This window comes from Streptomyces odontotermitis, assembly GCF_050510915.1.
Classification (GTDB): Bacteria; Actinomycetota; Actinomycetes; order Streptomycetales; family Streptomycetaceae; genus Streptomyces.
Window position 1 is genome coordinate 1 of record NZ_JBNJLS010000008.1, and the last position, 107882, is coordinate 107882.

General features: G+C 72.0%; 115 protein-coding genes and 3 pseudogenes (1 of these 118 running past the window's edge). 66 read left to right on the forward strand and 52 right to left on the reverse strand.

Features of this window, described 5'->3' with window-relative positions; genetic code table 11:
- A partial coding sequence (locus ACQB60_RS22990; RefSeq protein WP_496927967.1) for a hypothetical protein occupies positions 1-189 on the reverse strand: 189 nt, incomplete at its 3' end.
- Positions 190-294: 105 nt separating this feature from the next.
- Here ACQB60_RS22990 and ACQB60_RS22995 point away from each other — a divergent pair.
- Entirely contained in the window at positions 295-1293 is a 999-nt protein-coding gene (locus ACQB60_RS22995; RefSeq protein ID WP_496927968.1) for a hypothetical protein, read from the forward strand.
- On the opposite strand, the gene ACQB60_RS23000 is transcribed toward ACQB60_RS22995, so the two are convergent.
- On the reverse strand, positions 1266-1805 hold the full coding sequence (locus ACQB60_RS23000) for a phospholipase A2 (protein WP_496927969.1): 540 nt from the start codon (positions 1803-1805) through the stop codon (positions 1266-1268). The two genes, ACQB60_RS22995 and ACQB60_RS23000, sit on opposite strands and share 28 nt — an antisense overlap.
- 192 nt (positions 1806-1997) lie before the next feature.
- Between ACQB60_RS23000 and ACQB60_RS23005 the strand changes: the two genes are divergently transcribed.
- Positions 1998-2366, forward strand: a complete 369-nt coding sequence (locus ACQB60_RS23005) for a hypothetical protein (RefSeq protein ID WP_496927970.1) — start codon at positions 1998-2000, stop codon at positions 2364-2366.
- Between the two features lie 149 nt (positions 2367-2515).
- Here ACQB60_RS23005 and ACQB60_RS23010 read toward each other — a convergent pair.
- Positions 2516-2902, reverse strand: a pseudogene (locus ACQB60_RS23010) (Rossmann-fold NAD(P)-binding domain-containing protein); the annotation flags it as partial.
- A 181-nt stretch (positions 2903-3083) separates the two neighbouring features.
- Between ACQB60_RS23010 and ACQB60_RS23015 the strand changes: the two are divergent.
- The 8 genes and pseudogenes from ACQB60_RS23015 (at position 3084) to ACQB60_RS23050 (ending at position 8112) form a co-directional block, all read left to right on the forward strand.
- Positions 3084-3936, forward strand: a pseudogene (locus tag ACQB60_RS23015) (helix-turn-helix transcriptional regulator).
- A 262-nt stretch (positions 3937-4198) separates the two neighbouring features.
- Complete coding sequence (locus ACQB60_RS23020; RefSeq protein ID WP_496927971.1) at positions 4199-4468, forward strand: hypothetical protein; 270 nt, start codon at positions 4199-4201, stop codon at positions 4466-4468.
- A gap of 164 nt (positions 4469-4632) precedes the next feature.
- The gene (locus ACQB60_RS23025) at positions 4633-5643 is read left to right on the forward strand and encodes a S66 peptidase family protein (protein ID WP_496927972.1); all 1011 of its coding nucleotides are present in this window, start codon (positions 4633-4635) and stop codon (positions 5641-5643) included.
- Positions 5644-5871: 228 nt separating this feature from the next.
- The gene (locus tag ACQB60_RS23030; protein ID WP_496927973.1) at positions 5872-6294 is read left to right on the forward strand and encodes a hypothetical protein; all 423 of its coding nucleotides are present in this window, start codon (positions 5872-5874) and stop codon (positions 6292-6294) included.
- Positions 6295-6331: 37 nt separating this feature from the next.
- Positions 6332-6841, forward strand: coding sequence for a hypothetical protein (locus ACQB60_RS23035; RefSeq protein ID WP_496927974.1), 510 nt, complete (start codon positions 6332-6334; stop codon positions 6839-6841).
- Complete coding sequence (locus ACQB60_RS23040; RefSeq protein WP_496927975.1) at positions 6838-7086, forward strand: hypothetical protein; 249 nt, start codon at positions 6838-6840, stop codon at positions 7084-7086. Before ACQB60_RS23035 ends, ACQB60_RS23040 begins: the two co-directional genes overlap by 4 nt.
- A 42-nt stretch (positions 7087-7128) precedes the next feature.
- Positions 7129-7407, forward strand: a complete 279-nt coding sequence (locus ACQB60_RS23045) for a hypothetical protein (protein ID WP_496927976.1) — start codon at positions 7129-7131, stop codon at positions 7405-7407.
- 279 nt (positions 7408-7686) lie between these two features.
- Positions 7687-8112, forward strand: coding sequence for a DUF6003 family protein (locus ACQB60_RS23050; protein ID WP_496927977.1), 426 nt, complete (start codon positions 7687-7689; stop codon positions 8110-8112).
- An 88-nt stretch (positions 8113-8200) separates the two neighbouring features.
- On the opposite strand, the gene ACQB60_RS23055 is transcribed toward ACQB60_RS23050, so the two are convergent.
- The gene (locus ACQB60_RS23055; protein WP_496927978.1) at positions 8201-8872 is read right to left on the reverse strand and encodes an HAD family hydrolase; all 672 of its coding nucleotides are present in this window, start codon (positions 8870-8872) and stop codon (positions 8201-8203) included.
- Positions 8873-8980: 108 nt separating this feature from the next.
- Entirely contained in the window at positions 8981-9655 is a 675-nt protein-coding gene (locus ACQB60_RS23060; protein WP_496927979.1) for a L,D-transpeptidase family protein, read from the reverse strand.
- A gap of 298 nt (positions 9656-9953) precedes the next feature.
- On the opposite strand from ACQB60_RS23060, the gene ACQB60_RS23065 reads away from it, so the two are divergent.
- The 3 genes from ACQB60_RS23065 to ACQB60_RS23075 all read left to right on the forward strand — a co-directional run bounded on the left by ACQB60_RS23065 (position 9954) and on the right by ACQB60_RS23075 (position 12402).
- Entirely contained in the window at positions 9954-10517 is a 564-nt protein-coding gene (locus ACQB60_RS23065; protein WP_496927980.1) for a hypothetical protein, read from the forward strand.
- A gap of 158 nt (positions 10518-10675) precedes the next feature.
- On the forward strand, positions 10676-11014 hold the full coding sequence (locus ACQB60_RS23070) for a hypothetical protein (protein WP_496927981.1): 339 nt from the start codon (positions 10676-10678) through the stop codon (positions 11012-11014).
- Between the two features lie 173 nt (positions 11015-11187).
- Positions 11188-12402 (forward strand): beta-ketoacyl-[acyl-carrier-protein] synthase family protein, encoded by a 1215-nt coding sequence (locus ACQB60_RS23075; protein ID WP_496927982.1) that lies wholly within the window; start codon positions 11188-11190, stop codon positions 12400-12402.
- Between the two features lie 160 nt (positions 12403-12562).
- Here ACQB60_RS23075 and ACQB60_RS23080 read toward each other — a convergent pair whose 3' ends face one another.
- Complete coding sequence (locus tag ACQB60_RS23080) at positions 12563-12979, reverse strand: peptidase inhibitor family I36 protein (RefSeq protein ID WP_496927983.1); 417 nt, start codon at positions 12977-12979, stop codon at positions 12563-12565.
- Between the two features lie 170 nt (positions 12980-13149).
- Between ACQB60_RS23080 and ACQB60_RS23085 the strand changes: the two genes are divergently transcribed.
- On the forward strand, positions 13150-14160 hold the full coding sequence (locus ACQB60_RS23085) for an NAD(P)H-dependent flavin oxidoreductase (RefSeq protein WP_496927984.1): 1011 nt from the start codon (positions 13150-13152) through the stop codon (positions 14158-14160).
- On the opposite strand, the gene ACQB60_RS23090 is transcribed toward ACQB60_RS23085, so the two are convergent.
- Complete coding sequence (locus tag ACQB60_RS23090; protein WP_496928252.1) at positions 14060-14713, reverse strand: DUF2867 domain-containing protein; 654 nt, start codon at positions 14711-14713, stop codon at positions 14060-14062. The genes ACQB60_RS23085 and ACQB60_RS23090 overlap by 101 nt on opposite strands.
- 68 nt (positions 14714-14781) lie before the next feature.
- Entirely contained in the window at positions 14782-15192 is a 411-nt protein-coding gene (locus ACQB60_RS23095) for a DUF6463 family protein (RefSeq protein WP_496927985.1), read from the reverse strand.
- A gap of 124 nt (positions 15193-15316) precedes the next feature.
- Here ACQB60_RS23095 and ACQB60_RS23100 point away from each other — a divergent pair, with 124 nt between their 5' ends.
- The 3 genes from ACQB60_RS23100 to ACQB60_RS23110 all read left to right on the forward strand — a co-directional run bounded on the left by ACQB60_RS23100 (position 15317) and on the right by ACQB60_RS23110 (position 18129).
- Complete coding sequence (locus ACQB60_RS23100; RefSeq protein WP_496927986.1) at positions 15317-15874, forward strand: TetR/AcrR family transcriptional regulator; 558 nt, start codon at positions 15317-15319, stop codon at positions 15872-15874.
- 69 nt (positions 15875-15943) lie between these two features.
- Positions 15944-17362, forward strand: coding sequence for an enterochelin esterase (gene fes / locus ACQB60_RS23105; protein ID WP_496927987.1), 1419 nt, complete (start codon positions 15944-15946; stop codon positions 17360-17362).
- Between the two features lie 2 nt (positions 17363-17364).
- Entirely contained in the window at positions 17365-18129 is a 765-nt protein-coding gene (locus tag ACQB60_RS23110) for an SDR family NAD(P)-dependent oxidoreductase (RefSeq protein WP_496927988.1), read from the forward strand.
- A 4-nt stretch (positions 18130-18133) separates the two neighbouring features.
- Here ACQB60_RS23110 and ACQB60_RS23115 read toward each other — a convergent pair whose 3' ends face one another.
- A complete protein-coding gene (locus tag ACQB60_RS23115; protein ID WP_496927989.1) occupies positions 18134-19396 on the reverse strand; it encodes a choice-of-anchor A family protein in 1263 nt (420 codons plus the stop codon).
- 383 nt (positions 19397-19779) lie between these two features.
- Here ACQB60_RS23115 and ACQB60_RS23120 point away from each other — a divergent pair, with 383 nt between their 5' ends.
- Positions 19780-20634 carry a peptidoglycan-binding protein gene (locus tag ACQB60_RS23120; protein WP_496927990.1) on the forward strand — a complete coding sequence of 285 codons (855 nt, stop codon included), beginning with the start codon at positions 19780-19782 and terminating at the stop codon, positions 20632-20634.
- A gap of 59 nt (positions 20635-20693) precedes the next feature.
- On the opposite strand, the gene ACQB60_RS23125 is transcribed toward ACQB60_RS23120, so the two are convergent.
- Together ACQB60_RS23125 and ACQB60_RS23130 are read right to left on the reverse strand one after the other, a co-directional pair.
- Positions 20694-21935: a serine hydrolase domain-containing protein gene (locus tag ACQB60_RS23125; protein ID WP_496927991.1), complete on the reverse strand. Its 1242-nt coding sequence runs from the start codon at positions 21933-21935 to the stop codon at positions 20694-20696.
- The gene (locus ACQB60_RS23130) at positions 21932-23557 is read right to left on the reverse strand and encodes an alpha/beta hydrolase (RefSeq protein ID WP_496927992.1); all 1626 of its coding nucleotides are present in this window, start codon (positions 23555-23557) and stop codon (positions 21932-21934) included. Before ACQB60_RS23130 ends, ACQB60_RS23125 begins: the two co-directional genes overlap by 4 nt.
- Before the next feature lie 357 nt (positions 23558-23914).
- Between ACQB60_RS23130 and ACQB60_RS23135 the strand changes: the two genes are divergently transcribed.
- The gene (locus tag ACQB60_RS23135) at positions 23915-24679 is read left to right on the forward strand and encodes a polysaccharide deacetylase family protein (protein WP_496927993.1); all 765 of its coding nucleotides are present in this window, start codon (positions 23915-23917) and stop codon (positions 24677-24679) included.
- A 206-nt stretch (positions 24680-24885) separates the two neighbouring features.
- Here ACQB60_RS23135 and ACQB60_RS23140 read toward each other — a convergent pair whose 3' ends face one another.
- Positions 24886-26028 carry an FAD-dependent monooxygenase gene (locus ACQB60_RS23140; protein WP_496927994.1) on the reverse strand — a complete coding sequence of 381 codons (1143 nt, stop codon included), beginning with the start codon at positions 26026-26028 and terminating at the stop codon, positions 24886-24888.
- A 170-nt stretch (positions 26029-26198) separates the two neighbouring features.
- On the opposite strand from ACQB60_RS23140, the gene ACQB60_RS23145 reads away from it, so the two are divergent.
- The gene (locus ACQB60_RS23145) at positions 26199-26534 is read left to right on the forward strand and encodes an ArsR/SmtB family transcription factor (RefSeq protein WP_496927995.1); all 336 of its coding nucleotides are present in this window, start codon (positions 26199-26201) and stop codon (positions 26532-26534) included.
- Positions 26535-26674: 140 nt separating this feature from the next.
- Here ACQB60_RS23145 and ACQB60_RS23150 read toward each other — a convergent pair.
- Positions 26675-27331: pseudogene (locus ACQB60_RS23150) on the reverse strand (transposase family protein); the annotation flags it as partial.
- 209 nt (positions 27332-27540) lie between these two features.
- On the opposite strand from ACQB60_RS23150, the gene ACQB60_RS23155 reads away from it, so the two are divergent.
- On the forward strand, positions 27541-27975 hold the full coding sequence (locus ACQB60_RS23155; RefSeq protein WP_496927996.1) for a VOC family protein: 435 nt from the start codon (positions 27541-27543) through the stop codon (positions 27973-27975).
- A gap of 79 nt (positions 27976-28054) precedes the next feature.
- Here ACQB60_RS23155 and ACQB60_RS23160 read toward each other — a convergent pair whose 3' ends face one another.
- Entirely contained in the window at positions 28055-29275 is a 1221-nt protein-coding gene (locus ACQB60_RS23160; RefSeq protein ID WP_496927997.1) for an FAD-dependent monooxygenase, read from the reverse strand.
- Positions 29272-30669 (reverse strand): MFS transporter, encoded by a 1398-nt coding sequence (locus ACQB60_RS23165; RefSeq protein WP_496927998.1) that lies wholly within the window; start codon positions 30667-30669, stop codon positions 29272-29274. The genes ACQB60_RS23160 and ACQB60_RS23165 overlap by 4 nt, the downstream gene beginning before the upstream one ends.
- Before the next feature lie 142 nt (positions 30670-30811).
- Between ACQB60_RS23165 and ACQB60_RS23170 the strand changes: the two genes are divergently transcribed.
- The 4 genes from ACQB60_RS23170 (at position 30812) to secD (ending at position 35293) form a co-directional block, all read left to right on the forward strand.
- Positions 30812-31444: a TetR/AcrR family transcriptional regulator gene (locus tag ACQB60_RS23170; protein ID WP_496927999.1), complete on the forward strand. Its 633-nt coding sequence runs from the start codon at positions 30812-30814 to the stop codon at positions 31442-31444.
- 46 nt (positions 31445-31490) lie between these two features.
- A complete protein-coding gene (locus tag ACQB60_RS23175) occupies positions 31491-32261 on the forward strand; it encodes a class I SAM-dependent methyltransferase (RefSeq protein WP_496928000.1) in 771 nt (256 codons plus the stop codon).
- 181 nt (positions 32262-32442) lie between these two features.
- Positions 32443-32850, forward strand: coding sequence for a hypothetical protein (locus ACQB60_RS23180; protein WP_496928001.1), 408 nt, complete (start codon positions 32443-32445; stop codon positions 32848-32850).
- Between the two features lie 73 nt (positions 32851-32923).
- Positions 32924-35293, forward strand: a complete 2370-nt coding sequence (gene secD / locus ACQB60_RS23185) for a protein translocase subunit SecD (protein WP_496928002.1) — start codon at positions 32924-32926, stop codon at positions 35291-35293.
- Between the two features lie 173 nt (positions 35294-35466).
- Here the strand turns inward: secD and ACQB60_RS23190 are convergent, their stop codons facing one another.
- Entirely contained in the window at positions 35467-36381 is a 915-nt protein-coding gene (locus tag ACQB60_RS23190; RefSeq protein ID WP_496928003.1) for a hypothetical protein, read from the reverse strand.
- Positions 36382-36504: 123 nt separating this feature from the next.
- Between ACQB60_RS23190 and ACQB60_RS23195 the strand changes: the two genes are divergently transcribed.
- The 3 genes from ACQB60_RS23195 (at position 36505) to ACQB60_RS23205 (ending at position 39007) form a co-directional block, all read left to right on the forward strand.
- Complete coding sequence (locus tag ACQB60_RS23195) at positions 36505-36654, forward strand: hypothetical protein (RefSeq protein WP_496928004.1); 150 nt, start codon at positions 36505-36507, stop codon at positions 36652-36654.
- Positions 36655-36702: 48 nt separating this feature from the next.
- Positions 36703-37524, forward strand: coding sequence for a hypothetical protein (locus tag ACQB60_RS23200; RefSeq protein WP_496928005.1), 822 nt, complete (start codon positions 36703-36705; stop codon positions 37522-37524).
- Positions 37525-37732: 208 nt separating this feature from the next.
- Positions 37733-39007: an acyltransferase family protein gene (locus ACQB60_RS23205; protein ID WP_496928006.1), complete on the forward strand. Its 1275-nt coding sequence runs from the start codon at positions 37733-37735 to the stop codon at positions 39005-39007.
- A gap of 104 nt (positions 39008-39111) precedes the next feature.
- Here the strand turns inward: ACQB60_RS23205 and ACQB60_RS23210 are convergent, their stop codons facing one another.
- The 3 genes from ACQB60_RS23210 to ACQB60_RS23220 all read right to left on the reverse strand — a co-directional run bounded on the left by ACQB60_RS23210 (position 39112) and on the right by ACQB60_RS23220 (position 42435).
- Positions 39112-39576 carry a DUF3592 domain-containing protein gene (locus ACQB60_RS23210; RefSeq protein WP_496928007.1) on the reverse strand — a complete coding sequence of 155 codons (465 nt, stop codon included), beginning with the start codon at positions 39574-39576 and terminating at the stop codon, positions 39112-39114.
- 46 nt (positions 39577-39622) lie between these two features.
- Positions 39623-41224, reverse strand: a complete 1602-nt coding sequence (locus ACQB60_RS23215) for an MFS transporter (RefSeq protein WP_496928008.1) — start codon at positions 41222-41224, stop codon at positions 39623-39625.
- Positions 41225-41397: 173 nt separating this feature from the next.
- Positions 41398-42435 carry an NAD(P)/FAD-dependent oxidoreductase gene (locus tag ACQB60_RS23220; RefSeq protein ID WP_496928009.1) on the reverse strand — a complete coding sequence of 346 codons (1038 nt, stop codon included), beginning with the start codon at positions 42433-42435 and terminating at the stop codon, positions 41398-41400.
- Positions 42436-42534: 99 nt separating this feature from the next.
- Here ACQB60_RS23220 and ACQB60_RS23225 point away from each other — a divergent pair, with 99 nt between their 5' ends.
- On the forward strand, positions 42535-43101 hold the full coding sequence (locus ACQB60_RS23225) for a helix-turn-helix domain-containing protein (RefSeq protein WP_496928010.1): 567 nt from the start codon (positions 42535-42537) through the stop codon (positions 43099-43101).
- A 79-nt stretch (positions 43102-43180) separates the two neighbouring features.
- Positions 43181-43831 (forward strand): M15 family metallopeptidase, encoded by a 651-nt coding sequence (locus ACQB60_RS23230; protein WP_496928011.1) that lies wholly within the window; start codon positions 43181-43183, stop codon positions 43829-43831.
- A 33-nt stretch (positions 43832-43864) separates the two neighbouring features.
- Here the strand turns inward: ACQB60_RS23230 and ACQB60_RS23235 are convergent, their stop codons facing one another.
- The 3 genes from ACQB60_RS23235 to ACQB60_RS23245 all read right to left on the reverse strand — a co-directional run bounded on the left by ACQB60_RS23235 (position 43865) and on the right by ACQB60_RS23245 (position 45495).
- Positions 43865-44215, reverse strand: coding sequence for a DUF1036 domain-containing protein (locus ACQB60_RS23235; protein ID WP_496928253.1), 351 nt, complete (start codon positions 44213-44215; stop codon positions 43865-43867).
- Positions 44215-44520, reverse strand: coding sequence for a hypothetical protein (locus ACQB60_RS23240; protein ID WP_496928012.1), 306 nt, complete (start codon positions 44518-44520; stop codon positions 44215-44217). The genes ACQB60_RS23235 and ACQB60_RS23240 overlap by 1 nt, the downstream gene beginning before the upstream one ends.
- Before the next feature lie 84 nt (positions 44521-44604).
- Entirely contained in the window at positions 44605-45495 is an 891-nt protein-coding gene (locus ACQB60_RS23245; protein WP_496928013.1) for a class I SAM-dependent methyltransferase, read from the reverse strand.
- Positions 45496-45816: 321 nt separating this feature from the next.
- Between ACQB60_RS23245 and ACQB60_RS23250 the strand changes: the two genes are divergently transcribed.
- Complete coding sequence (locus ACQB60_RS23250; RefSeq protein WP_496928014.1) at positions 45817-46698, forward strand: hypothetical protein; 882 nt, start codon at positions 45817-45819, stop codon at positions 46696-46698.
- 57 nt (positions 46699-46755) lie between these two features.
- Here ACQB60_RS23250 and ACQB60_RS23255 read toward each other — a convergent pair whose 3' ends face one another.
- Positions 46756-47439 carry an alpha/beta fold hydrolase gene (locus tag ACQB60_RS23255; RefSeq protein ID WP_496928015.1) on the reverse strand — a complete coding sequence of 228 codons (684 nt, stop codon included), beginning with the start codon at positions 47437-47439 and terminating at the stop codon, positions 46756-46758.
- A 331-nt stretch (positions 47440-47770) separates the two neighbouring features.
- Between ACQB60_RS23255 and ACQB60_RS23260 the strand changes: the two genes are divergently transcribed.
- Positions 47771-50233, forward strand: coding sequence for a polysaccharide lyase 8 family protein (locus ACQB60_RS23260; RefSeq protein WP_496928016.1), 2463 nt, complete (start codon positions 47771-47773; stop codon positions 50231-50233).
- Positions 50234-50247: 14 nt separating this feature from the next.
- Complete coding sequence (locus tag ACQB60_RS23265; RefSeq protein ID WP_496928017.1) at positions 50248-50961, forward strand: polysaccharide lyase family protein; 714 nt, start codon at positions 50248-50250, stop codon at positions 50959-50961.
- Here ACQB60_RS23265 and ACQB60_RS23270 read toward each other — a convergent pair.
- The gene (locus ACQB60_RS23270) at positions 50958-51881 is read right to left on the reverse strand and encodes a LysR family transcriptional regulator (protein ID WP_496928018.1); all 924 of its coding nucleotides are present in this window, start codon (positions 51879-51881) and stop codon (positions 50958-50960) included. The genes ACQB60_RS23265 and ACQB60_RS23270 overlap by 4 nt on opposite strands.
- A 99-nt stretch (positions 51882-51980) precedes the next feature.
- Here ACQB60_RS23270 and ACQB60_RS23275 point away from each other — a divergent pair, with 99 nt between their 5' ends.
- Entirely contained in the window at positions 51981-53087 is a 1107-nt protein-coding gene (locus tag ACQB60_RS23275; RefSeq protein ID WP_496928019.1) for a diaminopropionate ammonia-lyase, read from the forward strand.
- A 7-nt stretch (positions 53088-53094) separates the two neighbouring features.
- Here ACQB60_RS23275 and ACQB60_RS23280 read toward each other — a convergent pair whose 3' ends face one another.
- The gene (locus ACQB60_RS23280) at positions 53095-54192 is read right to left on the reverse strand and encodes a methyltransferase (protein ID WP_496928020.1); all 1098 of its coding nucleotides are present in this window, start codon (positions 54190-54192) and stop codon (positions 53095-53097) included.
- A gap of 450 nt (positions 54193-54642) precedes the next feature.
- Here ACQB60_RS23280 and ACQB60_RS23285 point away from each other — a divergent pair, with 450 nt between their 5' ends.
- The 3 genes from ACQB60_RS23285 to ACQB60_RS23295 all read left to right on the forward strand — a co-directional run bounded on the left by ACQB60_RS23285 (position 54643) and on the right by ACQB60_RS23295 (position 56706).
- Positions 54643-55080, forward strand: coding sequence for a subtilase-type protease inhibitor (locus ACQB60_RS23285; protein WP_496928021.1), 438 nt, complete (start codon positions 54643-54645; stop codon positions 55078-55080).
- Positions 55081-55356: 276 nt separating this feature from the next.
- Complete coding sequence (locus ACQB60_RS23290; protein WP_496928022.1) at positions 55357-55959, forward strand: GNAT family N-acetyltransferase; 603 nt, start codon at positions 55357-55359, stop codon at positions 55957-55959.
- 108 nt (positions 55960-56067) lie between these two features.
- Entirely contained in the window at positions 56068-56706 is a 639-nt protein-coding gene (locus ACQB60_RS23295; protein ID WP_496928023.1) for a response regulator transcription factor, read from the forward strand.
- 50 nt (positions 56707-56756) lie between these two features.
- On the opposite strand, the gene ACQB60_RS23300 is transcribed toward ACQB60_RS23295, so the two are convergent.
- From ACQB60_RS23300 to ACQB60_RS23340, 9 genes are all read right to left on the reverse strand, one after another.
- The gene (locus ACQB60_RS23300; RefSeq protein WP_496928024.1) at positions 56757-57824 is read right to left on the reverse strand and encodes an LLM class flavin-dependent oxidoreductase; all 1068 of its coding nucleotides are present in this window, start codon (positions 57822-57824) and stop codon (positions 56757-56759) included.
- Positions 57825-57894: 70 nt separating this feature from the next.
- A complete protein-coding gene (locus tag ACQB60_RS23305; protein ID WP_496928025.1) occupies positions 57895-58752 on the reverse strand; it encodes a CPBP family glutamic-type intramembrane protease in 858 nt (285 codons plus the stop codon).
- Positions 58749-59573 (reverse strand): CPBP family intramembrane glutamic endopeptidase, encoded by an 825-nt coding sequence (locus ACQB60_RS23310; protein WP_496928026.1) that lies wholly within the window; start codon positions 59571-59573, stop codon positions 58749-58751. Before ACQB60_RS23310 ends, ACQB60_RS23305 begins: the two co-directional genes overlap by 4 nt.
- The gene (locus ACQB60_RS23315; protein ID WP_496928027.1) at positions 59551-60909 is read right to left on the reverse strand and encodes a YcaO-like family protein; all 1359 of its coding nucleotides are present in this window, start codon (positions 60907-60909) and stop codon (positions 59551-59553) included. Before ACQB60_RS23315 ends, ACQB60_RS23310 begins: the two co-directional genes overlap by 23 nt.
- Positions 60902-61945, reverse strand: coding sequence for a TOMM precursor leader peptide-binding protein (locus ACQB60_RS23320; RefSeq protein ID WP_496928028.1), 1044 nt, complete (start codon positions 61943-61945; stop codon positions 60902-60904). Before ACQB60_RS23320 ends, ACQB60_RS23315 begins: the two co-directional genes overlap by 8 nt.
- Positions 61946-61968: 23 nt before the next feature.
- A complete protein-coding gene (locus tag ACQB60_RS23325; protein ID WP_496928029.1) occupies positions 61969-63267 on the reverse strand; it encodes a coproporphyrinogen-III oxidase family protein in 1299 nt (432 codons plus the stop codon).
- Positions 63264-64190 carry a SagB/ThcOx family dehydrogenase gene (locus tag ACQB60_RS23330; RefSeq protein WP_496928030.1) on the reverse strand — a complete coding sequence of 309 codons (927 nt, stop codon included), beginning with the start codon at positions 64188-64190 and terminating at the stop codon, positions 63264-63266. The genes ACQB60_RS23325 and ACQB60_RS23330 overlap by 4 nt, the downstream gene beginning before the upstream one ends.
- On the reverse strand, positions 64187-64807 hold the full coding sequence (locus tag ACQB60_RS23335; RefSeq protein WP_496928031.1) for a VOC family protein: 621 nt from the start codon (positions 64805-64807) through the stop codon (positions 64187-64189). The genes ACQB60_RS23330 and ACQB60_RS23335 overlap by 4 nt, the downstream gene beginning before the upstream one ends.
- A 70-nt stretch (positions 64808-64877) precedes the next feature.
- A complete protein-coding gene (locus tag ACQB60_RS23340; RefSeq protein WP_384833147.1) occupies positions 64878-65048 on the reverse strand; it encodes a hypothetical protein in 171 nt (56 codons plus the stop codon).
- A gap of 244 nt (positions 65049-65292) precedes the next feature.
- On the opposite strand from ACQB60_RS23340, the gene ACQB60_RS23345 reads away from it, so the two are divergent.
- Both ACQB60_RS23345 and ACQB60_RS23350 read left to right on the forward strand, forming a co-directional pair.
- Positions 65293-66276 (forward strand): ABC transporter ATP-binding protein, encoded by a 984-nt coding sequence (locus tag ACQB60_RS23345; protein WP_496928032.1) that lies wholly within the window; start codon positions 65293-65295, stop codon positions 66274-66276.
- Position 66277: 1 nt separating this feature from the next.
- Entirely contained in the window at positions 66278-67018 is a 741-nt protein-coding gene (locus ACQB60_RS23350; RefSeq protein WP_496928033.1) for an ABC transporter permease, read from the forward strand.
- A 24-nt stretch (positions 67019-67042) separates the two neighbouring features.
- On the opposite strand, the gene ACQB60_RS23355 is transcribed toward ACQB60_RS23350, so the two are convergent.
- Positions 67043-67894, reverse strand: coding sequence for an SAM-dependent methyltransferase (locus ACQB60_RS23355; RefSeq protein WP_496928034.1), 852 nt, complete (start codon positions 67892-67894; stop codon positions 67043-67045).
- 237 nt (positions 67895-68131) lie between these two features.
- On the opposite strand from ACQB60_RS23355, the gene lpdA reads away from it, so the two are divergent.
- On the forward strand, positions 68132-69535 hold the full coding sequence (gene lpdA / locus ACQB60_RS23360) for a dihydrolipoyl dehydrogenase (protein WP_496928035.1): 1404 nt from the start codon (positions 68132-68134) through the stop codon (positions 69533-69535).
- 162 nt (positions 69536-69697) lie between these two features.
- Complete coding sequence (locus ACQB60_RS23365) at positions 69698-71887, forward strand: MMPL family transporter (RefSeq protein WP_496928036.1); 2190 nt, start codon at positions 69698-69700, stop codon at positions 71885-71887.
- On the opposite strand, the gene ACQB60_RS23370 is transcribed toward ACQB60_RS23365, so the two are convergent.
- On the reverse strand, positions 71844-73190 hold the full coding sequence (locus tag ACQB60_RS23370; RefSeq protein ID WP_496928037.1) for an MFS transporter: 1347 nt from the start codon (positions 73188-73190) through the stop codon (positions 71844-71846). The two genes, ACQB60_RS23365 and ACQB60_RS23370, sit on opposite strands and share 44 nt — an antisense overlap.
- Positions 73191-73227: 37 nt before the next feature.
- Here ACQB60_RS23370 and ACQB60_RS23375 point away from each other — a divergent pair, with 37 nt between their 5' ends.
- From ACQB60_RS23375 to ACQB60_RS23385, 3 genes are all read left to right on the forward strand, one after another.
- Complete coding sequence (locus ACQB60_RS23375) at positions 73228-73788, forward strand: GNAT family N-acetyltransferase (protein WP_496928038.1); 561 nt, start codon at positions 73228-73230, stop codon at positions 73786-73788.
- A 60-nt stretch (positions 73789-73848) separates the two neighbouring features.
- Complete coding sequence (locus ACQB60_RS23380) at positions 73849-74286, forward strand: SgcJ/EcaC family oxidoreductase (RefSeq protein ID WP_496928039.1); 438 nt, start codon at positions 73849-73851, stop codon at positions 74284-74286.
- Positions 74287-74626: 340 nt separating this feature from the next.
- A complete protein-coding gene (locus tag ACQB60_RS23385; protein WP_496928254.1) occupies positions 74627-75310 on the forward strand; it encodes a glycerophosphodiester phosphodiesterase in 684 nt (227 codons plus the stop codon).
- Positions 75311-75322: 12 nt separating this feature from the next.
- Here ACQB60_RS23385 and ACQB60_RS23390 read toward each other — a convergent pair whose 3' ends face one another.
- On the reverse strand, positions 75323-75874 hold the full coding sequence (locus ACQB60_RS23390) for a GNAT family N-acetyltransferase (RefSeq protein ID WP_496928255.1): 552 nt from the start codon (positions 75872-75874) through the stop codon (positions 75323-75325).
- A 107-nt stretch (positions 75875-75981) separates the two neighbouring features.
- On the opposite strand from ACQB60_RS23390, the gene ACQB60_RS23395 reads away from it, so the two are divergent.
- Positions 75982-76368: a VOC family protein gene (locus ACQB60_RS23395; RefSeq protein ID WP_496928040.1), complete on the forward strand. Its 387-nt coding sequence runs from the start codon at positions 75982-75984 to the stop codon at positions 76366-76368.
- A gap of 85 nt (positions 76369-76453) precedes the next feature.
- On the opposite strand, the gene ACQB60_RS23400 is transcribed toward ACQB60_RS23395, so the two are convergent.
- A complete protein-coding gene (locus ACQB60_RS23400; protein WP_496928041.1) occupies positions 76454-77833 on the reverse strand; it encodes an FtsW/RodA/SpoVE family cell cycle protein in 1380 nt (459 codons plus the stop codon).
- A gap of 226 nt (positions 77834-78059) precedes the next feature.
- Here ACQB60_RS23400 and ACQB60_RS23405 point away from each other — a divergent pair, with 226 nt between their 5' ends.
- Positions 78060-79433: an NAD(P)/FAD-dependent oxidoreductase gene (locus ACQB60_RS23405; RefSeq protein ID WP_496928042.1), complete on the forward strand. Its 1374-nt coding sequence runs from the start codon at positions 78060-78062 to the stop codon at positions 79431-79433.
- 18 nt (positions 79434-79451) lie between these two features.
- Here the strand turns inward: ACQB60_RS23405 and ACQB60_RS23410 are convergent, their stop codons facing one another.
- Positions 79452-80267, reverse strand: a complete 816-nt coding sequence (locus ACQB60_RS23410; protein WP_496928043.1) for an SDR family NAD(P)-dependent oxidoreductase — start codon at positions 80265-80267, stop codon at positions 79452-79454.
- Positions 80268-80284: 17 nt separating this feature from the next.
- On the reverse strand, positions 80285-81514 hold the full coding sequence (locus ACQB60_RS23415; protein ID WP_496928044.1) for a M20 family metallopeptidase: 1230 nt from the start codon (positions 81512-81514) through the stop codon (positions 80285-80287).
- A 138-nt stretch (positions 81515-81652) separates the two neighbouring features.
- On the opposite strand from ACQB60_RS23415, the gene ACQB60_RS23420 reads away from it, so the two are divergent.
- Complete coding sequence (locus ACQB60_RS23420; protein ID WP_496928045.1) at positions 81653-82585, forward strand: SMP-30/gluconolactonase/LRE family protein; 933 nt, start codon at positions 81653-81655, stop codon at positions 82583-82585.
- 12 nt (positions 82586-82597) lie between these two features.
- On the opposite strand, the gene ACQB60_RS23425 is transcribed toward ACQB60_RS23420, so the two are convergent.
- Positions 82598-83146: a MarR family winged helix-turn-helix transcriptional regulator gene (locus ACQB60_RS23425; RefSeq protein WP_496928046.1), complete on the reverse strand. Its 549-nt coding sequence runs from the start codon at positions 83144-83146 to the stop codon at positions 82598-82600.
- A complete protein-coding gene (locus ACQB60_RS23430; RefSeq protein ID WP_496928047.1) occupies positions 83143-84801 on the reverse strand; it encodes an FUSC family protein in 1659 nt (552 codons plus the stop codon). Before ACQB60_RS23430 ends, ACQB60_RS23425 begins: the two co-directional genes overlap by 4 nt.
- Before the next feature lie 146 nt (positions 84802-84947).
- On the opposite strand from ACQB60_RS23430, the gene ACQB60_RS23435 reads away from it, so the two are divergent.
- The 3 genes from ACQB60_RS23435 to ACQB60_RS23445 all read left to right on the forward strand — a co-directional run bounded on the left by ACQB60_RS23435 (position 84948) and on the right by ACQB60_RS23445 (position 86293).
- Positions 84948-85514 carry a DUF5134 domain-containing protein gene (locus ACQB60_RS23435; protein WP_496928256.1) on the forward strand — a complete coding sequence of 189 codons (567 nt, stop codon included), beginning with the start codon at positions 84948-84950 and terminating at the stop codon, positions 85512-85514.
- A 108-nt stretch (positions 85515-85622) separates the two neighbouring features.
- Positions 85623-86003 carry a hypothetical protein gene (locus ACQB60_RS23440; RefSeq protein ID WP_496928048.1) on the forward strand — a complete coding sequence of 127 codons (381 nt, stop codon included), beginning with the start codon at positions 85623-85625 and terminating at the stop codon, positions 86001-86003.
- 77 nt (positions 86004-86080) lie between these two features.
- Positions 86081-86293: a hypothetical protein gene (locus ACQB60_RS23445; protein ID WP_496928049.1), complete on the forward strand. Its 213-nt coding sequence runs from the start codon at positions 86081-86083 to the stop codon at positions 86291-86293.
- A gap of 37 nt (positions 86294-86330) precedes the next feature.
- On the opposite strand, the gene ACQB60_RS23450 is transcribed toward ACQB60_RS23445, so the two are convergent.
- Both ACQB60_RS23450 and ACQB60_RS23455 read right to left on the reverse strand, forming a co-directional pair.
- Positions 86331-86678: a VOC family protein gene (locus tag ACQB60_RS23450; RefSeq protein ID WP_496928050.1), complete on the reverse strand. Its 348-nt coding sequence runs from the start codon at positions 86676-86678 to the stop codon at positions 86331-86333.
- A complete protein-coding gene (locus ACQB60_RS23455) occupies positions 86678-86995 on the reverse strand; it encodes an antibiotic biosynthesis monooxygenase family protein (RefSeq protein ID WP_496928051.1) in 318 nt (105 codons plus the stop codon). Before ACQB60_RS23455 ends, ACQB60_RS23450 begins: the two co-directional genes overlap by 1 nt.
- A 232-nt stretch (positions 86996-87227) precedes the next feature.
- Here ACQB60_RS23455 and ACQB60_RS23460 point away from each other — a divergent pair, with 232 nt between their 5' ends.
- The 3 genes from ACQB60_RS23460 to ACQB60_RS23470 are packed head-to-tail and all read left to right on the forward strand — an operon-like array spanning position 87228 to position 89633.
- The gene (locus tag ACQB60_RS23460; protein ID WP_496928052.1) at positions 87228-88163 is read left to right on the forward strand and encodes a M56 family metallopeptidase; all 936 of its coding nucleotides are present in this window, start codon (positions 87228-87230) and stop codon (positions 88161-88163) included.
- Between the two features lie 33 nt (positions 88164-88196).
- Positions 88197-88898 carry a phosphatase PAP2 family protein gene (locus ACQB60_RS23465; RefSeq protein WP_496928053.1) on the forward strand — a complete coding sequence of 234 codons (702 nt, stop codon included), beginning with the start codon at positions 88197-88199 and terminating at the stop codon, positions 88896-88898.
- 33 nt (positions 88899-88931) lie between these two features.
- Complete coding sequence (locus ACQB60_RS23470) at positions 88932-89633, forward strand: HAD family hydrolase (protein WP_496928054.1); 702 nt, start codon at positions 88932-88934, stop codon at positions 89631-89633.
- A 24-nt stretch (positions 89634-89657) separates the two neighbouring features.
- Here ACQB60_RS23470 and ACQB60_RS23475 read toward each other — a convergent pair whose 3' ends face one another.
- Positions 89658-90155 carry a (4Fe-4S)-binding protein gene (locus ACQB60_RS23475; RefSeq protein WP_496928055.1) on the reverse strand — a complete coding sequence of 166 codons (498 nt, stop codon included), beginning with the start codon at positions 90153-90155 and terminating at the stop codon, positions 89658-89660.
- Positions 90152-90397 carry a DUF2630 family protein gene (locus ACQB60_RS23480; protein ID WP_496928056.1) on the reverse strand — a complete coding sequence of 82 codons (246 nt, stop codon included), beginning with the start codon at positions 90395-90397 and terminating at the stop codon, positions 90152-90154. Before ACQB60_RS23480 ends, ACQB60_RS23475 begins: the two co-directional genes overlap by 4 nt.
- Before the next feature lie 239 nt (positions 90398-90636).
- Here ACQB60_RS23480 and ACQB60_RS23485 point away from each other — a divergent pair, with 239 nt between their 5' ends.
- On the forward strand, positions 90637-91266 hold the full coding sequence (locus tag ACQB60_RS23485; protein ID WP_496928057.1) for a TetR/AcrR family transcriptional regulator: 630 nt from the start codon (positions 90637-90639) through the stop codon (positions 91264-91266).
- Here ACQB60_RS23485 and ACQB60_RS23490 read toward each other — a convergent pair.
- Positions 91256-92761, reverse strand: coding sequence for an LVIVD repeat-containing protein (locus tag ACQB60_RS23490; RefSeq protein WP_496928058.1), 1506 nt, complete (start codon positions 92759-92761; stop codon positions 91256-91258). The genes ACQB60_RS23485 and ACQB60_RS23490 overlap by 11 nt on opposite strands.
- A 194-nt stretch (positions 92762-92955) precedes the next feature.
- Between ACQB60_RS23490 and ACQB60_RS23495 the strand changes: the two genes are divergently transcribed.
- Positions 92956-93627 carry a DUF305 domain-containing protein gene (locus ACQB60_RS23495; protein WP_496928059.1) on the forward strand — a complete coding sequence of 224 codons (672 nt, stop codon included), beginning with the start codon at positions 92956-92958 and terminating at the stop codon, positions 93625-93627.
- A 20-nt stretch (positions 93628-93647) separates the two neighbouring features.
- Here ACQB60_RS23495 and ACQB60_RS23500 read toward each other — a convergent pair whose 3' ends face one another.
- Positions 93648-94310: a DUF6214 family protein gene (locus tag ACQB60_RS23500; protein ID WP_496928060.1), complete on the reverse strand. Its 663-nt coding sequence runs from the start codon at positions 94308-94310 to the stop codon at positions 93648-93650.
- A 198-nt stretch (positions 94311-94508) separates the two neighbouring features.
- Here ACQB60_RS23500 and ACQB60_RS23505 point away from each other — a divergent pair, with 198 nt between their 5' ends.
- Positions 94509-95864 (forward strand): FAD-dependent oxidoreductase, encoded by a 1356-nt coding sequence (locus ACQB60_RS23505; protein ID WP_496928061.1) that lies wholly within the window; start codon positions 94509-94511, stop codon positions 95862-95864.
- A gap of 72 nt (positions 95865-95936) precedes the next feature.
- On the opposite strand, the gene ACQB60_RS23510 is transcribed toward ACQB60_RS23505, so the two are convergent.
- Together ACQB60_RS23510 and ACQB60_RS23515 are read right to left on the reverse strand one after the other, a co-directional pair.
- The gene (locus ACQB60_RS23510; protein ID WP_496928062.1) at positions 95937-97700 is read right to left on the reverse strand and encodes a glycoside hydrolase family 13 protein; all 1764 of its coding nucleotides are present in this window, start codon (positions 97698-97700) and stop codon (positions 95937-95939) included.
- 120 nt (positions 97701-97820) lie between these two features.
- Positions 97821-98204 carry an ArsR/SmtB family transcription factor gene (locus tag ACQB60_RS23515; RefSeq protein WP_496928063.1) on the reverse strand — a complete coding sequence of 128 codons (384 nt, stop codon included), beginning with the start codon at positions 98202-98204 and terminating at the stop codon, positions 97821-97823.
- Positions 98205-98338: 134 nt separating this feature from the next.
- Here ACQB60_RS23515 and ACQB60_RS23520 point away from each other — a divergent pair, with 134 nt between their 5' ends.
- From ACQB60_RS23520 to ACQB60_RS23530, 3 genes are all read left to right on the forward strand, one after another.
- Positions 98339-99427 carry an NADH:flavin oxidoreductase/NADH oxidase gene (locus tag ACQB60_RS23520; protein ID WP_496928064.1) on the forward strand — a complete coding sequence of 363 codons (1089 nt, stop codon included), beginning with the start codon at positions 98339-98341 and terminating at the stop codon, positions 99425-99427.
- Between the two features lie 434 nt (positions 99428-99861).
- Entirely contained in the window at positions 99862-100245 is a 384-nt protein-coding gene (locus tag ACQB60_RS23525) for an STAS domain-containing protein (protein ID WP_496928065.1), read from the forward strand.
- A gap of 113 nt (positions 100246-100358) precedes the next feature.
- Positions 100359-100721, forward strand: a complete 363-nt coding sequence (locus ACQB60_RS23530; RefSeq protein ID WP_496928066.1) for a cupin domain-containing protein — start codon at positions 100359-100361, stop codon at positions 100719-100721.
- 112 nt (positions 100722-100833) lie between these two features.
- Here the strand turns inward: ACQB60_RS23530 and ACQB60_RS23535 are convergent, their stop codons facing one another.
- On the reverse strand, positions 100834-101082 hold the full coding sequence (locus ACQB60_RS23535) for a hypothetical protein (RefSeq protein WP_496928067.1): 249 nt from the start codon (positions 101080-101082) through the stop codon (positions 100834-100836).
- A 177-nt stretch (positions 101083-101259) separates the two neighbouring features.
- On the opposite strand from ACQB60_RS23535, the gene ACQB60_RS23540 reads away from it, so the two are divergent.
- The 6 genes from ACQB60_RS23540 (at position 101260) to ACQB60_RS23565 (ending at position 106951) form a co-directional block, all read left to right on the forward strand.
- A complete protein-coding gene (locus ACQB60_RS23540) occupies positions 101260-101658 on the forward strand; it encodes a hypothetical protein (protein ID WP_496928068.1) in 399 nt (132 codons plus the stop codon).
- A 157-nt stretch (positions 101659-101815) separates the two neighbouring features.
- Positions 101816-102547, forward strand: coding sequence for a FadR/GntR family transcriptional regulator (locus ACQB60_RS23545; protein WP_496928069.1), 732 nt, complete (start codon positions 101816-101818; stop codon positions 102545-102547).
- Positions 102548-102620: 73 nt separating this feature from the next.
- Positions 102621-103766 carry a galactonate dehydratase gene (gene dgoD, locus ACQB60_RS23550; protein WP_496928070.1) on the forward strand — a complete coding sequence of 382 codons (1146 nt, stop codon included), beginning with the start codon at positions 102621-102623 and terminating at the stop codon, positions 103764-103766.
- Between the two features lie 50 nt (positions 103767-103816).
- Complete coding sequence (locus ACQB60_RS23555; protein ID WP_496928071.1) at positions 103817-104452, forward strand: bifunctional 4-hydroxy-2-oxoglutarate aldolase/2-dehydro-3-deoxy-phosphogluconate aldolase; 636 nt, start codon at positions 103817-103819, stop codon at positions 104450-104452.
- Positions 104449-105423, forward strand: coding sequence for a sugar kinase (locus ACQB60_RS23560; protein ID WP_496928072.1), 975 nt, complete (start codon positions 104449-104451; stop codon positions 105421-105423). The genes ACQB60_RS23555 and ACQB60_RS23560 overlap by 4 nt, the downstream gene beginning before the upstream one ends.
- Before the next feature lie 100 nt (positions 105424-105523).
- Entirely contained in the window at positions 105524-106951 is a 1428-nt protein-coding gene (locus ACQB60_RS23565; RefSeq protein ID WP_496928073.1) for a tetratricopeptide repeat protein, read from the forward strand.
- A 37-nt stretch (positions 106952-106988) separates the two neighbouring features.
- On the opposite strand, the gene ACQB60_RS23570 is transcribed toward ACQB60_RS23565, so the two are convergent.
- The gene (locus tag ACQB60_RS23570; protein WP_496928074.1) at positions 106989-107540 is read right to left on the reverse strand and encodes a DoxX family protein; all 552 of its coding nucleotides are present in this window, start codon (positions 107538-107540) and stop codon (positions 106989-106991) included.
- A gap of 76 nt (positions 107541-107616) precedes the next feature.
- Here ACQB60_RS23570 and pdxR point away from each other — a divergent pair, with 76 nt between their 5' ends.
- Positions 107617-107882, forward strand: partial view of a MocR-like pyridoxine biosynthesis transcription factor PdxR gene (gene pdxR, locus ACQB60_RS23575; RefSeq protein WP_496928075.1) — the beginning only. It continues 1174 nt past the right edge of the window; 266 of the gene's 1440 nt are visible here — the first part of the coding sequence; its start codon is at positions 107617-107619; its stop codon lies off the right edge, out of view.

Below are 107882 nucleotides of genomic sequence, written 5' to 3' on the forward strand. Positions count from 1 at the left end.
CTGAGTGGCTGTGCGGTTGACCGCGTCCCGCTGTCCGGCGGCCCGTGCACGGGGCCGGCGGGCGAGGGGCAACGGGCACGGGCCACCGGCGAGTTCGGGATTGCCGTACCGGAAGGCCATCCGTCCGGAGATGTTGTGGGTCCATGAGTCGGGGGTGCACGACAGGTAGGCGAGGCGCGTGCGCCGCAATACGTTGCTTGGTGAGCGATGGACGGCACCGTTGCCGTCGCCCCGTCGCCTGCCGTGCCTCCACGCGGTCGCTCCTCCACGCGATCGCTTCGAGAAGGGGTTCCCGTGCGCCGTAGACTCTCCGCCCGCCTGCTGCCCGCATGTCTTGTCCTGGCCCTGGGATCGGGCACCGTACTCGCTTCCGGTCCCGCCTCGGCCACCCCCGCCACACAGCCCCGTGCCCCCGAGGTCTACTGCTACGACGAGCCGTCGCAGCCGGACGCCGACCTCAGCGACCTCGAGGCATCCTTCAACTCCTCGAACTGGATGCAGACCCTGCAGGCCATGTACAAGCGGCGCTGGCCCAGCGGTGAGGCTCTGGCGACCGCCCAGGCCAACGACCCGTACTGGGACCAGTTCGTGGACAAGCAGAGCTTCGACGGGTTCGCCGAGTCGATGATGGTGGCGATCCACGAGGAGACCCACATGTGGGACCTCGACTCGTCCCGGACGGAGTGGGACGTCCACACCGCGGCCTGGATCAACGCCGGTCAGCAGGCACTGACGGTGCCTCTGCACGGCGGCTTCCCGCGCAAAGAGATCCTGCCGCTGATCAAGGACTCTCTCAGCAAGGACATGGACGACATCTACCTGCGGGACAGTCAGCAGGGGTCGTACAACCTCCAGGGAGTGGTGGCGGAGCAGAACGCCGGGCTGACCGGACTGCCCGCGGTGACCGTGCTCCAGGAGTACATCAAGGGGGTCGGTGCCAGTAACGCCCGGGACATCGCCGCCACCAACCTGCGCTATCTGCTGCTCTACCTGCGCGTCGCCAAGGACCAGCACCCCGGATACTGGGCCGAGATCAAGAACGAGCCCAAGCTGCGCGACCTGGTCCTGACCCAGTTCCTGCGCACGGCCTACTGGTTGGAGAAGTCCGCGCCCTACACCGGCAAGCTGGGCAGCAAGGACGCAGACAAGATCACCGCAACCAATTACGCCCCGGAGAACATCGCCGTCCTGGAGGAATTCACCGGCCGCAAGGTGAGCGTCGACTCGCACAAGAACTGCACCGCCCCGCCACCGTCAGCTCCCCGTCAGTTGGCGGCACGGACCGTGTGGTAGTACTTCTTCGCGCCCTTGTAGCACGCCTTCCGCAGCTTCTTGCGCTGGGCCGGCGTGTACGGATCGGCCCAGATGTGCTTTCCGCACACGGTGTTCATGTCGCGGAGAAACGCCTTGTCGACACGGAGCTTGTGATCGCGCCGGAACTTCGCCTTGCCCAAGGTCTTCTTGTAGTTGCGGTAGCCGAAGTCGTGTCGCCAGCAGGGGAACTTCAGGTCGTATCCGCCCGGGAACTTGTCGGGGCCCCATGAGCAGCCGTCCGTCTTCCAGGTGAAGCGATATTTCTTGACGGATGCCTTGTTCTTCTTGCCCAGCGTGGCGAACCAACGGTCCTGCGACGCACTGGAGTTACCGGTGATGGATCGCATCTTCTTGAGCTTTGCCGCCTTGCTGACCCGAACGGAAACCGCGCTGTCGAGATCAGCGGAATCCGCGACGGACGGGGCGGCCACCGCGAGGATCAAGGCGCCGGAGAGGGCCGCGCCGACGACGGAGTTACGGAGTGCATTCACTGCTGTGCTCCATTTCTCTCTTCAATTCTCAGCCAGATGGCAGGAGCACGGTGACAGATGAACAAGATCCCTTCCACTGCACCGAAAGGCACTGCCCAAAAGTTCAATTCCTTGGGGCGCGAGTCGGGTCTAGTGTGCTTCGCGGAAACCGAACTGACAGGTAGTCATCTGAAGGGGACGTTGTCTATGCGTATGCGTACTGTTGCGGCCGCTACGGGGGCTCTCGCCGCCCTCACGTTGGGTGCCGCGGCGCCCGGCGCGACCGCCGCCAGCCAAGGTCAGCCGGATGTGCCGAGTGCGACGGCAAAGTCGGTGCACGTGAAGGGTCACTTCCCGTGGGACAAGAAGGGCCGCGACAAGGTGCCGAAGTGCGCCCGCCACGGCTCGTTCGACAGCTCCGGCTATACCGACCACCTGAAGCTGAAGAACCGCTGCAACCACGCCGTCACGTACCACGTCATCCTCCACCAGGGCGACGACCGCTGGCACAAGGTCCGCGCCCACAAGTCGTGGCACACCAACTGGAAGTGGCCCACGCGCCTGGACAAGGTCGCAACCTGATCCAACTGAGCGAAGCGCCCCGCACACGGCCAATGTGTGCGGGGCGCTTCGCCGTTCAGCCTACGGGCCGTCGCCAACCCCGACGGGCTGTCCGCCGGGGCCCTGGCCCGGTGCTCCGTCACCATCCCGTCGATTCCGTCGCCACCCCGTCAACTCCTGGGAAAAGCAACCTTCGTGAGCCCTTCGGAGACGCTCCACATACGCCGGGCGTCCTCCGCGCCGCCCAGGCGGGAGTAGAGCTTCTGCTCGGCAGGAGGACCGCCGAGATGGCCGGGGCCGCTCGGCCCGTACAGCCGGGCGCCCTGGGCGTCGGCAGCCGTCGCCGCGTACAGGGCCGGGAGCTTCGCGGTCTCGACGGTGCCGAGCAGGATGCCGCGGGCGGACAGGGCGCGGATGAGCCGCACGCCCAGGGTGCCCCGGTCGCGGCCGACCTCGGGGCGCGCGGCGAGCAGGCTCGTGGGAGCGACCCCGGGGTGGGAGAGGTTGCTGGTGATGTCCCACCCGTGGGCCCGGCTGCGCCGGTCGAGTTCGAGGCCGAGCCCGATGCCGTCGCTGGCTACGAGTGATACGAGAGCCCCGCAGAGACCACCTGAAGATCACCGGACGTCCGGCGTCCGCCTCCGCAGCGACACGCTCGCGAAGGGGGGATCAGCAGGGCGTGGATACGCGGACGAGCGGGCGGCAGGAATGAATCAGCGCTGACAGGAGGCACGCATGGTGATCGACCGGACCGGTCTGGCGGAGTTCCTGCGGCGCCGCAGGGAAGCGCTGCAACCCGAGGATGTCGGTCTCCCCCGCGGCCGGCGGCGCCGGACCAGCGGGCTGCGCAGGGAGGAAGTGGCCTCGCTCTGCCACATGTCGACCGACTACTACGTCCGGCTCGAGCGGGAGCGCGGACCCCAGCCGTCCGAGCAGATGACCGCCTCGATCGCGCAGGGACTCCACCTCTCCCTCGACGAGCGCGACCACCTGTTCCGGCTCTGCGGGCACAGCCCGCCCGCGCGAGGTCCGGTCAGCGAGCACATCAGCCCCGGCCTGCTGCGCATCTTCGATCGCCTGCAGGACACTCCCGCGGAGATCGGCACCGAGCTCGGCAAGACGCTGCGCCAGACCGAGCTCGGCGTCGCGCTCACCGGCGATCTGACCGCCTGCACCGGCCCAGCCCGGCCCGGCCCGCAGCATCGGCTACCGCTGGTTCACCGACCCCACCACGCGACAGCTCTACGCCCCCGACGACCACCCGTTCCTCACCCGCATGTTCGCCTCGGGCCTGCGCGGGGTGGTCACGCTGCGCGGCCCCGGCTCCAGGGCGGCGCACCTCGCCGGCCTGCTTCTCGCCCAGAGCGAAGAGTTCCGGGAGGTGTGGAACAAGCATGAGGTCGGCATCCGCCCCGACGCGGTGAAGCACTTCGTCCACCCCGAAGTCGGCGCACTCGAACTGACCTGCCAGACCCCGCTCGAACCGAGCCAGTCGCACTGTCTCCTCGTGTACACCGCGATTCCCGGCAGCGAGAGCTACGAGAAGCTGCAGTTGTTGTCCGTCATAGGGACGCAGCCACTTCGCTCATAGGGACGCAGGCACTTCGCTGAACGGCCAAACGACCAAACAACCAAACAACCAGCGGAGCTTGTCCCGGCGCGAGCCGCCCCCGGCCGGCATGGCTGCACGCCGGGACAGTGGGCTGTGCCCGTTCGGTTCACCGTTCGGTTCTGCGGGGCTGCCCCGGGGACTCTGGATCCGTGTGGGCGCCACGCATCAGGGTGGAACGGTCGGTTCGCCGATCTCTGAGCATGACCATCTCAGAGCGTGCAAGACAAGCAAGGAGATACCTATGAAGTCGTGGCGTACTCGAGTCGGTGTCGGTCTCGCTGTCGGGGTGGCGGCAGTGGCCATTCCGCTGACCAGCACCACCGCTTTCGCCGCAGGCCCTCCCCCCGGCGACGGCTGGCAGCCGGTCGGCGGCGAGTCGTACGACTCCTGGCAGGCATGCTACGACCAGATGCAGAGCGACCTGAAGCTCAACCCCAAGTACCACGAGGCCACGTGCGTCAGCGACCCTCAGCCCGGCCTCCCCAACTTCTACTCGGAGTGGATGCGCTGACCACGCCCGGGACGTGAAGCACGGCCTTCGTCCGGTCCGGTGCGCCCGCCAACGGGACACCGCCCGGCACGAAGGCCGTGCCTGCCCCGTCCACGCCCTCGGCCAGGATCCGCTCCGCCCGAAAATGCATCGCGTGCCGTTGTGGGCTTCGGGATACTTCGTCGGTGCCCCCTGCTGAACTGCGGCGACCGCTTCGGCCCCGCGCCCTCGCGCCCGGAGAACTCGTCGTCATCGCGTCGCTGTCCGGACCCCTCCACCCCGAGTACGAGCCCGACCTGGAGCAGGCTGCGGTCGTGCTTCAGCGGATGGGGTTCCGCGTGCGCCGGGCTCCACTCCTCGAAGCGGGGCGGCAGCATTGGTGGAGCGCGGCCACGCCGACGGAGATCGCCAGGGAATTCAATGCTCTTCTGCGTGACCCCGAGGTGCGCGCGATCATCGCGCATGACGGCGGCGCGTCGGTACTCGGCTACCTCGACCTGATCGACGTCGAGGCGATCGCCGCCGACCCCAAGCCGATCCTCGGCTACAGCGACATCTCGCTGCTGCACCTGGTGCTTCACGCGCGTACGGGACTGGTCGGATTCCACGCCGACCTGGCCACGCCCGGACTCGGCGGAGCCTGGCAGGCCGCGCCCCCAGCGCGCCGCACGGAACTGGAGCAGCTCTACACGACGCTGCTGACCGACCCGGCGCCCATCGGCGCGCTGCCCGCCACCCCGACCTGGCAGTGCTGGCGTGCCGGCCGTGCCGAAGGCCAGCTGATCGGCGGGCTGCTCAATCGCCTCGTGCTGGCGCAGGCGACGCGTTTCGCGCTGCCCCTCGAACGGTTCGACGGCGCGGTGCTGTTCTGGGAAGAGATGGGCGGCCACGCCTCGCACGTGTGGAGCTACCTCCAGGTGCTGCGGCACAGCGGCGTCCTCGATCGCATCTCCGGCATGGTCGTGGGCGTTCCGCGCGAGATCGGCGGACTCGAAGCGCCCGGCGCGTCGCCCACCCTTCCCGAGATCGTCCTCGACGTCCTCGGCGACCGCGACATACCGGTCCTGGGCAACGTCGAGTTCGGGCACGCCGGCCCGAATCTGCCGATGCCGGTCGGCATCCACGCCCGCCTCGACGCACAGCAGCGGACCTTGTCCCTGCTCGAACCGGCGGTGCGGCCGCTCGTGACGACGTAATCGAACCGCGAGGCACCCCTGCAGTGAGCCGACGGTCTCCCATCGGCGCCTCGGACAGGGCCCGTTCGTTCGCGTGTACGCGGCGCACGACGCGGAGCGAGTGCTTCCAGTGACCCCCTGCGCGCCGAGCCAGGACAGTCACTATCTGTAATAGATTCACTACACACCGTCGCCTCGCTCGGTGCTCTGCATGCCTCAAGCCCGAGGACCCGGAAGGGAATTCACACCATGTCGCTCGCGTCCGGGACGCCGCCCACCCGTAAGCGCCGCGCCCTGCGGCTGGCCGCCGCGCTGTCCGTGCTCGCCGCCGGAACGTTCTGCGTCACCGGCGCCGCCCCCGTGGAACCGGCGCAGGCCGACCTCACCTGCACCTCGATCGGGAACACCTTCCAGGACGGCAACACCATCTCCGGCTCGGGCGCCATCATCGCGCCGTGCAGCGGCGGCGCCACGCTCGTGATCCAGCGCTCGCGCTGGTACGGCTGGGAGGACATGGCCACCCTGAACTTCTCCGGGCAGCACGCGCAGACCATCACGTACGACTGCGCGGGCACCGGCATCCACGACTTCCGTACCTACATCAACTCCCAGCGGGCCAACGGGAGTTACGAGTTCCACGAGTCCAACCACATCAACGCGAACTGCGGCTGACCCCCCGCTCACACGCCTTCCCTCCCGTGGAGATCCCGTGCCCGCTGCCTCTGGCGTCCTCCGGCGCCGCGTCACCCTCACCGCCGCCGCGCTTCTCGCCCTCTCCGCCGCCTCCACCGCCGCGGCCCCGCCACGGGCCCACAGCACCGCCTCGGTCCAGGACGTCGCCGTGTGCACCCCGCAGATCGACAACCCCCACTTCTCGAACGGCGCGGGGAGCGTCATCTTCAAGGCCCGGATGAGCTGTACGACCGACGGTGCCATCCCCACCGTCAACCTCCGGGTCCAGGGCACCCTCGGCTATGTCCCCGGCGGCGCTCCCGGACAGCCCGCGCAGGGCCCGCCGTCCTCCGCAGCGACATCCGACCAGACACAGACGGTGCCGACCAACGGGCAACAGGTGACGTTCTACACGCCGGTTCCGGACGATCCCAAGAAGATCACCGCGGGCGGCACCTACGTCGGTTCGGTCACCTTCCAGATCGTGGCCCCCGCCCCCGGCACCGTCGGCCACGCCCAGGGCAACTACGTCTACGTACAGCGGTGACCGACTCCGAACGCTGGGTCCCGGACGCCCGCACCCTGATGTGGTGCTTCGGCCGGGCCGATGAGCACCGGGTGATGCCGGCGATCCGGGACGACGTGCGCGACCGGGCGCCGGAGCTCGAGCCCGGTTCCGACGCCTACTGGCTGGTGGTCTCCGAGGCCGCGGTCGAGGCGGTCCTCTATGACCTCCTCGACCGTGCCAAGCGGGAGGGCACCTCCTTCGAGGATCCGCCTCGGGCCACATGACCACCCCTCTGGTATTTGCATCCAGAGTGCTACTCGCCGCGAATGCCACAGGCCAGGAGACCGAGCGTCAAGTCCGCGGTCGTCAGGGCCGGTTCACCGGTGCCGGGCGGCGGGAACTCCGAGCCGGCCGACGGCCGCGCCGCGCGTTCGCACCGCACCCGGCTGGCGATCGTCGACGCGATGCGGGCCCTGCACGCCGAGGGTGACCTGTCCCAGCGGGCCACTCGCGACGTCTTGGTCACCTCGGTGGCCGCACTGCTGGGTGCGTCAGCGGCCGACGCGGCGGACACGGCGGGCGCTCCGGACGTGGATGTCACGTAGCGGGGCTGCCTGCTCTCCCCAGGGCAGGACCCGCCACGGTCGGGGAGCCCGGCAACTGCGCGGGCAGCAGCTTCGTCCGCCATGCCGGGGCCGGGGCGCCGCTCCTGGCGTTGGAGCGGCCCCGAGCCGGCGCGGCCACGGGCGGAACCAAGGGAGCGGAATCCAGCTACAACTTCGCCCGTCAGCAAGCAGCTTGACGATGCGACAGGTCAGCAGAGGCCCCCAGAGCGCGCTAGCATCAACGTCCCGACCCCCCTATGGGAGAGCGATCTCATCACGATGGCCGACGAAGCCCTGCTGTTTGTGCTCCCCGACGATCACCCGCGCCTGGGCGCGGCCCTGGCCGCCGTCGGAGCACTGGAATGCACCGAGACCCCCGCGGTGCACGGCTGGCTGCAGGCCCATGGCATTCCCGTCTCCTCCGAGCGGGTGCGGATCGTTCCGGCCGGGGCCGAGGTCCTCGTCCCCGAGGACGCCGAGAGCCTCGCGGTGCCGCTCAGCGAGGAGGAGACGGTGCGCGTGCAACAGGCGTGCGCGCCCCGCTCGGTGACGGAGATGGAGTACGAGCTGCTCGCGTTCCGGGAGACCACCCAGGACTGGGAGACACTGGTGCATCGCGCTCTCGGCGCCGGGGTCCCCTCCCCGCGCATCGCCCGGCTCACCGGCCTGGACCCACAAGAGGTCACCCGCATCTCCGGTACCTGACGGCGCAGCCCTTCCGCCACCGTGGCGTGGGGCTTCGAGGGATGGATGCGGCACCGGCACGCGGGCAACGACTGGTGGGAGTGCACCCTCAACCCTCCGCCCGGTGAGAGCGGGCACCGGACGCGAAGGTGAGGATGTCTCGTACCGCCGCGCGCAGCGTGCCGAAGTGGCGGTGAGCGCCGTCCACCGCCACAAGGGAGTTGACACCCCACACCGTCATCCCGGCACGCAGCCCGGACTCCACCCCGGAGGGGGCGTCCTCGATGACCAGGCAGTCCTCCGGGTCGGCACCGAGTCGCGCGGCTGCCTGCAGGTACGGCACCGGTGACGGCTTGCCCTCCGCCACGGCGGCCGCGTCCACGACGACCTCCGGCACCGGCAGCCCCGTCCGCGCGAACCGCCCGCGCACCCGGTGCTCATAGTTGGAGGTCACCAGTGCCCAGGTGTCGGGCCGCAAGGCCCTCAGCAGTTCCGAGGCACCGTCGAAGGCGGCGTACGTGCCGGAGCGGACGTCCTCGTCCTCCAACTCGTGCAGTGCGGCAAGGCACTTGTGAGGGTCCTCCTCCGGAGCGACCTGCGCGAAGGTCTCCATCGGCCTCGTCCGCAGCGCCACCCGGTGGACCTCATCGGGGTGCAGACCGTATCGCTCGGCCCACGCCCGCCAGACCAGGCGCTGATTGTCGACAGCATCGATCAACGTGCCGTCGACATCGAACAGGACACACCTCATCGCACCAGGGCGGCCGGGTTCACTGATCACGCTTCGATCATGCCATCGGGCCCGAGCGGCGGAACGAGCCGGGCGGGGCGCACTTCCCGCCCCGCCCTGCTCACCGGTTCACACAGTCCACCGGTTCACACAGTCCACTCAGTCCACGTACAGCTTGCCCGGGTGCGGGTAGTTGGAGCGGTAGCCCGCCAACTCCCGGATGTCGTGCGGGCTCAGCTTGATGCAGCCGTTGGAGGCGTAGCTGCCGGTCCAGCGGTACGGGCCGCTGCCCTGCTGGCCGTTGGGCTTCATCTTGCTGTGGATGAACAGCTCGGTGCGCCACTTGCCGCTGTGGCACTTGTGGTTGCCGATGTCCCAGGCGATGCCGTTCACGCCGCGGGCACCGCCGTTGTGGTGCCAGTAGAACTTCTTGATCTTGTACGTGCCGTTGGGCAGCCAGCCACGATTCGTCGCGCACGAGTCCTTGCTGCCGTTGCCGGAGCCGGCCCGCCAGCTGTCGATGGTCCAGGCGCGGACGTGGTCGGGGTTGGTCGCCTGCACGTAGATGAACTTCAGCCGCGAGTTGAGGGCGCTGGAGCCCTTCTTGAACTCGACGTACGTGTAGTTGCCCCCGCTGGCCACGGCGGCGGACTTCACGGCCGCCGGGACCTGCACCTCGGGCGCGCTCGCCGGAACGACCGCCGGACGGACCTGTGGCGTGGACGGCGCCGCCGCCGCGTTCGCCGTCATCGGTGTGAACGCCGCGGCCGCCGCAGCGATGGCCGCGACCGCGCCCAGGGCGGCCGTGCGCTTGCGCTTGGCTTGGGTGTGCATCGTCGTGTCCCCCGATTCTCCGTTGACCACTTCGTGAAGGCAGTGGCGCTGTGGGGAGGAACGTACGAGGCCAGGGGTGGGGGTGGCGTCCAGCGCTGGGTTGAGGCTGTGCTCAACCTGTGAGGTAGCTGAGCGGTTCCTACAACTTTCGTGGTACGGCGCACGGAAGGGCCCTGTGGCCGGGGCCCGTTGGGGTGATCCGGTGCCCCGGTGCGCACGTCGGCGCCGCGCGGACTGCGCCGGGCTCCGAGACTCGTGCCCAGCGGCCGACGGCGGCCGCCCGATCGGAGGCCCCGAGATGCCCGCGACACCCACCGCGCCCGCCCGCCGCGCCAGCCTGTTCGCCGCCGCCCTGGCACTGCCCGCTCTCCTGCTGGGCGGCGCCCAGCCCACGGCGGCGGCCACCGCCCCCGCCTCTCCCACGTCCCCCGCCGCTCTCGCGGACACCTGCCGCACCATGACCAACCGCTTCGACATCCAAGAGGGCGTAGTCCCCATCGTCGTCGGCTACATCGACACGGCCGTGAACCTGTGCATGGGGCCGGACCGCAACATCACCACCGTCACCCCGTCCCAGACCGTGCAGAGCACCGTCGCGGGCACGGCAGCCGGATTCAACTTCACCAGCCGCCCCAACGTCGTGGTCCAGATGGACGGCAACGGTGCCACCGTGCACTTCCCCCTCACCGTCCACGCCTGCGCCCCCGGCCGCCCCCTGTGCTCACAGGCGTACGAGTCCCGGGTGGTGCTGCAGATCAGCAGGTTCATCGGCCCGGTCATCAACCCGATCGACGGCTTCAAGGCGGACTGGCGCGGCGAGTGCGAGTCCGCGAACTGCGTGACCCGCTTCCTCAAGCCCTGACCCGGCGGTCACTGCGGCAGTTGCGACTACGGGGAGGAGATGGGAGCGCCGGAGGCGCAGGCACGGGGCGCGCGGCCCGTCTGCCCGCTCCGGCCTCCCGGTCGCCTGGGAGCCTGCACCCTGGGTGCCGCGACTCCTCGTGCGGAACCGTGGTCGGCATGACCAACACACACATCGCGCCGACCCGCCTCGGCCGCGCCGCGCTGGCGGCAGCTGCCGCCCTCGCCGCCTTCATCGCCCTGCCCGCCGGCACCGCCCACGCCGCCACCGGCACGCTCTTCTACCACTCGAGCCAGTCGGGAGACCTGGAGCTCGACGACCCGGACAACGGGGAGTGCTACCTCCTCCTCCAGGGCGCGACCTCCGCACACAACGACACGGACACCGTCGCCACGGTGTACTCCGACCAGGGCTGCGAACAGATCCTGGACACCCTCGTCCCCGGCGACGGCCGCGACTTCACCGACCCCCTCGCCCACAGCGTGAAGTTCGGCTGAGCCCCTCTATCTGACGGCGGGGCCGTCACCCTCGCGCAAGTTGTCGGACATGGACAATCTCGCGCCCTCGAATCGGTTGACTCCTCCCCTGGGTTTCCCCATGAACGCTGGCATGATCCTCGTGAGGGCCAGTCAGAAGCCATGTAGTAACCCAACAATTCGAGGAGGCTCGTGTGACCCGTAACGGGCGAGTGCTGGTGACGGGCGTCGGTGCGATGACGCCGCTGGGGGGCGATGCGCCGTCGACGTGGTCGGCAATGCTGGACGGCAAGTCGGGGGTGCGGTTCCTGGAGGAGGAGTGGGCCGCGGATCTGCCCGTGCACGTCGCGGCCGGGCTCACGGTGGATCCCGCCTCCCTGCTGCCGCGGGCCGAGGCCAGGAAGCTGGATCGCGGTGAGCAGGTCGCCCTTCTCAGTGCACGCGAGGCGTGGCGGGACGCCGGTGCTCCGCAGATCGAGCCGGAGCGGTTCGCCGTCGTCATCGGTACGGGTACCGGCGGTGTCCTCGCCACGCTGGGGCAGGACGACGTGTTCGAACGCGCCGGGATACGCAAGGTCTCGCCGTACGCCGTCCCCATGCTGATGCCCAACGGCCCGGCCGCCTGGGTGAGCATGGACCTGGGCGCGAAGGGAGGTGCCAGGACTCCGGTGAGTGCCTGTGCGTCCGGGGCGGAGGCCCTCGCCCTGGGGCAGGATCTGATCCGTAGCGGGCGCGCGGACGTGGTCGTCGCGGGTGGGGTGGAGGCGTGCCTGCACCCCTTCACCATCGCGGCGTTCGCCCAGATGAAGGCCCTGTCGACGCAGTCCGCGGACCCGGAGGCGGTGTCCCGTCCTTTCGACGTCGAGCGGTCCGGGTTCGTGATGGGTGAGGGCGCGGGGATGATGGTGCTGGAGCGCCCCGAGTTCGCCCGGGCTCGTGGGGCGCGCGCCTACGGGGCGCTGGCCGGCAGCGCCGTGAGTTCGAGCGCGAACCACATCACGGCCTCCGACGCGGAAGGCCAGGTGTTCGCCATGGAGCTGGCACTGCGTGACGCCGGTCTGGCCCCGGCGGACATCGGGGTCGTGCACGCCCACGCCACCTCGACCGAGTCCGGTGACCTGGCGGAGGCCGAGGCGATCAGCAGGGCGATCGGCGGGCACACCGCGGTGACGGCGACGAAGTCGATGACAGGTCACATGATGGGTGCGTCCGGAACGGTCGGCGCCATGGCCGCTCTCTTCGCGCTCAGCGACGGCATGGTGCCCGCCACCCGCAATCTCGACGCACTCGATCCGCGGGTGGAGCTGGACGTGGTGCGCGGTGAGCTGCGTACCGGTGAGTGGTCTGCCGCGCTGGCCAACTCGTTCGGGTTCGGCGGGCACAACGTCAGTCTCGTCTTCACCGCATGACGTCACATGACGTCGCCTGACGTCGAGACCTCGGCCGCCACGCCGGGCGGCACGGCCCCTCAGGACCGGTTGCCGCCGACGCGTGATGCCGTGTCGTTGCTCAGTACTCAGTACTCAGTACTCAGTGCCCAGCCCGGCCCGACCGGCAGGGCGGGCGCTGTCACTTGTGGCACCAGTAGATCGTGTGCTTGTACTTGGGGTTCGCGAAGACCTTGACGCCGGGCTTCACCCGCAGCTTGACGCCCCACTTCTTGCTGTGGCCGTACCAGGTCTTGCTGGTCCTGTTCCATATGGAGTGCGTGGGCTTCCACACCCACGGGCGGGCGCTCGGGCGCCCCGACCTGCACTTGGTCTTGCTGTGCGACCAGTCGCTGACCTTCATCTTGGACGACCCGCCAGAGCCGTCACCGGCCTTCTTCGAGTACAGGCACATGTAGTTCTTCGCGCACGAGAACCTGGCCGAGGCGGCTTTCGACTCGGCCGCGCTCGCTCCGCCCGCTCCCCCGCCCGCGAGCAGCATCGCCCCGGCGAGCAGCGTGACCGCGAGGGTCCTGCTCCCTTTTCCACGCATGGTCATGTGCGCGTCCCCGTTTCAACTCGGCCCGGACCAGCGCCGGTTGAGGCAAGCCGATCCACGGGCTCCGGTATGACCGGAGAACGATAACCCACGATCATCAGCCCCGGCCGATCACTTCGCACACCGGCGGACCGTGCCCTGTCCGTCGCCATGGGAGCGATGATGTGGCCATGGCGTTGTCGACGGAACTGACGGAATTACTGGGTGTGCGGCACCCGATCGTACAGGCGCCGATGGGCGGGTCCGCCGGGGGTGCGCTGGCCGCGGCCGTCTCCCGGGCGGGCGGTCTGGGGCTGCTGGGCGGCGGGTACGGGGACCGGGCCTGGCTGGAGCGCGAGCTGCCGATCGTCGCAGCGGGCACCGGCCGGCCATGGGGCGTCGGCTTTCTGACCTGGGCGATCGATGCCGGTGCGGTGGAACGGGCGCTGGAGTTCGACCCCGCGGCGGTGATGTTGTCCTTCGGCGACCCGGGCCCGTTCGCCGACCGGATCCGCCGGTCGGGCGCGGTTCTGATCGTCCAGGTCACCGATGCGGACGAGGCCAGGCAGGCCGTGGAGGCGGGCGCCGACGTCATCGTGGCGCAGGGAACGGAGAGCGGTGGCCACGGTGCGCGGCATGGCCGGTCCACCTTGCCGTTCGTGCCGCTCGTGGTGGACCTCGTGGCACCGGTACCGGTGCTGGCGGCCGGTGGGATCGCCGACGGGCGCGGGGTGGCCGCGGCCCTGGCGCTGGGCGCGGCCGGTGCGCTCATCGGCACCCGTTTCCAGGCCACGGCCGAAGCCCTGGTCGACCCTTCGGTCGGCAAGGCCCTCATCGAAGGGCACGGTCAGGACACCGAACGCAGCAGCGTGCTGGACATCGTCCGCGGCTCGGGCTGGCCGACGGAGAAGTACACCGCCCGCACCCTCGGCCACCCGAGTCTCGACCGGTGGCGCGGACGGGAGGCCGAACTGGCCGGCGACGACCGGGCCCGGCAGGACTACCGGGAGGACGTGGCACGAGGGGCGATTCCGGCCCTGCCGGTCTGGGCGGGCGAGGCCGTCGACCTCATCACCGATCTGCCCTCCGCCGCCGACCTCGTCACGGCCCTGGCCGCGCAGGCCGAGGATGCGCTGGCCCGGGCCGGACGGCGGCGGGGCCGGGCGGGGTGCTCTGCCACCTGCGGGCGATCTGCTTCATGAGCTGCGGATAGACGATCAGGTAGCGGAGTGGCCGGACCCACGCCATGTAGGCCCGTCCCAACCAGCCGTTGGGTTTGACCAGCGCGGTCATCTGGGCGTGGTACCCGCCCGAGCCGTCGGGGACCCAGCCGTAGTGGGACAGGCAGTGCACGGTCTTGTTGGACAGCTCCCAGCACATCTCGTTGCCGGTGAGGTAGACCGGGCGGAACGGCGTCCCGTGGGGCACCGGCGGGGGCGGGCCGTCGCGCAGGTCGGCCGGAAGCCGGTCGCGCAGGGACGGCACCCGGGCGCCGAGGTCGTGCCGGGGTTCGTCCCAGCCCAGCAGCCGCCCGAGCCGCCAGCGCAGGTCCCACAGAGCGCGCGCCGGCCAGGCCCAGCCGTCCGTCGGGTCATAGTCGTCACCGGCGATCCGCTCGCCCATCCGCACGAAGCGCTCGAAGTCGTCCGGGCCGCCGGGGGTCGGCAGGGCCCACACGTCCTCGACGCGGAAGTCGGCCGCGATCTCGTGGATGCGCCACGGCCGGCCGGTGTGTGCGCTGCTGGGGATTCGCATGGCTCTCATGGCTCGGCACCGCCTGTCACGGGGAGGTAGTAGAGGGGTGGCTCCGGCGCGGCCGGAGGTCATCGCGGCAGCCCGTCCTGTGCCGCGGGGACGGTGTGGCGGGCGGCGCGGCGGGATCCGAGCAGCAGCAGGACGACCGCGAGCACGCCGAGCGGCCAGGGCTGGAACGGCTGGACCACTGCGTCGACCACGGTCCAGATCCCCAGGGTCCAGGCGATGAACGCCGGGGGCGTGATGTCGCGCCGGTCCAGCCACAGCACGATCAGGCCGACCACGATGAGCGGCGGGCCGAAGCTCTCCAGGCTCAGCCAGTACGCGCTGCCCGCCGGGCTCATCTCCGCCAGGTCCTCGTGCCACAGTCCCCCGCTGAACCACGTCCCGGCGTGGCGCGCGGCCCGCTCCACCGTGAGGGCGCCGATCGTGTGCGCGGCTCCGCAGAGCGTGATGATCCAACCAGCCCACTTGACCATCTGTGTTCTCCGTTCGTGTCCCGAAGTGACTCGATTACGGAACTACCGTTTCGATACTGGTGTTCCGTATCATGCGGGCATGACAGCGGAAAAGCAACGGGGTGGACGCCCCCGGGACAGTCGCGTGGACCACAAAATCCTTGAGTCCACACGGGAGTTGATCGACGAGGCCGGCTATCCGGCCCTGACCGTCGACCAGGTCGCGGCCCGCGCCGGGGTGGGCAAGGCGGCGATCTACCGCCGCTACACCTCCAAGGCCGAGATGGCGTTCGCCGCCACCGCGCACGGGCAGTGGCCGCCCGCGCTCGCCGACACCGGCTCCCTGCACGGGGACCTGCTGACCCTGGCCCGCACGTTCCACGCCCCCATGGCGGCCCCGGCCGCCCGGCATCTGATGCCGGCCCTCATCGGCGAAATCGCCGTCAATCCCGAGCTGGACGCCCGGTTCAAGGACACCTTCCTGGCCGCCGAACGGGCCGAGTTCGCGGACATCATCGAACGGGCCGTGGCGCGTGGCGAGTTGGCCGGGCCGGTCGACCCCGCGACCGCCCACCTGCTACTGCTCGGCCCCCTCGCGGCCGCCCTGTACGTCATCAACGTGCCCGTCGACGACGGGGTGATCGCCGACCTCGCCGTCGCCGCAGCGGCAGGCATCACCGCTCTGGCCGACCAGTACCACTGAGAACAAGACCATCTACTGTTAGCTTAGGCTAACCTAAGTTGATGAGTTCGCCGTGCGGAAAGAGGAGTCATGCGCGCCCAGTACGCGGAGCCCGCCACCGCCCTCCCGGACCACCGGCCCGTTCGGGTCACCGGGCCGCGCGTCGCCCGGCTCGCGGAGCAGCTGGACGGCGCCGCAGCGGCCGAACGCGACCTGCTTGTCGACGCGTTCTGGCGGGAGGTGGCGGCGCGGGGCGCCCCGCTCGTCGAGGAGATGCCCGGCGCCCCCGGGCACCGGGCCGTGACCTTCCTGCGGCGCGGGCACCGCGCCACGCGGCAGGTGCTGTTCATGTCCAACGGGCTCGTCGACCGCGACCGCCTGGCCGACTCCCGCCTGGAGCACCTCCCCGGCACCGACATCTGGCACCTGGGCCTGCGGCTGCGCGCCGACCATCGCGGCTCCTACCGCCTGGCGGCCGACATCTCCCCCGGCGAGCCGCCCACCGACCCCGACGCCCTCCAGGCGCGACTGCGTGCGCTGCTCGCGCACGCCGCGCCGGATCCGCTCAACTCCCGCTCCCTGCCGGTGCGGTGGAGCACCGCGGACGCGTCCTTGTTCGCCCTGCCGCAGGCGCCCGCCGAGGCGTGGCGAGGGCGACGGACCCCCACGCGGGCGGGTCTCGTCGAGCGCCACCGCATCCCCACCGCGGCGCTCGGCGGAGAGCGCGACGTCTGGATCTACCTGCCGCCGCAGACATCGCAGGAGACATCGCAGGACAAGCCGCAGCAAGCGTCGCAGCAGGATGCGCAGGAGCACGGCGGCGACGGCTCGCTGCCGGTCCTCGTGCTGTGCGACGGCGACATGTGGTTCGGCCGGATCGGGCTGCAGCACTCCCTCGACGCGCTGATCGCCGCCGGGACGCTGCCGCCGCTCGCCGTGCTCGCGCCCGACGCCGTGGACCGCCGCACCCGGGGGCGCGAACTCGGTGCGCGGGACCCCTTCGTCCAGTTCCTCGCCGACGAGCTGCTGCCGTGGGCGGTGCGGCACGGTGCGCTCACCGGCGACCCGGCGCGCACCGTCGTCGCCGGGCAGAGCCTCGGCGGCATGGCCGCGCTGTACGCGGGCTTCCAGAGGCCCGACCGGTTCGGCCATGTGGTGGCCCAGTCACCGTCGTTGTGGTGGTCGCCGGAGCTGGCGCCGGGTGTTGTGCAGAAGCAGATCGGCGGCGTGCCCTGGCTGGTGCGCCGGTTCGCCGACGCCGCCCCGCGCCCGATCACCGTCCATCTCGATGTCGGGCTGCACGAGGGGCCGATGGTCGACTACAGCCGCGCCCTCCACGACACCCTGCGCTCCGCCCCCTACCGGGTCACCCGCAACGAGTTCAACGGCGGCCACGACTACGCCTGTTGGCACCCGGCTCTGCTCGACGCCCTCGCCCGCCTGCTGGGACCCGCGACACCCGCGACACCCGCCAGGCCCGCCCAGGGACCCGTACACATGAAGGAGTGACCATGGGACAACTCAGCGGAAAAGTCGCGCTGGTGACCGGCAGCAGCCGGGGCATCGGGCGCGGCATCGCCGAACGCCTGGGCCGGGACGGCGCCTTGGTGGCCGTGCACTACGGGCGCAGCGAGGCGGCCGCCGAGGAGACCGCCGCGGCCATCGGCGAGGCCGGTGGCCGGGCGTTCCTCGTGGGCGCCGAACTGGGTGTTCCGGAAGATGTGGACACGCTCGTGGCCGGGCTGGAGGCCGGGTTACGCGCACACGGGGAATCGATGATCGACATCCTGGTGCACAACGCGGGGCTCAACCTCATGGGGCGGCCGATCGAGGTGCTCACCCCGGAGGAGTTCGACCGGATGGTCGCGGTCAACGTCAAGGCACCGTTCTTCCTCACCCAGCGGCTGCTGCCCCAACTGCGGGACGGCGGGCGGATCATCAACATCTCGTCCGTCTCCACCCGCATCGCCTCCGCTCACGGCATCGGCTATCCGCTCACCAAGGGCGCACTCGAAGTGTTCAGCCAGACCCTGGCCAAGCACCTCGGCCCCCGCGGCATCACCGTGAATTCCGTGGCCGTCGGATTCACGAACACCGACATGACCGCCGAGGTGCTTGCCGACCCGGCGAACCTGGAGCGCAACATCGGCCTGACCGCGCTCGGCCGGATCGGCCAGGTCCCGGACATCGCCGACGCGGTCGCGTTCCTGGCCTCCGACGACGCCCGCTGGATCACCGGCACCAAGGTCGACGTCACCGGCGGCGTCAGCCTGTAGCGCCTCAGCGCGAGGCGCGCCGGCGGGCCGCGTACGCCAGGGCGAAGCCGCCCACCAGGACCGCGCCGCCGATCGCGGCGAGCGGGACGACGGTGGCGCCGGTCAGCGCGAGCGCGTCCGACGGCTCCTCCTCGCCCGGCTTGTGGTCACCCGTTCCGCCCGACCCGCCGGCCGGTACCGGTGCGCTCGGCGTCGAAGTGCCGTCGCCGCCCGCCGGGGGCTGCGCGCCGCCTGCCGGGGTCGAGGAGTCGGTGGCCGGGGCCGAGGGCGACGGGGTCGACTCGGGTTTGTCGTCGGCCGGTTCGGAGGGCTTGGCCGACTCGGGGCCCGACGGCTCTGCCGGACAGCCGGTGAACGGGTGGTGGTGGGTCTCGGCACTGCCGGTGCCGCGCAGGGACTTGGCGATGACGGAGCCGTTGACGGGGCCGCCGTCGCCGAGGTCCACGGCGGCGTCGGGGGCGAGCACCGTGCCGGGCCAGGCGTTGTGGCTGTGCTTGGTGACCTTGGTGGCGGTGGGGAAGTTCCACAGGAGCTTGGCGGCCGGGCCGTCGATGCGGTACGTGGCCGCGGCTGACTGGTCGTAGGCGGAACCGGTGACGTTGACGACGACGGTGGAGGCGGCCGGGGCGTCGATCACGATGTGCCTGGCCTGTTGGAGCTTGGCGGCCTCGACGGTGAAGACGTTGCTCTTGGCGTCCGCGCCGGAGAGGGTCAGGCGGGCGGCCGCGCCCTCGCCGCTCAGGCGGACGGTGCCGTTGGCGTTCAGGCGCGCGTAGTCCGCGGAATCGGCGCGCAGCCGGCGGAACTCCTTGGCGAAGTCGATGGGGCTCTTGCCCTGACCGGCCTTGGCTCCCTTGTCCTTGACCTCGACGGGCCTGCCGTCGAGCGACCCGTACACACCGCCGCCGTGTTCGAGCACGGTGTGGGCGGTGTCGCCGGTCTTGAGGGTGCCGCCGACCACGAGGGACGCGCCGCCGCGCAGCGAAGAGGTGGAGCCCAGGTGGCTGCCCACACTGAATCCGCCGGTGAAGTCGGCGTCGCCGCCGACCGCTACGGCGCCCTCGCTGTCCGGGCTGCGGACCGCGTCGCCCTCGACGAACTCGTTGTAGCTCGCCGCCAGTCCGAGTGCGCTGTTCGGTGCGAGGCATCCCCGGGCCGACGCACCGGGTGCGGCCGCAGCGCTCGTGGCACCGCCGAGGACGAGGGAAACGGGCAGGACGAGCGTGCCGGACAGGGCGAGGGCGGCCGCGGAGGCGGTTATGCGCATGGAGGGTCGGTCTTTCCTCGGGGTGGTGAATGGGGTTCGCCACACAGCACATTGGATGTGCGATCGCGAACGAGCAGCTACATGATCACGATCTTCCGCGATGTCCGTCAAGGCGCTTAAGGGTCACTTAAGCCCCATGAGTCCGTGTTTATCGAATAGTGATCTTGCGCCCTCGAAGTGGGACTCTTCACGCACCCCGGCCGCCCGAACTCGGCTGACATACCTGCATAATCGGGCGAGTCATGTAGGAACTGCAGGAGGCCCGAGCCGATATGGCCATCACGTCCCACCGCTGCTGCCCCGGGTGCGGGTCCGACCTGAGCGCCGCGCCGAACGGCGTTTGCGGTTGCTCCGGACCGTTTGCTGCCGAGCACACGGACCCGATGCACATACGTCCGTACGCTCCGCTGGAACGGACCGACGCGACGGCGGCCCTGCCGCGGATCCCGCAGCAGGGGCTCGCGTTGGGGGCGGACCTGGGGCCGGAGCTGGAACAGCACCGGGCGCAGGACGTCCCCCACCGCCCGGACTCCGGGCATCGCCGTCCCGACAGGCGGCGCAAGGCGTCGCGACGCCTCGGCACGTGGCCGCTGGTGGCGGGCGGTGCCGCCGCTCTGGCCGCTGCCGTGTTCCTCGTGACGCAGTTCGCCACCGACGGCGACGCCGGGTCCCGGGCCGGTGGCCCGGCCGACAAGGTGCGCTCCGACGACCTCACGCCCTATGGCGAAGAGGACCAGGCACCGGATGGAGGCGGCACCAACTCAAGGGCGTCGCGCGACGGTTCGCACGAGGCATCGGCCGCCCCCTCGACCGCACCCACACAGACGCCCCGCGGCAGCTCGTCCGCGCACGGCCCGGCACAGGACGGCCCACGGCTCCGGCCGTCCACCGGGGCCACGGGCGGTACGCCGGGTGGCGAGCGTCCGAGTGCCATGTCGACGCCGGGCAAGGCGCACGACGATCCCGGCGACCGCGCCACCGGTCCGACGCGCGGCACGGCCGGCGCCTCGGGACCCGTCCTGCGCCCCGGCGACTCCGGGCCCGAAGTGGCGGAGCTCCAGCGCCGCCTCAAGCAGACCGGAATCCTGGCCCGGAGCTCCCCCACCGACGGCCACTTCACGCCGACCGTCCACGAAGCGGTCTTCCGCTTCCAGGTCGCCGAGGGCGTCCGGGGAGACGTGGACGGCGAGTACGGCAAGAACACCCGCCGGGCCCTGGAGTCCCGGACCCGGGGCTGAACCGGCTCGACCAGCGGCAACCATCACCCTTGAGGGCGACGGACGTGGTGCGGCATCGCTCACTTTCCCCTCAGTGCCGCCTCGATCATCCGCAGCGTCGCCTTCTCCTGCGCCTCCTGGCCCGGGCCGTCCAGGCGGAGCGTGAACGTCGCGCTCGTCGCCGCCTTCGCGCCGTCCGGGGTCACTCCGCACTCGGAGACGCAGCCGAGGCTCGTACCGCCGTGGAACCAGATGCCGCCGTCGGTCCCGGGCACCGGGCGCCAGGCGATGCCCAGGCCGTAGCGGACGCCGGGGGCCGGGATCCAGTCGTCCGCGGGGACCGTCCGCTTCATCACGGCCAGTTCGGCCGGGCGCAGCAGACGGCCGCTCAGCAGGGCGCGCAGGAAGACGCCGTGGTCATGGGGGGTGGTGATGACAGAGCCGTCGGCGCCGCCGCCGAAGCCGAGGGTGGTGTCGGTGGGCCGGGTCTGGTCGGGGAAGTACGTGTACGCCGTGGCGGTCGGCTCGGGGACGTACGGCGAGGTTCCCGGGGTGAGCGTGTGGCGCAGGCCCAGGGGCTCGATGATGCGCTCGTGGATCTCCTGCGCCCACGGGTGGCCCGTGACGCGCTCGATGAGCAGACCCGCGACCACGTAGTTGGTGTTGGAGTAGGCCCAACGGCGTTCCTGGGAAGGGTTGTCGGCGTTCGGGAGCCACAGCGGGGGCTTGCTCAGGGCCGCCTTCAGTTGCTCCTCGGGCGGCTGGGAGCGGAAGCGGTTGCGGCGGTAGCCCTCGGGGGTGAAGTCCCCTTCGTCCGCGCCTGCGGCCAGGTAGTCGTTGAGGCCGCTGGTCTGGCGCAGGAGGTTGGCGACGGTGATGCGGCGGCCGTCGTTGCCGTGGCCGTGGACGGCTCCGGGCAGCCAGCGGTCGACGGTGTCCGTGAGCGCCAGCCGTCCCTCGCCGACGAGTTGCAGGGCGACGGTGGCGGTGAGCGTCTTGGTGTCGCTGCCGATGCGGTAGTACGGGTTCCAGGGCACCGGGTCCTTGGTGGTGAGGTCGGCGGCTCCGGCCCGTGCCGTGGTGCGGCCGTGCGCGGTCTGGACCTCGGCGAGGACGCCGGTCGCGCCGGTGGCGAGGACGGCGTCCACGTCGCGTTGGAGGCGGTGGTTCGCGTCGCGCCCGAGGTGGTGGTGCGCAGCCCCTCGGCGCACGCGGTCGGCGGCTCTCGCGGTCGCCGCGGGGGTCGCCGCCCCGGTGAGGAGTGCCGCCGCCGTGGCCGCAAGTCCTGTTCGCCTGCTGATGAGAGGGCCCTTCGTGCTCATCGCGTCGCCTCGTTCTTCTCGTCGGTCTTCTCGTCGGTCTTCTCGTCAGTACTCGTGTCGTGCTTCTCGTTGCGGGGGCAGGTGAGGTCGGCGGCGGGCAGCTTGCCGCCGCCCAGGTAGGTGTTGACGGCGCGGTCGGCGCAGGGCACGGGCGTGCGGCCCTCGACGCCCCGGCCGTACACGCCGTGGGAGCGGATGTCCGCCGTCACCAGGCGGGAGCCGGTGAGCTTGCGGTGCAGGGCGAGCGCACCCTCGTAAGGGACGTTGTTGTCGCGCTTGGCCTGCAGCATCAGGACCGGGACGTCGTTGGCGATCGACGTGCCGCCCGGCTCGCCCGGCTCGGCTCCCCAGAAGGCGCACGGGGCGATCATTCCGTTGACGTAGGGGCCGAAGACGGGCTGGGTCACCCGGCTGCGCACGCTGTTCTTCCAGTACGTCTCCGGGTTCTTCGGCCAGCCGCCCGCGGGCCAGCCGCCGTCGCCGCACATGAACAGGGCGCCGCCGACCATGCTGCTCTCCAGCTCGGGCGACTCCAGCAGCTGGAGCATGGAGGCGAGTTCGGGACCGGGTGTGCCGAGCCTGCCCTCCGAGGCGGCGACCAGGTCACGGACGAGAGCGGCCAGCATCGGATCGTTCTCCTCGTGCTGGACGGGCTGCTTGAGCAGCATCCGCAGGAGGGGGGCGCCGAGGTGGTACTTGCCGACGGCCACGGGGTGCTTCTCGGCCTTGGTCAGCACCTTCTGTACGGCGCCGCGGACTTGGGCGGCGCTGGTGCCGAGGCCGTAGGTCGCGTCGCGTCGGGCGGTCCAGGCGGCCCACGCGTCGAGGGCCTCCTCCGCGGGTGCGCCCGAGCGCTGGAACAGTTCGTACTGCGTGGCCGACGGGTCGGTGCTGGAGTCGATCACGATGCGGTCGGCGCGGCGCGGGAACAGCTGGGTGTAGACGGCGCCCAGGTCGGCGCCGTAGGAAACGCCGTAGTAGGAGAGCTTGGGTGCGCCAAGGGCGGCGCGGACGGCGTCCATGTCGCGGGCGACGTTCCGTGAGGAGGCATGCGGGAGCAAGGCGGCGTTCTCGCCGTGGTCCTTGCAGCGCCGTGCCGTGTCGCGGGCGCTGCGGACCGCGTCCTCGAAGTCGAGGCGGGGGCTGGTGGCCGTGCGCGGCGCGGGCCGCTCGGGCGCGGGGCCGCAGCTGATCGGGGTGCTCTCGCCGAGGAAGCGGGGGTCGAAGCCGATCAGGTCGTAGCGGTCGGCCACGTCCTTCAAGGCAGGGCGCAGGGCAAGGGTGTTGGCGAGGCCCGTGCCGCCGGGGCCGCCGGGGTTGGAGAGCAGGATGCCGCGCCGCTCGGCGGGCTTCTTCGCCTTGATCCGGGAGACGGCGATCCGGATCGTGCGGCCGCCGGGATCCGCGTAGTCGAGCGGGACGGTCACCTTGGTGCAGCGTGCGCCCGCCGCGTTGAGCTCCTTCTGCTCCGGGGCGCAGCGCCCCCATGTCAGGTGCTGTCGCGGGCTCTTGGGGGTCGTCGGGCTCGCCGTGGCCATGGTCGCGGCCCCGACCCCGACCACACCGCTCGCGAGCAGCGCGCTCAGGCTCAGGCAGGTGGTGACTCTCGACGTGACGCGCATCGCTCTCCTCGGCTGGGGCGGATCGGTTGATCACGGTGGACCGGTGGACCGGTGAACCGATGGATCGGTGGATCGGTGGACCGGTTGATCACGACGCTAGAAGCGGGCGCGGCGGCGGGACATCCGGCTGCCCGGCCGAAGCGGCATGGGGAAAACCCCCGCGCTCCCCGGAACTTCGAGGCGAGATCACGCCAACTGGGGCTGTTCCGGCCACTGCTCGCGCGGAGTTGTCCGCGATCTCTCCCGGAATTGTCCTTGATCGGTAACAGAGGCAGCCGTTTGCGCGCGGGCCTCGTCCTGCCAGGTGGTCGCACGGCGACCGGAGATCGTCGAGGGACTGCGCGAAAAGAGGCGGACATGGCACGGCACGGCGGCGGGCGGGGCTGGTACGGCAAGCTGGTCGGGGCGGCGCTCGGGGTGACGGTGCTCGCCACCGGTGCCTCGGTGTGGACCGCGCAGGCCGGTGACGCGAGCGAGGCGCCGCCCCAGGCGACCGCACCGGGCGGCAAGGCCAAGCCGGTCGACGCGACCATCGCGCACGCCTCGGACAAGGGGAAGCGCGGCGTCAACATCACCATCGACGACGGCCCCGACCCCCGCTGGACCCCGGAAGTCCTCGCCGTGCTGCGGGAGTACGGGGTCAAGGCCACGTTCTGCATGGTGGGCACGCAGGCGCAGGCGCACCCGGACCTCGTGAAGGAGGTCGTCGCGGCCGGGCACCGGCTGTGCGACCACTCGGTGTCGCACAACACCGGCATGGACAAGCAGCCCGAGAGCTACCAGTCGCAGCAGATACTCGACGCCGAACGCGCGATCACCAAGGCGTCCGGAGGCGTGCGCCCGATGTACTACCGCGCGCCCGGCGGCGCCTTCACCCCCTACAGCCGCAAGCTCGCCGCGTCCCGGGGCATGCGCCCGCTGGGCTGGAACGTGGACACCAAGGACTTCGAGCGTCCCGGTACGGACGCCATCGTCGCCACCGTCGAGCGGGAGCTGCCGAACGGGCCGACCCTCCTCTTCCACGACGCGGGCGGCGACCGCACCCAGACCGTCCAGGCGCTGCGCCGCCTCCTGCCCGAACTCAAGCAGAAGGGCTACTCCTTCGGCTTTCCGGTGCACTGAGCCTTTTCCAACCTCAGGTTGAGGCGTGACGAAGGGCGGGGATCGTCTTCACGATGGCGGTGACTCGGTTGGTGCTACAGCGGAGTTTCCGCGGGGGGCGCCAGCCCTTCAGGGCGGCCATGGCTTGCTCGCATGGCGGCGCCGACCCGGTTGGGAGCTACAGGGAAGCTGCGCACCGGCCGGTGAGCGGTCGGTGCGGGCTCGGTCTACCGGTTCGCGGCTTCGCGAGTGGCGCTCCGGTTCGTGCGGCTGACCGCGCGGCCCACCGTATTGCGCACTGCGAGGCCCGGCCGGGTGCGGGGCACCATGAGCCTGGAGAGCGGACCGACGCGTCGCTGCCGTGGGCCTACCTCGCGGCGGAGACGGGACTCGTAGGCGGCGAAGGCGCGGGCGTGGTCACCGGGTTGGGCGGCGAGCTCTTCTGCGAGGGCGTACGCGCCCGCCATCGCCATGCTGGAGCCGTCGCCCAGCAGGGCTGTCGCCGCCGCTGCGTCCCCGAGCAGTACGACCCGTCCGCGGGACCACGAGGGCACCCGGACGGTGGTCAGGGGGTCGAAGAACGGAGCCGGGTGGTCGAGGAAGGCCGTCACGAGTTCCGGTGCCCGCCACTGCACGTCGGCGTAGGCGTCGGCCACGGTCTGCTTGTGAAGGGCGATGTTCTTGCGGTCGTGGGGCGCCGGCTGTGCGGCCCGGAAGGTGAAGATCGCGAGCGGGGTGGTCCGCGAGGGGTGGAGGACCAGCATCCGGTTCGGCACGGTCAGCATCGTCATCTCACTCGGGTCCTCGATGGCGTCGGGTTCCAGCGGGACGGTCGCGCCGTACAGGCCCAGGTCGCTCGCGAACTGCCGCTCGGGGCCGAATACCAGGCGCCGTACGGTGGAGTGCATCCCGTCGGCACCGACTACCAGGTCGAAGCGCCGTGGCGCGGACCTACGGAAGGTGACGTCCACCCCGCCTTCATCCTGGTCGAGAGCGGTGACCGTGTCGTCGAACAAGAACTCGGCCTCGGTCTGCGCCGACCGGTGGAGCACCTCGGACAGGTCGGCTCGGGTCACCTCGACCGTCGGCGCCTTGTCCGAGGTGAGCGGGAGCTGCAGGATTCGCCTGCCGCTGGGGTCGAGCAGGGTCAGCGACCGATTGCGGGTGGCGAGCTCGCGGAGCTGCGGGAGGATGCCCATGCGCTCGGCGACCGGGATCGCGGGCCCCTTCACGACGATCGCGCTGCCACCGGAGCGCAGCTGCCGGGCGTGTTCGACGACTGTCGGCCGGTATCCGTTCCGCGAGAGCCAGTAGGCGAGTGCGGGCCCTGCGATTCCGGCGCCGACTATCAGCACCTGGGGCTTCTTCATGACGATGACCTCTCGGAGTGTCGATGACCAGGCCCCCGGCGAGTGCCGGGCCAGGTCTGAGGGAGCGGCGGCACGGGGAAGTGCAACCGGACTAAGGTACGATCAATTTCGTACCTCAGTGGAGCACGCTCTTCAGGTACGATGCAAGTCGTACTTGAAGGAGGTGCGGCGTGGCTGGGAGGAACCTGGTCGGCTCGGAGGTCGATGCGCTCGATCTGGGTGCGGTGTTTCGCGCCCTCGCCGACGAGCACCGTCGTTCGGTGATGACGGAGTTGGCCGCCGACCGCAGCGACAGCGAGCGGGGCTGCAACTCGTTCAATCTTCCGATCTCGAAGCAGACCCAGACCCACCACTTCCGAGTCCTGCGCGAGGCAGGTCTCATCGACGAGATCGACTACGGCAACCGCAAGGGCATCCGACTACGACGCGCGGACATCGACGAGAGATTTCCCGGGCTGCTCACGCTCCTGGGCGCAGAGTCCCCGGCCGGTACTGCTCCTCGCTGAGCACGCCGGAGGGGAGTCCGGGTTGAGCCGCGAGCTCGGCCGAATCCAGCCCCCGCCCGGCTCGCAGGTAGCTGGACACGACGCGGGCACAAATGGGATCGGTGTCGCTTCGACCACCGTCCCGCGCTCGTGATCGGCGCCGAACTCTTGGCGCGTTCGCCGAGGCTTCGGATCTTTGCGTGATCGCGCTTGTGGCGGCGGTGCCAGCCGCGCAGGTGCTTGCCCCGGATCGGGAAGCGGACGGCGGGTCCGGCGCCCTGGTATGCCTTGTCCGCCCAGCACTTGATGCCGTCGGCGGCGAGGGCGGCGGGGATGCCGTGGGTGCGGGCCGCGGTCAGATCGTGGACGGCGCCGGGCAGGGCGTCCGAGACCCAGAGCAGTCGTCCGGCCGGGTCGGCGAGGACCTGCACGTTCATCCCGTGATGCTTCTTCTTTCCCGAGTAGTACGGGCGGTCGGCCGCAACACGGTCGATCGGCAGAAGTGTGCCGTCGAGAATCACGTACGCCTTCCTGCGGATGGTGTGCATGGCCTGCTCCAGTGTCGGGGCAAGGGTGGCCAGGAGGCCGACGGCCTCGCGTATGTAGCGGTAGACCGTCGCGATCCCGACCTGGAAGCTGGCGGCGAGGCGGTTGTAGGTGTCGCCGCAGCGTAGGTGGGCGAGTACGAGCAGAGCCTGTCGGCCGCAGCTCAGGCGGCGCCAACGAGAACCGATCCGGCGTCGGTGACCTGCCAGCAGACCGGAGAGACAACGCAGGGTACGGCTGGACAGATCGATGGCAGACGGGTAGACAAGCACACGAGCTCCTGGCGGATGCGGTGATCTTGGTCGTGAACCCGTCTACCAGGAGTTTTCTTCATGTCCGCCGCCGGAGCCCGCAGCTCAACCACCCGTCAGGTTGGAAGGGACTCACTGAGATTCGCCTTTCCCCTGCACTGAGATTCGGCTTCCCGGTGCCCTGGAAAATCGGCCCGTGCCGGACCCGATCCCCCTGCTATGGTGCGCCGATGTCAACGATCAAGCAGGTACAGGTCACCTTTGACTGCGCCGAGCCGGAGCGCGTCGCCCGCTTCTGGTGCGAGGTGCTGGGGTACGTCGCGCCGTCGCCGCCGGACGGTTTCGCCACGTGGGACGAGTACCACCGCTCCCGGCCGCCCGAGGAGCGGGGCGCGTGGTTCGCCTGCAGTGATCCGTCAGGCGTGGGCCCGCGACTGTTCTTCCAGCGCGTTCCCGAGGGCAAGGTCGTCAAGAACCGGGTGCATCTCGATGTGCGGGTCGGGACCGGGCTCGTGGGCGACGAGCGGCTCGCCGCGCTCAAGGCCGAGAGCGCACGGCTGGTCGCGCTCGGCGCCGTCCAGGTGCAAGTGCTGCCGGCCGATGAGGAGAACGAGTCGTGCATCGCGATGCAGGACGTCGAGGGCAACGAGTTCTGCCTCGACTGAGCGTCCTCCCGGAGGGGCCGGACGGGCCGGACGCACCGGACGGGCACGCGCGCCGACGGCGGGCGTGCCCTCCCCCATGTCAGGACGTGAACTCCGGCAGCGTGAGCGCCGAATGGGCCGGTCGCCCCTCCGCGGAGGGCAAGGTGCTGAGGCGGCGCAGCATGTCGTTGCGCTCTGCCAGGGCCAAGGCGGTCGTCGGGAAGAGGGCGGCGTCGCCCGCGCCGACCTGGTCCTGGTTCACGGTCACGAACTCACGGGTGCCCTGTTCATAGGCGGCGAGGCCCGCGGCGTGGTCCCCGGCGTGCCCGGCCAGGGAACCGGCCAGCATGTACGCGCCGACGAGAGCGAGGCTGGAGCCCTGTCCGGTCAGGAACGAGGGGGCGTACGCGGCGTCGCCCACCAGCGCGACCCTGCCACCAGACCAGCGGGGCATGCGGATCTGGCTGACCGCGTCGAAGAACAGGTCGTCCGCGGTGCGCAGGGCGGCGAGCATGCCGGGTACTTCCCATCCCGCGTCGGCGAAGACCTCGGCCACCAGGTCCTGTTGGGCCTTGGGGTCGCGGAACGCGTCGAACGGCGGTTGCGGGCGGGCGAAGTTGAGGAAGGCGTGCACCTCGTCCCTGTCCCCCACCGCGTAGAGCGCCGCGGCCCGGCCGGGGCTGTTCCACATCATGAGCTCGTGGGAGAGCCCGAGGGTGTTGTGCATGGTGAACCCGGCGAAGCAGTAGCCGAGGTAGCGGTGGAACTGTTCCTCGGGGCCGAAGAGCAACTCGCGGGTGCGTGAGTGCAGGCCGTCCGCGCCGACCACCATGTCGAACGTACGCCTGCCGCCCCCGCGGAAGGTGACGTCGACGCCGTGGCCGGTCTGGTCGAGGGTGTCGATGGAGTCGTCGAAGAGGAACTCCACGTCGTCACGGACCGCCGCGTAGAGGGCGTCGGTCAGGTCCCCGCGCCGCACCTCCAGGTCCTGCCCTGCCACACCTCCGGTGACGCTGTGGGGACTCAGCGAGGCCACCGTGCTGCCGTCCTCTTCGAGGAAGGTCAGCCGACGCACCTCGATGTGCGCGTCCCGCAGCCGCGGCAGTATGCCCATCTTCCGGACGACGTCGAGTGCGGTGCCGCGCACGTCGACGGGATAGCCGCCGTCACGCGGTGCGCGGGCCTTCTCGACCACCGTGACCGCGTACCCGTAGCGGTGCAGCCAGTACGCGAGGGCGGGTCCCGCGATGCTCGCTCCGGATATCAGGACCGTGCGCCTCGGTGGGGTGCGCACGGCCCTCAACTGATCGGTGCGGCTCATTGCTTGACTCCTTTGCTCAGGGTGCGGGTGACGAGCAGGGACAGCGCCGTGACGGCGGCGGCGACGAGGAAGCCGGTGGCGAAGGCCGATTCGTCCGGGACCTTCGCGCCGGCGGGGGTCCCGGCGGTGAGGAGCGCGGCACTGATCTGCGCGCCCACGGCGTAGCCGAGCACGCGGGTCATCAGGACCAGGCTGGTGGCGATGCCGGTGTCACCGCGGCCGACGGAGGTGGCGGTGCCGGTCACCATCGCCGTGACGCACAGGCCGTTGGCGAGCGCGACCATCGCCTTGCCGACGACGAGGTGCCAGACCTCGCTGTGCACGCCTGCCAGGGCGATCAGGGCGACGACCATGAGGACGATCCCGGCGGTCATCACGGCACGCGAGCCGAGGCGCCGCACCCCGATCCCGCTGATCGGCCCGGCCAGCGACGCGGTCACGACGCCGGGCAGCAGGAAGAAGCCGATCTCGGTGGCGCTCGCCCCGAATCCGTACGCCTCGGTGGGCACCGCGAACAGCTGCGGCACGAGATAGAGGGGCACCGAGGTGCCGAGGCAGATCACGAACGTCAGCACGCACGACTTCCACATCACCGGCCGGGCCAGCATGCGCAGATCGATCATCGGTGAGGGCGCGCGCCGCTCGACGACCGCCCACCCGGTCGCGAAGGCGATCAGGGCCACGACGAGGGCGCCGAGCACGAGGGGCCGCCTGCCGATCTCGGACGCCCGCTCCAGCAGGACCATGAGCGTGATCAGCGTCCCGCTCAGGAGCACCAGGCCGGGCCAGTCGATCCCGGCGTCGTCCGACCGGCCCGGCGGGTCGTCCGGCATCAGCCGGTGCACCAGCACGGTGGCCCCGAGGACCGCGATCGTCGGCAGCGCGAACATCCAGTGCCGGGACAGCCCTTCGGCCACGGGACCGGCCGACAGCGTCCCCGCCATCCCGCCGCCCACGAACAGCCCGCTGACCACCCCGATGGCCACCTTCGACTCCCCCTCGGGGAGGTGTTTGCGCACCACGATGAACGACAGGGGCAGCGCGCCCACCATCGCCCCCTGCAGCACCTGGCCGAGCAGCAGCACCGGCAGGCTCGGCGCCACGGCGGACACCAGGCCGCCGACCGAGACCACCGCCATCAGCCGGGTCAGGACCCGTTTCCCGCCGTAGCGGTCGCCTAACTTGCCCGCCACCGGCGTGACGAGCGCGCCGGTGATGAGGAGCACGATGCTGAGCAAGGCCCCTTCGGACGGACTCATGTCCAGCTCGCGCTGCAGGAGCGGCAGGGTCGGCGTCACCACCGACTCCAAGGCGCCGGTGGCGACCGCCAGCATGCCGAGGGCCCCGACAGCGGCTCTTGTGAGGCGGACCGTGGGGGCCAGAGTTGCGGCCATGGACGTCCCTTCCTTCCGTCAATGCCGGGTGAGGCATTCCGTAACTGCCGTTCGAGCAGGGTGGGTTGGGGAAGCGGCGCGCTGGAGCCAGTATTACACTACACCGTGCAGTGTAGGAGGGTTCGAGCGTTAGGATGTGGCCATGCCGACCACGAAGACACTGCGCGAGGGCTCCGCGCTGAAGCGGGCCGCCATCCTCGCGGCGGCCCGCGAACTGTTCCTCGCCGACGGCTTCGACCGGACCAGCGTCGACGCGGTCGCCGCCCGGGCCGAGGTGTCCAAGCGGACGGTCTACGACTACTTCGGCGACAAGCGGACGCTGTTGCAGGCCGTCGTCGACACCATCGGCCAGTCACTGATCACCACGATCCGGCGCACCCTCGACGAGACCCTCACCGACCGCACCGACGCCGACGGCCTGGAGGACGCCCTGGTCGCGTTCTCGATGCGCATCGCGACCGACATGCTCGGCTCGGCGGAGTACGCGACGCTGCAACGACTGGTCCGGGCCGAGTCCGGCCATCTGCCGCACCGGGGCTACAACTCCATGGCCGACACCCCCGACGAGGCCATCGCCGAGCGGCTGGCCGCCTTCGCCGAGGCCGGGCTGCTCGACGTCCCCGACCCCCGGCTCGCGGCCGACCAGTTCATCGCGCTGGCCTTCGGCGTCGCGCTGGACAGGCTGGGTTCCGCGAACGCCGCGGAGGACGACCGCGTCCGGCCCCTCGTCGTCGAGGGCGTGCGGACCTTCCTTCGGGCCTACCGAACGGCGTAGGGCCGAGACCACCGCGCGAGGGCACGCCGATACGAGAGGAAACGCCATGAGGGCGGTCGACTACGACACCGAGCAGCACCAGGACTATGCGCGCGGCCGTGCGCTCAGCGAGCCGCAACTGCGGGTGTGGATCGACGCTTTCGAAGCCGCGCTGCCCGAGCGGCGCCCGCTGGCGGGCCTGGACGTCGGCTCGGGGACCGGCAGGTTCACCCCGGCGCTCGCGGAGGCGTTCGGGCCGGTCGTGGGCGTCGAGCCGTCGGTGCGCATGCGCGAGGTGGCGCAGGCACAGAACCGGCATCCCGGCGTGCGGTATCTCCCGGGCGCCGCCGAGGAGATACCGGTGCCGTCCGACAGCGCCGACTACGCGCTCCTGGGCTGGTCGTGGCATCACGTCCGGGACAAGCCGGGCGCGGTACGGGAGTTGGCGCGGGTGCTCAGGCCGGGCGGGCGACTGCTCCTGCGCACGAACTTCAGCGACCACCATCCGCGGCCGTGGTGGCTGGAGCACTTCCCCGGCGGCTACGAGGCGGACGCCTCGATCTTTCAGCCGCTGCACGAAGTCATCGCCCAGTTCACCTCGGCAGGCTGGCGCGTCGTCGGCTTCGGCACCGTCACCGAACCCTCCACGGGCACCCGCGGCGCGATGCTCGAACGGCTGCGCCTGCGCACGCTGTCGTTCTTCGCCCAACTCGGCCCCGACGCGCTGGAGAGCGGCTTTCGCCGACTGGAGGAAGCCGTCGCCGCGGACCCCGACGCCCCGGCGCCCGTCTTCGAGGAGCCGCTGCTCACGCTCGAGTGGAAGCCGTTGGATTCGTAGCACTCGGGGCCGCGCAGCCGTCGCCTTCCGATTCCGGCTCCCGTTCCGGTTCCGGAGATCCCGAGCGGGACCGATGTGCATGCGCACACAGGTGGGGCGTCCTGGCGGATGACGGGAACCAACGCCGGGGGCGGCAGCGTTGGTGAAAGGGACCGATAGCGCTCAAGGGGGGTGGGGCGACGTGCGTCGACACGCGCAGGCGGCACGGCGCCCGGCCGCGGCGGTGTTCGCCGCTCTGCTCGCCGCCCTCGCCTTCCTCCTGCCGTCCTCGCCGACGGCACAGGCGGAGCCCGGGTCCGGCCGTCAGACGGTCGCGGCCCCGCACCTCACGCGCGGCGAGAGCGCCGCGCATCTCGCCCCCGCCGTGGCGCGCCTCGCGTTCCAGGCGGCCGGTCCCCGCCCCGACAGCGCACCGCCTTCCCCGTACCTCGCCCTGGGCGCCAGCGGTACGGCGCCGCACCGTGCGCTCGGCGGACCGTCCGTCCCCGTGCGCACGGCGGGGCAGGCGGCGCGCGCGGACGTCACGGTGCCGAGGCCGCGCGGTCCGCCGGTCTCTCGATGGAGCACCCAAGTCCCGGTCGACGTCTGACCGTTCGCGCCCGATGTGCCTGTGCGGGGGTGCGGCAGACGTCGATCCCGTCTGCCTGCCCATCGGGAGAAACATGTCTCGCGCGCCCTTGTGGCGGGCGATCATCGCCCTCGGCGTGATCGCCGTCTCGCTCTACTTCGCCTTCACCCAACCCGCCCGCCTCGGACTGGACCTCCGCGGCGGCACCCAGATCGTTCTGGAGACCAAGGACTCGAAGACCACAGGAAAACTGATCAAGGCTGATGCCGACTCCACGCAGCGCGCCCTGGAAGTGCTGCGCCACCGCGTCGATGCCCTCGGTGTCGCCGAGCCGAGCCTGACCCGCTCCGGCGACAAGCGCATCATCGTCGAGCTGCCCGGCGTACAGGACCCGCGCGAAGCGGCCAAGGTGATCGGCCGCACCGCGCAGCTGACCGTGCACCCGGTCACCGGCGTCACGGACAAGAAGCCCGCCAAGAAGCCCGACGAGAAGACGGACAAGAAGGCGGACAAGAAGGCGGACGGGGCGGCTGCGTCCCGTGTCCTTCCCGACCCGAATCGCCCGGGCGCCTACCTCACGCTCGGGCCGACCGTGCTGACCGGCGACGGCGTACGCGACGCCCGCGCCGTGCTCGAACAGCAGAACCTCGCCGGCTGGACCGTCGACCTCGACTTCCGCTCCTCCGCCTCCAAGGCATGGGCCCACGTCACGGGGCAGGCGGCCTGCGCCGCACAGGGCGCGCCCGAGCGGCGCGTCGCGATCGTCCTCGACGGCCGCGTCATCTCCGCCCCCGACGTCGACCCGGGCGTGGACTGCGGCACCGGCATCACCGGCGGCAGCACCCAGATCACCGGAGGCTTCGACCAGGAGGAGGCCAAGAACCTGGCCGCCCTCGTCAAGGGCGGTGCGCTGCCGGTCCCCGTCCACGTCGTCGAACAGCACACCGTGGGCCCCACGCTGGGCTCCGCAGCCATCAACGCGAGCGCCCAGGCCGCGGTCATCGGACTCGCCCTGACGACCCTGTTCATCATCGTGGTCTACCGACTGCTCGGTGCCCTGGCCGCGCTCGCCCTCGCGCTGTACGGACTCATCTCCTACGCGGCGCTCGTCGCCCTCGGCGCCACCTTCACGCTGCCCGGGCTCGCCGGATTCGTGCTCGCCGTCGGCATGGCCGTCGACGCGAACGTCCTCGTCTTCGAGCGGGCCCGCGAGGAGTATCTGGGCTCCCGCTCCACCCGCCTGGACAGGCCGGTGCGCACCGGGTTCGCCAACGCGTGGAGCGCCGTCATCGACTCCAACGTGACCACGCTGCTGTCGGCCGGGCTGCTGTTCTTCTTCGCCATCGGCCCGGTCAAGGGCTTCGGCGTCACGCTGTCCGTCGGTGTGCTCGCCTCGATGGTGTCGGCGCTGGTCATCACCCGCGTCCTCGCGGACTTCGCGGTCCGGCGGCACTTCGTGCGCAAGCGGCCCGCCCTGACCGGCCTCACCTCCACCGGCCGGGTGCGCAGCTGGCTCGCACGGCGCAACCCGCGCCTGGTGCACCACCGGCGGCGCTGGTTCGGCGCGTCCGCGCTCCTGATCGTCGTGGCCGTCGCCGGAATCGCGCTGCGCGGCCTGGACTTCGGGGTGGAGTTCACGGGTGGGCGCCTGGTCGAGTACAGCACCAGCAGGCCCGTCCAGGTCGACACCGCACGCGAGGCGGTAGCGGACGCCGGGTTCCCGCGTGCCGTCGTCCAGGAATCGGGGGACGGCGACATCTCCGTACGGACGGAGCGGCTCAGCGACGACGAGCAGCAGACCATCAAGGCGGCCCTCGCGAAACCCGGCGGCGAGGTGACGGTGGAGCGCGACGAGTCGATCGGCCCGAGCCTCGGTGACGAGATGCGGCACAAGGCCCTCATCGCCCTCGGGGTGGCCGTCGCCGCTCAACTGATCTATCTCAGCGTGCGGTTCCGCTGGACGTTCGCCACTGGCGCCGTCACCGCGATGGTCCACGACGTCGTGCTGGTGGTGGGCCTGTTCGCCTGGCTCGGCAGGCCCGTCGACAGCGTGTTCCTGGCCGCCCTGCTCACGGTGATCGGGTACTCGGTCAACGACACCGTGGTGGTCTTCGACCGGGTGCGGGAGAGCCGCCGCCGCGACCCGCGCTCCCCCTTGGTCGCCACCGCCAACAAGGCCGTGATCCAGACCCTGCCGCGGACCGTGAACACGGGCATGGGCGCGCTGTTCGTCCTGGCCGCCCTGGCGGTGCTGGGCGGCGACTCGCTCGCGGACTTCTCCGTCGCCCTGATCGCGGGCGTCCTGGTCGGCATGGCCTCGACGGTGAGCGTGGCGGTGCCACTGGCGGCGAGCCTGGAAGAGCGGTGGCCCGCGCCGCCGCGGCGGATCCGCGGCGAGGTGCGGCCCGCCGGGGTCAGTCCGCTGGAGCGCAAGAGGCAGCGGGACACGGGCGCCGTCGTGTGAGGCCGGCACGCCCTGCAGGCAGGGTGACCTGTCTGCAGGGCGGCGCCAGTCGGGAAGGCCCGGTACCGCGTCGGTCCGGCGCGACCGGCCACGACCGCGCACGGCCCGCACAGCCCGCACGGCGTCGGCTGCGGGCTGCGGGCTGCGGGCTGCGGGCTGCGGGCTGCGGACACTCAATCCCGGTCGTCCGGCTGCCAGTTCGGCACATGGGACGACGCCAGCTGCTGCCATACCCGCGGGCCGCCGTCGAGGGGCCAGGCCAGGGTCAGCTCCGGGGACGCGGTCAGGTCGCGCAGGTCCGTGGCCAGACGTCGGCTCTCCACGGACATGCGGTGGGCCGCCAACGGGTCGCCCGCGGCGCGCTGTTGCTCGAGGACGCGCATGCGGTGTTCGTACGCTGTCACACGCGGGCCCGCCGCCCACTCCGCCCAGCCCTCGGGGCTCGCCCGGCTCAGGACGAGGACGTCGGGGCGCGCCCCTTCCGCCAATGCTGCCGTGATGCGGTCGTGGCCGTCCAGCACGACCAGGGTGTTGAGGCCGCTGATCCACCACAGCACCGCCGGTGGCAGGACGCCTTCGTGGAGCTGTCTGCGATACGCCCGCACGCGCGCCGAGCCGGTCGGCGACAGTGTGCGCAGTGGGAGGACATCGCGGGCCTCCTCGTCCGGGTCGCCGTAGCCGAACCACGTCAGGTGGCCTCGGGGCGGGTCGTACGAGAGGAAGTCGTCCCAGTGCGTGTCCACCGACCACGGGGGCATGCCGGACGTCAGCTGCCAACTGCCCGCGTGGAGGGGGCCGTTCGCGGCGTCACGGAGCGCCTGCGCCGTGTGGTGGGCCCAGCGTTCGTACCAGTCCTCCTGTGTGGGGCTCGCCTCGCGCAGCGCGCGGGCGGTCGTGGCGCGCGGGGACGGCACGGGCGAGGTGTAGGCGTCCGTGCGGGCGTAGTGCACGCCGCGGTGGCTTGCTCGCTGCACGGCGAACAGCACCGGCGTCCCGCCCTGCCGCAGCACGAGGCGGCGGCCCTCGGCGGCTTCCACGCGGAGCGCCGGAGGCCGGTCCTGGCCGTTCACGTGCAGAGCCGTCTCCATGGTCGGGAACGGTAGCAAGGGGGGTGCCACCAGCGGATTCCCCACCCCATGGGGTCTGCGGGGCGACCGTCTTCCGTACCCGCCGACGACCGGCTGTCATATCCGCCCGGCGGGCTCTCGCCCATGGACAAAGGTGAGTTCTGGAACCTGGTCGAGCACGCCCGGCGGCAGGCGGATGACGTGACGGACGCCGAAGCCATCGCCGAGGCGGCGACCGGCCTGCCGGCCGCCCGGCCCGTCCGTCTCGCCGCCCTCTTCGAAGAGGACCACTGATCGCTGACGGGCGGCGGGACGTGACCGGCAGGGCAATACAGCTACGGCGTGGCCGGTCAGCAGAGTGACGGTGGCGAGACCCCGTCCGATCTCGATCGATCCCCCTACGGGGTGTACGTGGGTGCCGACGAGGCCGGGCAGGACGGTGGCTCCGAGGCGTTCGCGCACGCCGCGACGGCGGAGCGGGACGCGGTGCTGCCCGAGGACGAACAAGGGCTGGCACCGGTCGACCGGCTGGCGCTCTTCCTGGTGCGGCTCACCGGCGGCACCCGCACCGACCTCAGCCGGCTGTGGCTGAACGCCCGCCGTCTCAGCCGGTTCAAGGCGCCGCTGCGGCAGGCCGTCGGGGCCCAGGAGACGGTGACCCGCGATGCGCTGACCGCGCTGATCGGCGCGGGCGAATTCGAGAGCGGCGCAGGGGAGTTCAAGGCCACCGGCGGCGTACTCCGCGCGGGCCGTGCACATTCTCGTCGCCGTCGGCGGCATGGGGGCTACAGCAACGCCGGCACCGAGGACGAGGGCCCGCTGCCGGACGACCTGGACCTCGCCGACCTGGTCATCGAGACGGCATTCCCATTCTGCGTGTCACATACAAGTCATGACGCTCCGTCAGCCGGACGAGAAAGCTGCAATGAACACGGATTCTCGTCCAATTGCGAACCATTCTTGAGGGATCACGACGAGGCGCCCGGACGTGGATCTCGCAAAGCGCCCTATTGCACACGGTTGGCAATAAGAGAAATCCGCGCGCACTGGCCAATCAGCCTCGAAAGGCTGGATGTTGGTATGTTTCTTGGCAGGTGGCGGACCGATTCCACGAATCGTTCGGTCTCCCCGCGTTCCACTGCTCGGAACGAACAGTTGAACTGACGCGTGGCACCGCCGAGTTATTCGGAATTCCAGATTCGGAATCGACAATTCGGCGACTCCGTCGATGTGCTGCTCTCGCCGCAATCCCGGAACTGTGCCACCGTCATGCCCCTGCTGTTTCGTGCACTTCCCGAACCCAATGACGGCCCAGCCGTCACCGAGTCATGCCCTTTTCGTTTCCCCAACTGATGAACGGGGGTTCATCGTCATGACGAGTTCGATCGCCAAGCCCGTCGTCGCCGAAAGGCCCATGGCCGACACGACGGCAAGACCACAGAGCGGCGCAGCGGTTCTGGTCCGCTCCCAACGGAATTTCGAGCCGGCCATCGACGGCCTGCGCGCGCTCGCGACGTTCATGGTCGTGTTCGCGCACACGGCCCAGTGGACGGGCAGCCTGGTCGACAGCACTGGAAAGGAAGGCCCGTTCGCGCCGGTCATGACCGGCTTCCTCGCGGCCATACCGATCTTTCTGATCGTCAGCGGCTATCTGCTCTACCGGCCCTGGGCCGACGCGGCCCTTGGCGGCCGCAGCCGCCCCAAGGCGACGCACTACTACTGGCATCGCGTGCTGCGCATATTCCCCGCCTACTGGCTGTTCATCCTGACCGCGCTCTTCGTCTTCGACCGCGACGGCATGAGCGACACCTGGCGCACGGTGCGGCTGCTCACCGTGCAGCACGTGCAGCACTGGGCGGACCTGCGCTCCGACCCCGGCGAGCTCAGCAACTGGGCGCAGACCTGGAGCCTGGCCACCGAGGTCCACTTCTATCTGGCCCTGCCCGTCGTGGCGTTCGTCCTGCATCGGATCCTGAAGCTGCGGCACGGGGTGCGCGCCGCCCTCGTCCTGCTCGGCGGCATCGTGGTGGCCGACTTCACCTGGCTGTTCGTGACCACCCCGTCGAGCCCGATCGCCCCGCCCCACCTGTGGTGGCTGCGCGGCTACCTGGGCTTCCTCGCGGCGGGCATGGCCCTGGCCATCCTCGCCGGGCAGGCCGCGACCGGCCGGGCGTCCGGCTTCGCGCGGCTGGTGGGCCGTTACCCGTGGGCCTGCTGGGCGCTCGCCCTGCTCGCCTTCGCCGTGGCCAACACCGACCACGCCGGAAGCATCGCCTCCATCACGCTCACCCAGAGCGAGGTCACCATCAAGTACGTCTGCCATCTGGTGATCGCGGTCGGGCTCGCGGCGCCCCTGATCCTGGCCCGGGGCCGCGGTCCCGAACAGCTCCTGTCCAAGCCGCTGCCGCTCTGGCTCGGACGCCATTCGTGCGGGGTGTTCCTCTGGCACCTGATCGTCCTGCAGGTGGCGGTGCGCCACCTCATGGGCGGTCACTTCGCCCAGCTGGGCACCGGGGCGTACTTCGTCCTGCTGCCGTTCGTGCTCGTGCTGTCCATCGCCGCGGGCTGGGCGTCGTACACGTTCGTCGAGCGGCCCGTGATGCGCCGCTTCCGCATCAAACCGATGGTCGAGGACGCCAAGAAGTGACAACCGCCTGAACCGGGTTCGCATGGGTGGTCTGTGTGCAGGCCACCCATGCGACCTGCATCTTTCTTCCCTCGGCTCGGAAGCCCAGCAACTGCCGCGGGTGCCTAGGAGCTCCGCCGCATCGCCACCGCGACGCCCGTCGCGATCCCCGCGATCACCAGACCGATCCCGCCGAAGATCAGCGGCAGCAGCCACAGCGAGGCGAAGCCGTTGATGCGCGCGTCATCGGGGGAATCGGCGCGGTACAGCACCTCGACCCGGTCCCCCCTCTCGTACGACGGCGGATTGGAGCCCGTCGAGCTGCGGAACGTGCGCAGCCGGCCGTCCGCCGACTCGAACTTCACCACCGGGTACGCCGTGGGCTCGTCGCTGCCCCGGCTCTTGCGTGAGGAACTGCTGTGGCCTGCGCTCCAGTCGAGCGCCACCACGGTGCCCTGGGCACGCTCCGCGCTGCGCAGGAACGAGATCGACACTCCCGCCAGGATCAGCCCGATGACGAGGAACAGCGAGCCGAACGCGATCCCTCCATAAGCGATCCACCGGCCCTTGCCGCGCCTTCGTGTCTGCACCTGCGCCACGTCCCCCTCACTTGTCCGAAGCGAGGGGGACACTATCTCAAAGGCCCTGGTCGCAGACCTCCGCCCCCGGCTGGTCGGCCGCGCGGGCCGGGCGCTTGGGGCCGCGGGTGACGATGTGCAGGAAGAGGGCGCCCATGACGATCACGCCCGCCCACATCGCCTGCTGCCAGCCGTCGACGAACGACTGCTGGGCGGCGTGGACCAGGTCCGGTGCGTGGGGGCCCGCCGTGCGGGAGGCTTCGATGGCGTTGGCGACGCCCTCGCGTGCGGTGTCGGCGCTGTGCCGGGGGACGCCGTCGAGGCGGGTGTCGATGGCACTGCGGTATCCGGCGGACAGGAGTGCGCCGAGCAGCGCGACGCCGAGCGCGGTGCCGAACTCCCGGGTGACGTCGTTCAGGGCCGAGGCCACGCCCTGACGTTCCTGCGGCAGCGCACTGGTGATGGCCTCGGTGGAGGGGGTCATCGCCAGGCCCATGCCGAGGCCCATGGCGAGCATGCCGGGCAGGACGGAGAGGTAGCCGCCGTCGACGGAGACGGTGGCGGCCATCAGGGCGAGACCGGCTCCGGCCAGGGCGATTCCCGTGGCCATCGTCGCCCGGGGGCCGACGCGCCGGGCCAGCTTGGGGGCGAGTCCTGAGGCCAGCATCATCAGGACGGCCATGGGCATGAGGGCCACGGTGGACAGCAGCCCCGACCAGCCCAGGACGGCCTGGAAGAAGGGGAAGAGGACGACGAAGATCCCCGCCTGGACGCCGAAGACGGCCAGCAGCGTGATGGAACCCCCGGCGAGACCGCGCTCGCGGAACAGGCGCACGTCCAGGAGTGCGGCGCCCCGGCGGCGCAGCTCCCAGGCCACGAAGCCGACTCCGGCGACGGCTCCGGCCGCGAGGCTGACGAGCGTGACGGGCGCGGCCCACCCGCGCTCGGGGCCCTCCTGGAGGAAGAAGATCAGCCCGACCACGGCGACGACGGAGGTCAGGGCGCCCACGGTGTCGTACCTGTGCCGGGCGTTCTCACGGGAGTTGGGGACCGAGCGCAGCGCCATGACGAGGGCGACGACGACCAGGACGACGGGCAGCACGAACAGCCAGCGCCAGTTCGCCACGTCGACGAGGGCGGCAGAGAGGAACATGCCCAGGATGCCGCCGCCACCGGCGACTCCGGTCCACACGCCGATCGCCCGGCCGCGCTCCTCCTCGGGGAACGTGGAGGTGATGACGGCGAGGGTGATCGGCATGATCATCGCCGCCCCGACACCGCTCAACAGCCGTGCGGCGATCATGACTTCGGACGACGGGGCGAGTCCCGCGACGGCGCTGGCGACACCGAAGAGGAGCAGCCCGGCGAGGAGCATGGGCTTGCGGCCGAAGCGGTCGCCGACGGCGCCGAGCGGCAGCAGCAGCGCGGCCAGGCTCAGCGTGTAGATGTTGATGATCCACAGGATGGTGCTCTGGGTGGCGCCGAACTCGACGGCCAGGTCGGGCTGGGCGACGTTCAGGCCCGAGACCGAGGCGATGACGGCCATCAGCGCCACGCACACGGCGATCAGGATCGTACGGCGCTGCCGCGCGTCCGACCCGCTCGCGGCGGCGGCACCGGCTGGGCCGGTGGCCGCCTGGGGGGACTGGTTCACGCTCATGGGTTCCTCTCGCCAAGGCATCAAGCCCTCAGCAGGGCAGGGGGGATCGGCGCCGGTCCGGTCGGGAAGGCGGCGCTGGAACGGCGTCGGGACGGGGAAGCGGGACGGGTGAGACGGACTAGACGGACGAGACGGGCCCCGCGGCGCCGGGGGCGCGGCGGGGCCCGGGCGGCTCAGGCGGCGCGGTGCGCTGCGCGGAGAGCGGCGTCGGTGTCGGCCGTGGCGAGGTCGGCGTTCATGTGGGCGCCGGCCAGGGCGCCCGCCGCCGCGGAGGCACCGACCTGGGCCATCAGGTCGGTGGCGTTCCCGGCGACCCACACGCCGGGGATCTCGGTGCTGCCCGCCATGCCGGTGGCGAAGTGGTGGCCCATGCCGCCCGGCAGGTCCTGCGTCGGCAGCTTCAGTTCCTCCAGCCCTTCGGTGCGGGCCTGCATGCGCGTGGCGACCGCGAGGACGCGGCGGGCGACGCGGTTCCCGTCGGCCAGGCGCACGCCCGCGACGGTGCCGTCGGCGGCGGCTTCGACCTCGGTCACCGGGGTGTCGACGACGCGGATGCCGCGTGCGGCGAAGCGTGCCCGGGTGTCCTGGTCCAGTTCGGTGTCGCGGGTGAAGTAGACCAGGTCGTCGGTGAGTTGGCGGAACAGCAGCGCGTGGTGGACCGAGGCCGGGCTCACCGCGAGGACGCCGATGGGTTCGTCCCGCACCTCCCAGCCGTGGCAGTACGGGCAGTGCACCACGCCGTGCCCCCAGTGCTCGGCGAGACCGGGGATGCCGGGCAGCTCGTCGCGCAGTCCGGTCGCCACCAGGAGGCGCCGCGCCCGCACGGTCCGGCCGTCGGCCAGCGCGACGGTGAAGCGCAGGTCGCCGTCGACAGAGGCGGCCGGGGCCGTGGCGGTCACCTGTCCGGACACGACCAGGCCGCCGTAGCGGCGGACCTCCTCGCAGCCCGTGGCCAGGAGCTCGGCGGGCGGCGTGCCGTCCAGGCCGAGCAGGCCGTGCACGCCCTCCGCGGGCGCGTTGCGCGGGGTGCCGCTGTCGATGACGACGACCGAGCGGCGGGAGCGGACCAGCATCAGGGCCCCGTTCAGACCGGCGGCCCCGCCACCGATCACCACGGCGTCCACGGTCTCGTCCGGCAGCGCGTCGGTCGTCTGCGGAGCGGTGGTCGTGCGCGGAGCGCTGGTCGCGTGCGAAGCGGCGGTGACAGCCATGACGTCGTCCCCTTTTTCGTGACTCCGGCGTTCTCGGTGCCGGATCGGTACGGAGCCCACGCTAAGCACTTCTTGCGGCGGGGACATACACTCTTGCCCATGACGCAAGAAGACGGAGACCTGGACGGCCTGGTCCGCAAACGCATCCGCGCGCTCCGCGTCGCCCAGGGCTGGTCCCTCGAGGAGCTCGCGACCCGCGCCAACGTCAGCCAGTCGACCCTGAGCCGCATCGAGAACGGACAGCGGCGCCTGGCCCTGGACCAGCTGGTCACGCTCGCCCGCGCCCTGGACACCACCTTGGACCAGCTGGTCGAGAACGCCACGGACGACGTGATCTCCAGCCCGACCATCGACAGCGCCCACGGACAGATGCGCTGGTCCATCAGGGCCGACCCGGGCATGAGCGTGGTCCGCCAGCGCATCACCGAGCCACCCCCGGACAACCCCTCGCGGCTGCGCGCCCACCCCGGCCGCGAATGGCTCGTCGTCCTGTCCGGCACGGCCATCCTGCTGCTCGGCAACCGGCGCTTCCGGGTCGAGACCAACCAGGCGGCGGAGTTCCCCACCATGCTTCCGCACGCGATCGGCACCGCGGGCGGCCCGTGCGAGATCATGGGCATCTTCGACCGGGACGCCCGGCGGGGACATCAGCGCGGCGAGGAGTGAGCCGCCGAGCCCCTGCCCCCGGGCGACCCCGCCCGTCGCCGGGCCGCCCCGGGCCCGAGAACTCGGCTACGTTGCCCGGATGAACGAGATCATGCTGATGTCCGACCCCAGGGTCGCGGCCGTCCCGGTGCAGGAGTGCGGCGAACGCCTCGTCGACGTGCGGCAGGAGGGCCAACTGCTGGTCGACGTACGGCAGGAGGACGGCACCGGGGACTTCGCGCACCTGCGGGCGGGGGTGCTGGAGCGGCTCCTCAAGGCGCAGGCACAACTGCCGGACGGGCTGCGCCTGTTGTTCGTCGAGGGATACCGGCCGCCCGCGCTCCAGCGACGCTACTTCGAGGAGTACGGGGCGGAGTTGCGGTCCGCGCACCCCGACTGGGACGGCACGCGGGTGCACGCCGCCGCGAGTCGCTATGTGTCACCGCCCGACATCGCGCCGCACAGCGCGGGGGCCGCGGTCGATCTGACGCTGGCCGACGCCGACGGGCGCGAACTCGACCTGGGCACCCCCATGAACGCCAGTCCGGAGGAGAGCTCCGGCACCTGCTACACGGGGGCGCCGGGCGTGAGTGCGGCCGCCCGGCGACACCGCGGGATCCTCGGGGCCGCCCTGGAGACCGCGGGGCTCGTCAACTACCCCACGGAATGGTGGCATTGGTCGTTCGGCGACCGCTACTGGGCACGGCACACGGGCGCCCCCGCCGCGCTCTACGGACCCGTGGAGCGCTGAGCGGCGAGAGGTAAGCAGTGGACGGCGGACGGGCTACCCGGTGAGGTTGAGGGTGAAGTCCTCGTGGTCCCCGACGTCGAAGCCGCGGAAGCCACGGGGGCTGCCGCCCGAGACCGACGGCTTCCAGCACCGGTTGAACGCCTGGTCCGGGACCTGGGTGACGTACTGGCCCGCCCAGACCGGGCCGTTCACGGCCTCGCCGACGAAGAACCACTGGGGACCGTACTTGTTGACGCGGTTGGCGTAGACGAGCGCGCACCGGCCCGGGTCCAGGCCCCACCAGCCCATGATGTGCGGGCCGGTGTCGCCGAGGCAGGTGTCGTCGTAGAAGCCGATGGCGACGTAGACGCGGGCGGAGTAGCGGTTGCAGATGGTCAGGCCCATCACGCGTCGCCCCCGTCCCGCGGATGGTCGGCCCCGCCCTGCGGGCCATCGACTCCGCCCTTCGGCTCATCGGCTCCACTCCGCGGGTCGCCCGCCCCCTCCTGCGGGTCGCCTGACTGCGCGGCTCCCTCGTCCTCCGGGCCGTCGTCGACGATGCCCGGCGAGTACCACGCCTCGCCGTGGCGGCGGCCGGACCTGACCGGGCTGTCCTCGACCGGCCGGCCGACGGGTTTGTCCCCGATCGCTCCCCGTGGCGCCACGTCCCGTTCCGCGGCGCCGGGCTCCGTAGCCTGCGGATCGCCCATCTCGCACCCCCTGTACGGCAGTTGCTGCGCTCCGTGGGTCGGAGAATGGCAGGTGTGGGGCCGTGCGGGAAGCTTTGGGCGGTACTAAACCGGTTTGCGGGCCACCACGAGGCGCCAGTTGGGGCTGCCGTCGGGGCGGCGGCCGAACTCCTCCAGGGGGTGGAGGGCCACCGTGAAGCCCGCCCGCGCCAGGTCCTCGCGCACACCGCCGAGCGGGAACGTCCGGTAGTACATGACGAAGGTCGGGCGCCACAGCAGATTGCGCACGCGCATGGCCGCGTCGAAGCCGAGGAGCGTCCAGTAGAGCGGGTGGCGGCGCAGCGGGGGTGCGCCGACCGGGAAGGCGAAGAGGCCGCCGGGGCGCAGAGCGCGGTGGACTCCGGCGAAGAGGGCGGGCCGTTCGGCGGGCAGGTAGTGGCCGAACGCGCCGAAGCTGACGGCCAGGTCGAAGGCCGGGGCGAAGGGGAGGGCGCGGGCGTCGGCGCGCACCCAGGACATGGCTGGGGCGTACGCGGTGGGCGTCACCGGCCCCTGAGACTCACCGCGGCCCCGCTCACTGTCTGCCGACGCACCGTCTGCCGGTTCGCCGTCTCCCGGTTCGCCGTCTCCCGGTTCCTCGTCTGCCGGTTCACCGTCTGCCGACTCACCGCGTTCCGAATCCCCGCGTACGGGTTCGCCGACCGCCGCCTCACGCGCGGCGGCCAGCATGCCCGCGCTGAAGTCGACGCCGGTGACCCGCTCCCGGCACAGCGGCCGCAGCACCCGCGTGCCCGCGCCCGTGCCGCAGCACACGTCCAGGCCGGAGCCGAACGGGCCGAGCGGGCGCAGGGTTTCCGCGACCGCGTCGAGCATCCGGTCGGGCGTGCGGAACGGAGTGTGGTCGAACTTGGGGGCGAGCAGGTCGTAGCCGTGCTCGATGGAGGAGAGCGCCTGCACGGTGAGCTCGCGGAGCGTGGGTCCCTGGCTGGTGAACACCGGGCCCAGGTTACGCAGTGGGCCGACGCGCCGACTCCGGGACGCGCCCCGGCACACCCCGGCACACCCCAACCCACCCCGTTCCAGCCATCTCCCCCACCCCCGCCCCCGCTCACCCTCCCCCGCCCGTAAGGACGTTGATGTCCCCTGCGCCTGGAAAGGGCCGCTTCAGCCAGGGTTTGTGCGTGGGTGTGGATCCCGGCCGGTCGGGGTGGGGCGGGCTGTCGGGGGTGGGGGGCCTCGGGTAGACGTGCAGCTACCCATCCGCCACCCCTGCGCGCTCCCCCAGCGCACAGACCTGCCCTCCAGGAGGCTCGCCCGATGACCGCAGGCCGGACCGGCACGATGCAGAGCCAGATCGCCAACGCCCCCACAGGGCCCCGACGCGCGCCCGCGTCGGGCAAGACCCGGTTCGACGACATCTACGACCAGCCCGACCCGCGCGCGTACTTCCGCAGGCTCGCCCCGTTCCAGTACGAGATCCCGCACCACGGACAGCGGGTCTTCCGGCGCGACCGTGCCGAGCGCGGCGCGCTGCCGGGGGCCACCGGTCCCGTCACCGTGCTCGACCTCTGCTGCTCGTACGGGATCAACGCGGCACTCCTCAACCACCGGGTGACCCTCGCCGAGCTCTTCGCGCACTACACCAGCCCCGCGGCGCTCGCCCTGTCGCGGGCCCAACTGGTCGACCGCGACAGGGAGTTCTACGCCGCGCGGCGGCTGCCCGACGCCACCCCCGCCATCGGGCTCGACACCGCACCGAACGCGCTGCGCTACGCCCTGGACGTGGGGCTGCTCGACGCCGCGTACGCCGAGAACCTGGAACACCACCCGCCCAGCGACGAGTTGCGCGACGCGGTCGCCGAGACCGGACTCATCACCGTCACCGGCGGCATCGGCTACATCTCCCACCGCACGTTCGACGCCCTGCTGCGCTGCGCCCGCGAACCGCTCTGGGTCAGCGCCTTCGTGCTGCGCACCGTCCCGTACGAGGAGGTCGCCGCCTGCCTGGACGGCCACGGCCTGACGACCCGGACCGACCGTCGACGCACCTATCCCCAGCGGCTGTTCACCAGCATGGCCGAGCAGCGCGGCGCCGTCGAACAGGTGCTGCTCGCGGGCGAGGACCCGGCCGGGCTCGAGGCCGAAGGCCGGTACCACACACGGCTGTATCAGTCGCGGCCGCGCGGGGCGGCGGGCTGACGCCCCCGCCACACTGCTGCAGCGCCAAGGCCGCCGTCGCCCCGACCGGCGCGCCGCTCAGCTGCTGAAGAACCGGCTCACCACCTGCGCGAACCCCTCCGGCCGCCGCGCGTGCACCAAGTGCCCCACCGGCACCGTGATCGCACGGCAGTCGGGGATCGCGGACGTCAGGTCGGGGATGCGGTCCTGGGGCATGGTGCTCTCGGGGCCGCCCGCCACGTACAGGGTGGGGGCGACGATCTCGCCGAGGCGGGCCGCCCACTCGGGGTCGGGCTCGCTGAGCTGGCCCTTGATCGCGGGGACCACCGGCCAGTCGAAGGAGAGCGGGCCCTCGGGGCGGACCGCCGGGCGCGGGGCGCGCGGCCAGGGCGGGGGCGCCTCCTCCAGGACCAGGCGCTCCACCCTGTCGGGGTGCTCCTCGGCGAGCAGGTACCCGACGACGCCGCCCATGGAGTGGCCGACCAACCCCACGCGGTCCAGGCCCAGTTCGTCGAGGAAGCCGAGCACGTCGTCGCGCATGAGCTCGAAGGTGTACTCCCCCGGCCAGTCGCTCTCCCCGTGTCCGCGCAGGTCGAGCGCGAAGACCCGCCACTCCTCGCCGAGCAGCTCGCCGACGCGCTCCCAGTCGGCCGCGGACTCGCCGAGCGCGTGCAGCAGCACGACCGGCGCGCCGTCGTCGTCGCCCCACGTCCGGTAGGCGAGCCGCACGTCGCCGACGTCCACCACTGATTGATCGTCCATGGCCCCGACCGTACCCGGCGGCGACGGTCGTGCCTGCCATCGAGGCCGAGTGGGGCGCAGCCCGGGGGCGGCCACCGCCACAGCCGCCGCCATCGACATCGCCATCACCGCCAGAACCGCAACCGTCACCTCCGCCTCCGCCTCCGCCTCCGCCTCCGCCACTGGATCACACCAATTCTGTTGGGGCCATTGAGCGTTGAAGTGACCCCATGCTAGAAAGCGCTTGCCGTCCCGGCCGGCCGGACGCTACAGACGCACACCAGGCGATACCCCTCCCTCACTGATCACTCCCCCTCCCCCTCACTGATCACCGCAGAAAGGGATCTCCCTCATGCGTAAACGCCATCCCTGGTCCCGCCGCGCCTTCCTCCTGACCTCCGGCGGCAGCGCCGCCGCGCTCGCCGCCACCGGGCTGCTGCTCTCCGGGGAGGCCCCGGCCGTCGCACAGGAGGCGCCGGAGGCCGAGGACCCGTATGCCGCCCTCCGGGCGACCTGGCGCACCCTCATACTCGGCGAGGGATTCAGCCCCACCGCCGAGCCCTTCAAGAGCCGCCTCGCCGAACTCGGCTCGCTGGCAGAGGAGTTGCGCGCGTCCATGGCTCCGGCCGAGGGCTCGCTGTGGCCCGATGCCCCGTACCACGACCCGGAACCGGACACCGACCAGGAGTCGTACGGCTACTCGGCCAACATGGTCACCGGCTACACCCGGCTGCTCACGCTGGCGCAGGCGTACGCGCAGCCCGGCACGGGGCTCACCGGTGACGCCGGGGTCAAGGCCGATGTCCTCGCCGGGCTCGATCACCTCCACACGCAGATCTACAACGAGAAGCAGGCCCGGTTCGGGAACTGGTGGAGCTGGCAGATCGGCGCCCCGCAGGCCCTGCTCGACCTGTGTGTGCTGATGTACGACGCGCTGTCCGCCGAGCAGATCGCCGCCTACTGCGCGGCCGTCGACCACTTCGTGCCGGACTCCGCGGTCGGCAGCTACACCGGTACCAGTACCGGGGCGAACCGCGTGGACCTGTGCCGGGTGCTGGCGCTGCGCGGCGTCGTCGGGGGCAAGGCTGCGAAGATCGCCCTGGCGCGTGACGCCCTGTCGCCCGTCTTCCCGTATGTGAGCAGCGGCGACGGGCTGTACGTCGACGGCTCGTTCATCCAGCACACCACCGTCCCCTACACCGGCTCCTACGGCTCGGTGCTGCTCGGTGGGCTCGGCATGCTCTTCGCGCTGCTCGCCGGCTCCGAGTGGGAGGTGAAGGACCCGAAGAAGCAGATCGTCTTCGACGCGGTCGAGAAGGCGTGGGCGCCCTTCCTCTTCAACGGGCTCATCATGGACGGCGTCGCGGGGCGGGCCATCAGCCGGGGGCTCGCCGTCGCCGACGTGAAGAAGATCCAGGCCGACGACCACCGGCGCGGCCATCCGATCCTGGCCGCCATCGCCCTCCTCGGCCAGGGCGCCTCGGACGCCGAGAACGCGCGCTGGCGGGGCCTGGTGAAGGGCTGGATGCGGCGCGACCACTACAGCCCGCCGATGCAGGACCTCTCGCTCGGGCTGACGAGTCTCGCCCGTCTCAAGGCCGTCGAGGACGACGCGTCCGTGGCCGCCGTTCCGGAGCCGACCGGGCACCGGCTGTTCCCGAGCATGGCGCGGGCCACGCACCGCCGCCCCGGCTGGGCGGCCGCGATCAGCATGGCGGACCGGCGCATCACGTACTACGAGACCGGCAACGGCGAGAATCTGCGCGGATGGCACACCGGCAACGGGATGCTCTACTGGTGGGGCGACACGTTCGCCAACGGGCAGTACAGCGATGCTTTCTGGCCCACCGTCGACCCGTACCGGCTGCCCGGCACCACCACCTCCCGCAAGGTCCTCGCGGACGGGGCGGGCGGCGACTGGGGCGTGGCCCTGCCGGACGTGGAGTGGGTCGGCGGCAGCACGGACGGGAAGCGGGCAGCGCTCGGCCAGCACCTGAAGGGCCTGCAGTCGACGCTGTCGGCGCGCAAGTCGTGGTTCTGCCTCGACGACGAGATCGTCTGTCTCGGCGCGGGCATCAGTTCCGCGGACGGGGCGGCCGTCGAGTCGGTCGTCGACAACCGCAACCTCGGGTCCACGGGCACCGCGCCGTTCACCGTCGACGGCGCCGCCAAGCCCGTCGACGCCCCCTGGTCCGCGACGCTCCCCGACGCCCGGTGGGCGCACCTCGACGGCCACGGCGGCTATGTCTTCCCCGGTGGCGCCACCGTGCGGGCGCTGCGCGAGCAGCGCACCGGCGCCTGGCGCGACATCAACAAGGGCGGCACGACGACCGAGCTGACCCGCGCCTACCTCACGATGTACGTCGACCACGGCAGTGACCCGAAGGAGGCCGGCTACGCGTATGTGCTGCTGCCGGGCGCGAGCGCGGCGCGGACGGCGGCCCGTGCGGCGGCGGGGCGCGGACGCCTGCGGATCCTCGCCAACTCAGCCGGGCAGCAGGGCATTTGGGTGCCGCCGATCGGTCTCACCGGGGTCAACTTCTGGGCGGGCGGCACCGTCGGAGCCCTCACCGCGGACGCGCCCTGCTCGGTCCTGGTCACCGAGCGGTCCGACGGCACGGCCACGCTCTGCGTCAGCGACCCCACGCGTGCGCGCAACGGGCTCACGCTCACGTGGCGGCGACCGGTCCGGGCGGTGACCTCGGCGCCGGACACCGTCACGGCATCGCAGACCGGATCGTCCCTGAAACTCACCTTCGGCGATCTGAGCGCCGCTGCGGGCGGCACCCAGAAGATCACTGTCCGGCTCGGCTGACACGGGAGGCCCACATGAAACGCACACCCCTGATCGCCACGGCGGCGGGCGCCGCCGCCTGGGGCCTGGTCGTGGCCGCGCCCGCGCAGGCGTCGGTCATCTGGAACGGCGACGCGTCCGGCGGGACCGCCGTCTTCAGCAGCATCCTGTGTGACGCGCCGGGCTCGGTGACCGCGCAGGACAACCACGACGGGCGCGGCCCGGTCTTCAAGTTCAACAAGCCGCTGGGCCTTCAACGGTGCGAGGCGCACGGTCTGAACGTGGGCGGCTCGCGCTACACGTTCCAGAACGACCACACCTACTACCTGGGCTGGGACACCTCCACCAACACCCCGGACGCGGCGACGATCTTCCAGTGGAAGTCGTACGGCACCGGCGACCAGCAACAGCAGAACTACCCGGTCCTGATGAAGGTCGAGGGCGGTTCGCTGAAGCTCTTCTACATCTCCCCCGGCGAGAACTGGACCCTCAAGTGGTCCACACCGGTCACCACCAGCACGTACAAGAGGATCGTGCTCGGCATCCACACGTCGAGCTCGGCTTCGGGCGGCTGGGTGGAGGCGTACTACAACGGCGCGAAGGTGGCGTCGTTCTCCGGCCGCACCTGGGACGACCGCGGCAACGACACCCGGTGGGGCAGCTACGGAGCGGAGGTCAAGGACAAGCGGGTCATCAACTGGATCGACGGGCTGAAGGTGGGCACGTCGTACGGGGACGTGGCCGGTTAACCCTGGGCGGTGCCGGCGCCCGCCGCCTCTCGCAGCGCCTCGCGGCAGGCCCTGATCGCGGGGTGGGTGCCGTGCCCCTCGCGGACGGCCGTGCTCAGGCGGCGGGCGCGGTGGCCCCGGGGCAGCGGGGTCAGGCCGACGGTGCGGGCGGTGGTGCCGCTCCACACCAGGTCGGGCAGGAACGCCGCGGCGTGGCCGCCCTCGACGAGGCGCAGATGGAGCAGCAGATCGCTGGACTCGAAGCGGACGTCGGGTTCGAATCCGGCGCTGCGGCACAGCGCGGTGGCCCAGCGCCGGGCCGCACTGCCCGCGGGCTCCATGACCCACGGGTGGTGCGCCAACTCCTGGAGCGCCGCGAGGGGTTGGCGGGCGCGGGGGCGGTCGGGGCGATCGGGGCGGGCGAGGTGCAGAGCGTCCTCGGCGAGCTCTTCGCACTCGGTCCCGGCCGGTCGGGGCTGGGGCAGGCCCGGGTACTCCTCGGTCACGACCACGTCGACGTCGCGGGCGAGCAGGGCGGGCAGCGACTGCTCCGGCTCGGCCTCGACGACATGGACGCGCAGCGCGGGGTGGGCCGTGCGCAGCAGCGTCAGCGCGGTGGGCAGCAGGGCGAGGGCGGCGGTCTGGAAGGCGGCGACGCGCAGCGTCCCGGTCACCTCGCTGAGAGACTCCGCGATGTCGGCCTCGGCCCGCTCGAGGCGGGCGAGGACCGCTTCGGTGTGCGCGACGAGGATCTCCGCCTGCGGGGTGAGCCGCACGCGCCGCCCCACGGGTTCCAGGAGCGGGACGCCGGCCTCGGACTCCAGTTGCGAGAGCTGCTGCGAGACGGAGGACGGGCTGTACGAGAGGGCGGCGGCGACGGCGGCCAGGGTGCCGCGGTGCTTGAGCTCGCGCAGGAGGCGCAGCCGGTGGAGGTCGAACATGGGCCCGCTCCCGTGAGGTCGATTCATCAGGTTCTTCGATGAGTATCCGTCGGAAACATGAGCTGGACCAAACGTACGGCCGACCCGCACGCTTGTCCCATGACGACCTCACGGACCACTCCTGCCTCTTGGTACGCCCGTCCCGCCGCCCGTGCCTGGACCGGTGCGACCGCACCGGACGAGGCGCGCGCCTTCCACGCGTCGCTGCCCGGCTACTCCCCCACCCCACTGACCGAACTGCCGTCGCTGGCCGCCGAACTGGGGGTCGGCCGGGTCTTCGTGAAGGACGAGTCGGCTCGGCTCGGGCTGCCCGCCTTCAAGGCGCTGGGCGCCTCGTGGGCGGTGCACCGGGTTCTGGCGGAGCGTGGCGAGGGTGCGCCGCCGGTGTGTCTGGTGACCGCGACGGACGGGAACCACGGGCGGGCGGTGGCCCGCATGGCGCGGCTCTTCGGGCAGCGGGCGCGGGTGTTCGTGCCGGACGGGGTGCACCCGGACGCGGTGGCGGCGATCGCGGCGGAGGGCGCCGCGGTCACGGCGGTCGCGGGCTCCTACGACGCGGCGGTGGAGGTGGCGGCGCGGGCCGCCGGGGCGCCGGACGCCGTACTGGTGCAGGACAGTTCATGGGAGGGCTACGAGGAGATTCCCCGGTGGATCGTGGCGGGGTACGCGACGCTGTTCGCGGAGGTCGACGAGCAACTGGCCGCCCTGGGCGCGCCGTTGCCCGACCTGGTCGCGGTGCCGGTGGGTGTGGGTTCGCTGGCGCAGGCCGCCGTCACCCACTACCGGAGCCGGGGCGCCGAGGGGCCGGCTCCGGCGCTGCTCGCGGTGGAGCCGGAGGCGGCCGCCTGTGTGCTTGCGAGCCTGCGCCAGGGTGAGCGGGTCAGCGTGGCGACCGGGGCGACGACGATGGCGGGCCTCAACTGCGGTACGCCGTCCGCACTCGCCTGGCCCGTCCTGCACGCCGGGCTCGACGCCGCGGTCGCGATCACCGACGCGGCGAGCGCGGCGGCGGCCCGGACGCTCGCCGGGCTCGGGGTCTCCTCGGGGCCCTGCGGGGCGGCCACGCTGGCGGGGGCGCGGGCCGCCCTCACCGGCGACGACGGCGCGGACCGCCGTACCGCCCTCGCCGTGGGGCCCGCCGCGACGGTCGTGCTGCTGAGCACGGAGGGCGCCGCGGCGAACCCGCAGGGAACACTCGCGTCTTGACGGTACGTCAGGCCAGGGCGGCCTCGATCAGGCAGAACGTGCTGGGGCCCGGCATCGGCGTCACCGACACGATGGTCAGGCCCGCCTGGCGGCACACCTCGTCGAAGTCGGCGCGGGTGCGCTCCCGGCCGCTCACGTTCGCCAGCATGTTGAGGTCGCTGAGGTAGCTGAAGCCCGGGCGGTCGGGTGCGACGACCTCCGGCAGGACGGGCTCCACGATCAGCACCCGCCCGTCGGGCGGCAGCGCCGCACTGCAGTGGCGGAGGATCGCCACCGCGCGGTCGTCCGGCCAGTCGTGCAGGATACTCTTGATCAGATACGCGTCGGCGCCCTCGGGGACCGAAGCGAAGAAGTCCCCGGCGACGAGCGTGCAGCGGTCGGCGAGCCCGTGGCGGCGCAGCGTCTCCGGCGCCTGGGCGAGCCCTTCCTCGGTGTCGTACACGACGCCGGTGAGCCCCGGGTTCTGCTGGAGCACGGCGGCGAGCAGCGTGCCGTCGCCGCCCCCGATGTCGGTGACCGTGGTGAAGCGGCCGAAGTCGTACGCCTGGGGCAGCACGTCGGCCGTCGACCGGGTGGCCTGGCTCATCGCGGTGTTGAACTGCGCGGACAGCTCCGGGTGTTCCTTGAGGTGGCTGAAGAAGTCGGTGCCGTAGACGGTGTCGAAGGCGGTCTCGCCGGTCCGCACGCTGTCCGCCAAGTGCTCCCAGGCGCGCGTCATCGTGGGGTCGGCGAAGATGCCCACGAGGGCCGTGACCGACTCGGGATGGCCGGGGTCGAGATAGGCCCCGGCCTCGGTGACCGCGAAGGTGCCGGGCTCCCGCTCACGCAGCAGACCGAGGCCCGCGAGGGCACGCAGCAGCCGGGTCATACCCTGCGGCTGCGCGCCGGCCTCCGCGGCCAGCTCGGCGGCCGTCCGCTCCTTGCCGCCGAACCGTTCGACGATGCCCAACTGGACCGCGGCGCGCACGGTCTGGGCCGCCAGGCCCCCGAACAGGATCGGGGCGAGCTGCTGCCACCCCGCGCCGCTCCCGCCGCGCTCCCCGCCGTTCCCGGCCGCCGCCGTGTCCGCGCTTTGCGCAGCCGTCTCCGCTTCCTCGTACGCCACGATCACACCTCTTCCGTTCGCCGCGGTGTGCGCGCCCGCCACCGCCCGATTCATAAGTTAGGTAAGCCTAACTTTGAGGCGTGGGTGCCGGAACAGCGCAATGAGCCACGGGATTTGGGGCTCCCGGGCAACACTTTCCGGTCGAAGCCCACTCCTCAAGCGCTGAACCAATTCACCATCACCCCAGCTCAGCGCGTTGTTCGCGCTTATACCAATGGATCACGTCCACATCCTGGACACCTCCCGCGGGCCCGCCGCACCCGTCGCGAGCTGGCCGAATGTTCGGTCGTTACCCGTTTACCGAACACAGGCATCCGGAAATCGACCATCCGTTTGGCCTTCACTCTCCGCACAGGCAAGACTCCTGTCCGCAGCGAACAACACATCGCTGCGAGCACACCACTGCGGGCAACACCCGCATCCTTCGGAGCAGTTGAAGAGGAGTTCCTCGTGCGTTGCGTCCTCACCACGCTGACCGCGGCCGCCACCCTCGCGGTCGGTGCCCTGGCCACGGCGGCGGGCACGGCACAGGCCGAGCCCGCGAAGCCCACCAGCCTGTACGCGCCCTCGGCCCTCGTCCTCACCCTCAGCCAGGGTGACCAGGCCACGGCCCCCGTCAGCCGCGCCGTGACCCTGACGTGCACGCCCAAGGCATCGGGGAGCCACCCCGCGCCCAGCGCCGCCTGCGCCGAACTCAGGGGCGTGAGCGGCGAGTTCGGCCAGCTCGTGAACGCCGCCCCGACAGGCGCCTGCACCAAGGAGTGGAAGCCGCAGATGGTGACCGTCGACGGGGTCTGGGAGGGCAGACGCGTCTCCTGGACCACCACGTTCGGCAACGGGTGCGAGATGCGGAACGCGCTCGCGAACGGGGTGGCGCTCTCCTTCTGAGCGGCACGCAGTGAGCGGTACTCACCGGGCGGCACGCAGTGAGCGGTACGCACCGAGCGGTACGCAGCGGGCGATGCGGACCGAGCGGCACTGACTGACTGGTACGAGCCGACGCGGGCCGACGCCGAACGGCGCCGCCCACGCGGCTCCGGCCGACCCGGGAGCCCCGGCCACCTCTCGTGGGGGGAGGCAGCCGGGCCATGGACCCGCGGGCCCCGTTCCCCGTGCGACGGGGCCCGCGCGGTTCACCCCCGTGCCCGGCCTACGATGCCGGGCATGGCATCCCGCTCCCCCGCCCGCATACGGCCCGCCCCGATCCGTACCGGGCGGCTGTACCTCGAGCCGCTGCGCACCGAGCACGCCGAGGACATGGCCGTCGTCCTCGCCGACCCGGCCCTGCACACCTTCATCGGGGGCGCCCCGGATACCGCCCCCGCGCTGCGCGCCCGCTACACGCGGATGCTCGCCGGGTGCCCCGACCCCGACATCTCGTGGTGCAACTGGGTCATCCACCTCCCCGACGAGGCAGGCCAGTTGGTCGGCACCGTGCAGGCCACGGTCGGTCCGGCCGCCCACCTCGGCCTCGGCCCCGGCACCGTCGCGGAGATCGCGTGGGTCGTGGGCACGGACTGGCAGGGGCGCGGCATCGCGTCGCAGGCCGCGCGGTCCCTCGTCGACTGGCTCGACCGGCAAGGGGTGCCCCTCGTCGTCGCGCACATCCACCCCGACCACGCCGCGTCCGCCGCCGTCGCCCGGGCCGCCGGGCTCACGCCCACGGACGACTGGCAGGACGGCGAAGTCCGCTGGCGGCGGCCCCCGTCGACCACCCCCCGCACCCCGCACCCCGAGCCGTCGGACGACGAGGGCCTGTCCGGCTGAGCGCGACATCCGAAACAGGTGCCCTGTCCGGTGTTGGCCGGATTCGCACGGGCGCCCTCACACGGCGCATGGCAGCCTTGACAAGGATGTCTTTCGGGGGAGGCAGCGGTGGAGATCAGTGACGTATTACGGACCCGGCAACGCGAGATCACCGTCCTGGTGACGGAGGACGACACACTCGACCGCAGAGCCTTCACCCGGCTGCTGCAGGACGAACCGGGACTGCGTCCGGTCGGCGCCGTGGAGGCACCGTCCGACGTGGTGCGGGAGGCCGTGCGGCTCACACCCGACGTCGTCCTGGTCGACCTGGAGCGCACCGAACGGGCCCTGGAGACGGTGGCCGCACTCCGCAGGCACTGCCCGCGCGCCCGGTGCATCGTCCTGACCACGGCGGGCGACGTGGCCCAACTGCGGGCCGCGGTCGCGGCCGGGACCTGCGGGTTCGTCCGCAAGACGGTCTCGGTGGCGGGTCTGCGGGAGGTGATCCGGCGGGTCCTCGCCGGGGAGCGCGTCCTCGACCCCGAGCTCTCGGTGCGCGCCCTGCTCGCCGAGCGATGTCCGCTCACTCCGCGCGAGTGCGAGATCCTCCGCGTCTCCCGGGAGCTTGCGACGGTGGCCGAGATAGCGGCCGCCGTCTCCTTGTCTCCCGGCACGGTGCGCAACTACCTGTCCCGGGCCATCACGAAGACGGGCGCCCGCAACCGCAAGGAGGCGGCGGAGTCGGCCACGCGGCACGGGTGGATTTAGGTCGTGCCCGTACAGTCCCGTCGTCCGCCCGGAACTGCCGGGCCCGGACCTCACCCCGTCCGGCCCGGCAACTCCGGCAGCACATCCGCGCAGAACCGCTCCACGCTCGCCCGGGCCACCGCACCGCCGACCGCGCCGAAGTCCACCTGCCACAGGAAGCCGTCGACGTCGAGGATCTCGGCGATGTGGCGGATCCGGTCGGTGACGCGGCGGGCGTCGCCGACGACGGCGCCGCCGAGGGTGCGGAACGACTCGGGGGTCATCGCGCGGATGGCCCGGCTCATCCCCGTATAGCCTCGGTAGTCGGTGGAGACCGTCGACGTCCACGCGTCCGCCGACTCCGCCCACACCCGCAGGTAGTGGGAGAGGAGCGGGTCGGCCGTGGCGCCCGCCTCGCGGTCGTCCGAGCCGACGTACAGGGGCAGGCTGGCCAGGACGCGGGGGGCACGGCCCGCATGCCCCGCCTGCTCGAAGCTCTCGCGGTACACCGCGATGTGGTCGGCCATCTCCTCCAGCGGGGTCAGCGCCGGGGTCACCAGGAGCCCGTGGCCCTGCTCGCCCGCCCACGCGAAGCTGGTGCGGGAGCGGACGGCGGCGATCCAGGTCGGCGGGTGCGGTGACTGCACGGGGCGGGGCAGCGTGGTGGCGTCGGCGAACCGGAAGAAGGGGGTGTCGACGGAGACCTTCTCCTCGGTCCACAGGCGGCGCACCGCGTCCAGGGTGGCGGTGAAGCGCTCCCGGCTGCCGTCCATCGGGACGCCGAACGCCTCGAACTCGTACGGGAGATAGGCGCGCGCGAAGCCGACGTCGAGCCGCCCGCCGCTGAGCGCGTCCACCATCGCGGTCTCGGAGGCGAGCTGGACCGGGTGGTGGAAGACCGGGAGCACGCACCCCGTCATGAGCCGCACCCGGGTGGTGACCGCGGCGACCGCCGAGAGGAAGGCGAGCGGGCTCGGACAGTAGCCGCCGTAGGCGCGCAGATAGTGCTCGGTGATCTTGACGTGGCTGAGCCCGGCCTGGTCGGCGTACCGGCTGAGGTCGAGGACCGTGCGGAAGTACTCCGGCGCGGACAGGCCGTGGGGTTCGGCATCGGGCAGGAACGACAGACCGTGCTCCATGACGTACGCACTCCTTCTTCTGCTTCTCCAGCACTCCAACTGCCGCGCACCGAAGCCCGGTTGGTCGGGCTCAGAGCACGGCGAACACGAAGAACACGACGTGCGCCACGACCAGCGGCGCCACGTCCGGGACCGCCCAGAAGACGAGTCCGTGCACGATCCCCATGACCACGCCGCCCACCACGGGGAACATGGCGCCCTGCCAGGACGACATGAAGAACGCCTGCATCACGATGAACAGCACGATCGAGGTGGTGAGGGCGACGACGGGGCCCGCGTCGCGCAACCAGGTGATCGCCACGCCCCGGAACACCAGTTCCTCGGAGGCCACTTGGACGCCGGTGAGGCCGAGCGCCGCCCACAGCGGCAGCACCTTCAGGGCGGTCAGGTGGTGGCGGATCCAGCCGCCGCGCGAGCGGCCGAGCCAGGAGCGCAGCGCCACGCCCTGGTCCTCGCGGCCGCCACCGCCGGGCGCCGCCGGGCGGGTGCGGACGGCGGTGCGTGAACGCGCTTGCAGGCGTGCGGAATTGGGGAGGCGGGAGGGCGGGGGCGCGGCCGCCCGCTGGGTCGGCTTCCCGCGTGCGAGGGTCATCTCGATCAGGGCCCGGCACAGCAGCGAGCCGAGCGCCAGTTCGCCGATGCCGAGCAGCACGCCGAGGCCGAGCAGCTGCGGGCTCGCCAGGCCGCTCACCAGCACGCCGGGGCTGATACCGGTCACCGCGAGGAGCACGGCCACCACGACGACGTGGCTGGCCCCGGCGACGGCGAGTTCCAACACGTCAGCGCGCTGTGCGGTGCCCCAGCGGGCCGGGCCGATCCGCGTCACCGCCGCCAGGTACCGGGCGGCGCGGAACAGCGCGGCCTTGCCGAGCCAGTAGTAGAGGAGCACGACGGAGACGAGGACCAGGACGCGCGTCGTGGTGTTCATGGCAGCCTCCGCCGGGTCGACGCGGCGGGGCGCGCCCGGTGGTAGCGCCACACCCCGGTGTTGAACAGGGCGTGCCCGACGACGGCGGGCAGCACCGTCCCGGTGAGCAGCACGGCGGCCGTGCACAGCGCAGCCAGGGGCAGTTTGGAGAGCACCTGTCCCCAGCCGAAGAACACGTGCGACACGGCGAAGACGAGCTGCGCTCCGAGGACCGCAACGACGGCGAGTCCGACGGTGCCGGCGCGCAGGGCGAGGCCCAACAGGACACCCCGGTAGACGAGTTCCTCGGCGGCCGCGACGGCGACCAGGAGCGGCAGGTGTACCCGCAGGTCGGCGGAGGTCGGCGCGAAGTCGTTGCAGGCCTCGATGAGCCCGGTGCGCCGCTCGGCGGGGGCCGCGGCGGCGATGGCGACCCCGGCCGGACGTGCGGCGCCCGACCGCAGCGCCACGGGCCGGTCGTCGCGCACGGAGTGTCCGGCCCGCCGCCCCCACCACCGGGTGACGGACCGGTCGGCGCGCGTGGCCGCGTACCCGACGAGCGGGCCGAGCAGCAGCCCGGCGGCCAGGCCCGCGGCCCCGGCGTCCCGCACCGGCCGCAGCACCCCGGCGCCGAGCAGCGCGGCGCCGCCGAGCACCGTGAGGGCGCAGACCCCGAGGTGCAGGCCGAGCATCGGCAGGCGGCGCGCGGCGGGCCAGCGGGTGTGCAGGTGGGAGGCGAGGGTCATGGAGGCGAGGCCGAGCATGACGACGGTGGCGGCGAGCAGCGGCCGGGTGTCGGCCGGGACCGCGCCGGTGAGTTCAGGGGAACGGATGAGGGGCATGCCGCCTGAACCCTCCGTACGCCGCGAACCGGGGATGGGCCGCCGTGGGTGCGCTGGGCAGCGGCAGCGTGAGCAGGTCGGGGCTCCAGAACCGGGGGACGACGAAGCCGAGTTCGGCGGTGTCGACGGTGGTGAGGTCGGCGCCGTAGAGGCGTTTGCCGGTGTCGTGGAAGGCTCGGATCAAGGACCGTACGGAGCGCTCCGGGTCCGGGTCTCGCGGGTCCGGCGGCAGGTCGTCGGCGCTCGCCTCGTCGCAGTCTCCGTAGCGGTCCTCGACGACGCGGGCGCCCTTGGGGGACGCGGCGAGGACGACGTTGCTCTCCAGGTCGAAGATGGCCTCGTCGCTGTCCCCCGCGGCTCCGGTGGCGTGGTCCTGGACGCTGGTCCAGGTGGCGAGGGCACGGACGCCGACGCCTTCGAGGAACGCCTTGTACATGGCGGACTCCAGGCGTTCGTCGACGCCGAGGCCCACGGCGACGGCGGGTATCTGGCCGCCGGGCTCGCGGATCAGGCAGGCGACGGTGAAGCCGGGCAGGTCGGCGCTGGGCAGCACGTGGAACTCGGGCTGCCCGCCCAGCGGGTGGCAGTGCCGGTCGATGAGGCGCAGGAGTGCGGCGCAGCGCGCGCCGGGCCGGATCCGCACCGACCGGGTGCCGCCGTACCAGTGCCCGACGGCCGCGTCGATCTGCACCATCTCCTGGAGGGCGCCGAGCGCCGCCTTGTGCGGGTCGGTGTGCGCGGCGGTGCCGGTGGTGACGGCGGGCTGCACCCAGGGCTCGCCCTCGGTGTCGCGCACCACGTAGCCGACGGTCGTCAACTGGGCGGGCAGCCACGTCTGTCGGCCGTCGCGCAGGCAGGTGAAACGGCTCCAGCCGATCGGGTCCTCCGCTCGCGGGCGACGGAAGGGGAAGCCGACGCTCGTCAACTGCTCCTCGGTGTACGGGGCATAGGCGCCGACCGGGAAGTGCGGCTCGTCGCCGAGGTCGGCCTCGGGGGCGAACCGGACGGGAAACGCCCCGCTGACGGCGGCGACGTATCCGGCGTAGCGCTCGACGACCTCGCCGAGGGTGCGGATGTGGGACTCGTAGGGGCGCACGCCGTAGCCGCCGATGTGGTAGCTGCCGAGTTTGGGGCGGGGCTGGTCGCGCAGGACGTGGACGCCGGTGAGGTCGCCGCCGGACACCATGAGGCGGGGCGCGTAGCGGGGGCGGGTGAGGAACCCGAGTTGAGGCATGAGGCCGCACAACGGGGCGTGCATGCGGCGGCGCAGCCGGCGGGTCTGCACGTCGGGCGGCTCGACCAGGCGGAGCCCGGAGTCGGTGCGCAGCTCAGGCATCGATCCACCGCCGCACGTCGAAGTAGACCTCGGTGCCGTCGCGTTCGGGCACGGTGCCGCAGGAGGGGCAGCCGGGCAGGCGGAGCACCTCGGAGTAGACCATCTCCATCGACGGCAGGTAGATGCCGAGGACCTTGCCGACGGTGCTGGTGGCGCCGGTGACCGCCATGTTGAGGGCTTCGAGGGCGGTGTGCGAGGCGAGCAGCGAGGACAGCACGCCGGTGCCGCCGTCGCCGTGTTCGGGCAGGGATCCTTCGGCGCCCGCGAGGGCCTTCTTGTAGCGCTGGTAGGCGGCGCCCTCGCGGAGGTTCATCACCACGCGGGTCTCGAAGCAGGTGAAGCAGGCCGTGCTGTCCGGGACGAAGGTCGGGCCGACCAGGAGCAGCGGTCCGTCGAGGGCCGCCTGGATCCAGGAGGTGCCGAGGGCGAGGGCGACGCGGTTGAGGGTGGCGAGGCGCAGCGGGTGCACGGCGTCGCCGATGTGCACGAGGAGGCAGCCGCGCCAGTCCTCGAACTGCTCCGCGAACCGCTCGAAGGCGAGCCCGTCCTCCAGGGTGTCGAGCGGGCACTGGTCGAGCAGGCGCAGCTGGTCGGCGCTGTCCTCGGGGCCGCTGACGGTGAGCTGTTCGTGGGCGCCGAGGAGCGCGGCCACCTGGGCCGCGGAGCTGCCGCCGCCGAGGATGCGCACGGACTCGGTCGCGGCGCGCTCGACGCGGCCGGTCGCGGTGCGGTCGAGGTAGGCGTCGAGCGCCGTGGACGGGCCGTGTTCGAGGACGGCGAGCTGGTCCAAGTGGTCGATGAGCGCTTCGAGTTCGGTGCGGGTGACCCCGGCCTCCTTGGCGAGCTGGGACCGGTCCCGGGTGCCGTCGAGGCCGCTCACCAGGGTGCTGAGGCGGCCGGCGCCGCTGTGGTCGACGAGCGTGATGGACTGGGGGTTCCAGACCCCCGAGCGCAGCTCCACGGTGTTGCGGTCGTGCGGGACCACCGAGTAGACGGACTTGATGCGCACGGTGCGGCTGGTGCGTCGCGTGGACACGGACTTCTCCTCCCGGTTGCGGTTCAGCCCATGAGTGCGGCGGCAGTCACGGACAGGTCGGTGCGCCCCTGGCGGGGTGCGTTGAGGTACTGCAGCTCGATGAAGGCGTCGGCGACGGCGTCGGGCGGCAGGCGCACCCCGTCGTCGTCGCGCACCACGGTCGTGACGGACGCGAAGAACTCCAGGAGGGTGCGGCAGGCCCGCTGGTCGAGCACCTCGTCGAAGGGGAGCCCGGTGCGCTCCTGCCACCAGTCGCGGCGCGCGCCCTCGTACGTCGTCAGGGACTGGTAGAGCATGCGGGGCGCGATGGCCGCGGAGCCGAGGGCGTAGTCCTCCTCGAAGGCGAGCGGGTCGCGGTTGTAGTCGAGGAGGCGGCCGCGGGCGTGCGAGAGGTAGCGGCCGCCGAGCACGGAGGTGGCGCCGGAGCCGAACCCGGCCCAGTCGGAGCGGAGTTGGAAGTAGGTGAGGTCGCTGTGGCAGAGGTGCCGGTCGGTGCCGAAGTGGCTCATCGCGTACTCGGGGAAGCCCGCGTCGACGAGGAGCTCGGCGCCCACGGCGTAGCCGCGTTTCTGTTCGTCGCGGTCGATGTGCCGGTTGCCGCGGCCGAGTTGGCGGCGCATCACGGTGCCGTGGGCGGGCCGGTAGGGGTAGAGCGCGACGTGGGTGAGGGGCAGACCAAGGGCGGTGCGCACGGCGTCGGCGGTCTCCTCGGGCGGTTGTCCGGGAAAGCCGCAGATCAGGTCGATGCTGATGTCGTCGAACCCGGCGTCGGCCGCGGCCCGGACGATGCGCTGGGCCTGGGCGGCGTCGTGGCTGCGGCCCAGGGTGCGCAGGCGCCGGTCGTCGAAGGACTGCACGCCGCTGCTCAGCCGCTCGAAGCCGACCTCGCGGAACGCGGCGAGCTTCTGCGGGTCGAGCGTCTCGGGGCTGCACTCGATGGTCGCCTCGCGCAGCCCGTCCCGGAGCGGGAACGCCTCGTGCAGGGCCGCGCTCACCTTGGCGATCTCGTCGAGGGTGAGGATGGAGGCGGTGCCGCCGCCCCAGTACAGGATGGTCGGCCGGTAGCCGGAGGCCGTCAACTCGGCGCCGCGTGCGGTGATTTCGTGGCAGAGGGCGTCGATGTAGCGCAGGCGCGGCTGGTCGGTCTCCTTGAGCAGGAGCTCGGCGGTGGGGACCTCGGTGACCCAGTCGCAGAAGTGGCACTTGGAGCGGCAGAACGGGATGTGCAGATAGACCAGGAGCTCGCGGTCCGCCCCTGCGCGCTCCGTCTCTGCGCGCCCCGTCCCTGCGCGCTCCGTCCCCTCGTACGGGCTGCTGTTCACTCCAGCCTCCCGAGCACCACCGTGTGCACCGCGGCCCGCAGCACCCCGTCGACGCCGAGCGCCGCGTGCAGGTCGTCGTCGACGAAGCTGGCGCAGTCGGTGGAGCCGAGGCCGAGCGAGGTGACGGCCAGGTGCATGTTCTGGGCGATGCTGCCGGACTCGTGCAGGACGAAACGCAGGCCGCGCGGCCCGTACTTGCGCATGCTCCGCCAGGGGCTCGCGACCAGCACGACGAGCGCGGCCGCGGTGTCGAAGGCGATGGAGGTGCCCGGCGTGGTGAAGGCGTCGAGGACCCGGTCGACCCCGGCCTGGCCGTCCTCCTTGACCAGGACGTCGCGCACCGGCTGGTAGCGGTACACGCCGACGTCGAGCCCGGTCACGTCGAGGGCCACGACGTGCAGCGCGATCGGGAAGAGGCCGCCGCCGCTGGGCGCGGTGCGGAAGCGGAACGTCTCGTGGCCGCCGCGCAGCAGCTCCACGTCGGCCTCCGCCGTCAGTCCGTCGGCGAGCCGCAGGACGGTCGCCAACTCGGCGGCGGCGATGGGGTCTCCGCTGTAGCGGCGGACGCTGCGGCGGCGCATCAGGGCCTCACCGAGCTCCATGGCGGCGGGCACCGAAGCGGGCAGCTCGGTGCGCTGATGGCTCGCCACCGGGTCGTCGTCGAGCTGGGCGAGGGTGGTGACCATGGGGTCGCCGAAGTAGTCGGTGGCCGACAGGACGCCCTCGCGGTCGTGGGCGCGCAGCCTGCTGGCGGTCAGGAACTCCTCGGCGACGCGGCTGCCGGTGGCGCCGGGCGGCTCGGCGCCCAGGTTGTCGAAGCGCAGCTGGTGCGTGCGCACGCCCACGGCACGCGCCTCCGGTGCAAGGACGCGGTAGGCGTTGATGCCGAGGCTGAACTGGGTGAGACCGGAATCCTCGTTCATGCGGTGGGCCCTCCTGACGGGTCCGCTCGGTCGTCGTCGGATGCCGCGGCGTCGCCGGAGGCGTCGGGTCCGTCGAACATCTCGGTGGTGGCGGGCACGCGCCGGGCGAGCGCGATCGACTGGTCCTTCAACTGCTCCTCGCTGACCGGGTTCGCGTACGTGCCGAGCGCGAAGGTGGCGTGCGCCCACTCGCTGAGCTCGACGATCCCCATGCGGTTGCCCTCGGCGTCGTTCAGGCTCGCGCCGCGGCCCATGGAGTCGCCCGCCTCGCCCCGGTAGAAGGGGCTGTCCCGGAATTGATCACGGAACTCCTCGCGGATCTTCTTGGGCAGCGGAAGGTCATAGGGGCCGGCCACCACGGTTCCGCCCGCCGCCTTCCACGCGGCGAGCGCCGCGTCTATGTCGTCGACGGCGAACATCACGGTCACACCCTCGCCCGGGAAATGCCGCTTGTTCACGGTGAGCAGGATCCCGTCGCTCGACACCGGCGCATGGAAAGAAATCTGTCCGGGCGCGAGCGAACGGGCGAGCCGAAGACCGAGAAAGTCCTCGTAGAACTCAATTCCGGCGTCGACGTCATCGACGGGCACATTGATGATGACTGGTTTGGGAATCATCTCTTCTCCTCACGGCGGCGGGGTGCCCAGGGAGGTGCCGGGCGCAGCGCTGCGCCCGGCACCCCTTAGCTCAGCTCAGCGGCCGCACAACGGCGCCGCAGGACGTGGACGTGCACCCCGCGCAACAGGACGACGCACCCGGCACGACGACGCCGAAGGCGCCGCTGTCCGCGGCCGACACCAGGCCGGGCTGGAGAGCCGAACTACGGTGCTCGACGACGATCACACTCTCGATCTTCATCAGAATTCACCTCCTGGATCATTTATCGATGGACGTACGGAGCTCGAATTCAGAATGCCCCGCACAAGTGCCAAAGTATGGGAAGCGAGAACGCCGACTGTCAATGTCTGGATTCTCGAACGGGCGTCATCAATAAACGATTACAAATGTCACCGGTAAGGGATTACACACCTGTTTTCAAAAATGATCTCCTGCTACGCTGGCGCGGTTTACAAGCGTCGAATGGGACGGGGTGGGGGCGGGGATGACAGCGGCAGCGGCGGAGATCCTGGTGCGCATTCGGGAGGTCGACGTCGTCCGGCGGCGCGGCTCCACCCGGGTGCGGGCCCTGTCCGGGGTCAGCCTCGACGTGCGGCGCGGCGAACGCGTGGCGCTGCTGGGCGCCAACGGCGCGGGCAAGACCACGCTCACCCACGTCCTGCTGGGGCTGCTGCCGCCGCAGACCGGCACCGTCGAGGTGCTCGGCGGCTCCCCCGCCCCGGCGCTCGCGGCCGGCGAACTCGGCGCGATGCTCCAGGAGGCCGGACTGATGCGCAATGTGCGCGTCGGCGAACTCCTCACCCTGGTCACCGAGTTGTACGGGCGCCGCGACAGCGCCGACGTCCTCGCCGAGACCGGGTTACGGGAGTTGCGCAAGCGGCCGGTGGAACAGCTCTCCGGGGGCGAGCGGCAGCGGCTGCGCCTCGGTCTCGCCCTCGCGGGGCTGCCCCGGCTGCTCTTCCTCGACGAGCCCACCGTCGCCCTGGACGTCGCCGCCCGGGCCCGCTTCTGGGACATCCTCAACGAGCGTGCGCAGGGCGGCGCCACGGTCCTGTTCACCACGCACTACCTGCACGAGGCGGAGCAGTTCGCCGACCGCGTCGTGGTGCTGCGGGCGGGCCGGATCGTCGCGGACGGCACGGTCGACGAGCTGCGCTCGGCCTTCACCGAGAGCCGGATCTCCTTCCGTGCGGACGAACCGCTCTCCGAGGGAATGCTGCGCGGACTGCCCGGAGTTCGGACAGTTGAACAGCACCCCGCCACCGAACAGCGCGCGGCCACCCACGTGTTGACGACCAACGACAGCGACGCGACCCTCGCCGCGCTCTACGCGAAGGTCGCCGGCACGGGCGGGATCGCCCTGCGCGGCGTCGCACTGACCTCCGCGTCGCTGGAGGACGCGGTGTCCGAACTGCTCACGCCGCCCCAGGACGAAGAGGGCGCACCGACGCCGAAGGGGGCGGCCTGACATGCTGCGCTACGCAAAGCTGGACACGCTGTGCCTCATCCGCAGCGTCTACTTCCTCACCTTCTCCGTGCTGTTCTCGGCGGGCTTCTACCTCATGTTCACCGTGGTGGCGTCCGACGCACTCTCCGACAGCCCGCAGTTCGCCCGCGACTACATGCTCTCCATGTCGGTGTCGGGCGCCTTCTTCGGGGCGCTGAACGGCGCGGGCATCCGCCTCGGCGCCGAGCGCGGCGAGGGCTGGGCCCGCCAGGTGCTCCTCACCCCGCTGACCGGCCCCGCCTACCTCGGCGCGAAGGCCCTCACGGCGTGGCTGGCCACCCTGCCCGCGACCGTCGTGGTCTTCGCGCTCGGCGCGCTGGTCAACGACGTGTCGATGCCCGCGGGCGACTGGCTCGCCGCGCTCGGCGTGATCTGGGGCGCGAGCCTGGTGTTCGTGGTGGCGGGGCTCGCGGTGGGACTGGTCGCGGTCGGCGAGGCCGCCCAGTTCACCTGCCTCGGCGTCTTCTTCCCGCTGGCGCTGCTCGGCGGACTCTGGTTCCCGCTCGACGACTTCCCGGCCGGACTGCGCCGCGCCGCCGACTACTTGCCGACGCGCGCCCTCGACCAGCTCGCCACGCTCGTCACCCCCGGAGACGCGGGCACGTCGTGGGTGCGTCCGCTCCTGGTCCTTGTCTGCTGGGGCGCGGTGCTCGCCGGGGTGGTCATGAGCCGGTCCCGGCCCGCCGTGCTGGCCCGGGTGTAGTCCCGCTCCGCGCCCTTACGGGCCTCACGGCTTGCGGAGCACTCCCCCGTACTCGTAGATCCCGGTCTTCGCGTCGGTGGCCCCCAGGTAGGGGCGCAGGTCGTCGTGGACCGGGGCGAGGGCGGGCTGTCCGGGGTCGGGGCGCCAGTCGACGAGGTCGACCAGGCCCGGGTCGAGGGGTTCCAGGCCGTCGAGGAGGGCGTCGACCTCGGCGGGCGTGCGGGTCTGCCAGGGGACGCCGCCGCCGGAGATGTGCGCCGTCATCGCGGCGCCCCTGACCGGGTCGTCGGCGACCACCTGGGAGAGTCCGAGCAGACTGCCGGGCGCCGCGCGGTCGAGGACGGTGCGCAGCACGCGCCGGGGGTCGTCGGCGTCGGTGAGGTGGTGCACCACGGACAGGAACAGCACCGCGACGGGCTCGTCGAAGTCGATCAGGCGGGCCACGTCCGGGTGGGCGAGGACGGCGTCCTGGTCGCGCATGTCGGCGGTGATCACGGCGGTGCTCGCGTCGTCGGACAGCAGGGCGCGGCCGTGGGCGAGGACGATGGGGTCGATGTCCACGTAGACGACGCGGGTGTCGGGCGCGAAGCGCTGGGCGACCTGGTGGACGTTGTCGTCGGTGGGCAGTCCGCAGCCCATGTCGAGGAACTGGCGGATGCCCGCCTCGCGGGTCAGATGGCGCACCACGCGGTAGAGGAACTCACGGTTCTGCCGGGCGATGTCGACGCACTCGGGGAAGTGCGGGAGCGTGGAGAGCAGGAAGTTCCGGTCGACCTCGTAGTTGTCCTTGCCGCCGAGCATCCAGCCGTAGGCGCGCGCCGACGTCGGTATGTCGTAGGGAATGGACGGCTTCTCGGCGGCGCTGTCACTGACCATGGCGCGACACTATCCCGTGATCCACGTTCGGGTGAACCCGTCCCGGAGTCGCCAACACCAGGGCGGGGAACGGGGGTTGGGGCGCCCGGCGGTACCGTCGCACGGTGTCCCGGACATACGGAGTGCCGTACTCCCGAACTCAGCACCGTGGCGTACGCCACCCGGCCGCCATCCGGGCCGCCCGATGACGGATGATCTACGCATAGGGCCAACCGAATCACCAGAGAGGACCTCCCCATGGAAGAGCGCTTCGACGTCGTCGTGCTCGGAGCAGGACCGGGCGGCTACGTGGCCGCGATCCGCGCCGCCCAGCTGGGCAAGCGCGTAGCGGTCGTCGAGGAGAAGTACTGGGGCGGTGTCTGTCTCAACGTGGGCTGCATCCCGACCAAGGCCCTCCTGCGCAACGCCGAGCTGGCGCACATCTTCAACCACGAGGCGAAGACCTTCGGCATCAAGGTGGACGGCCAGGTCTCCTTCGACTACGGCCAGGCGTACAGCCGCAGCCGCGAGGTCGCGGACGGCCGGGTCAAGGGCGTCCACTTCCTGATGAAGAAGAACAAGATCACGGAGTACGACGGCCGGGGCACCTTCCTGGACGCCAACACCCTCCAGGTCGCCAAGTCCGACGGCACCACGGCGACGATCTCCTTCGAGAACTGCATCATCGCGACCGGCGCCACCCCGAAGCTGCTGCCCGGCACCAGCCGCAGCGACCGCGTCGTCACGTACGAGGAGCAGATCCTCAGCCAGGACGTGCCGCAGTCCATCGTGATCGCGGGCGCCGGCGCCATCGGCATCGAGTTCGCCTACGTCCTGCACAACTACGGCGTGAAGGTCACCATCGTCGAGTTCCTCGACCGGATCGCGCCGCTGGAGGACGCCGACGTCTCCAAGGAGCTCGCCAAGCAGTACCGCAAGCTCGGCATCGACGTGCTGACCTCGACGCGCGTCGAGTCCATCGACGAGTCGGGCCCGCAGGTGCGCGTGACGGTCACCGCCAAGGACGGCGCGCAGCAGGTCCTGGAGGCCGACAAGGTCCTGCAGGCCATCGGCTTCGCGCCGAACGTGACGGGCTACGGCCTGGAGGCCACGGGCGTGGCGCTGACCGAGCGCGGCGCGATCGACATCGACGGCCGCGGCCGGACGAACGTGCCGAACATCTACGCCATCGGCGACGTGACCGCGAAGCTGATGCTCGCGCACACCGCCGAGTCCATGGGCATCGTGGCCGCCGAGACCATCGCGGGCGCCGAGACCATGGAGCTCGACTACCCGATGATCCCGCGCGCGACCTACTCGCAGCCGCAGATCGCCAGCTTCGGCTGGACCGAGGCGCAGGCCAAGGAGAAGGGCTTCGACGTCAAGGTCGCGAAGTTCCCCTTCACCGCGAACGGCAAGGCGCACGGCCTCGGCGACTACGTCGGCTTCGTGAAGGTCATCGCGGACGCCACGCACGGCGAGATCATCGGCGCCCACCTGATCGGCCCGGACGTCACGGAGCTGCTGCCCGAGCTGACCCTGGCCCAGCAGTGGGACCTGACCGTGCACGAGGTCGCGCGCAACGTGCACGCGCACCCGACGCTCGGCGAGGCCGTCAAGGAAGCGGTGCACGGCCTGGCCGGGCACATGATCAACTTCTGATCGACTCCTGATCGGCTTCCGACCGGGCGCGGGACCGGTCCCTGACCGGCGCCCGCCCCGCCCACCGGCCCCGTCACTCCTCCGAGTGGCGGGGCCGACCGGTCCGGAAGATCATGGCGGAACGCGACTGAACGCCTCGGGGGCGAGGAGAGGCAGTTCCGCATGTTTGCTGGCCTGGGCCGATTCGTCGTCCGCCGTGCCTGGTGGATCATCATTGCGTGGGTGGTGGCGGCCGGTGCCGTGATCTCGCTGGCGCCGAAGCTCACCTCCAGCTCCGACGAGGCGAGCTTCCTTCCCGACCACTACGAGTCGATCCGCGCCGCCGACGTCCAGGAGAAGGACTTCCCCCAGCAGGAGAACGTCGGGGCGATCATCGTCTTCCAGCGCTCCGACGGCGGGAAGCTCACCGAGGCCGACTCCGCGAACGTGGTGCGCATCTCCAAGGACCTGCAGGCCAAGCAGATCCCTGACGTCCAGCAGATCGTGCCGGGCGAGGTCTCGCCCAACAAGCTGGTGCAGACGGCCATGGTGGCGATGCCGAAGGTCACCAACCCCGAGGACACCAAGCAGCAGGACGCGGTCAAGGACCTGCGCGCCGACCTGAAACCGGAGTTGAAGGGCACGGACCTGTCGGCCGGGATCACCGGCTCCGCAGCCCAGGCCCTGGACGAGAGCGACGCGTCGAAGAAGGCGGGCATGCTCGTCGGCGTCGGCACGATCGTCATCATCATCGTGCTGCTCCTCGTGATCTTCCGGAGCCCGATCATCGCGTTCCTGCCCGTCGTCCTGATCGGCCTGATCTCGCCGATGGCAACCGGCCTGATCGCCGCCGCCAACAAGGCGTTCGACATGAAGGCGGACTCCTCGATCCAGGAGCTGCTGACCGTCGTCCTGTTCGGCGTCGGCACGGACTACATCCTGTTCCTGCTCTTCCGCTACCGGGAGGCGCTGCGCGCGGGCGAGGACCCCAAGGGCGCGATGGTGCACGCCGTCGAGCGGGTCGGCGAGGCCATCACCTCGGCGGCGGGCGCCGTCATCGTCGCCTTCGCCGCACTCACGCTCTCCTCGCTCGGCATGCTCCGCTCGATGGGCCCCGCCCTGGCCATCGCCGTGTTCCTGACGCTGCTGGCCGGGCTCACGCTGGTACCCGCGGTGGTCTCCAAGCTCGGCACGAAGGTCTTCTGGCCCTCGAAGTCCTGGCAGCGCGAACCGCACGGCACGGGCTTCGCCAAGCTCGGCGGCTCGATCGCCCGCAAGCCCGCCGTATGGGCCGTCGTCTCCGCCCTGTTCATGGGCGCACTGGCGCTCGGCGCGCTCGGCTACAAGGCCAACTTCGACCTGGCCGGGTCCTCGCTGCCCAAGACCAAGGAGTCGATGGTCGCCCTGAAGAACCTCCAGAAGGGCTTCCCCGCGGGCACCACCGACCCGACCTCCGTCTATCTGACCTCCACCACCGACAAGCCGGTCCCGGACGCCGAGGCCGACGCCTTCCGCACGAAGCTCGCGAACGTCAAGGGCGTGGGCCAGGTGGCCAAGCCGGTCATGAGCCCGGACAGGTCCACCGCCTCGTACTCCGTGATCCTGTCCGATCCGCCCGCCTCCGACCAGGCGCTCGCGACGGTCAAGGACCAGCTGCGCCCCGCCGCGCACGCCGACGCGCCACCGGGGACGAAGGCCCTCGTCGGCGGCATCACCGCGGTGTACGTCGACATCAACAAGGCCGTGGACCGCGACTATTCGGTGGTCTTCCCGGTGGCGGCGATCTGCATCATGGTCATCCTCGGCCTGCTCCTGCGCAGCCTGGTGGCGCCCTGGTACCTGATGCTGTCCGTGGCCCTCGGGTTCGGCGCGACGCTGGGTGCGACCTCGCTCCTGTTCACGAAGATCGGCAGCCAGCCGGGCCTGATGTTCATGCTGCCCGTGATCATGTACTTGTTCGTGGTCGCGCTCGGCACGGACTACAACATCCTGATGGTCTCCCGCCTGCGCGAGGAGGCCCGCGAGGGGCGCAGCCCGCACGACGCGGCGGGCACTGCGGTACGCCACTCCGGGCCGACCATCGGCTCCGCGGGCGTCATCCTGGCGGGCACCTTCGCGACGCTGATGCTGGCGGGCAACTCCACGCTCTCCCAGATGGGCTTCTCGCTCTCGTTCGGCATCGCGATCGCGGCATTCATCATGGCGATGCTCTTCACCCCCTCGCTCACGGCCCTCATCGGCCACGCGGCATGGTGGCCGGGGCACGGGGACCAGAAGCGCAACGGGTCGACGGACACACCGAGTTCGGGCCCGACGCCGCCCGCACCGGCTACGGGGCCGGGGCCGTCCGACGGGAGCGCCCCACCCCGGTGAACGCGCCGAGCAGCGCGATCGCCGTCACACAGCCGCCCACGGCCAGACACACCGCGGCGACCCCGAACCCGGCGGTCGCCGCGGTGACGGCCGCGGCGCCGAGCGGCCCGAGGGCGGAGTGCAGGGTCCAGAACGCGGCGGTGACCCGGCCTAGCAGATGCCCCGGCGTGACCTCCTGGCGCAGCGACATCGAGCTGATGCCCGCGATGCCGGTGCCGCACAGCATCCCGGCGGCCAGCACACCGAGCACCACGACGCTCGACGAGAGCCCGAGCACGCTCACACATGCGCCCGTCACCGTGGTCGCCCCGATCCACACGGCCCCGAACCCGACCCGCTCGCGCAGCCGGGCGACCGCCAGCGAACCGAGCAGGGTGCCGAGTGTGCCCGCGGCCAGGACGTAGCCGACGGTGCTCTCCGCATGCCCGAGATCCTCTTTCACCCGGAAGATGAGCACGTCGGTGATCCCGTACGTGAGAAAGGTGATCCCGGACAGCAGGACGGTGAGGGGCCGCAGCACCGGATGCCGCCACAGGAACCGGGCACCCGCCAGGAACTCCCCCTTCACACCGTCCTGTTGCCCCTCGGGCCGCCCCGCCGCCCGGACCTTCACGGAGAGGATGCCGAGGGCCGAGACCGCGAACGTCACCGCGTCGACCCCGATGGCGGCCGCCGCCCCGAACGCGGCGGCGACCAGCCCCGCGAGCGCGGGACCGGCCACGCTCACCACGGCGTACGAGGCGTACAGGTGGCCGTTGGCGCGGGTGATCTGGCCGGGCTCCACGATGCCGGGCACCACGGTGACGTACGTGACCTGGAAGAGCATCGAGAAGACCCCGGCGACCGGGACGACGGCGTACAGCAGCCACACCGGGCTCGCGAAGAGCCAGACCAGCGGGATCAGCGCGTACAGCACACAGCGCACCGCGTCGGCGGCCATGAGCAGCCGCCGCCGGTCCACGCGGTCGGCCACCACCCCGGCGAAGATCCCCGTCACGATCGAGGCGACCCCGGTGAGCGCGGTGACAAGTCCCATCTGCAGCACGGAGCCCGTGCTGTGCAGCACCAGGAGCGGCACGGCCACCGCGGAGAAGGAGTCACCGAGAGCGGACAGGGTCTGAACGCCAAGAAAGACACGGTAGTTGGGGTTGCGCCACAGAGAACCGCGCGCAGCCCCCCGGCCGGGCCCCCGGGGGTTGCTTCCGCCGACTCCGAGACTCCCCCGCGCCCGGGCTTCTCCCCCGCCGCCATGGCCGCCGCCTCCCGCTGCCGGTCCGCCCCGATGCGAACGCGAGGAGACCACGTGGGGCCGACACCTGTCCAGACCATAGCCTCACACCATGACGCCCCAGACCGACCCCGCTTCCCCCATCGCCACCCCGCCGGTTCCCCGCATCCGCCCGCGCGCCACCGCCGACCTCGACGCCTGCGTCCGGGTCCTCGCCGCCGTGCACGCCCACGACGGCTATCCGGTGAACTGGCCCCGGCAGCCCCGGCAGTGGCTCGCCGGGACGGCGCAGAGCGGTGCGTGGGTGGCGGAGCTCGACGGTGCGGTGGTCGGGCACATCGGGCTCGCGCGGGCCGGCGACGGCGACGCGGCGCCCGGCCTGTTCAGCAGCCACGCAGGGGTGAGCACGGCCGAGACCGCCGTGGTGAGCAGGCTGTTCGTGTCCCCGGACGCCCGCGGCCACCGGATCGGCGCCCTGCTCCTCGAACACGCCGTACGGGAGGCGCACGGCCTCGGCCTGCACCCGGTGCTCGACGTCGTGGCCACGGACACGGCGGCGACCGCGCTGTACGAGCGGCAGGGCTGGGAGCTCCTCGCCACGACCGAGCAGCGGTGGGCCCCGGGCCGGACCGTCGTGGTGCACAGCTACGCGGCAGGGCGCGACGGCGCGTGAAGTCCGGCCCCGCCGACGGCTGTTGACCTCAACTCGCCTTGAGGTTCTAGCTTTTCCGGCATGACCTCTCCCGACCTGACCACCACCGCCTCCACCCCGCCCACCCGCGCCGCCGACGAGCAGCGGATACGCGCCGTCGTCGAGCGCGCCCAAGAGGCGCAGCTCGACCCCGCGGTCCTTCCCGCGCTGCACACCTCCGACGTGGTGATCGTCAACCTCGTCGGGCGGCGCCTCTTCGGACGTGCGGCCTTCGTGGCGGCGATGACCGAAGCGGTCGCCTCCCCGCTCAAGGACATCCGGACCGTGCTGGAGATCGACGACATCCGGTTCGCGACCCCGGACGCCGCCGTCGTGAGCCTGACCAAGACGGTCCACGACGAGCGCCCCGCCGCCCAGCGGACGTCCGCACCTCCGGCGCAGGGCGTCCTGACCTTCGTGATGACGCGGGAGGCGGACGACTGGCGGATCGCCGTGGCCCAGACGACGCCCCTCGCCTGACCGGTCACCACTCACCGGTCAACCCTCATACGAATCGCCCACGCCAGGGTGACAGGGCTCGCGGCGGCGGGTGCCCGGCCGGTAGGACGGGGCGGGTCAGCCGGTCGCCCCGTCGAGGAGCCGCACACCCGTGAGTACCCGCGCAGTTCTGGTCGCCGCCGTCATCACCGGGATCCTTCTGGGGATCGTGGGAACCAGAGCGGAGGGCTCCGGATCGGCCGGTCCACCACGTCACAGTGGTTCTTTCGCCGAGTCGGGCCATTAGGCTGCGGGCTTGCCGCGTGGCATCCGTCCCCGCCACCCGGCAGCCGAGCCGCCGTCGACGGAAGCGAGTGGACCTTTGAACTTCCTCACCATCGGTCATCGCGGAATCATGGGTGTGGAGCCCGAGAACACCCTGCGTTCCTTCATCGCCGCGCAAGCCGCGGGCCTCGACCTCATCGAACTCGACCTGCACCTGAGCAAGGACGGCGCCCTCGTCGTCATGCACGACGCCCTGGTGGACCGGACGACGGACGGCAAGGGCCCGATCGCCGAGAAGACCCTCGCCGAGCTCCGTGAGCTGGACGCCGGGCGGGGCGAGCGCATCCCCGTCTTCGAGGAGGTCCTGGACGCGGTGCGGGCGCCGCTCCAGGCCGAGATCAAGGACGTGGCGGCGGCCCGTGCGCTCGCCGAGGTGATGCACCGGCGCGACCTGGTCTCCCGGGTCGAGGTGATCTCCTTCCACGACGAGGCGATCGCGGAGATCGCCCTCCTGGTGCCGGGCGTGCGCACGGCGCTCGTGGCCAGCCGCTACGGCACGGACGTCGTGGAGCGGGCCACCGCGGTCGGCGCCACGACGCTCGTCCTGAACATCCGGCGCCTCACCCTGGAGATCGTCGAGCACGCCCGCAAGGCCGACCTGCGCATCATCGGCTGGGTGGTGAACACCCAGGACGACCTGCGCCTGGTCCGCGCCCTGCAGCTCGACGGCGCGACGACGGACTACCCGGAGATCAAGCGCACGGGCCGCTTCACCGCGTGACGCCGGGCGCCGCTACGCGAGCGGCTTGACCAGCAGCTCGAACTGCAGGTCGTCGCGCTGCGGGATGCCGAAGCGCTCATCGCCGTACGGGAACGGGGTCATCCGTCCCGTACGGCGATAGCCGCGCCGCTCGTACCAGGCGATGAGTTCGTCCCGCACCGAGATCACGGTCATGTGCATCTCGGTCACGCCCCACGCGGTGCGGGCGGTCCGCTCGGCCTCGGCGATGATCTCCTTGCCGAGGCCCGCCCCCTGCAGCGCGGGGCTGACCGCGAACATCCCGAAGTAGGCGTGCGTGCCCCGGTGTTCGAGCTGGCAGCAGGCGACGACGGCGCCGTCCCGCTCGACCGTGAGGAGCTTGCTGTCGGGCGACTTGATGACGTCGAGGACGCCCTGCGGATCGGTGCGCTGCCCCTCCAGGATGTCCGCCTCGGTGGTCCAGCCCGCCCGGCTCGAGTCCCCGCGGTACGCCGACTCGATGAGCGCGACCAGGGCGTCCACATCGGCGTCGGTGGCGTCCCGGTAGGTCAGGGCGCCGGTGGCGGGGGTCGGGGCGGTGTCCATGGGGCGGTACTCCGGTCTCTCGGCGGGCATGGCGGACCCCGCCGGTGCGCGGTCCACGGCACGGCAGGGCACCGTCGAGCCTAACCCCGCCACTAGGCTGCGGGCGCATGGTGCACGTACTGAGCAGCAGGACCCTCCTCACCCCCACCGACCCCGAGCGTTCACGGGCCTTCTACGGCGAGGGCCTCGGTCTCGCGGTGTACCGCGAGTTCGGCACGGGCCCCGACCGCGGCACGGTCTACTTCCTCGGCGGCGGCTTCCTCGAACTCTCGGGCCGCGCCACCGCACCGCCCGCCCCCGGGCTCCGCCTCTGGCTCCAGGTGGCCGATGTGGCGGCGGCGCACGCGGAACTGGTGGGGCGCGGGGTGCCAGTGGTGCGGGAGCCGGTGAAGGAGCCGTGGGGGCTGGTGGAGATGTGGCTGGAGGATCCGGACGGGGTGCGGATCGCGGTGGTGGAGGTGCCGGAGGACCATCCGCTGCGGTATCGGCCGTAGGCGTGCGAGGCCGCCCGGGTCGGCCCGATCCCCCGGGGCGGACCGGATCAGCCCGAGTAGCCCGGATCAGCCCCGGTCAGCCCGATCAGTCGGCCACCCCGTCGAGCCGCCCCCGCTCCGCCCGGTCGCTGAGCCTCAACAACAGCGCGATCATCAGCCAGTTGGCGATCAGCGACGAGCCGCCCTTGGCGAGGAACGGGATGGCCTTGCCGGTCAGCGGGACCAGGCCCGTGACACCGCCCGCGACGACGAAGACCTGGAGGGCGAGCGCACCCGCGAGGCCGCAGCCCAGGAGCTTGCCGAAGGGGTCGTTGAGGCGGACGGAGGCGGCGAAGCCGCGCTGGACGAGGAGTGCGTACACGAGGAGCACCGCCAGCATGCCGGCCAGGCCGAGCTCCTCCCCGACCGTGGTGAGGATGAAGTCGCTGCGCCCCGCGAAGCCGATCAGCTCGGGGTGGCCCTGGCCGATTCCGGAGCCGGTCAGGCCGCCGCTGCCGAAGGAGAAGAGGGCCTGGGCCGCCTGGTCGGAGACGAGGCCGGGGGGCCGCTGGTCCGGGGGCAGGAACACCGCCATCGGCTCCAGCCACGCCGCGACCCGGCCCCGGACGTGGGGCTGGGTGGTGCCGACGACGGCGGCGCCCACGACCGCCATCGCGAGACCGCAGACGATCCAGCTGGTCCGGGACGTGGCCACGTACAAGAGCATCACGAACAGGCCGAAGAAGATCAGCGAGGTGCCCAGGTCCCGCTCGAAGATCAGCACGAGCAGGCTCAGGACCCAGATCACGACGATCGGCGCGAACTGGCGGGCGGGCGGCAGCCGCATGCCGAGCACCTTGCGCCCGGTGAGCGCGAGGGCGTCGCGCTGGGTGGCGAGGTAGCCCGCGAAGAACACCGCCAGCATGATCTTCACGAACTCGCCGGGCTGCATCGACAGGGGCCCCAGGTAGATCCACCGCTTGGCGCCGTAGGTGTCGCCCGGGAAGAACGCCGGGGCCATCAGCAGGACGAGGGCGACCGCCATCATCAGGTACATGTAGCGCCGCAGCACCCGGTGGTCGCGGATCAGCGCGAGCGTCCCCGCACACACCGCGACCCCGATGACCGTCCACATCAGCTGGCCGGGAGCCGTCTCGACCGCGTCCTTGAACTTCTTCGCGTACGTGACGTCGAGCCGGTAGAGGAGGACCAGGCCGAGGCCGGACAGGAGGGCGCCCAGGGGCAGGATCAGCGGGTCCGCGTACGGGGCGAAGCGGCGGACCGCCACGTGGGCGACGAAGAGGAACAGCACCACGCTCGCCGCGAACCCGGAGATCCCGTTCGGCAGCCGGCCCGTCATGGACAGGCCCGTGTAGATCTGCCCGCCGATCGTGATCGCCGCGACGAAGCAGAGCAGCAGCGCTTCCATGCGGCGGCGGTGCCGGGCCGCGACGCGGCGGTGTTCCTTGGTCAGTTCCTCCGCCATGCTCCGCCCCACGTGAAATGTTCCGTTCTGTCGTACGCAGGGAGAGAGTGCGTTTCTTCATTCTTCGTTCCGAATTACGAAGAAAGTCGCCAAGAGAAGGTCATCTCTGTTCAGGACCTGACCGTTCCGGTCGTGAGCGGCGAACGGATCGCCTACGTTGATCCAAAGGCCCGTCCGCGTCGCACCTGGCGCCAGTCGTCCGCCTCAATACCTGGAGAGACTTCTCATGGCTGCTCCTCGGATCCTGGTCGTCGGCGGTGGTTTCGCCGGCATGGAATGCGCGCACAAGCTCGAGCGGATCCTCAAGCCCCACGAGGCCGAGCTGCGCTTGATCAGCCCGCAGGCCCACCAGCTGTATCTGCCGCTGCTCCCGCATGTCGCCTCCGGTGTGCTCACCCCGCAGTCGGTGGCCGTGCCGCTGCGCCGCATGCTGCACCGCACGGCGATCGTGCCCGGCGGCGCGGTCGGGGTGGATCCGAAGGCGAAGGCCGTGGTCGTCCGGAAGATCAACGGCGAGACCGTGGTGGAGCGCTACGACTACCTGGTCCTCACCCCCGGCAGCGTCACGCGGCAGTTCGACATCCCCGGCGTCGAGACCCATGCGGTGGGCGTCAAGACGCTCGCCGAGGCCGCCTGGATCCGCGACCACGTCATCGCCCAGCTCGACCTCGCGGCGGCCACCTCGGACCGGGCGGAGCGGGAGTCGCGGCTGCAGTTCGTGGTGGTCGGCGGCGGCTACGCGGGCACGGAGACGGCCGCCTATCTGCAGCGCCTGACCGCCGCGGCGGTGAAGCGCTACCCGGGCCTCGACCCGACCCTCATCACCTGGCACCTCGTCGACCTCGCGCCCCGCCTCATGCCCGAGCTGGGCGAGCGGCTCGGCGACAAGGCGATGCGCATCCTCCAGCGGCGCGGAGTGAAGGTCTCCCTCGGGGTGAGCGTCGAGAAGTGCACCGAGGACACGGTCACGCTCACCGACGGCCGCTCCCTGCCCTGCCGCACCCTGATCTGGACGGCGGGCGTCGCACCCAGCCCGCTCGTGGCGACCCTCGCCGCCGAGACGAACCGGGGCCGCCTGGTGGTCCGGCCCGACCTGACGGTGCCGGGCCTCGACGGCGTGTTCGCGCTCGGCGACGCGGCGGCGGTGCCGGACGTGGTCAAGGGCAGCGACGCCGTCTGCCCGCCCACCGCCCAGCACGCCATGCGCCAGGGCTGGGCCGCCGCGTCGAACGTCGCCGCGGCGCTGCACGGCGAGCCCCTCGCGCCCTACCGCCACAAGGACATGGGCCTGGTCGTGGACCTCGGCGGCATCCAGGCGGTCTCGAAGCCGCTGGGCGTCCAGCTCTCCGGTCTGCCCGCCCAACTCGTCGCGCGGGGCTACCACTTGGCGGCGCTGCGCAGCGGCACGGCACGGTTCCGCACCGCCGCCAACTGGGGCCTGAACGCGGTGGCGGGCGACGACTACGTCCGCACCGGCTTCCAGGCCGGGCGGCCCGCCTCGCTCGCGTCGTTCGAGCGGACCGATGCGTACATGACGCCCGAGGAGATCGCCGAGACGGTGTCGACGTACCACTACGCGCCGACGCGCCCCGAGCTCTGACCCGCGCCCCCGACCGCCTCACACCGAGGGGTCGAACCGGCCGTCGACGGCGGTCCAGCCGCCGTCGACCGTCAGCACGCTCCCGGTGACGAACGTCGAGGCGTCCGAGACGAGATAGGCGACGGCCCCGGCGATCTCGTCGGGCCGCGCCCAGCGGCCGAGCGCGGACGCCTGCGCGTAGGCGTCGTACCAGGCGGGGTCGGCGGCGATCTGGTCGGTGAGCGCGGTGCGCACCACGCCGGGCGCGACCGCGTTGAACCGCACGCCGCGCGGCCCCCACTCGGCGGCCGCCGTCCGCAGCAGCTGGACGAGCCCCGCCTTGGACGCCGCGTACGCCCCCTGCCCCGGCTCGACCTGGAAGGCCCGCATCGACGCGAACCCGACGACGCTCCCCAGGCCGCGCTCGGCCATGCCCGGGGCGACCGCCTGGATGAGGGTGACGTAGGCGCGCAGGTTGAGGGAGAGGACACGGTCGAAGTCGGCGAGGGTGTAGTCGGCGATGCGCTTGCGGACGTTGACGCCGACGGTGACGACGAGGCCGTCCAGGGGGCCCCACGCGTCCACGGCCGCGAGCACGGCGTCGGGTTCGAGGACGTCGAGGGTGTAGGGGGTGGCGCTGCCCGCCCCCTCCCTCTCCCCCGGCTCCTTGGCCTTCCCCTCCACCTCGTTCGCGAGGTCTGCCGTCTCGACCGCGCCCGGCCCGTCCCGGTCCGCCACGATCACCTGCGCACCGAGGGCGACCAGGGCGCGGGCGGCCTCGCGGCCGATCCCGTTGCCCCCGCCCACGACGGCGACGCGCCGCCCGTCGAGCCGGAACAGATCGGCGTACGACATCTCGACTCCCTTTGCCTTCACGGTGATACGGATGGGTTCGCGGCCGTGCGGGTCAGGTACTCCCGCGCGGCGTGGGCGTAGACGCGCGCGTACTCGCCGATCTCGCGCACCTCGACGTACTCGTCCTTCTGGTGCGCGATCCACTTCCCGCCGGGGCCGTACACGACGGTCGGCAGGCCCGCGTCGCGGGTGAGGACGGTGCCGTCGGTGGTGCCGGGCACGGTGCCGAACGGGGGCGGTGTGCCGTGGACGCGGCGGTGGGCTTCGACGAGGGCGGTGACGACGGGATGGGGCTCGGGGAGTTCGATCGCGGGGCGGTCGTCGACGACGGTGAGCCGCACCGAGACGCCCGCTTCGGCCGCGGCCTCGGCGCTGAACTCCCGTACGGTCTTGATGAGTTCGTCGTGCTCGGCGCCGGGCATGGTGCGGACGTCGACGCCGACGACGGCGTGTGCCGGGATGACGTTGAGCTGATCGGGGTCGCCGCCGCGCACCACCGTCGGCGTGACGGTGACGCTGCCTGCGCGCGCATGGGTGCCGTAGCGGTCGCGCGCCCACTCCTGGGCGCGGGCCAGCGCAGCGACGACGCCAGCGGCCGCGACGAGGGGGTTGCGGGCCTGCTGCGGCATCGCGCCGTGCGCCATCGCCCCGTCCAGGTCGAGGCGGAGCCGGATCCCGCCGCGCGCACAGGCGCACACCTCGTACCCCTCGGGCTCGCACACGATCACCGCGTCGACGCGCCGGGCGAGCGCGGAGGCCGCGAACGCCTTCGCGCCGAGCATCAGCCCTTCCTCGTCGCAGAGCACGCCGACCACGATCCGCCCGGGGAACGGCCCGGCGCACTGCAGCGCCCGCACCCCGTAGATCATGGCCGCCACACCGGACTTCATGTCGGCCGCGCCCCTCCCCCACAGCCGCCCGTCGCGGATCTCCCCGCCGTAGGGGTCCACGCCCCAGTCCGCCGGGTCCCCTTCGGTGACGACGTCGACGTGCCCCTCGAACATCAGGGTCGGCCCGGGACCGCCGCCGCCCTCGACGACGGCCACGGCGTTCGGGCGTCCCGGGGCGACCTCGGTCACTTCGTACGGCCAGCCGAAGCCGTCGAAGAGCCGCCGGACGAGCGCGACGGCGGGCCGCTCGACCTCCGTGGCGCCCGCGGCGTTGACGGTGCGCAGCCGGACCAGGGCCCGCGCGAAGGAGACGGCGGCTTCGATGTCGGGTGCGATGCCGGATGCGACGTCGTCCATGGCCTCATACTTGGCACCCGGCGGACGTCCTCACACCTGCATGCCTCAACTCGCCTCTACGGATGGCCGGTTGGCGAGGCGCGGGTTGGCGGATGAGGCACTGGTGGGCCGTGGAACGGGGGCGGTACAACGACCCGCATGGGCATACGGATGCGGGTGCGCTCGCTGGCTGTCGCGGTAAGTCTGCTGTCGCTGTGCGGAGTCGAGGGTGCGGGGGCGGCCGCCGCGGCCCCGGCGGGGCTCGGGCCGTGTGCGGAGCGCGGGCGGGTGGCGGTGTTCCACGAGGGTGGCATTCCGCTCGTCGACTGGCGGGAGAACCTGGAGTTCGACGGCCGGGGCACGCTGTGGGTGGCGCATGTGACGCAGAACCGGGTGGAGGGGTACGCGCCCGACGGGTCGCTGCGGGCGAGCTTCCCGCTGAGCGGACCAGGCGGGATCCGGCGCGGGCCCGACGGGATGATGTACGTCAACTTCGGCGTGAATCCGCTGTCCCCGAGCGGCGGCATCGCCCGCTTCGACCCGGCCTCCGCGCACCCGGAGCCGGAGACGGTCGTGGACGGCCTCTCCGGCGTCAACGGCCTCGCCGTCGACGGGCGCGGCAACTTCTACGTGAGCCGTGAACTGGCTACCGGTGTCCTGAAGTTCGGCCCGGACGGCACCCCGGACGCGGAGTGGACGAAGAAGGCGGACGTCTTCGGCACGAACGGCCTGCAGATCGTCGGCGACCAGCTCTACGCGAGCGTCATCACCAGCACCGAGTCCCCCGTCGTCCGCATCCCCCTCGCCGACCCGGCCCGCCACTCCGTCGTCACGCGGCTCAGCGCGCACCCCCTGGACGTCAAACTCCTCGACGACCTCACGGAGTTCGAGGGCGACCTGGTGGTCGCGACGTTCGGCAGCGGTGAGCTGATCCGGGTCGACCCGGCGACGGGCCGGTCCTGTGTCCTGGTGTCCGGGCTGCGCACGCCCACGAGCGTCCGCGTCCCGCGCGGGTTCGGGGACCACGACGGGCGGCGTGAGCTGTTCGTGGTCGAGGCATCCGGGCGGATCCTGAAGGTGACGGTGGGCTGAGCGGCCGCCGGCTCAGGCCCTCACCCCGCCCAACTGTCCCTCCAGCTGCCCCAGCAACGCGCCCAACAGGGTGGCCAGCTGCCCTTGTTGGGGACCGTCGAGCCCGGACAGGGCGTCGGTCTCGTACGCGAGCTGGTCGGGCATGAGCGCGTCGACGAGCTCCCGGCCCGCGTCGGTGAGGCTGAGGTGGGCGACGCGGCGGTCGCGGGTGTCGACGCGGCGGTCGACGAGGCCGCGCTCCTGGAGCTGCTTGAGCCGTTTGGTGACGGCGGCTCCGGAGGAGAACGTCTCGCGGGCGAGCTCGCCGGGGGTCAGCTCGTGGCCGGTGCGGCGCAGGGCGCCGAGGAGGTCGAACTCGGGGCGGGTGAGCCCGGCGCGGCGCAGCGGGGCGTCCTCGGCCTGCTGGAGAAGGGCGGCGCAGCGGTTGATGCGGCCGATGATCTCCATGGGCGCGGTGTCGATGTCGGGGCGCACCGCCTGCCACTGCCGCACCACGGCGGCCACGGTGTCGCGCCGGTCCGCGCCGCTCGCGCCCGTCCCCCGGCCGTTGCCTGTCGTCATCCTCGTATGCCTCCACTGCGCTGTGCCGTCGCTGTTGCCGCCGCCGCGAGCGTACGGTGTCCGGCCTGCTCGGCGACGAGCACCCGGTGCTCGGGCAGGGCGCGCTGCCACCACTCCCCGGCGGCGGCGTCGGCGGCGGCGGCGCGCAGATCGACGAGGGCGGCGGCGAGTCCGCGGCGCGCGTGCGCGGAGGCTCCGTGGCTGTCCACCCGCGCCCGGGCCCGCTCCGTGGCGTCGATGGCCTGCTCGATGCGGTCGGTGGCGCGCCGGTTGGTGACGGCGATGGCCGCCACGACGCCGAGGAGCGCGCCGAGAAGGGTGTCCACGACCCGGTCGAGGATGAGCGCACCGGGCTCCTGGAAGCGCGCGAACTCCGTCACGAGGAGCGCCATCGGGGTCACACAGACGGTGCCGAGCCAGTAGTTGCGGGTGATCAGCGCCTCCGCGCCGAAGGCGAGCGCGAGGCAACAGGCGATGAGCAGCGCGTGGTTGAGGTGGGCGAGCGGCACGATCGCGGCGAAGGCGAGGACGCCGACCAGGTTCCCGACGACGCGCTGCACGCCCCGGTTCCAGGTGAGCGTTACGTTGGCCTGGTAGAGCGAGGCGGCGGTGACGAGGGCCCAGTAGGGACGCCCGATGCCGAGGGCGAGCGAGGCGTACCCGGCGAGCGCGCAGCCGACGGCGGTGCGCAGCGCGATGGGCAGGACCGGCGAGCCGGGCCCGACACGCCGCCACAGCGACGACCGCGCTCCGCTCAACTCCATGTCGAGGCCGAGCAGTTCGTCCTCCTCCCCACGGCGTACGTCACGGGGGCGCGGCACGGCCCCGGTCCCCCGCAGCCCGGCGGCCCACGCCCGCAGCTGCCCGGGATCTGCGGCGCCCGGGTCGGCGAGCGCGTCCTCGGCGCGGACGACGAGCCGCTCCAGGGCGCGGCGGGCGGCGGTGCGCTCGCCGGCGGCGAGGAGGGCCTGCCAGGCGGCGTGCACGGCGGCGGCCGCGGCGCCCCGGGTCCGTACGACGGCGGAGGTGTCGCCCGCCGCGGCGCTGTCGGCGTGGGCGGCCGCGGCCAGCAGGGCGCGGGCGGTGGCGCGCCGCTCGGGCCCGTGCGGGCGCAGCACGGCGGGCGCCATGCCGACCACCCAGGCCACGGCCGCCGCGCCGAGGGTCAGCGCGAGGTGGCCGGGCACCTGCCCGATGGTCTGTGGCGCGAAGAGACTGGCGGAGCTGACGAAGGTGAAGATCAGGTGGCCGGGCGGCCCGATGCGGGTCCCGTCGCACAGGGCCTTCTGCGCGGCGGCGAGCAGCGCGCCGACGGCGACGAGTACTGCGGCGGACCCGGCGAGCGAGGCCGCGACGAGCGCGACGGCCATGCTTCCCAGCATCCCGGCCGCGACCCACGCGAGGGCCCGCCCCCGCGCGGCGTAGGGGAGGTTGTGCGCGTACAGCGCGCAGAACGACCCGGCCATCGTGTACATCACCAGGTCGAGCCGGCCGATGACGAGCAGCGTCACGTTGGGTATCGCGGTCGCGACGACGACGCTCAGCGCGGACTTGAACCAGATGTCCGAGGGCTTCACCGGCCGCAGCACACCGGCGAGCGGGAGAGGGCGGGCGAGGGGACCACGGGGGCGAGAGGGGAGGGTCGGGCTGCTCATGAAGAGAAGATTAGCAAGTGTTTTACCCGTGAATAATCTACCCCCACTCCCCCGGTGTGCTCCCCGTGTACACCCGTGCGCTCGCGTACGACTCCGTGTGCACGGGCATCGACCCGACGACGCCGTCGATCAGGGGGAGGTGTGCGGTGCACGGACCGGCGCAGGCCGGGTGGCTGCTCGTGGCGCTCTGCGCGGCGACCGGGGCCTACTGCCTGCTGAGGATGCGCAGCACCGTCGAGGAACAGCGCCGCACGGCGGGTGGCGAGGCGCTCATGGGCTTCGGAATGGCGGTGATGGCGCTGCCCGCGGCCGTCGTCACACCACCGCGCTGGCTGTGGCTCGCCTACGCCGCGGTCTTCACCGCAGCACTGCTGCACGCGCTATGGGCGTCCCTGCGCAGCACCCACCACGTCCACCACGTGCTCGGCTCCTTCGCCATGGCCTACATGTCCGTGGCGATGTCCGCGACCCCGGCCGCCCACGCCCACCACGGCGGCGCGGGCGTCCCGGCCCTGACGGGCGCGCTCCTGCTGTACTTCACGGGGTTCGTGCTGTGGTCGGGCACGCGGCTCGCCCCCGCGGGGAGGGGGACGGCGGGCGGCGGCGGTGGCGGCAGCACCGTGGCGCTCGGCTGGGGGGACCGGGCCGAACTGGCGCTCGCGTGCCGGCTGTCGATGGGGATCGGGATGGTGGCGATGCTGTTGACGCTGTAGCCGCCGCCCGTCGGAGCGGCACGCGCTCGTCCCGCAAGGGATCATTTCAGTTGCGGCTTCGCCCCCTCCCGGCCGATGCTGTGCGCTCGGCCGACGGGGGAGGAAACGATGGGGCTCATGCTGTTCCCGGGGGACGGCGACGACGACAGCCCGGACATCTCCTGGTCGTACACGGGCTTCAGCATGTTCCGGTCCTGGCTGGCCGGGATCGAGGGGTTCACGCTCGCCGAGATGGCGGGCTTCGGCGGCGAGCGCCCCTGGAGCGAGGTCGCCACCCCGCTGGCACCGCTCCTCGACCACCCGGACGACCACGGCGAGCTCACCGCTCAGGAGTGTGCAGCGATCCTGCCCCGCCTCCAGGAGATCGCCGGGCGACCGGAGGAGCACCCGTCCGGGCCGGGCCGGAAGCGCCGCGCCGACGACGTCCGGCAGTTGGTGGTCGTCCTGCGACGCTGCGTCGAGAAGGACGTCGAGCTGGTCTTCGGCTGACGGCTGACGGCTGACGCACCACGCCCCGCGGCGACGGTGCGTGCCGCACTCGCGGGAGTCGCTTAACATTCAACGACGTGGCCGATATCGACTTTCCCGATGACTTGATCGAGCTGGAACGTTCCGCCTGGACCGAGATCCAGCGGGGCGCACTCACCCTGGACACCGCGCAGGCGGTCCAGGCACGCATCACGGAATTCGCCCGCGAGGCCGAGCTGTCACGGCTCGACGTGGAGACGGGGCTGAAGAAGCTCGTACGACATCCGGAGCCGGAGGCCGAGGGGGCCTGAGTCCTGGCACAGGCCGACCCCCTCGGCTCCGCTCGGGTCAGCGGTGCGAGAGCACGTTGACCACCTTGCCGTCGGGGTCGCGGACGAAGAAGCGGCGGACGCCCCACTCCTCGTCCTGGAGCGGGTGCACGATCTCCGCGCCACTGGCGCGCACCGTCTCGTACGCCGCGTCGACGTCGTCCACCTCGATGCTCAGGTCCGGGGTGACGGGCGCCGTCTTGTCCTCGGTCATCACGCTGACCTGGGCCATCGGGTTCGACGGCGCGGCCAGCGTGGTGATCCAGCCGTGGTCCATGACCACCTCGAGGCCGAGGAGGCCGTAGAACGCGCGGCTCTCCCCCGCAGCCTGCGACTGCACGATGGGCATGACGCGACGGACGCTCATCAGGCGTTCTTCGGGGCCGCGTGCTGAGCCACCTCGAAGGACCACACCTCAGCGCCGGTCGCGGCCGGCTTGGGGCGGTCGCCGCCGCCCTGGTGGGCCTGCTTCATGGAGCCCTCCATCCACGCCTGGTACGACTCCTCGTCGCGCCAGCGCGTGTACACCATGTACTTGTCGGTGCCGTCGACGGGACGCAGCAGCTCGAACCACTCGAAGCCGTCGGCGTTCTCCACGACGCCCGCGCGCGAGGCGAAGCGCTGCTCGAGGGTCTCCCGCTGCTCGGCCGGGACGGTCAGGACGTTGATCTTCACTACGCTCATGCGTCCATCCTGCCTCAGGCGCCCGGCACTTCCCGGCCGCCGGTCGGGGTGCGGGTTTCCGGTGACGGCAACTCCCCCGTTCGGTGGTGGAGTTCGTCGCGCGGGCGGGGCGAGGAGGTGTCATCGTCGAGCAGAGGAGGTGTCGTCGTCCCGGCAGTCGCGTCACGTGGCGTGCGTCACTTGCGGCGGGCGGCCATATCCCCGGGCAGCGGGCGCCTCATAGGCTGGGGACATGATGGTCCCCGTCGCGCTGTTGCTGCTGGGCGCGCTGACCGCTGTCCTCGCACCGAAGCTGCTCGCCCGGGCCGACTGGGTGGAGCGCGAACCGGTGGTCGCGCTTTGGGTGTGGCAGTGCGTCGTCGCCGGTGTCCTGCTGTGCTGTGTCCTGTCGATGACGCTGAGCGCGGCCGCGGCCTGGCAGGCGGTCCGGGGCCATGTCTTCGCGCCCGCGCCGCACGACGTCGTCGAGGCGTACGCGCTGAGCGCCACCGGGCCCTGGGCCGCGGCCACCGCCGTGGCGCTCGCGCTCGGGGGCGTCTGGACCGCGGCGATGCTCACCCGCGAGATCGTCCGGGCGCGGGCCCGGCGCCTGCGCAGCCGCCGCGAACTCGTCGTCCGCGCCCCGCTGTTGCCCTGCGAGGAGCCGGGGCCCGAGCGGCTCGTGGTCCTCGAGGGCGAGCGTCCCGACGCCTGGTGGCTGCCCGGGACGACGCCCCAACTGGTCGTCACCACCGCCGCGTTGCGCCGCCTGAAGGGGCGTCAGCTCGATGCGGTGCTCGCCCATGAGCAGGGCCACGCACAGGCCCGGCACGACTGGCTGCTGCACTGCTCGGACGCCCTGGCCACCGGGTTCCCGCAGGTCCCGGTGTTCGCGGCGTTCCGCAACGAGATGCACCGCCTGGTCGAGCTGGCCGCCGACGACACCGCCTCGCGGCGCTACGGACGCCTCACGGTCGCCCTCGCGCTCGTCGAACTCAACGAGGACCGGGGCGCGTTCGGCCCCTGCCCCACCCCCCACGCCCATGTCCCCCAGCGCGTACACCGCCTCCTCACGGCCCACCCCCGGCTCACGGCGGGGCGCAGGCTGCGGCTGACCGCGGCCGCAGCCCTGGTGCCCGTCGTGCCGTTCCTGGTGACCTTCGTGCCGGGCCTGCGCGCCCTCGGATAGCCCGCGGCAGCGCACATCGGCGAAGATCGCCCCATGCACCCCATGTCGCCCATGTCGCCCGCCTCCCCCCACTCCCCTCCCCGGCCGGACTCCCGCGGCTCCCGTGTCTGGCTCGCCCTCCTGGTCCCCTCGGTCGTCCTGCTGCTCCTCGTCGCGTACGAGTGGGGCCCGCTGCTCTCCCTGGACGGCGACATCGCCCGCACCACGCACCGCTGGGCCGTCACGCACGACGGCCTCACCCGGACCAGCCGCGTCCTCACCGACTGGGTGTGGGACCCCTGGACGATGCGCGCCCTGTGCGCGGTGGCGGTGGTGTGGCTCGCGGTGCGCAGGGACGGGTGGCCCGCCCTGTGGGTGGCGGGGACGTGCGCCGTGGGGACGGGGCTCCAGCAGGGGCTGAAGGCAGCGGTGGACCGGCCGCGCCCCGTCTGGCCGGACCCGGTGGACTCGGCGCACTACGCGGCCTTCCCCTCGGGGCACGCGATGACCGCAACCGTGGTGCTGGGCCTGCTGCTGTGGCTGCTCCGGCGCCACGGGGCCGGGCCGCTGCTCTGGCGGACGGCGGTCGGCCTCGCCGTGCTGAGCGTCGCGGGGGTCGGCCTGACCCGCGTCTGGCTCGGGGTGCACTGGATGTCGGACGTCGTCGAGGGCTGGCTGCTCGGCGCCCTGGTCGTGGCGGTGGCCGTGACCACGTACGCGTACGGGCCGGGACGGCGGGAGACCGGCCGTACTTGACCGCCCGGCGGACGCTCGCGGAGGATCGCGAGCATGGCGATCAAGGGCGTGCTCTTCGACTTCTCCGGGACCCTGCTGCGCATCGAGTCCGGCGAGAGCTGGCTGCGCGCGGTGCTCGACGACGCCGGACTCGTGCTCCCCGAGGGGGAGTTGGTCCGACTCGCCGGGCAACTGGAGCGGGCCGGGGCGCTGCCCGGCGGGGCCCATCCCACCGAAGTGCCCGCGCCCCTGGCCGAGTTGTGGGCCCAGCGCGACCGCAGCGCCGAACAGCACCGGGCCGCGTTCACGGGCCTGTCCCGGCAGGTCGCCCTGCCCGACCCCGCCCTCCACGACGCCCTCTACGCCCGCCACATGACCCCCGCCGCCTGGCGGCCCTACCCGGACACCGGCGAGGTCCTCGCCGCGCTCCACGACCGTGGTGTGCGCACCGCCGTGGTCAGCAACATCGGCTGGGACCTGCGGCCCGTCTTCCGCGCCCACGGCCTCGACCCGTACGTGGACGCGTACGTCCTCTCGTACGAGCACGGCATCCAGAAGCCGGACCCGCGCCTTTTCGCGCTCGCCTGCGAGGCGCTCGGCGTTGCTCCGGCGGACGCCCTGATGGTCGGCGACGACCGGCGTGCGGACGGCGGAGCGGCGGCGCTGGGCTGCGCGGTGCACTTCGTGGACCACCTGCCGGCGGACCGGCGCCCCGACGGCCTCCGACCGGTCCTCGACCGCGTCGGCGAGGAATAGGCCCCCTGCCCCCTGCCCCCTGGCCTAGGAAGCGTCCTCGGCGCCGCACCTGCCCGAGCGGTCGCAGTACGGCTGATGGGCGCTGGCCGCGCAGCCGCACAGCATGGCGCGGGTCTCCGGCACGGGCTCGCCGCCGTCGGCGGGGGTGATGAGCAGGTCGCCGCGGAGCACCAGCCTCCCCCGCCCGTCCCGGTGCGCGGTCGTGGGTGACTCCGGGCGCTCCGTGGCGCCGTCGACGAGGACGTACTGGAGGGCGCCGGAGGGGCAGCGGCGGATCACCTCGGCGACCTCGTCGGCGGGGGCGGCGTCGGGGGTGATCCAGGGGCGGCGCGCGGTGTCGAAGACCTGGGGCAGGCCGCGCACGCACTCCGCGGCGTGCAGACAGCGCGCGGAGTCGAAGGTGACGGTGATGACGTTGCCCGGGTACGGCTTGCCCCGGGGAGCTCGCGGGGCCGACGCCGGGGCCGGATCCGCGGCATCCGGGCTCGGATGCAGGTCCGGGGCCGGGTCCGGGTCCGTCATGACTCGTAGCTCTCGACCTCGGCCGCGGGCCGGACCCGCGCCTCGTCCGGGTTCCCGCCGTACTCGGCCTTGGCCCGGCGCTGGCGCAACAGGTCCCAGCACTGGTCGAGTTCGCGCTCCAGGACGCTCAGCCGCTCGCGCTCCGTCGCGACGTCGATGGCCCCGGCCGCGAGGGCCGCCCTGAGCTTCTTCTCGTCGTCGACCATCGCCGTGATACGGGCCAGAATCTGCTGTTGGTCCATGCCGGTACGCCTCCTCGTACCCCCCGGCCTACTGTAAGGAGGCAGCCGGGGATGCGCGCGGAGAGAGGTCGGGATGCACGGGGACAGCGGTTCGCGGGCGCGCGCCTGTGAGCAGGCAACACTCCCCCGCGGTGTTGCCTGCCCCAAGGCGCTTCCCCCAAGGACCAGCCCCCGGAAGGGCGTGGCCCGGCACGCGCTGAGTATATTGGCTGGGAGCCAGTCAACGCAGGAGTTACAGAATGTCGCCCCGTAGCCCATCGGTCAATGAAGAGTTGCGTCGGCGTTCCCGCGACCGGCTCCTCCAGGCGACGGTGGACCTGGTCGGGGAGCGGGGTTACGAGGCCACGACGCTCGGCGACATCGCCGACCGCGCCGGTTCGGCCCGGGGCCTGGTCTCCTACTACTTCCCGGGCAAGCGCCAGCTCCTGCAGTCCGCGGTGCACCGGCTCATGCACCGCACGCTCTCGGCGGCCCTGGAGCAGGAGCCGCTGCCCGCCGACGGCCGGGAGTACCTCGCGCGGGCCGTCGACGCGATCCTGGGGCTCGCCCGGGACCAGCCCCTGCTGATGCGGACGCACATGGCGGGGATCCTGCAGGCCGAGGGGTTCGTACGCTGCCCGGAGCAGCAGCGTCTGCAGGAGCTGCTGAGCTGGTCGGTCGAGAAGTACGGCTCCGAAGACGTCGACCGGGACTACAAGCTGCTGCGCGCGCTGCTGATGGGCGCGGTCTTCGCGCTGCTCATCCCGGGTGCGCCGATGCCGGCTGCCACACTGCGCGCGGAGCTCTTCCAACGCTTCGGTCTGGACTGGGAGTTCGGCCTCCCGCCGGACGAGGAGCCGCCCGGCGGGACGCGCGACGTCAGCGCCTGAAGTACTCGGGCTGCGTCTGGACGTTGAGCTCGCCGACGCGGACGTGCCGCGCCGGGTCGGTGCGCCGGTCGTCGATCTTCAGGACGTCGAGGCCCTTGGCGATGTCGTTCGAGTAGATGTAGCCGTTGTAGTAGTACGCCGACCAGGAGCCGCCGACGGTGATGGTGTCGGTGGACAGGGGGCCGCGCTCGAAGTAGCCGATCTCCTTGGGGCGGGTGGCGTCGGTGAAGTCCCAGACGGAGACGCCGCCCTGGTACCACGCCTGGACCATGAGGTCCTTGCCCTTCACGGGGATCAGCGAGCCGTTGTGGGCGACGCAGTTCTCCGTGTCGGCCTGATGGCGGGGGATCTTGAAGTAGCTCTTGAAGACCAGCTTGCGGTGCTCGCCCTTGCCGGTGACGGCGTAGATGCCGTCGGCGCCGCGGTTGGGTCCGGTGGCCGCGTTGCAGGTCGCGCCGGAGCCACCGCCCAGCTCATCGGTGAACACGACCTTGTCGGCCTTCTGGCTGAAGGTCGCGGAGTGCCAGAACGCGAAGTTCACGTTGTCCTGGACCCGGTCGATGACCTTCGGGCGCTCGGGGTCCTTGATGGAGAAGAGGATTCCGTCGCCCATGCAGGCGCCCGCCGCGAGGTCCTTGGAGGGCAGCACGGTCAGGTCGTGGCAGCCGGTGGTCTTGGAGACGCCGGGGTTGGTGGGCCCGCCCGGGTTGCCGCCGCCGTCGGGGCCCTCACCCGGGAAGAGCACGGGGAAGTCCACGACCGCGGCCTGCTGCGGGGCCTTGCGGGGCACCTTGATGACGGAGATCCCGTCGTGCGGCGGCTGGCAGTCGGGATACGTGGCGTTGGGCCCGTAAGAAGACACGTAGACGTACACGTCGCGCTTCTTCGGCACGAGGGTGTGCGTGTGCGAGCCGCAGGCGGTCTCGACGGCGGCGACGTACTTCGGGTTGGCCTTGTCGCTGATGTCGAAGACCTTCATGCCCTCCCAGGAGGACTTCTCGGTCGCGGGCTGCGTGGTGCTGTTGCAGGAGCTGTCGCTGCGCGAGGAGTCGGTGGAGAGGAAGAGCAGGTTCCCGGAGACGGAGACGTCGTTCTGCGAGCCGGGGCAGAGGACCTGGGAGACGGTGCGCGGCTTCTTCGGGTCGCGGATGTCGTAGATCCGGAAGCCGTCGTAGTTGCCCGCGAAGGCGTACTTCCCCTGGAAGGCCAGGTCCGTGTTGAGGCCGGGCAGCGCGTCCTTGGGGATGTTCGCGAGGTGCTCGATGTTGTCGGAGTGGACGATCTCGTCCGGGGCCGGTATGTCGCCGCTCCTGACGGCCGCCCTGGTGTCTGCGGCGTCACCCTTCGACACGCTCTTGGGGGCGGCGGGGTGGTCACCGGGATCCGGGGTGGCGCCCGCGGGTCCCGCGGTGAGCAGCGCGGCGAGCAGTCCGGCCGCGGTGGCGGCAACACCCAGGCGTCTGCGCCGGGTTCGGGGTTTGTGCAACAGGGTCACTGCGGTCTCCCTTGGCAGCGTCGTCGCCGAGGACACCGTTCATAGGTGAACGATGCATGGACCCCCGCAGTATCGTGCTCATCATGCACAGATCAACAGATGTCAACGCGCTTGTAACAAGACTTTCCGATCACAGACGTTCACAGTCGTGCTAGGACGGTCCCCAACTGCCCCTCGCCGCACAGGAGGTCACCGTGGCCCATCGCCGTACGACCGGAGTGTCCGCCGTGAGCGCGCTCCTGGCCGCCGCCGTTCTGGCCCTGGGCGGCTGCGACTCCGGATCGTCGTCCGACGCGGGTTCCGACCGTGGCGGCAAGCCCTCTGACGGGCCTTCAGTGATCGTGCCGGGCAAGCCCGGCGAGGGCGCGCGGACGATGTCCGCCGAGGACGCGGCGGAGAAGCGGGCGGACGACGACCGGCCGAACGCAGCGGACTTCACCTACGCGCAGATGATGGTCGTCCATCACGCGCAGGCCCTGGAGATGACCCGGCTCGCCCCGAAGCGGGCCGCGTCGGCGAAGGTGCGCGGGCTCGCCGAGCGCATCACGGCCGCGCAGCGGCCGGAGATCGACGCGATGAAGGCATGGCTCAAGCACCACGGCGGGCCGCGCGGGAGCTCATCGGGGCACCATCACGACACGATGCCGGGCATGGCGACGGACGCCCAGCTGGCGGAGTTGCGGGCCGCGCGGGGCAAGGAGTTCGACCAGCTCTTCCTGACGCTGATGACCACCCATCACCAGGGCGCGGTCACGATGGCGACGGACGCGCTCGCCCAGGGCAACAACGTCCAGATCGAGGAGATGGCCAACGAGGTCGTCGTCCAGCAGTCGGCCGAGATCGAGCGGATGCGCAAGATGGGGTGACTCACCAGTGATGGGGTGACTCATCTGCGGTTGTGGCGCGGGGCGAGGAAGCCCGCGTCGCGCGCACCCGCGATCAGCCGCAGCGCCTTGCGGCGGCTGCGTCCCGTCGCGCACATCACCGCGAGCACGGGGTCGCGCCCCTCCTCCTGCGCGGCGCGGTACGCCTCCGCCACGATGCGCCGGCCCGCGCTGCCGCGCGGCCAGGCGGGGCGGGCCCGGCGCGGCACGGCCTGGGGCTGCGGGCAGCGGTCGTCCCGCCAGGGCCACGGCGCCCCCGCTCCCGCCCCGGTCGCGCCGAAGGCACCGCCCTCCCCGTACGCGGCCGCGTGCTGCTCTGCCACCACCCGGCAGGCGTCCTCGAGGGGACCCTCGATCCAGTCGGCGAGTGCCGCGAACTCGTCCAGGGAGAGCGGGGGTTGGGAGCGGAAGTCCTCGATGGAGATCTGCCCGTCGCTGACCACGGCGAGGACGTCGATGGCGCAGCCGTCGCCGAAGGTGAGCCGGACGTGGAACCAGGGCGGCAGGAAGGGGTCGCGCGCGCCGGTGCCCCACTCCCCCGCGGGCGCAGCCGACGGCCCGCCCGACGCGGTGCCGTGGCCCCGCAACTCCCAGGTGGGCCAGACGGAAACGGCCGCATTCGGTCGGTAGTGATCAGTAACACCAAGAAATGAGCTATCGAGCACAGCCGAAAGGTAGCCGTACAGTCACACTCGGCCGTCAACGGCGCGCACGGGGAGGCGTGCCGAGGCACCCTGTCAGCGCACGCGCAGCCTGCGCCTCGCCCGTACCGCACAGATGACTCCCCATCACCGCACCTGAGTGCGATGCTGAGGACATCTCCCAGGCGCCCTCTGGAGTCACCTCGCGGAAGGAGCTCCACCGTGCTGCACATCGCCGTCGTCGGATCGGGTCCCAGCGGGGTGTACGCCGCGCAGTCCCTGGTGCAGCAGGACGAGGTGCCCGACGTCCGGGTGGACGTCCTCGACCGGCTGCCGTGCCCCTACGGTCTGGTCCGCTACGGCGTCGCACCGGACCACGAGAAGATCAAATCGCTGCAGAACAACCTCCGTACGGTCCTGGAGCACGAGCGCGTGCGCTTCCTCGGCGGCGTGGAGGTCGGACCCGCCGGGCTGCCCGCCGCCCGGCTGCGCGAGCTGTACCACGCCGTCGTCTACTGCGTCGGCGCGGCCGCCGACCGCAGGCTCGGAGTGCCCGGCGAGGACCTCGCCGGGAGCCACTCCGCCACCGACTTCGTCTCCTGGTACAGCGCCCATCCGGACGCCGTGGAGACCGGCTTCATCGACGGCGTGGAGTCCGCCGTCGTCATCGGCGTCGGCAACGTGGCGGTGGACGTCGCGCGGATGCTGGCGCGCGGCCAGGCCGAGCTGCGGCCCACCGACATGCCCCAGTCGGCCCTCGGCGTGCTCGCCGACAGCCGGGTGCGGGAGGTCCACATGGTGGGGCGGCGCGGCCCCTCGCAGGCCCGGTTCACCACGAAGGAGCTGCGCGAGCTCGGCTCGCTGCCGGACACCGAAGTGCTCGTCGACCCGGCCGAGTTGGCGCTCGACCCCGCCTACGCCGACCCCTCCGGGCTCCCCGGCCCCGTCCGCCGCAACATCGAGGTCATGCGCGGCTGGGCCGAGCGCCCGGAGCGGGGCCTGCCCCGGCGGATCAGGCTGCGGTTCTTCCTGCGGCCGGTGGAGGTGGCGGGCGCCGCGGGGCGGGTGGCGGGGGTCCGCTTCGAGCGGACGGTGCCGGACGGGCGGGGCGGAGTGAGCGGGACCGGGCGGTACGAGGACCTGCCGGCCCAGCTGGTGCTGCGCTCGGTCGGCTACCGCGGACTCCCGCTGGACGGGCTGCCGTTCGACCCGGACCGCGGCACTGTGCCCCATGTGGCGGGGCGGGTCGTGCGCGGCGGCGTGGCCGTGCCCGGCGCGTACGTGGCGGGCTGGATCAAGCGCGGCCCGACCGGCGTGATCGGCACGAACCGGCCGTGCGCCAAGGAGACCGTGCGCTCCCTCCTCGACGACGCGCCCGCGCTGCAGCGCCGGACGGCGGCCGACGACCCGCTCGCCGCGCTGCGCCGGGCCGGGCTGCGCCCCGTCGAGTGGACGGGATGGCAGGCGATCGAGCGGGCCGAGGCCGAGCTGGGGCGTTCGATGGGGCGCGGGCCGGTGAAGATCCCGGACTGGGAGGGGCTGCTCGGGGCGGCCCGGGGGACGGCGGGGGCGCACTGACGCGCCAGGACGGCCACGCCACCCAGGCCAGGCCAGGCCAGGCCAGGCCAGGCCAGGCTGCCCAGGGTGGCGCTACGCAGAGGTCGACATCTGCCAGACCGCCGTGTCCGGCGGCAGCTTCCCGTTGTCGAGCGGGCCGCTGGAGAGCAACGGGCGGGCGGACAGCGAGAGTTCGACCGGTGCCGTGGTGAAGTTGACCGTGCAGGTGAAGCCGTCTGTGCGGGCGAAGGACAGGACTCCGTCGGGGGCGGGCAGCCAGGTCAGGGGGCCGTCGCCGAGGGCGGGGGTGGCGCGGCGGAGGTGGAGGGCCGTGCGGTAGAGCTCCAGGGTCGAGGCAGGGTCGCCGGTCTGCGCGGCCACGGTGTGGTCCTTCCAGGCCGGGGGCTGGGGCAGCCAGGGGGTGCCGTCCGTGTGGTGGCCGGGGGCGTCCTGGGCTTCGGAGGTTGTGGGGGCTTCTAGGGCTACGGAGGCATCGGGGGCTTCCGGGGCTTCCGGGGCTTCCGGGGCTTCCGGGGCTTCCGGGGCTTCCGGGGCTTCCGGGGCTTCCGGGGCTTCCGGGGCTTCCGGGGTGAAGCCGAAGGGGGGTTCGTCGCCTTCCCAGGGCAGGGGCACGCGGCAGCCGTCGCGGCCCAGGTCCGTGCCGCCGGACTGGGTGGCGGTGGGGTCCTGGCGCAGGTGCGGCGGGATGTCCTCGACCTCCCACAGGCCCAGCTCCTCGCCCTGGTAGAGGTAGACGCTGCCGGGCAGGGCGAGGCTGAGCAGGGCGGCGGCGCGGGCCCTGCGGGTGCCGAGGGCCAGGTCGACGGGGAGGCCGTGCCGCCGCTCCCCGTACGAGGTGTCGGCGCGGCCGTAGCGGGTCACAGGCCGGGTGGTGTCGTGGTTGCCGAGGACCCAGGTGGCCGGGGCGCCGACGGGGGCGTGCTGGGCGAGGGTCTCGTCGATGACCGTGCGCAGCGCCGCGGCATCCCACGGGGCTTGCAGGAAGGGGAAGTTGAAGCCGGTGTGGAGTTCGTCGGGGCGCAGATAGCGGGGCAGGGAGTCGGCGGGCACCCACAGTTCGCCGACGAAGATCCGCTCGCCGTCGTAGGAGTCGGCGATGCGGCGCCAGGAGCGGTAGATCTCATGCACCTCGGGCCGGTCCGCCTCGGGCGGCGGGGCGCCCTCGGGCAGGGACGCCTTGTCGGGCAGGCCGTCCTGCTTGACGAGGAGCGAGGCGACGTCGATGCGGAAGCCGTCGACGCCGCGGTCCAGCCAGAACCGCAGGATGTCCTCGAACTCGGCGCGCACCCGCGGGTGGTCCCAGTTCCAGTCGGGCTGCTGCGGGGCGAACATGTGCAGGTACCACTCGCCGTCGTCGAGCCGGCGCCAGGCGGGGCCGCCGAAGAAGGACTGCCAGTCGTTGGGCGGCAGTTCACCGTGCTCGCCCCTGCCGGGACGGAAGTGGAACAAGTCGCGCGGTGCCGTGCCCGGCGCCGCGGCGAGCGCCTCCTGGAACCACGGGTGGCGTTCCGAGCAGTGGTTGGGCACCAGGTCGACGAGGAGGCGAAGACCGAGGCCGTGCGCCTCGCCGATCAGAGCCTCGGCCTCCGCCAGGGTGCCGAACAGCGGGTCGACAGCGCGGTAGTCCGCCACGTCGTACCCGGCGTCCGCCATCGGGGACACGTACCACGGGGAGATCCACACGGCGTCGGCGCCGAGGTCGCGGATGTGGGCGAGGCGGGCGCGGATCCCGGCGATGTCACCGACGCCGTCGCCGTTCCCGTCGGCGTAGCTGCGCGGATAGATCTGGTAGATGGCGGCGCCGCGCCACCAGGGAGCCGCAGCCGGGTCAGCCATGGAGGCCCTCTCTCGTCGTCGTGTCGCGGAGGGCCGATTCTGCGCCCCGGAACGCCACGCGCACCACAGGAAGGGCGAGTTGGGGCACCACTTCTCGGTCTTGCCGTGGCCGGCGCGTCGTCAGGCGTCCCCCAGGCGCTCCGCCTGCTGGTCCGCCGCCGTCAGGACGCTGTCGAGCAGGCCGGGGAAGAGCGCCTCCAGGTCGTCGCGGCGCAGGCCGTTGCGCTTGGCGGTACCGCGGTAGATCTGCTGGATGACGCCGCTCTCGCGCAGCACGCGGTAGTGGTGCGTGCAGGTCGACTTGGTCACGGGCAGCTCGATGTCGGAACAGGAGAGCTCGCCCTGGCGGGCCAGTTCGCGCACGACGCGCAGCCGCATCGGGTCGGACAGCGCGTGCAGAACGCCTTCGAGGCGGATCTCCGCGCGCTCGGGGTGGGCGAGGGTCCTGCCGCCGCCCGGCGCGGGGGCCGCGGGCGTGGGCGGCGGTGCGGCTGTCGGGGTCATGGCGGCTCCACTTCGTTGCGGTCCCGGTCCGTCGTCACCCTCATTGTACGAGACCTCTCGTAGTTTGACAGTCGCCGTACTACGATGCCTATCGTACGTGGAGCACATCCCGTCCCAGACGAATGGAGCCCGCCGTGAGCGCGCTGTTCGAGCCGTACACCCTGCGATCGCTGACCATCCCCAACCGCATATGGATGGCCCCGATGTGTCAGTACTCGGCCGAGACCAGCGGGCCCGACACCGGCGTCGCGGGCGACTGGCACCTGGCCCACTACGGGGCGCGGGCGACGGGCGGCACCGGACTGATCCTGCTGGAGGCCACGGCCGTCTCCCCCGAGGGCCGCATCTCCCCCGCCGACCTCGGCATCTGGAACGACCGGCAGGTCGAGGGGCTGCGCCGGATCACCGGCTTCCTCAAGGCGCAGGGCACCGTCCCCGGCATCCAGCTGGCACACGCCGGGCGCAAGGCGTCGACCGACGTCCCGTGGCGGCGCGGCACCCCGCTGGCGCCCGACAGCGAGCTGGGCTGGCAGCCCCTCGGACCGAGCCCGGTCGCCTTCGACGGGCGGCACACCGTGCCCACGGAGCTGACCGTCGATCAGATCCAGGAGGTCGTGGGCCAGTTCGCGGACGCGGCGCGGCGCGCCCTGGACGCCGGGTTCGAGGTCGCCGAAGTGCACGGCGCGCACGGGTACTTGATCGGCGAGTTCCTCTCGGCGCACTCCAACCGGCGTACGGACGCGTACGGCGGCTCGTTCGAGAACCGGTCCCGCTTCGCCCTCGAAGTCGTCGACGCCATCCGGGCGGTGTGGCCCGAGGACAAGCCGCTCTTCTTCCGGATCTCCGCGACGGACTGGCTGGACGAGGGCGTGCCCGGCTGGACGGCGGACGACACGGTGCGCCTCGCGCCGCTGCTCCAGGAGCACGGCGTGGACCTCCTCGACGTCTCCACCGGAGGCAACGCGGCCGGGGTGCGCATCCCGGTCGAGCCCGGCTACCAAGTGCCCTTCGCCGCCCGCGTGAAGGCCGAGGCGGGCCTTCCCGTCGCGGCGGTCGGCCTCATCACCGACGCCGCCCAGGCGCAGAAGGTCCTCGACAACGGCGAGGCCGACGCGGTCCTGTTCGGCCGCGAGTTGCTGCGCAATCCGTCGTTCGCGCGCCTCGCGGCGCGGGAGTCGGGCGCCGAGGTGCGCGTGCCGGACCAGTACCTGCGCTCCGTCTGACGCACGCACGCGTCGCTCGCGCCTCACGCGCGCACCGGGCCCGGGTCCCGCCGAAGAGCGGGGCCCGGGCCCCTCGTGCGCCCTCGGGAGGGCATTTCGACAGTCACCGCACGCGTGTCACCGGCGTGAACCGGCCACTTCCGCACAGTCGTCGGGGCCGCAGATTCGCGCGTGCGCCCCGGCATTCGCTGGAAACACCGAGTTCAGTCACACACAGTCACTAAATGAGGGCTCCATTCATCTGCGATCCCCCTGCATGACGCTTCAGACTGTGGCCGACAAACAGGGGTAGTAAACCCTGCTGAGCGGGCAGAATGTACCTGTCACCCTCGATGCCGCCCTGGACCCGGCGGTGCGCAGCCCCGGCTTCCCTCCCGCCGCGGCGCCCATTTTCAATTACTCTCTGTCACCGAGGAGAAGAGGTCGGATAGACCATGGGCACGTCTGACACCTCTTTCGAAGTGCTCCCCCGCACCGTGGGCGGAGCACTTGTCCTCGCGTTCAGCGGCGAGCTGGACGCCTGGGCCGCGCTCCAACTCTCGCCACAGGTTGCGGTGTTGATCGCGCGTCCACGGCCCGACGTCATCATGGACCTGCGCCGCGTGACCTTCCTGGACGCCGGGGGGCTGCGACTGCTGCTGACCGTCAGGGACCGGGTGGCGGCGCGGCAGGGCGTGCTCAGAGTGCTCCCCGCCGCACCGCGCGTGTGGCGGGTGGTGCACATCACCGGCCTCGAAGGGGAGTTCCCCGTGGCCGAGGGGATACCCGACGACTCCAGACGTCCTGATCCACCGATGACCGCGACCTCGCCCGGGTGACGACTCACCCGGGCCCGAGTTGCGTCCGGCGCCGCAGCCGGAAGGGTGGACGGTGACGCGCCTGGCGACCCGACCGGGGGCCGCAGGGGCTCACAGCAGAACCGGGAGCGGACATGGAGGGCTCAGCCATGGAGGACGCGGCCGCCGATCTCACGGCCATCGCCGAGGACCACCTGACCAAGGCGCGCGACGCCGTGCACGGCCGCAGCGCCCAACTCATCGTGCACGACGGCCCGTTGCGCCAGAGCGTCATCGCTCTCGCCTCGGGTGCGGCACTCGACGAGCACAACACCCCGCCCGCCGCGAGCGTGGCCGTCCTGCGCGGCCGGGTCCGGCTGACCACGCAGGACGGGGGCGGCACGGAGCTGGCGGCCGGGCAGCTCGGACAGATCCCGAAGGTCCGGCACGGACTGGTCGCCCTGGAGGACGCGGCGATCCTGCTGACCGCGGTCACGGCGGTCGCAGAGGCACCCTGACCCACGGCGTCCGCCCCGACGCCGTCCGGGCCCTGTCGTCAACTCCCCCTTTGACGACAGGACCCAGGGCCCGGCCGGTCCCCTCCGGCCGGGCCCTCGCCCCCTGCACCCCTCACGCCTCGATGCGCTCCACCTTGTCCACCAGGAACAGGAAGGACAGCGCGCCGCCCACCGTGATGCCCGCGATCAGGAGCAGCGGGAGGGTGAAAGGGCCGCCCGCGCCGCCGACCGTGTAGCCGATGACGACCGGGAAGACGATGCCCGCGAAGCCGAGTCCGACGACGATCGGGGTCTTGCGGGCGAAGGACGCCGACATCCCCCGCTTGACCATCCAGTCCGACCAGCTGCCGCCACAGACCACGCCGACGAGGGCCGCGACGAACGGCAGCGCGCCGGTGAGGCCGCCCTTGTCGAGGGAGAGCCCGCGCTCGTTGGTGAGGTAGGTGGGGAACCAGGCAGGAAGAAGTAGAGCGTCGAGGCGATCGCGAACTGGCCGAGAAAGACGCCCCAGATGCGGCGCCTGCGCAGCAGGAACTTCATGTCCCGCAGGAAGGCGCCCTTGTCGCTGGCGGCGGCCGCGCTGACCTGTTGGGCGCCCTCGGTCTCGTCGCGGACGATGTGGTCGAGCTCGGCGTCGCCGACCTTCGGGTGCTCGGCCGGGCGGTTGCGGCGCGATCAGCGGGAAGGCCACGCCGAGGCCGATGAACTGGCCCGAGGTGTAGACGGCGGCGGCGCGGCCGCGCTCGGTGCGCGGGAACCAGGGGGCGGCGACCCGGCCGTCGTTGCAGGGGAAGGCGGGCGCCTCGAAGAGACCGACACCGAGGCGGGTACCGAAGAGGGGACGGCGAGGATCGCGAAGCGGAAGCAGCCCACCCGGCTCCGCCTGCCCGGGGCGGGTGCGGGAGGTCTTGGGCGTGGACCGGTGCCGGGGAAGTGACCGGGCGCCGGCTGAGGGACATGGGTGTCCTCCGGGGGAGGGCGAACCAAAAGGCAACGGGAGAGGGCCCGTCGGCGACACGACACAATAATTGCTAATTAACGAGGACTTATGCAAGCCTGAGGTGCACGCAGACCCCACCGAAGGAGCCCGCGCGATGTCACCGAAGACGAGGGCCGGCGCCCCGCCCGCCAAGGCGGCCGCCCCCGACGCCTCGTACGTGGGACGCGGCGTGCACAAGGTCGCGGTGGAGGCACTCGCGCTCAGGATCTTCGACGGCACCTACGACGAGGGCGACACCCTCGACCTGCCGCAGCTGATGGCGGACCTCGACGTCAGCCAGACCGTGCTGCGCGAGGCCATCAAGGTCCTCACCGTCAAGGGCCTGGTCGACGCCCGGCAGAAGCGCGGCACGTTCGTGCGCCCGCGCGACGACTGGAACGTCCTCGACTCCGACGTGCTGCGCTGGCAGCTGCGGGCCGGGGCGCCGACCGACTTCTTCGCCGACCTCCTGGAGCTGCGCCGCTCCATCGAGCCCGCCGCCGCGGCCCTCGCCGCCGACCGGCGCACCGACGACGACCTGGCCGCCCTGGACGCGGCGCTCGCCGCGATGGCCGCCTGCGACGACGACCCGGTGCTCGCCGTGCGGGCCGACGCGTCCTTCCACACCGCGCTGCTCACCGCCTCCGGCAACCAGTTCTTCGCGCAGATGCGCCGCGTCATCATCCCCGCGCTCGTCGAGCGGGACCGCCGCGTGCACTCCCACCCGTACGAGGACCCGCTGCCGGTGCACGCCGCCGTCGCCGAGCGCGTGCGCGCGGGGGACGCCGAGGGCGCCTACCACGCCATGCTCGAACTCCTCGACATGGCCATGCGCGACCACCCCTGACCCTGCCCCCCGGGGCAACCCGCACCACCACCTCCTGCCGCCGCCACGCCACACCGCCGGAAAGGAAGCCCCCATGAGGATCAGCCGCATCGAGACGTTCCTCGCGCCGCCGCGCTGGATGTTCGTCCGCGTGGAGACCGACGACGGAGTGGTCGGCTGGGGCGAGCCCGTCGTCGAGGGGCGGGCCGAGCCGGTGCGCGCCGCCGTCGAGGTGCTCTCCGAGTACCTGGTCGGCGAGGACCCGATGCGGATCGAGGACCACTGGCAGGTCATGACGAAGGGTGGCTTCTACCGGGGCGGCCCGGTGCTCTCCTCCGCGGTCGCCGGCCTCGACCAGGCGCTGTGGGACATCAAGGGCAAGGCGTACGGGCAGCCCGTGCACCAGCTGCTCGGCGGCCCGGTGCGCGCCAAGATCCGCGCGTACGCCTGGGTGGGCGGCGACGAGCCGCACGAGATACGGGACGCGCTCACCGCCCAGGTGGAGGCGGGCTTCACGGCGGTGAAGATGAACGGCAGCGGCCGCATGACACCGCTGGCCACCCGCGAGGAGGTCCGCGCGTGCCTGCGCCGCGCCGAGACCGCCCGTGAAGTCCTCGGCGACGAGCGGGACTTCGGCCTCGACTTCCACGGCCGGGTCTCCCCCGCCAACGCCCGCCGCATCCTGCCGCTGCTCGCCGAGTACGACCCGCTGTTCGTCGAGGAGCCGGTGCTCTCCGACCACATGCACGCCGTGCCCGACCTGGTGAACGCCTCCAACATCCCCCTCGCGCTCGGCGAACGCCTCTTCACCCGGCGGGAGTTCCTCGCCCCGCTCCAGGCGGGCGTGGCGATCCTGCAGCCCGACATCTCGCACGCGGGCGGCATCTCGGAGCTGCGCCGCATCGCCTCCCTCGCCGAGGTGTACGGGGCGCAGATCGCACCGCACTGCCCGCTCGGCCCGGTCGCGCTCGCCGCGAGCCTCCAAGTCGCCTTCACCACGCCGAACTTCCTCATCCAGGAACAGTCGATCGGCATCCACTACAACCAGGGCGCCGAGCTGCTCGACTACGTCGCCGACCCGGAGCCGTTCCGCTTCCACCACGGCTCCCTGATCCGCACCGAGCGGCCCGGGCTCGGCGTGGACGTCGACGAGGCGGCGGTGCGCGCCGCCGACAAGTCCGGGCACGCCTGGCGCAACCCGGTGTGGCGGTACGAGGACGGCTCGTTCGCCGAGTGGTGAGCGCAACTCCCGTACCGCACGATCCACCAACCCCAGAAAGAGCAGCAGCCATGGACTTCAGCACCGCCCTGCGCGCGGAGCGGCTCGTCGCCATCATCCGCGGCACGGATCCCGAGGCGTCCTTCCGTACCGTCATCGCCCTCGTCGAGGCGGGCATACCCCTGGTCGAGGTGTCCCTCAGCGGCGCCGACGCCCTCGAGGTCATCGAGCGGGCGCGCGCCGAACTGGGCGACGCGGCCTGGCTCGGCGCGGGCACCGTCGTCACCGAGGACGACGCCCGCCGGGCCGCCGGGGCGGGCGCCAACCTCATCGTCACGCCCGGGCTCGGCCCCGGCTTCCGCGCCGCGGCGCGCCAGGGCCTGCCCACGCTCGCCGGGGTGCTCACCCCCAGCGAGGTCTGCGAGGCCCTCGACACACGGGCCACCGCCCTGAAGATCTTCCCGGCGTCGGCGCTCGGCGGCCCGTCCTACCTCAAGGCGCTGCGGGCGCCGTTCCCGGACGTGCCGTTCGTGCCGGTCGGCGGCGTCGGCGTCACCGAGGCGGCCGAGTATCTGCGGCTCGGGGCGGTCGCGGTGGGCGTCGGCTCGCCGCTGGTCGGGGACGCGGCGGACGGCGGCGACCTGGCGGGGCTCCGCTCGCGCGCGGCGGCCTTCCTCGCGGTCACGGGAAAGGAGGCACGCGCATGAGCCGCGAACGCACGGACACCGGCGCGGTGTTCACCTTCGGCGAGACCATGGTCGCGCTGCGCGGCAGCGGGCCGCTGAAGCTCGGCGGCTCCATGGAGGTCTCCGTCGCGGGCGCCGAGTCGAACGTCGCGATCGGCCTCGCCCGGCTCGGGCACCCGGTGCGCTGGGCCGGTGCGGTGGGCGACGACGAGGCGGGCGAGCTGGTCCTGCGCACGCTGCGCGCCGAGGGCGTCGACGTGTCGGGCGCCACCCGCGACGCGGCGGCACCCACCGGACTGATCCTGTTCGAGCCGCGCCTTCCCGAGGTCACACGGGTCCACTACTACCGGGCGGGCTCGGCCGGTTCGCGGATCAAGGCGTGCGCGGTCGAGGAGGCGTTCACGGCCGGACCGCCGAGGGTGCTGCACCTCACGGGCATCACCCCGGCGCTCGGCCCGTCCGCCCTGTGCGCGGCCCGGCGCGCCCTGCGCCTGGCCCGCGAGCACTCGACGCTCGTCTGCCTCGACGTCAACTTCCGCTCCCGGCTGTGGAGTTACGAGGACGCCTCGGTGGCCCTGCGGGAGTGGATGCCGTATGTCGACGTGCTCATCGCCTCCGACGACGAGCTGCCCCTGTGCCTGCCGTACGACGCTCCGCGCGAGGCACCCGAACAGGCCAAGTTGCTCCTGGACCTCGGCGTGGGCGAGGTCGTCGTCAAGCTGGGCGCGGACGGCGCCACCGTGCACACCGCCGACGGCGAGCTGCACCGCCCGGCCCGCCCCGTGCGGGCGGTGGACGCGGTGGGTGCCGGTGACGCCTTCGTGGCGGGCTATCTGTCCGCCCTGCTGGACGGCGCGGACGCCGCCGGCCGCCTGGACCGGGCGGTGACGACGGGCGCGTTCGCGGTCGCGTCCCGGGGCGACTGGGAAGGGGCGCCGACGCGGGCCGAGTTGAGCCTCCTCGGGGTGAACGAGGGCACGGTCGTGCGGTAGGAACCTGGTCGGCGACCGCGCATCCCCCTCCGCCCGGCGGGACAGGATCGGGGCAGCCGGAACGGCCCGCGCGGACGACCAGGACAGGGGCACAGCGACCATGAGCGCACAGCGGCAGGGACTCGCCATGAGCGGCACCGGTGTGGAGGGGGCCCGCCACTTCGAGCGGGCCCTGGACGCCCTGCTCTTCTTCCGCGGAGAGGTGGCGGACGAGGCGCAGGCCGTCGTCGCGGCCTCACCCGATTCGGTGATGGGCCGCGTCCTCTGCGCCTACCTCGGGCTGCTCGGCACGGAGGAGAAGGAGGCGGCATCGGCGACGGACGCCTTCGGGGCGTTCCGCACGGGCCTCGACCTCGCCGGGATCAGCTCCCGGGAGCGGCTGCACGTCGCGGCCGCCGAGGCGTGGCTCGCCGGTGATCTGCACGGCGCGGGGCAGCGGTTGGGCGAGCTCAGCACCGCCTTCCCGCACGACGTGCTGGCGCTCGCCGTCGGCCACCAGATCGACTTCTTCACCGGCGACGCGCAGCGCCTGCGCGACCGGATCGGGGGCGCGCTCGGCTCCTGGGACGACCTCGACGACCCGTGGCGCGGTCCGCTGCTCGGCATGTACGCCTTCGGGCTCGAGGAGTCCGGGCACTACGAGCAGGCCGAGGAGGTCGGCCGCCAGGCCGTCGAACAGCACTCCCGGGACGTGTGGGGCATCCACGCGGTGGTGCACACCCTCGAGATGCGGGGCCGGTTCGCGGACGGCATCCGCTTCCTCGACGCCCGCGCCGACGACTGGTCCTCCGGCAACTATCTGAACGTGCACAACTGGTGGCACTACGCCCTGTACGCCCTGGAGACGGGCGACCTCGACCGGGTACTCGGCGTCTACGACAGCGCCCTGCACCACGACGGCTCCGAGGGCCTGGCCATGGAACTCCTCGACGCCTCCGCCCTGTTGTGGCGCCTCCTGCTCGCGGGCCACGACACCGGGGAGCGTTGGGCGGCGCTCGCCGGTGCCTGGGCCGGGCGGGCGGACGGCAGCTACTACGCCTTCAACGACGCGCACGCCGTGATGGCGTACGCCGGTGCCGGGCGGATCTCCGACGCGGAGCGGCTCGTCGCCGACCGGGAGCGCTGGCTCGCGGACGGCGACCGTCCCGGCGTCAGCAACCACGCGATGACCCGGGACATCGGCCTGCCGGTGTGCCGGGCGCTGATCGCCTTCCGCCAGGAGCGGTACGCGCGCGTGGTCGAGCTCCTGGCCCCCCTCCGCTACCGCCTGAACGAGTTCGGCGGCAGCCACGCACAGCGCGACGCCGTGCAGCGCACCCTGGTCGAAGCCGCTCTGCGGGCGGGCCGCCACGACCTCGCCCGCACCCTCCTGAGCGAGCGCGCCCACCTCCGCCCGGTCTGCCCGTACAACTGGCTGGCCTGGGCCCGCCTGGCCGACCGGGTCGGGGACGCGGCCCTGGCGGCGACGGCGCGGGCGCGGGCCGGGAAGCAGGCGGCCGAGGGGGCGGCGGCGCTGCGGTCGGCCTGAACCCGTCACCCGCGGACGACACCCGCGCGGCCGGGTCCTACACCGACAGGCGACGGTCCACGACCAGCACCAGCGAGCCGCGCGGCGCCAGCGCGAGCATCAGCGCCGCCGCGAGCCCGCTGAACACGGCGAACTTGAGCGGGGCCTGCACATCGACGAAGACGGCCATCGAAAGGCCGAAGAAGAGCAGCAGGCCCACGCACAGCCAGGCCGTCCAGCGCAGCGCCACACCGATCAACAGGGCGATCCCGAGGGCGAGTTCGGCGACCGTCGCGGCCACCGCGACGGCGTCGACCGCCCAGCCGGACAGGTACGGGGCGAGGGCTGCGGTGTTGGTCTCGAAGGCGTCGAAGGTGCCCCAGGCCACGGAGCCGGTGCCGAACTCGCCCCACAGGCCGAACCGGTCGGCGACCGCGGAGAGGAACGCGGCGGCGAGCGCCAGGCGCGCGACGACGGTGGCGATCCGCCAGGGGACCGGGCTCTCGCCCGCCGTCTGTATCCAGTGGTGCAGCGTGCGCAGGGTGCGCACGGTGGAGTTCCTTCGCCGTGAAGTCGTCGAAAGCGTCGCATCCGCTTGCTGTGAGGTCATGCCGGGACCGTAGGTTCGGCCGGTCCAACTGGTCCAAGAAGGTGGACCAGTTCGGTGCGGTTAGCCTGGACCAGTCATGGATCTTCATCTGGAGCTGGATGCCTCACTGCCGCTGAAGTCGGCGGTGGAGGAGGCGATTCGGGCTGCGATACGGACCGGACGGCTGCGGGTCCCGGATCCGCTGCCGTCCACCCGGGCCCTCGCGGCGCAGCTCGGCGTGGCGCGCGGGACCGTGGTCGAGGCGTACGCGCAGCTCGCGGCCGACGGCTGGCTGCGCACGCGGCGGGGTGCGCCCGCCCGGGTCGCCCGCGACGCCGGACAGGCACCCGAACCGGCCGCCGT

Excerpts from the sequence above, each read along its gene's own strand:
- ACQB60_RS23020 (WP_496927971.1), top strand. The coding sequence starts at position 4,199 with ATGAAGTCGTGGCGTACTCGAGTCGGTGTCGGTCTCGCTGTCGGGGTG.
- ACQB60_RS23255 (WP_496928015.1), bottom strand. The coding sequence starts at position 47,439 with ATGGACGATCAATCAGTGGTGGACGTCGGCGACGTGCGGCTCGCCTAC.
- ACQB60_RS23085 (WP_496927984.1), top strand. The coding sequence starts at position 13,150 with ATGGCGTTGTCGACGGAACTGACGGAATTACTGGGTGTGCGGCACCCG.
- ACQB60_RS23275 (WP_496928019.1), top strand. The coding sequence starts at position 51,981 with ATGACGACCTCACGGACCACTCCTGCCTCTTGGTACGCCCGTCCCGCC.
- ACQB60_RS23220 (WP_496928009.1), bottom strand. The coding sequence starts at position 42,435 with ATGGCTGTCACCGCCGCTTCGCACGCGACCAGCGCTCCGCGCACGACC.
- ACQB60_RS23475 (WP_496928055.1), bottom strand. The coding sequence starts at position 90,155 with ATGACGGACCCGGACCCGGCCCCGGACCTGCATCCGAGCCCGGATGCC.
- ACQB60_RS23270 (WP_496928018.1), bottom strand. The coding sequence starts at position 51,881 with ATGTTCGACCTCCACCGGCTGCGCCTCCTGCGCGAGCTCAAGCACCGC.
- ACQB60_RS23235 (WP_496928253.1), bottom strand. The coding sequence starts at position 44,215 with ATGGGCCTGACCATCTGCAACCGCTACTCCGCCCGCGTCTACGTCGCC.
- ACQB60_RS23405 (WP_496928042.1), top strand. The coding sequence starts at position 78,060 with ATGGCTGCTCCTCGGATCCTGGTCGTCGGCGGTGGTTTCGCCGGCATG.
- ACQB60_RS23350 (WP_496928033.1), top strand. The coding sequence starts at position 66,278 with ATGCTGCGCTACGCAAAGCTGGACACGCTGTGCCTCATCCGCAGCGTC.
- ACQB60_RS23225 (WP_496928010.1), top strand. The coding sequence starts at position 42,535 with ATGACGCAAGAAGACGGAGACCTGGACGGCCTGGTCCGCAAACGCATC.
- ACQB60_RS23050 (WP_496927977.1), top strand. The coding sequence starts at position 7,687 with ATGGCCGACGAAGCCCTGCTGTTTGTGCTCCCCGACGATCACCCGCGC.
- ACQB60_RS23335 (WP_496928031.1), bottom strand. The coding sequence starts at position 64,807 with ATGATTCCCAAACCAGTCATCATCAATGTGCCCGTCGATGACGTCGAC.
- ACQB60_RS23170 (WP_496927999.1), top strand. The coding sequence starts at position 30,812 with ATGCCGACCACGAAGACACTGCGCGAGGGCTCCGCGCTGAAGCGGGCC.
- ACQB60_RS23570 (WP_496928074.1), bottom strand. The coding sequence starts at position 107,540 with ATGACCTCACAGCAAGCGGATGCGACGCTTTCGACGACTTCACGGCGA.
- ACQB60_RS23515 (WP_496928063.1), bottom strand. The coding sequence starts at position 98,204 with ATGACCCCGACAGCCGCACCGCCGCCCACGCCCGCGGCCCCCGCGCCG.
- ACQB60_RS23480 (WP_496928056.1), bottom strand. The coding sequence starts at position 90,397 with ATGGACCAACAGCAGATTCTGGCCCGTATCACGGCGATGGTCGACGAC.
- ACQB60_RS23290 (WP_496928022.1), top strand. The coding sequence starts at position 55,357 with ATGGCATCCCGCTCCCCCGCCCGCATACGGCCCGCCCCGATCCGTACC.
- ACQB60_RS23115 (WP_496927989.1), bottom strand. The coding sequence starts at position 19,396 with ATGCGCATAACCGCCTCCGCGGCCGCCCTCGCCCTGTCCGGCACGCTC.
- ACQB60_RS23425 (WP_496928046.1), bottom strand. The coding sequence starts at position 83,146 with ATGACGACAGGCAACGGCCGGGGGACGGGCGCGAGCGGCGCGGACCGG.
- ACQB60_RS23190 (WP_496928003.1), bottom strand. The coding sequence starts at position 36,381 with ATGGAGACGGCTCTGCACGTGAACGGCCAGGACCGGCCTCCGGCGCTC.
- ACQB60_RS23125 (WP_496927991.1), bottom strand. The coding sequence starts at position 21,935 with ATGAGCACGAAGGGCCCTCTCATCAGCAGGCGAACAGGACTTGCGGCC.
- ACQB60_RS23465 (WP_496928053.1), top strand. The coding sequence starts at position 88,197 with ATGCACCCCATGTCGCCCATGTCGCCCGCCTCCCCCCACTCCCCTCCC.
- ACQB60_RS23215 (WP_496928008.1), bottom strand. The coding sequence starts at position 41,224 with ATGAGCGTGAACCAGTCCCCCCAGGCGGCCACCGGCCCAGCCGGTGCC.
- ACQB60_RS23400 (WP_496928041.1), bottom strand. The coding sequence starts at position 77,833 with ATGGCGGAGGAACTGACCAAGGAACACCGCCGCGTCGCGGCCCGGCAC.
- ACQB60_RS23395 (WP_496928040.1), top strand. The coding sequence starts at position 75,982 with ATGGTGCACGTACTGAGCAGCAGGACCCTCCTCACCCCCACCGACCCC.
- ACQB60_RS23485 (WP_496928057.1), top strand. The coding sequence starts at position 90,637 with ATGTCGCCCCGTAGCCCATCGGTCAATGAAGAGTTGCGTCGGCGTTCC.
- ACQB60_RS23160 (WP_496927997.1), bottom strand. The coding sequence starts at position 29,275 with ATGAGCCGCACCGATCAGTTGAGGGCCGTGCGCACCCCACCGAGGCGC.
- ACQB60_RS23545 (WP_496928069.1), top strand. The coding sequence starts at position 101,816 with ATGTCACCGAAGACGAGGGCCGGCGCCCCGCCCGCCAAGGCGGCCGCC.
- ACQB60_RS23450 (WP_496928050.1), bottom strand. The coding sequence starts at position 86,678 with ATGAGCGTCCGTCGCGTCATGCCCATCGTGCAGTCGCAGGCTGCGGGG.
- ACQB60_RS23120 (WP_496927990.1), top strand. The coding sequence starts at position 19,780 with ATGCACATACGTCCGTACGCTCCGCTGGAACGGACCGACGCGACGGCG.
- ACQB60_RS23030 (WP_496927973.1), top strand. The coding sequence starts at position 5,872 with ATGTCGCTCGCGTCCGGGACGCCGCCCACCCGTAAGCGCCGCGCCCTG.
- ACQB60_RS23005 (WP_496927970.1), top strand. The coding sequence starts at position 1,998 with ATGCGTACTGTTGCGGCCGCTACGGGGGCTCTCGCCGCCCTCACGTTG.
- ACQB60_RS23345 (WP_496928032.1), top strand. The coding sequence starts at position 65,293 with ATGACAGCGGCAGCGGCGGAGATCCTGGTGCGCATTCGGGAGGTCGAC.
- ACQB60_RS23420 (WP_496928045.1), top strand. The coding sequence starts at position 81,653 with ATGGGCATACGGATGCGGGTGCGCTCGCTGGCTGTCGCGGTAAGTCTG.
- ACQB60_RS23205 (WP_496928006.1), top strand. The coding sequence starts at position 37,733 with ATGACGAGTTCGATCGCCAAGCCCGTCGTCGCCGAAAGGCCCATGGCC.
- ACQB60_RS23310 (WP_496928026.1), bottom strand. The coding sequence starts at position 59,573 with ATGCCCCTCATCCGTTCCCCTGAACTCACCGGCGCGGTCCCGGCCGAC.
- ACQB60_RS23455 (WP_496928051.1), bottom strand. The coding sequence starts at position 86,995 with ATGAGCGTAGTGAAGATCAACGTCCTGACCGTCCCGGCCGAGCAGCGG.
- lpdA (WP_496928035.1), top strand. The coding sequence starts at position 68,132 with ATGGAAGAGCGCTTCGACGTCGTCGTGCTCGGAGCAGGACCGGGCGGC.
- ACQB60_RS23440 (WP_496928048.1), top strand. The coding sequence starts at position 85,623 with ATGGGGCTCATGCTGTTCCCGGGGGACGGCGACGACGACAGCCCGGAC.
- ACQB60_RS23555 (WP_496928071.1), top strand. The coding sequence starts at position 103,817 with ATGGACTTCAGCACCGCCCTGCGCGCGGAGCGGCTCGTCGCCATCATC.
- ACQB60_RS23560 (WP_496928072.1), top strand. The coding sequence starts at position 104,449 with ATGAGCCGCGAACGCACGGACACCGGCGCGGTGTTCACCTTCGGCGAG.
- ACQB60_RS23110 (WP_496927988.1), top strand. The coding sequence starts at position 17,365 with ATGGGACAACTCAGCGGAAAAGTCGCGCTGGTGACCGGCAGCAGCCGG.
- ACQB60_RS23300 (WP_496928024.1), bottom strand. The coding sequence starts at position 57,824 with ATGGAGCACGGTCTGTCGTTCCTGCCCGATGCCGAACCCCACGGCCTG.
- ACQB60_RS23415 (WP_496928044.1), bottom strand. The coding sequence starts at position 81,514 with ATGGACGACGTCGCATCCGGCATCGCACCCGACATCGAAGCCGCCGTC.
- ACQB60_RS23525 (WP_496928065.1), top strand. The coding sequence starts at position 99,862 with ATGGGCACGTCTGACACCTCTTTCGAAGTGCTCCCCCGCACCGTGGGC.
- ACQB60_RS23130 (WP_496927992.1), bottom strand. The coding sequence starts at position 23,557 with ATGCGCGTCACGTCGAGAGTCACCACCTGCCTGAGCCTGAGCGCGCTG.
- ACQB60_RS23390 (WP_496928255.1), bottom strand. The coding sequence starts at position 75,874 with ATGGACACCGCCCCGACCCCCGCCACCGGCGCCCTGACCTACCGGGAC.
- ACQB60_RS23135 (WP_496927993.1), top strand. The coding sequence starts at position 23,915 with ATGGCACGGCACGGCGGCGGGCGGGGCTGGTACGGCAAGCTGGTCGGG.
- ACQB60_RS23240 (WP_496928012.1), bottom strand. The coding sequence starts at position 44,520 with ATGGGCGATCCGCAGGCTACGGAGCCCGGCGCCGCGGAACGGGACGTG.
- ACQB60_RS23080 (WP_496927983.1), bottom strand. The coding sequence starts at position 12,979 with ATGACCATGCGTGGAAAAGGGAGCAGGACCCTCGCGGTCACGCTGCTC.
- ACQB60_RS23315 (WP_496928027.1), bottom strand. The coding sequence starts at position 60,909 with ATGCCTGAGCTGCGCACCGACTCCGGGCTCCGCCTGGTCGAGCCGCCC.
- ACQB60_RS23175 (WP_496928000.1), top strand. The coding sequence starts at position 31,491 with ATGAGGGCGGTCGACTACGACACCGAGCAGCACCAGGACTATGCGCGC.
- secD (WP_496928002.1), top strand. The coding sequence starts at position 32,924 with ATGTCTCGCGCGCCCTTGTGGCGGGCGATCATCGCCCTCGGCGTGATC.
- dgoD (WP_496928070.1), top strand. The coding sequence starts at position 102,621 with ATGAGGATCAGCCGCATCGAGACGTTCCTCGCGCCGCCGCGCTGGATG.
- ACQB60_RS23410 (WP_496928043.1), bottom strand. The coding sequence starts at position 80,267 with ATGTCGTACGCCGATCTGTTCCGGCTCGACGGGCGGCGCGTCGCCGTC.
- ACQB60_RS23090 (WP_496928252.1), bottom strand. The coding sequence starts at position 14,713 with ATGCGAATCCCCAGCAGCGCACACACCGGCCGGCCGTGGCGCATCCAC.
- ACQB60_RS23195 (WP_496928004.1), top strand. The coding sequence starts at position 36,505 with ATGGACAAAGGTGAGTTCTGGAACCTGGTCGAGCACGCCCGGCGGCAG.
- ACQB60_RS23165 (WP_496927998.1), bottom strand. The coding sequence starts at position 30,669 with ATGGCCGCAACTCTGGCCCCCACGGTCCGCCTCACAAGAGCCGCTGTC.
- ACQB60_RS23060 (WP_496927979.1), bottom strand. The coding sequence starts at position 9,655 with ATGCACACCCAAGCCAAGCGCAAGCGCACGGCCGCCCTGGGCGCGGTC.
- ACQB60_RS23045 (WP_496927976.1), top strand. The coding sequence starts at position 7,129 with ATGCCACAGGCCAGGAGACCGAGCGTCAAGTCCGCGGTCGTCAGGGCC.
- fes (WP_496927987.1), top strand. The coding sequence starts at position 15,944 with ATGCGCGCCCAGTACGCGGAGCCCGCCACCGCCCTCCCGGACCACCGG.
- ACQB60_RS23250 (WP_496928014.1), top strand. The coding sequence starts at position 45,817 with ATGACCGCAGGCCGGACCGGCACGATGCAGAGCCAGATCGCCAACGCC.
- ACQB60_RS23365 (WP_496928036.1), top strand. The coding sequence starts at position 69,698 with ATGTTTGCTGGCCTGGGCCGATTCGTCGTCCGCCGTGCCTGGTGGATC.
- ACQB60_RS23305 (WP_496928025.1), bottom strand. The coding sequence starts at position 58,752 with ATGAACACCACGACGCGCGTCCTGGTCCTCGTCTCCGTCGTGCTCCTC.
- ACQB60_RS23155 (WP_496927996.1), top strand. The coding sequence starts at position 27,541 with ATGTCAACGATCAAGCAGGTACAGGTCACCTTTGACTGCGCCGAGCCG.
- ACQB60_RS23380 (WP_496928039.1), top strand. The coding sequence starts at position 73,849 with ATGACCTCTCCCGACCTGACCACCACCGCCTCCACCCCGCCCACCCGC.
- ACQB60_RS23070 (WP_496927981.1), top strand. The coding sequence starts at position 10,676 with ATGACCAACACACACATCGCGCCGACCCGCCTCGGCCGCGCCGCGCTG.
- ACQB60_RS23510 (WP_496928062.1), bottom strand. The coding sequence starts at position 97,700 with ATGGCTGACCCGGCTGCGGCTCCCTGGTGGCGCGGCGCCGCCATCTAC.
- ACQB60_RS23260 (WP_496928016.1), top strand. The coding sequence starts at position 47,771 with ATGCGTAAACGCCATCCCTGGTCCCGCCGCGCCTTCCTCCTGACCTCC.
- ACQB60_RS23230 (WP_496928011.1), top strand. The coding sequence starts at position 43,181 with ATGAACGAGATCATGCTGATGTCCGACCCCAGGGTCGCGGCCGTCCCG.
- ACQB60_RS23540 (WP_496928068.1), top strand. The coding sequence starts at position 101,260 with ATGTCCCGCAGGAAGGCGCCCTTGTCGCTGGCGGCGGCCGCGCTGACC.
- ACQB60_RS23265 (WP_496928017.1), top strand. The coding sequence starts at position 50,248 with ATGAAACGCACACCCCTGATCGCCACGGCGGCGGGCGCCGCCGCCTGG.
- ACQB60_RS23375 (WP_496928038.1), top strand. The coding sequence starts at position 73,228 with ATGACGCCCCAGACCGACCCCGCTTCCCCCATCGCCACCCCGCCGGTT.
- ACQB60_RS23355 (WP_496928034.1), bottom strand. The coding sequence starts at position 67,894 with ATGGTCAGTGACAGCGCCGCCGAGAAGCCGTCCATTCCCTACGACATA.
- ACQB60_RS23430 (WP_496928047.1), bottom strand. The coding sequence starts at position 84,801 with ATGAGCAGCCCGACCCTCCCCTCTCGCCCCCGTGGTCCCCTCGCCCGC.
- ACQB60_RS23565 (WP_496928073.1), top strand. The coding sequence starts at position 105,524 with ATGAGCGCACAGCGGCAGGGACTCGCCATGAGCGGCACCGGTGTGGAG.
- ACQB60_RS23460 (WP_496928052.1), top strand. The coding sequence starts at position 87,228 with ATGATGGTCCCCGTCGCGCTGTTGCTGCTGGGCGCGCTGACCGCTGTC.
- ACQB60_RS23095 (WP_496927985.1), bottom strand. The coding sequence starts at position 15,192 with ATGGTCAAGTGGGCTGGTTGGATCATCACGCTCTGCGGAGCCGCGCAC.
- ACQB60_RS23340 (WP_384833147.1), bottom strand. The coding sequence starts at position 65,048 with ATGAAGATCGAGAGTGTGATCGTCGTCGAGCACCGTAGTTCGGCTCTC.
- ACQB60_RS23065 (WP_496927980.1), top strand. The coding sequence starts at position 9,954 with ATGCCCGCGACACCCACCGCGCCCGCCCGCCGCGCCAGCCTGTTCGCC.
- ACQB60_RS23330 (WP_496928030.1), bottom strand. The coding sequence starts at position 64,190 with ATGAACGAGGATTCCGGTCTCACCCAGTTCAGCCTCGGCATCAACGCC.
- ACQB60_RS23530 (WP_496928066.1), top strand. The coding sequence starts at position 100,359 with ATGGAGGGCTCAGCCATGGAGGACGCGGCCGCCGATCTCACGGCCATC.
- ACQB60_RS23140 (WP_496927994.1), bottom strand. The coding sequence starts at position 26,028 with ATGAAGAAGCCCCAGGTGCTGATAGTCGGCGCCGGAATCGCAGGGCCC.
- ACQB60_RS23470 (WP_496928054.1), top strand. The coding sequence starts at position 88,932 with ATGGCGATCAAGGGCGTGCTCTTCGACTTCTCCGGGACCCTGCTGCGC.